The sequence below is a fragment of the Streptomyces buecherae genome (assembly GCF_014295035.1).
GTDB lineage: Bacteria > Actinomycetota > Actinomycetes > Streptomycetales > Streptomycetaceae > Streptomyces > Streptomyces youssoufiensis.
Window position 1 is genome coordinate 2187844 of the sequence record NZ_CP060404.1, and the last position, 115343, is coordinate 2303186.

General features: G+C 72.7%; 83 protein-coding genes, 5 tRNA genes and 1 pseudogene (2 of these 89 only partly in view). 26 read left to right on the top strand and 63 right to left on the bottom strand.

Going from position 1 to position 115343, the window contains the following annotated elements; translation table 11 throughout:
* On the bottom strand, positions 1-193 hold the 5' end (the start) of the coding sequence (gene ffh / locus H7H31_RS07965; RefSeq protein ID WP_187060987.1) for a signal recognition particle protein. The gene continues 1385 nt to the left of window position 1, outside the view; 193 of the gene's 1578 nt are visible here — the first part of the coding sequence; its start codon is at positions 191-193; the stop codon falls past the left edge of the window.
* A gap of 606 nt (positions 194-799) precedes the next feature.
* Positions 800-3907 (bottom strand): [protein-PII] uridylyltransferase, encoded by a 3108-nt coding sequence (locus H7H31_RS07970; RefSeq protein WP_197995953.1) that lies wholly within the window; start codon positions 3905-3907, stop codon positions 800-802.
* A 189-nt stretch (positions 3908-4096) separates the two neighbouring features.
* Here H7H31_RS07970 and H7H31_RS07975 point away from each other — a divergent pair, with 189 nt between their 5' ends.
* The gene (locus H7H31_RS07975) at positions 4097-4417 is read left to right on the top strand and encodes a hypothetical protein (RefSeq protein ID WP_187060988.1); all 321 of its coding nucleotides are present in this window, start codon (positions 4097-4099) and stop codon (positions 4415-4417) included.
* Positions 4418-4513: 96 nt separating this feature from the next.
* Here the strand turns inward: H7H31_RS07975 and H7H31_RS07980 are convergent, their stop codons facing one another.
* The 3 genes from H7H31_RS07980 to nsdA all read right to left on the bottom strand — a co-directional run bounded on the left by H7H31_RS07980 (position 4514) and on the right by nsdA (position 8320).
* Positions 4514-4852, bottom strand: coding sequence for a P-II family nitrogen regulator (locus H7H31_RS07980; RefSeq protein ID WP_187060989.1), 339 nt, complete (start codon positions 4850-4852; stop codon positions 4514-4516).
* Positions 4849-6153 (bottom strand): ammonium transporter, encoded by a 1305-nt coding sequence (locus tag H7H31_RS07985; protein WP_187060990.1) that lies wholly within the window; start codon positions 6151-6153, stop codon positions 4849-4851. Before H7H31_RS07985 ends, H7H31_RS07980 begins: the two co-directional genes overlap by 4 nt.
* Positions 6154-6820: 667 nt before the next feature.
* Positions 6821-8320: a transcriptional repressor NsdA gene (gene nsdA, locus H7H31_RS07990; protein WP_187063293.1), complete on the bottom strand. Its 1500-nt coding sequence runs from the start codon at positions 8318-8320 to the stop codon at positions 6821-6823.
* Between the two features lie 569 nt (positions 8321-8889).
* On the opposite strand from nsdA, the gene H7H31_RS07995 reads away from it, so the two are divergent.
* Positions 8890-9558, top strand: a complete 669-nt coding sequence (locus H7H31_RS07995) for a bifunctional DNA primase/polymerase (protein WP_187063294.1) — start codon at positions 8890-8892, stop codon at positions 9556-9558.
* Between the two features lie 641 nt (positions 9559-10199).
* Here H7H31_RS07995 and ftsY read toward each other — a convergent pair.
* The gene (ftsY, locus tag H7H31_RS08000; protein ID WP_187063295.1) at positions 10200-11414 is read right to left on the bottom strand and encodes a signal recognition particle-docking protein FtsY; all 1215 of its coding nucleotides are present in this window, start codon (positions 11412-11414) and stop codon (positions 10200-10202) included.
* A 189-nt stretch (positions 11415-11603) separates the two neighbouring features.
* On the opposite strand from ftsY, the gene H7H31_RS08005 reads away from it, so the two are divergent.
* Both H7H31_RS08005 and H7H31_RS08010 read left to right on the top strand, forming a co-directional pair.
* Positions 11604-13118: a purine-cytosine permease family protein gene (locus tag H7H31_RS08005; protein WP_187063296.1), complete on the top strand. Its 1515-nt coding sequence runs from the start codon at positions 11604-11606 to the stop codon at positions 13116-13118.
* Between the two features lie 82 nt (positions 13119-13200).
* Complete coding sequence (locus H7H31_RS08010) at positions 13201-14232, top strand: LLM class flavin-dependent oxidoreductase (RefSeq protein ID WP_187063297.1); 1032 nt, start codon at positions 13201-13203, stop codon at positions 14230-14232.
* A 69-nt stretch (positions 14233-14301) separates the two neighbouring features.
* Here H7H31_RS08010 and H7H31_RS08015 read toward each other — a convergent pair whose 3' ends face one another.
* The 13 genes from H7H31_RS08015 to H7H31_RS08075 form a co-directional block, all read right to left on the bottom strand.
* Positions 14302-15729 carry a sugar porter family MFS transporter gene (locus H7H31_RS08015; protein WP_187063298.1) on the bottom strand — a complete coding sequence of 476 codons (1428 nt, stop codon included), beginning with the start codon at positions 15727-15729 and terminating at the stop codon, positions 14302-14304.
* Between the two features lie 229 nt (positions 15730-15958).
* Positions 15959-19729: an AAA family ATPase gene (locus H7H31_RS08020; protein WP_187117847.1), complete on the bottom strand. Its 3771-nt coding sequence runs from the start codon at positions 19727-19729 to the stop codon at positions 15959-15961.
* Between the two features lie 241 nt (positions 19730-19970).
* The gene (locus tag H7H31_RS08025) at positions 19971-20177 is read right to left on the bottom strand and encodes a hypothetical protein (RefSeq protein ID WP_176164342.1); all 207 of its coding nucleotides are present in this window, start codon (positions 20175-20177) and stop codon (positions 19971-19973) included.
* Positions 20178-20537: 360 nt separating this feature from the next.
* A complete protein-coding gene (locus H7H31_RS08030) occupies positions 20538-20819 on the bottom strand; it encodes an acylphosphatase (RefSeq protein ID WP_187063300.1) in 282 nt (93 codons plus the stop codon).
* A gap of 356 nt (positions 20820-21175) precedes the next feature.
* Positions 21176-22264 carry a bifunctional DNA-formamidopyrimidine glycosylase/DNA-(apurinic or apyrimidinic site) lyase gene (gene mutM / locus H7H31_RS08035; RefSeq protein ID WP_187063301.1) on the bottom strand — a complete coding sequence of 363 codons (1089 nt, stop codon included), beginning with the start codon at positions 22262-22264 and terminating at the stop codon, positions 21176-21178.
* A gap of 185 nt (positions 22265-22449) precedes the next feature.
* Positions 22450-23343, bottom strand: a complete 894-nt coding sequence (rnc, locus tag H7H31_RS08040) for a ribonuclease III (RefSeq protein WP_187063302.1) — start codon at positions 23341-23343, stop codon at positions 22450-22452.
* Positions 23344-23362: 19 nt separating this feature from the next.
* Positions 23363-23536: a 50S ribosomal protein L32 gene (gene rpmF, locus H7H31_RS08045; protein WP_065965136.1), complete on the bottom strand. Its 174-nt coding sequence runs from the start codon at positions 23534-23536 to the stop codon at positions 23363-23365.
* 2 nt (positions 23537-23538) lie between these two features.
* Complete coding sequence (locus H7H31_RS08050) at positions 23539-24132, bottom strand: YceD family protein (RefSeq protein ID WP_232110265.1); 594 nt, start codon at positions 24130-24132, stop codon at positions 23539-23541.
* A 699-nt stretch (positions 24133-24831) separates the two neighbouring features.
* Positions 24832-26052 carry an ATP synthase F0 subunit B gene (locus H7H31_RS08055; RefSeq protein ID WP_187063305.1) on the bottom strand — a complete coding sequence of 407 codons (1221 nt, stop codon included), beginning with the start codon at positions 26050-26052 and terminating at the stop codon, positions 24832-24834.
* 98 nt (positions 26053-26150) lie between these two features.
* Complete coding sequence (gene coaD, locus H7H31_RS08060; protein WP_187063303.1) at positions 26151-26660, bottom strand: pantetheine-phosphate adenylyltransferase; 510 nt, start codon at positions 26658-26660, stop codon at positions 26151-26153.
* The gene (rsmD, locus tag H7H31_RS08065) at positions 26657-27259 is read right to left on the bottom strand and encodes a 16S rRNA (guanine(966)-N(2))-methyltransferase RsmD (protein WP_187063304.1); all 603 of its coding nucleotides are present in this window, start codon (positions 27257-27259) and stop codon (positions 26657-26659) included. The genes coaD and rsmD overlap by 4 nt, the downstream gene beginning before the upstream one ends.
* 502 nt (positions 27260-27761) lie before the next feature.
* Complete coding sequence (gene recG / locus H7H31_RS08070; RefSeq protein WP_187059797.1) at positions 27762-30059, bottom strand: ATP-dependent DNA helicase RecG; 2298 nt, start codon at positions 30057-30059, stop codon at positions 27762-27764.
* Positions 30060-30475: 416 nt separating this feature from the next.
* A complete protein-coding gene (locus tag H7H31_RS08075; RefSeq protein WP_187117848.1) occupies positions 30476-32581 on the bottom strand; it encodes a DAK2 domain-containing protein in 2106 nt (701 codons plus the stop codon).
* Between the two features lie 245 nt (positions 32582-32826).
* Here H7H31_RS08075 and rpmB point away from each other — a divergent pair, with 245 nt between their 5' ends.
* Positions 32827-33012 (top strand): 50S ribosomal protein L28, encoded by a 186-nt coding sequence (gene rpmB, locus H7H31_RS08080; protein ID WP_014628431.1) that lies wholly within the window; start codon positions 32827-32829, stop codon positions 33010-33012.
* Positions 33013-33428: 416 nt separating this feature from the next.
* On the opposite strand, the gene thiD is transcribed toward rpmB, so the two are convergent.
* Entirely contained in the window at positions 33429-34253 is an 825-nt protein-coding gene (thiD, locus tag H7H31_RS08085) for a bifunctional hydroxymethylpyrimidine kinase/phosphomethylpyrimidine kinase (RefSeq protein WP_187060730.1), read from the bottom strand.
* Positions 34254-34754: 501 nt separating this feature from the next.
* Positions 34755-35729, bottom strand: coding sequence for a thiamine-phosphate kinase (locus H7H31_RS08090; RefSeq protein WP_187060731.1), 975 nt, complete (start codon positions 35727-35729; stop codon positions 34755-34757).
* A gap of 161 nt (positions 35730-35890) precedes the next feature.
* Here H7H31_RS08090 and H7H31_RS08095 point away from each other — a divergent pair, with 161 nt between their 5' ends.
* Positions 35891-36124 (top strand): Lrp/AsnC family transcriptional regulator, encoded by a 234-nt coding sequence (locus H7H31_RS08095; protein ID WP_176164332.1) that lies wholly within the window; start codon positions 35891-35893, stop codon positions 36122-36124.
* 20 nt (positions 36125-36144) lie between these two features.
* Entirely contained in the window at positions 36145-36633 is a 489-nt protein-coding gene (locus H7H31_RS08100; protein ID WP_232109735.1) for a DUF3515 domain-containing protein, read from the top strand.
* A 642-nt stretch (positions 36634-37275) separates the two neighbouring features.
* Here the strand turns inward: H7H31_RS08100 and H7H31_RS08105 are convergent.
* The 3 genes from H7H31_RS08105 to H7H31_RS08115 all read right to left on the bottom strand — a co-directional run bounded on the left by H7H31_RS08105 (position 37276) and on the right by H7H31_RS08115 (position 41090).
* Positions 37276-38466, bottom strand: a complete 1191-nt coding sequence (locus H7H31_RS08105) for a D-alanine--D-alanine ligase family protein (protein ID WP_187060732.1) — start codon at positions 38464-38466, stop codon at positions 37276-37278.
* A gap of 768 nt (positions 38467-39234) precedes the next feature.
* A complete protein-coding gene (locus tag H7H31_RS08110) occupies positions 39235-40236 on the bottom strand; it encodes an NAD(P)H-dependent glycerol-3-phosphate dehydrogenase (protein ID WP_187060091.1) in 1002 nt (333 codons plus the stop codon).
* The gene (locus H7H31_RS08115; RefSeq protein ID WP_187060092.1) at positions 40233-41090 is read right to left on the bottom strand and encodes a lysophospholipid acyltransferase family protein; all 858 of its coding nucleotides are present in this window, start codon (positions 41088-41090) and stop codon (positions 40233-40235) included. Before H7H31_RS08115 ends, H7H31_RS08110 begins: the two co-directional genes overlap by 4 nt.
* Before the next feature lie 179 nt (positions 41091-41269).
* Here H7H31_RS08115 and cofC point away from each other — a divergent pair, with 179 nt between their 5' ends.
* Complete coding sequence (gene cofC / locus H7H31_RS08120; protein ID WP_232110267.1) at positions 41270-41950, top strand: 2-phospho-L-lactate guanylyltransferase; 681 nt, start codon at positions 41270-41272, stop codon at positions 41948-41950.
* A 283-nt stretch (positions 41951-42233) separates the two neighbouring features.
* Positions 42234-42437, top strand: a complete 204-nt coding sequence (locus tag H7H31_RS08125) for a hypothetical protein (protein WP_187060093.1) — start codon at positions 42234-42236, stop codon at positions 42435-42437.
* A gap of 532 nt (positions 42438-42969) precedes the next feature.
* Here the strand turns inward: H7H31_RS08125 and H7H31_RS08130 are convergent.
* The 4 genes from H7H31_RS08130 to leuC all read right to left on the bottom strand — a co-directional run bounded on the left by H7H31_RS08130 (position 42970) and on the right by leuC (position 46181).
* Positions 42970-43659 (bottom strand): HU family DNA-binding protein, encoded by a 690-nt coding sequence (locus H7H31_RS08130; RefSeq protein ID WP_187061224.1) that lies wholly within the window; start codon positions 43657-43659, stop codon positions 42970-42972.
* A gap of 125 nt (positions 43660-43784) precedes the next feature.
* The gene (locus H7H31_RS08135; RefSeq protein WP_187061225.1) at positions 43785-44030 is read right to left on the bottom strand and encodes an SCO5555 family protein; all 246 of its coding nucleotides are present in this window, start codon (positions 44028-44030) and stop codon (positions 43785-43787) included.
* A gap of 126 nt (positions 44031-44156) precedes the next feature.
* Positions 44157-44750 (bottom strand): 3-isopropylmalate dehydratase small subunit, encoded by a 594-nt coding sequence (leuD, locus tag H7H31_RS08140; RefSeq protein ID WP_187061226.1) that lies wholly within the window; start codon positions 44748-44750, stop codon positions 44157-44159.
* 6 nt (positions 44751-44756) lie between these two features.
* Complete coding sequence (gene leuC, locus H7H31_RS08145) at positions 44757-46181, bottom strand: 3-isopropylmalate dehydratase large subunit (protein WP_187061227.1); 1425 nt, start codon at positions 46179-46181, stop codon at positions 44757-44759.
* A gap of 145 nt (positions 46182-46326) precedes the next feature.
* On the opposite strand from leuC, the gene ndgR reads away from it, so the two are divergent.
* Complete coding sequence (ndgR, locus tag H7H31_RS08150) at positions 46327-47043, top strand: IclR family transcriptional regulator NdgR (RefSeq protein ID WP_187061228.1); 717 nt, start codon at positions 46327-46329, stop codon at positions 47041-47043.
* A 570-nt stretch (positions 47044-47613) separates the two neighbouring features.
* Here ndgR and H7H31_RS08155 read toward each other — a convergent pair.
* The 8 genes from H7H31_RS08155 to H7H31_RS08190 form a co-directional block, all read right to left on the bottom strand.
* Positions 47614-47686, bottom strand: a tRNA-Glu gene (locus tag H7H31_RS08155).
* 13 nt (positions 47687-47699) lie between these two features.
* A tRNA-Gln gene (locus tag H7H31_RS08160) sits at positions 47700-47771 on the bottom strand.
* Positions 47772-47784: 13 nt separating this feature from the next.
* Positions 47785-47857 (bottom strand) — tRNA-Glu (locus tag H7H31_RS08165).
* Positions 47858-47919: 62 nt separating this feature from the next.
* A tRNA-Glu gene (locus H7H31_RS08170) sits at positions 47920-47992 on the bottom strand.
* A gap of 41 nt (positions 47993-48033) precedes the next feature.
* Positions 48034-48105 (bottom strand) — tRNA-Gln (locus tag H7H31_RS08175).
* A gap of 603 nt (positions 48106-48708) precedes the next feature.
* The gene (gltX, locus tag H7H31_RS08180) at positions 48709-50175 is read right to left on the bottom strand and encodes a glutamate--tRNA ligase (protein ID WP_187061229.1); all 1467 of its coding nucleotides are present in this window, start codon (positions 50173-50175) and stop codon (positions 48709-48711) included.
* On the bottom strand, positions 50168-50950 hold the full coding sequence (locus H7H31_RS08185; RefSeq protein WP_187061230.1) for a fumarylacetoacetate hydrolase family protein: 783 nt from the start codon (positions 50948-50950) through the stop codon (positions 50168-50170). Before H7H31_RS08185 ends, gltX begins: the two co-directional genes overlap by 8 nt.
* 857 nt (positions 50951-51807) lie before the next feature.
* Positions 51808-51987 carry a hypothetical protein gene (locus H7H31_RS08190; protein ID WP_187062360.1) on the bottom strand — a complete coding sequence of 60 codons (180 nt, stop codon included), beginning with the start codon at positions 51985-51987 and terminating at the stop codon, positions 51808-51810.
* A 532-nt stretch (positions 51988-52519) separates the two neighbouring features.
* Here H7H31_RS08190 and H7H31_RS08195 point away from each other — a divergent pair.
* The 8 genes from H7H31_RS08195 (at position 52520) to H7H31_RS08230 (ending at position 63930) form a co-directional block, all read left to right on the top strand.
* Positions 52520-56719: a nitrate- and nitrite sensing domain-containing protein gene (locus H7H31_RS08195; protein WP_187062361.1), complete on the top strand. Its 4200-nt coding sequence runs from the start codon at positions 52520-52522 to the stop codon at positions 56717-56719.
* 49 nt (positions 56720-56768) lie between these two features.
* Entirely contained in the window at positions 56769-57182 is a 414-nt protein-coding gene (locus H7H31_RS08200) for a roadblock/LC7 domain-containing protein (protein WP_176166450.1), read from the top strand.
* Positions 57183-57279: 97 nt separating this feature from the next.
* Positions 57280-57687 carry a DUF742 domain-containing protein gene (locus tag H7H31_RS08205; protein WP_176164318.1) on the top strand — a complete coding sequence of 136 codons (408 nt, stop codon included), beginning with the start codon at positions 57280-57282 and terminating at the stop codon, positions 57685-57687.
* Complete coding sequence (locus H7H31_RS08210; protein WP_176164317.1) at positions 57668-58246, top strand: GTP-binding protein; 579 nt, start codon at positions 57668-57670, stop codon at positions 58244-58246. Before H7H31_RS08205 ends, H7H31_RS08210 begins: the two co-directional genes overlap by 20 nt.
* A 324-nt stretch (positions 58247-58570) precedes the next feature.
* Positions 58571-61984, top strand: coding sequence for a sensor histidine kinase (locus H7H31_RS08215; protein WP_187062362.1), 3414 nt, complete (start codon positions 58571-58573; stop codon positions 61982-61984).
* 1 nt (position 61985) lies between these two features.
* Positions 61986-62408, top strand: a complete 423-nt coding sequence (locus tag H7H31_RS08220) for a roadblock/LC7 domain-containing protein (RefSeq protein WP_176164315.1) — start codon at positions 61986-61988, stop codon at positions 62406-62408.
* An 81-nt stretch (positions 62409-62489) separates the two neighbouring features.
* Complete coding sequence (locus tag H7H31_RS33775) at positions 62490-63371, top strand: DUF742 domain-containing protein (RefSeq protein ID WP_232109737.1); 882 nt, start codon at positions 62490-62492, stop codon at positions 63369-63371.
* On the top strand, positions 63352-63930 hold the full coding sequence (locus H7H31_RS08230) for a GTP-binding protein (protein ID WP_176164313.1): 579 nt from the start codon (positions 63352-63354) through the stop codon (positions 63928-63930). The genes H7H31_RS33775 and H7H31_RS08230 overlap by 20 nt, the downstream gene beginning before the upstream one ends.
* 163 nt (positions 63931-64093) lie before the next feature.
* Here the strand turns inward: H7H31_RS08230 and H7H31_RS08235 are convergent, their stop codons facing one another.
* From H7H31_RS08235 to H7H31_RS08245, 3 genes are all read right to left on the bottom strand, one after another.
* Entirely contained in the window at positions 64094-64324 is a 231-nt protein-coding gene (locus H7H31_RS08235; RefSeq protein ID WP_187062363.1) for an acyl-CoA carboxylase subunit epsilon, read from the bottom strand.
* Between the two features lie 28 nt (positions 64325-64352).
* A complete protein-coding gene (locus H7H31_RS08240) occupies positions 64353-65936 on the bottom strand; it encodes an acyl-CoA carboxylase subunit beta (protein WP_187062364.1) in 1584 nt (527 codons plus the stop codon).
* Positions 65937-66199: 263 nt separating this feature from the next.
* On the bottom strand, positions 66200-66730 hold the full coding sequence (locus H7H31_RS08245; RefSeq protein ID WP_187062365.1) for a hypothetical protein: 531 nt from the start codon (positions 66728-66730) through the stop codon (positions 66200-66202).
* A 474-nt stretch (positions 66731-67204) separates the two neighbouring features.
* Between H7H31_RS08245 and H7H31_RS08250 the strand changes: the two genes are divergently transcribed.
* Positions 67205-67855, top strand: a complete 651-nt coding sequence (locus tag H7H31_RS08250) for a YceI family protein (protein ID WP_187060300.1) — start codon at positions 67205-67207, stop codon at positions 67853-67855.
* A gap of 231 nt (positions 67856-68086) precedes the next feature.
* Here H7H31_RS08250 and cimA read toward each other — a convergent pair whose 3' ends face one another.
* The 3 genes from cimA to H7H31_RS08265 form a co-directional block, all read right to left on the bottom strand.
* Positions 68087-69685: a citramalate synthase gene (gene cimA, locus H7H31_RS08255; RefSeq protein ID WP_187060302.1), complete on the bottom strand. Its 1599-nt coding sequence runs from the start codon at positions 69683-69685 to the stop codon at positions 68087-68089.
* 738 nt (positions 69686-70423) lie between these two features.
* Positions 70424-71521: a branched-chain amino acid aminotransferase gene (locus H7H31_RS08260; RefSeq protein WP_187060304.1), complete on the bottom strand. Its 1098-nt coding sequence runs from the start codon at positions 71519-71521 to the stop codon at positions 70424-70426.
* Positions 71522-72156: 635 nt separating this feature from the next.
* Positions 72157-73197 carry a 3-isopropylmalate dehydrogenase gene (locus H7H31_RS08265; protein ID WP_187063756.1) on the bottom strand — a complete coding sequence of 347 codons (1041 nt, stop codon included), beginning with the start codon at positions 73195-73197 and terminating at the stop codon, positions 72157-72159.
* A 139-nt stretch (positions 73198-73336) separates the two neighbouring features.
* Here H7H31_RS08265 and H7H31_RS08270 point away from each other — a divergent pair, with 139 nt between their 5' ends.
* Positions 73337-74986 carry a purple acid phosphatase family protein gene (locus tag H7H31_RS08270; protein ID WP_187063757.1) on the top strand — a complete coding sequence of 550 codons (1650 nt, stop codon included), beginning with the start codon at positions 73337-73339 and terminating at the stop codon, positions 74984-74986.
* Between the two features lie 190 nt (positions 74987-75176).
* On the opposite strand, the gene H7H31_RS34550 is transcribed toward H7H31_RS08270, so the two are convergent.
* The 3 genes from H7H31_RS34550 to H7H31_RS08280 all read right to left on the bottom strand — a co-directional run bounded on the left by H7H31_RS34550 (position 75177) and on the right by H7H31_RS08280 (position 78767).
* Positions 75177-75305 (bottom strand): hypothetical protein, encoded by a 129-nt coding sequence (locus tag H7H31_RS34550; protein WP_261905843.1) that lies wholly within the window; start codon positions 75303-75305, stop codon positions 75177-75179.
* A 530-nt stretch (positions 75306-75835) separates the two neighbouring features.
* Positions 75836-77467 carry an L-glutamate gamma-semialdehyde dehydrogenase gene (gene pruA, locus H7H31_RS08275; protein WP_187063758.1) on the bottom strand — a complete coding sequence of 544 codons (1632 nt, stop codon included), beginning with the start codon at positions 77465-77467 and terminating at the stop codon, positions 75836-75838.
* A 373-nt stretch (positions 77468-77840) separates the two neighbouring features.
* Positions 77841-78767, bottom strand: a complete 927-nt coding sequence (locus H7H31_RS08280; RefSeq protein ID WP_187063759.1) for a proline dehydrogenase family protein — start codon at positions 78765-78767, stop codon at positions 77841-77843.
* 916 nt (positions 78768-79683) lie between these two features.
* Between H7H31_RS08280 and H7H31_RS08285 the strand changes: the two genes are divergently transcribed.
* A complete protein-coding gene (locus H7H31_RS08285; RefSeq protein WP_232109738.1) occupies positions 79684-80757 on the top strand; it encodes a PucR family transcriptional regulator in 1074 nt (357 codons plus the stop codon).
* Positions 80739-81155 (top strand): annotated as a pseudogene (locus tag H7H31_RS34555) (PucR family transcriptional regulator); the annotation flags it as partial. The gene H7H31_RS08285 and the pseudogene H7H31_RS34555, both read left to right, overlap by 19 nt.
* Before the next feature lie 240 nt (positions 81156-81395).
* Here the strand turns inward: H7H31_RS34555 and H7H31_RS08290 are convergent.
* The 10 genes from H7H31_RS08290 to H7H31_RS08335 form a co-directional block, all read right to left on the bottom strand.
* Entirely contained in the window at positions 81396-82640 is a 1245-nt protein-coding gene (locus tag H7H31_RS08290; RefSeq protein WP_187063761.1) for a serine hydrolase domain-containing protein, read from the bottom strand.
* Between the two features lie 119 nt (positions 82641-82759).
* Complete coding sequence (locus H7H31_RS08295; RefSeq protein WP_187063762.1) at positions 82760-83686, bottom strand: SAM-dependent methyltransferase; 927 nt, start codon at positions 83684-83686, stop codon at positions 82760-82762.
* Between the two features lie 424 nt (positions 83687-84110).
* Positions 84111-85682 (bottom strand): MFS transporter, encoded by a 1572-nt coding sequence (locus H7H31_RS08300; RefSeq protein ID WP_187063763.1) that lies wholly within the window; start codon positions 85680-85682, stop codon positions 84111-84113.
* Positions 85683-85722: 40 nt separating this feature from the next.
* Positions 85723-86427 (bottom strand): TetR/AcrR family transcriptional regulator, encoded by a 705-nt coding sequence (locus H7H31_RS08305; RefSeq protein WP_308284247.1) that lies wholly within the window; start codon positions 86425-86427, stop codon positions 85723-85725.
* A 384-nt stretch (positions 86428-86811) separates the two neighbouring features.
* Entirely contained in the window at positions 86812-88416 is a 1605-nt protein-coding gene (gene serA / locus H7H31_RS08310; RefSeq protein ID WP_187063764.1) for a phosphoglycerate dehydrogenase, read from the bottom strand.
* A 438-nt stretch (positions 88417-88854) separates the two neighbouring features.
* Entirely contained in the window at positions 88855-89853 is a 999-nt protein-coding gene (gene ilvC / locus H7H31_RS08315; RefSeq protein WP_187063765.1) for a ketol-acid reductoisomerase, read from the bottom strand.
* 235 nt (positions 89854-90088) lie between these two features.
* Positions 90089-90613 (bottom strand): acetolactate synthase small subunit, encoded by a 525-nt coding sequence (gene ilvN, locus H7H31_RS08320; RefSeq protein ID WP_187063766.1) that lies wholly within the window; start codon positions 90611-90613, stop codon positions 90089-90091.
* Between the two features lie 37 nt (positions 90614-90650).
* A complete protein-coding gene (locus H7H31_RS08325) occupies positions 90651-92513 on the bottom strand; it encodes an acetolactate synthase large subunit (protein WP_187063767.1) in 1863 nt (620 codons plus the stop codon).
* Between the two features lie 203 nt (positions 92514-92716).
* Entirely contained in the window at positions 92717-95671 is a 2955-nt protein-coding gene (locus tag H7H31_RS08330; protein ID WP_232109739.1) for a putative bifunctional diguanylate cyclase/phosphodiesterase, read from the bottom strand.
* Positions 95672-95985: 314 nt separating this feature from the next.
* A complete protein-coding gene (locus H7H31_RS08335) occupies positions 95986-96948 on the bottom strand; it encodes a 2-hydroxyacid dehydrogenase (RefSeq protein WP_187063769.1) in 963 nt (320 codons plus the stop codon).
* Between the two features lie 73 nt (positions 96949-97021).
* Between H7H31_RS08335 and H7H31_RS08340 the strand changes: the two genes are divergently transcribed.
* Positions 97022-98041, top strand: coding sequence for an aldo/keto reductase (locus H7H31_RS08340; RefSeq protein ID WP_187063770.1), 1020 nt, complete (start codon positions 97022-97024; stop codon positions 98039-98041).
* A gap of 214 nt (positions 98042-98255) precedes the next feature.
* Here H7H31_RS08340 and H7H31_RS08345 read toward each other — a convergent pair whose 3' ends face one another.
* Positions 98256-98765 (bottom strand): barstar family protein, encoded by a 510-nt coding sequence (locus H7H31_RS08345; protein WP_187060471.1) that lies wholly within the window; start codon positions 98763-98765, stop codon positions 98256-98258.
* Positions 98766-99087: 322 nt separating this feature from the next.
* On the opposite strand from H7H31_RS08345, the gene H7H31_RS08350 reads away from it, so the two are divergent.
* Positions 99088-100275: a PQQ-dependent sugar dehydrogenase gene (locus tag H7H31_RS08350; RefSeq protein ID WP_187060472.1), complete on the top strand. Its 1188-nt coding sequence runs from the start codon at positions 99088-99090 to the stop codon at positions 100273-100275.
* A 31-nt stretch (positions 100276-100306) separates the two neighbouring features.
* Here the strand turns inward: H7H31_RS08350 and H7H31_RS08355 are convergent, their stop codons facing one another.
* The 5 genes from H7H31_RS08355 to H7H31_RS08375 form a co-directional block, all read right to left on the bottom strand.
* Complete coding sequence (locus tag H7H31_RS08355; protein WP_187060473.1) at positions 100307-103594, bottom strand: helix-turn-helix transcriptional regulator; 3288 nt, start codon at positions 103592-103594, stop codon at positions 100307-100309.
* A gap of 628 nt (positions 103595-104222) precedes the next feature.
* Entirely contained in the window at positions 104223-104408 is a 186-nt protein-coding gene (locus H7H31_RS08360; protein WP_187061190.1) for a hypothetical protein, read from the bottom strand.
* 428 nt (positions 104409-104836) lie between these two features.
* Positions 104837-105901, bottom strand: coding sequence for an HD domain-containing protein (locus H7H31_RS08365; RefSeq protein ID WP_232109740.1), 1065 nt, complete (start codon positions 105899-105901; stop codon positions 104837-104839).
* A 384-nt stretch (positions 105902-106285) separates the two neighbouring features.
* Positions 106286-108652 (bottom strand): MMPL family transporter, encoded by a 2367-nt coding sequence (locus tag H7H31_RS08370; RefSeq protein ID WP_187061194.1) that lies wholly within the window; start codon positions 108650-108652, stop codon positions 106286-106288.
* Between the two features lie 263 nt (positions 108653-108915).
* Positions 108916-111153, bottom strand: coding sequence for a phosphocholine-specific phospholipase C (locus H7H31_RS08375; protein ID WP_187061191.1), 2238 nt, complete (start codon positions 111151-111153; stop codon positions 108916-108918).
* Positions 111154-111710: 557 nt separating this feature from the next.
* Between H7H31_RS08375 and H7H31_RS08380 the strand changes: the two genes are divergently transcribed.
* Positions 111711-112421: an SDR family NAD(P)-dependent oxidoreductase gene (locus H7H31_RS08380; protein WP_187061192.1), complete on the top strand. Its 711-nt coding sequence runs from the start codon at positions 111711-111713 to the stop codon at positions 112419-112421.
* A 220-nt stretch (positions 112422-112641) separates the two neighbouring features.
* On the opposite strand, the gene H7H31_RS08385 is transcribed toward H7H31_RS08380, so the two are convergent.
* Entirely contained in the window at positions 112642-113880 is a 1239-nt protein-coding gene (locus H7H31_RS08385; protein WP_187060755.1) for an MFS transporter, read from the bottom strand.
* Positions 113880-114365: a MerR family transcriptional regulator gene (locus H7H31_RS08390; RefSeq protein ID WP_308284246.1), complete on the bottom strand. Its 486-nt coding sequence runs from the start codon at positions 114363-114365 to the stop codon at positions 113880-113882. Before H7H31_RS08390 ends, H7H31_RS08385 begins: the two co-directional genes overlap by 1 nt.
* 441 nt (positions 114366-114806) lie before the next feature.
* Between H7H31_RS08390 and H7H31_RS08395 the strand changes: the two genes are divergently transcribed.
* A protein-coding gene (locus H7H31_RS08395; RefSeq protein ID WP_187060756.1) for a hypothetical protein crosses the window boundary here: on the top strand, positions 114807-115343 show its 5' portion. The gene runs 207 nt beyond the window's last position; only the first 537 of its 744 coding nucleotides appear in the window; its start codon is at positions 114807-114809; the stop codon falls past the right edge of the window.

Consider the following 115343-nt stretch of genomic DNA (forward strand, 5'->3'; position numbering starts at 1 on the left):
AGACCTCGGCACCGAGCGCGCGCTCCTTGACCTGCTTGATGAACGCCCGGACCACGGGCAGGGCGACGTCCGCCTCGAGGAGGGCGATACGGATCTCGCGCGCCGTGGCGTCGATGTCCGCCTCGGACAGGCGCCCCTTGCCCCGGAGGTTCTTGAACGTCGCTGCGAGGCGGTCGGAGAGGGTATCGAACACGGCGGTCGCGAGTCCTTCTTGTCGAAGTCGATTCGGCGGTTGACCCCCAAGGGTATCCGCCCGGTCCGGCCTGGTCTGCCCCGCTGCCCGTGGCCCCCCTTCCGACGCCGGTGAGGGCGGTGTACCGAGCCCCGCGCACGGTGCCCGGGCCGACTGGCCATGCGACTGCGCCAGGACGCGTCGGCGACGTTGTCCAGGTGGGTCGCCGTGCCCACAGTGCCTCATCCGCCGCGCGAACGTCGACCCGCACTGGGTGGGGTACTGCGCCCACCGCACCACGCGGCCCAACCCACCCCCCGTCACCACCCAGCACCACGGCTCCGTGCCCCGTGCCCCGTGCCTCCGGTGAGGATCACCGCACCGCGCGCCGTAGCCGCGACGAAGCCGCCGCTCCGTGCTCCGTGCTCCGTGCTCCGTGCTCCGTGCTCCGTGCTCCGTGCTCCGTGCTCCGTGCTCCGTGCTCCGTGCTCCGTGCTCCGTGCTCCGTGCTCCGTGCTCCGTGCTCCGTGCTCCGTGCTCCGTGCTCCGTGCTCCGTGCTCCGTGCTCCGGCCGGATGGTGCCGCGGGCGGCCGGAGCGTCGGGTGGCCGCCACTTCCGGGCCGGGCTCAGGACAAGGCGCGTTCGAGCGCTCGCGCCAGCGCCACGGTCCGCTTCTCTGGGAGCGGGGTTCCGGCGGGGTCGGTGACGTAGAAGGCGTCCACTGCGTGGGCGCCCAGCGTGCTGATGTGCGCACTGCGCACGACGACTCCCGCGTCCTCCAGCGCGCGACCAATGCGGTGCAGCAGGCCGGGCGCGTCCTGGGCGCGCACTTCGAGCACCGTGGCGTACTGCGAGCCGCCGGGCGCGACGGTGACGCGCGGCGGAGGCGCGGGGGCGCCGCGGCGGGGCGGATGCGCCTGCTCGCGCTCCGTGAGCCTGTCGGCGACGTCCAGCGAGCCGTTCAGGGCGCGGCTCAGGTCGTGACGTAGCCGAGTGGCCTGGGGCAGGGCCCCGTAGGCGGCGGCGACGCGCCAGGTCAGCAGCAACACGTCGGGCGACCGCGGCTTCGCGCCCGGCTCAGCATCGCCTTCCGCTCCGGCGCGCTCGTGACGGTCGGGGCGGTGCGGGTTCGCGGCCGTTGTCGTGGGGGGTGGCCGGTGCACCGTTGGCGTCGCCTTGGTAGGGGACGCGGGTGCCGGGCCCCGCCCATCCGCCATCAGTCGGTCTCCCCACGCTGGCGGGCTGTCGGCAAGGGCGGCGGGGAGCGTCACGGTGCGCAGGTCGGCGGAGCGCACCGTCAGGCCGTGGAGGGCGAGCACGCCGGCAGCCGTGGCCAGTGTTCCGGGCCGGTCGGGTGCGGCCATGAGGAGTTCGACGCCCACGGGCTCCTGCTGCGCGGCCGGCGTCTCCGCCACGGGCACGGGGCCGGCAGCGGCGACACCCGCTCCGGTCGCGACGCGGCGCCCCGTGGCCGTCGCGTACGGCTCCGTACGGGGGTGCAGGACGAGCGCCGGTTCGCCGGTACGCCACGCTTCGGTCGCGAGTCGCTCCTGCTCGGCGGTGGGCGCCTGGGTTGCGGCGTGCGCCACCGGGGACTCGCCCCTGAGTTGGGCGGCGACGCGCCTGGCCAGCTCGGCCACCAGCGACGCCCGCCAGGCGCTCCATGCGGCGGGCCCCGTGGCGAGGGCGTCGGCCTCCGTGAGCGCGTGCAGCAGTTCCAGGGTGCTCGGGCTGCGGACGGCCCGCGCGACGAGCCGTACGGTGGCGGGGTCGTCGAGGTCGCGGCGAGTGGCCGTGTCGACGAGCAGCAGATGGTGGCGTACGAGGGTGGCCAGGACGGCGGCGTCGGGCGCGTCGAGGCCGATACGCGTGGCCATGTCGTGGGCGATGGTCTCCCCCGCCACGGAGTGGTCGCCGGGCCAGCCCTTGCCGATGTCGTGCAGGAGCGCTGCGAGCAGGAGCAGGTCCGGGCGGCCGACACGGCGGCACAGCGCGCTGGCGCGGGCCGCGGTCTCGATCAGGTGGCGGTCGACCGTCCAACGGTGCACGGGGTTGCGTTGCGGGCGGCACCGTACCCGCTCCCAGTCGGGCAGCAACCGGCTGATCAGCCCCTCGGTCTCCAGCGCCTCCCACACCGGCACCAGGGCGTCGCCCGCACCGAGCAGAGTGATCAACTGTTCGTGCGCCGCTGAGGGCCACGGCGTGGGGAGCGGCGCGGCGTCAGCCAGCCGGCGCACCGTGTGCACGGACAGGCACAATCCCGCCTGGGCCGCTGCCGCTGCGGCCCGTAGGGGCAGCACGGGGTCACGATCGGGGCGGGCGGCGCGGGCCAGTACGGCTTCGCCCTCGTACTCGACCACGCCCTCGGCGAGCGGGGTGCGCGCACCGTCGACCGAGCGGGCTCCCCATCCCGCCGTGTGCGCTCCGTGCCCCGTCGCTCCGTGCCCCGTCCCGGCATGTTCCGTGCCGGCGTGGCCCGTCCCGGCGTGCTCCGTGCCGGCGTGCTCCGTGCCGGCGCCACGGAGCGGCCCACGCCGTCCCGGGCGCGGCCTGCCGAACCGCAGCACGCGGTGGACCTCGCGCCAGGTGGCGTCGGCGGCGTACGAGATCGTCCGCGCCGCCTCGTACACCTCACGCAGGAGTGTGTCGGCGTCCAACAGCCCGAGGTGCGCGGCTACTTCGTCCTGGTCCTGCAGCGCCAGTCGCTCGGTGGCCCGACCGGTGACGAGGTGCAGCGCGTCTCGTACGTCGAGCAGTCGGCTGTGCGCCCGTTCGAGTCCTGCGCGGGGCGCGTCCGCGAGCCAGGACGCGGCGACGGCTCGAAGGGCCGTGACGTCGCGTAGACCGCCGCGGGCCTCCTTGAGGTTCGGCTCCAGCAGGAACCGCAGCTCGCCGTGGCGCAGCGCCCGCTCCTGGCACAACTCATGGAGTTCCGGCAGCCGTGGCCGCGCGCTGGCGCGCCAGTCGGCGAGGCTGGCGGAGCGGAGCCGCGCCGTCAGCTCCGCATCGCCCGCGAGGTGTCGTGCGTCGAGCAGGCCGAGGTGGGCCTTGAGGTCGCCCGCTGCCGCCTCGCGCGCCTCAGCGACCGTACGCACCGAGTGGTCGAGGGCGAGGCTCAGGTCCCAGATCGGGTACCAGATCTGGTCGGCGAGGGTGGCGAGGGTCGCCGCGTCGGCGGAGCCGTCGTGCAACAGCAGCACGTCCAGGTCGCTGCGCGGGGAGAGTTCGCCGCGTCCGTAGCCTCCGACCGCGACGAGCGACACGCCGCGCACGGCCACCGTCGGCCAGCCGTACGGCGGTGCGGACAGAGGCGAGGCCGCACGGGCTCTGGCGGTCTCGGGAGGCGTGGCGGCGGGGCCCCGGCGTCGGGGTTGCTCGGCGACGGAGATGTCGACCCCCGCGCCCCGTGCACCGTGCCCCGTGGGTGGCCTGGTCCGCCCCGTGCCTCCCGCTCCGTGCTCCGTAGCGTGCCGGCCTCCCTGCCCGCCGACGTCGTGCCGTTCCGCTCCGTGCCCCCGGGAGGCGCTGCCGGCCTCGTGTCCCGCTCCTCGCGCGTCGTCGTCCGTGTCCGGGGCGGCGCCGGCCCCGAAAGGCGCGCGGGACTGCGGGTCACGGCCGCCCGGTTCGTCCGGCGCGAGGGGGTGCTCGGCCCCGGGCTCCGGTGGGCCCGGCCGCCGCGTGCTCCAGGCGCCGTGCTCCGTGTCCCACGGCCCCGTGCCCCGTGCCCCGTTCATCTCGGCGCTCCGTGCCCCGTACGGAGCGCCGGACCGACCCGGGGCCCACGCTCCGTTCGCCTGGACGCTCCGCGACCCGTACGGAGCGCCGGGCCGACCCGGGGTACACGCTCCGTGCGCCTGCGCCCCGTTCGGCCCCGTCTCCGTCTGCCCCGTGCCGCGTTCCTCGCGCTCCGTGCCCCGTGCCCCGTGCTCCGTCCGCCGCTGCCCAGGGCGGTCACCGGCCCCACCTTCGCCGAGTCCCGCTGCCTGCGTGGCCCGAGCGAGCAGGGAGGCCAACCAGCCGTCCGTGAGGTCGGCCAGCCTCGCTCGGCGCGGCTGGCCTGGCGGGCCCTGCTCCTGGAGGAGGTGGAGTCGGGCCGCCGCATAGCCGTGGTGGCCGGAGTCGGCTGGCGCCGTCCGCCCCGTGACCTGTTGCGTGATGTCGTCGGTCAACTCGGGCTCCGTTTCGTGCGACGGGAGGCGGGGCGGCACTCCCCGAGCAGCCAGTTGCCGGCCGCTGCCGGGTAGTTGGCGAGCCTGTGTGCTGAGGCGGCGGCCTGGTGTCCGCCTGGCGCCGCTCGCGAAGGCCCCAACCCCGGGGGCGGCGCCCCGTGTGCGCGGGGACTACAGGGCGTCCGGGCCGCGTTCGCCGGTGCGTACGCGGACCACCGTCTCCACGGGGACGCTCCACACCTTGCCGTCGCCGATCTTTCCGGTACGGGCGGCCTGCACGATGACGTCGATCAGCTCGACCGCCTCCGCGTCCCCCACCAGGACCTCGACGCGCACCTTCGGCACCAGGTCCACGGTGTACTCGGCGCCCCGGTAGACCTCGGTGTGTCCGCGCTGGCGCCCGTACCCGCTGGCCTCCGTCACCGTCAGGCCCTGGACGCCGAACGCCTGGAGCGCTTCCTTGATCTCGTCCAGCCGGTGTGGCTTGACGACGGCCGTGATGAGCTTCATGCGTCCACCTTCGCGTTCCCCGACTGCCGCACCGTGGCGACGTCGGGCTGGTTTCTGTCGGGGCCCGCGGGTCCCGTGGCGCGGCCGGTGCTCACGGCTCCGACGGAGCCGAGGTCGTAGGCCGTCTCCGCGTGGAACGCCTGGTCGACGCCGCCGACTTCGTCGTCCTCGGCGGCTCGGAAGCCGAGGAGGGCGTCCACCAGCTTGGCCAGCAGCCACGAGGCGACGAAGGAGAACCCGAGCACGGCGAACGCGCCCGTCGCCTGCTTGCCCAACTGCCCGAGCCCGCCGACGCCGTCGTTGGCCAGCACCCCGACCAGGAGCGTGCCGACGAGCCCGCCCGCGAGGTGCACTCCGACAACGTCGAGCGAGTCGTCGATGCCCAGCTTGTACTTGAGGCTCACCGCCCAGGAACAGACGGCGCCCGCTACGACGCCGATGAGCAGCGCGCCCATCGCGTTCACGTGCGCACCCGCGGGGGTGATGGCCACCAGCCCGGCAACGGCGCCGGAGGCGGCGCCCAGCGTGGTGAACGCACCGTGCCGGGCCCGCTCGTACGCCAGCCAGCCGAGCATCGCGGCGCCGGTGGCGGCCTGCGTGTTCAGGGCCATGGTGGCGGCGGTGCCGTTCGCGGCGAGCGCGGAGCCCGCGTTGAAGCCGAACCAGCCGAACCACAACAGCGCCACGCCCAGCATGACCAGGGGCAGGCTGTGCGGGCGCATGGGGTCCCGCCTGAACCCGATCCGCTTGCCGACGACGAGCACCGCCGCGAGCGCCCCGATGCCGGCGTTGATGTGCACGGCCGTGCCGCCGGCGAAGTCGATGACCTCCAGCCGGAACAGCCAACCGTCCGCCTGCCACACCCAGTGCGCGACCGGGAAGTAGACGAGGCTCACCCACAGGGTGACGAACAGGGCCCAGGCGCTGAACTTCACCCGATCGGCCAACGCGCCGCTCATCAACGCGGGCGTCAGCGCCGCGAACATGAGCTGGAACAGGGCGAAGGCGAAGACGGGAATGCCCTCGTCGCCGCCCGTGAGCGTACTGGCGTCCACGCCCCTGAGGCCGACGTGGTCGAGGTTGCCGAGCAGCCCCGCCCCCACGTCGTCACCGAAGGCCAGCGAGTAGCCGTACAGCACCCACAGCACGCTCACGATGCCCAGCGAGATGAACGACATCATGAGCATGTTGAGGGCGCTCTTGACTCGCACCATGCCGCCGTAGAAGAAGGCGAGGCCGGGTGTCATCACCATCACGAGTGCGGCACTGATCAGGACGAATGCGGTATCTGCGCCGTTCAATGTCGACGTCTCCTCGTCGCGGCTGCCCCTGCGGGCAAGGCGGATTCGAGCGGGACCGGCTGAGCGGCCCGATGTAGCCACGAGGTTGGCGCAGCGCCGTTTCGGCCAGGGCCGCACGGTGTTTCGCCGGGGTGACGAAGGGCGCGGCGGTGTTACGCACGAATGAACTCCAGGAGCCGACGCCGTCAGCCGGCCAGGCCCGCCCCGTGCCCCGTGCCCCGTGCCACGTGCCCCGTGCCCCGTGCCCCGTGCCCCGTGCCCCGTGCCCCGTGCCCCGTGCCCCGTGCCCCGTGCCCCGTGCCCCGTGCCCCCGACGAGGATCACCGCACCGCACGCCGTAGCCGCGACGAAGCCGCCGCTCCGTGCTCCGTGCTCCGTGCTCCGTGCTCCGTGCTCCGTGCTCCGTGCTCCGTGCTCCGTGCTCCGTGCTCCGTGCTCCGGCGGGATGGTGCCGCGGGCGGCCCGTGCGTGGCGAAGCGGTACGACGCGTGGGGGCAGCACGGACCCGTACGGCCGCGCCATGGGCCCAGCCCGAATCTCGGGAACCACCCGTTCGCGAAAGGTGCCTCATGAGACCGACCGCGGTGCCACCTCGCTGACTGGCATAGGGGAGCCGAGTCGGTCGTGCGAGGGGGCCACCGCGGTCGGATTCCGGGGGCGGACCGCGTCAGACTGCCGCTTGTGCGGCCTCCATCGGGTCCGGCAGGAGGCGGGTGAGTTCGTCGGCGAGGCAGGCGACCTCGGCGAGGTGTCCGTACTCCCGTACAGCGTTGTCGACCGTCTTGCGCAAGCGGTTGTTGACCCGCTCGGAACGCACCTTCTGGGCCGCGTGTAAGGCGCGGTCGGCGAGCACGGTGCACTGCTCCGGCTCGCGCTGGAGCAGGTGGACGGTGGCCATGCCGATCAGGTTGAGCGCGTAGGAGCGCTGGTAGCCGGGGGTGCCCTGGCTGACTTCCCGGCCGAACAGTTCGACGGCCCTGAGCATCAGGGGCTGCGCCAGGTGCGCGTACGTGGGGCTGCGACCGGCGACGTACGCGAGGTCGCGGTAGGAGTGCGCGTTCTCCGCGTACAGCTCGGCCTCGGAGAAGAAGCGAATCCAGTCCGGGTCGGCATCGCCGGGGCCGCAGTCGGCGAAGGTGTCCTCCGCCATCTTCACAGCGCGGTGGCACTTGTTGGGCAGGCCCATGTTCGCGTACGCGCGCGCCTCCAGCGAGTGCAACATCGCCTGCACCCGCGCCGTGGCCGACTCCCGCCCCCCGTACTGCGCGAGATGGATCAGCTCCAGGGCGTCCTCCGGGCGCCCCAGGTGGATCATCTGACGGCTCATGCTGGACAGCACGTACGCCCCGAGCGCGCGGTCGCCGGACTCCCGGGCGGCGTGGAGCGCGAGGACGAAGTACTTCTGGGCGGTGGGTTGCAGTCCGATGTCGTAGCTCATCCAGCCCGCCAGCTCCGCGAGTTCCGCGGCGGCTCCGAACAGGCGCCTGGCGATGGGGGTCGACTGCGGCTCCTGCATCAGGTCGGTGACCTCGTGCAGCTGTCCCACGACCGCCTTACGGCGCAGTCCGCCGCCGCACTGGGCGTCCCACTGGCGGAACATCCGCGTGGTGGACTCCAGCATGTCCAACTCCGGCTCCGACAGTCGCACGCGGTGCGTCCGGTCCGGCCGCGACCCTCCGCTGGGCACCGCGCCCGTCGCGCCCATGGGGGCGGGCACCAGCCACCGTTGCATGGGCTCCACGAGCGCCGGCCCGGCCGCGAGGGTGAGCGACGTACCGAGGAACCCGCGCCGGGCCAGCATCAGGTCGCTGCGCGAGAACTCGCTGATCAGCGCGACCGTTTGGGGCCCCGTCCAGGGCAGGTCGACGCCGGAGACGGAGGGGGCCTGGTGGTGCACCCTCAGCCCCAGGTCCTCCACGCTCACCACGCACCCGAAGCGCTCGGAGAGCAGTTCGGACAGGATGCGCGGGATCGGTTCGCGCGGTTGCTCGCCGTCGAGCCAGCGGCGCACCCGCGAGGTGTCGGTGCTGATGTGGTGTGCGCCGATGTGGCGCGCCCTGCGGTTCACCTGTCGGGCGAGTTCGCCCTTTGACCAGCCACTGCGGAGAAACCACGAGCCCAGTTGCTCGTTGGGTCGCTTCTCAGCGCTTCCGCAGTTGCCGCCCACTGGAACGCCCCCACTTCGAGAGTCACGTCATCGTTCGCTCAGCCGCGACCGCACCATCGTCGCCGGGCCTTCGCCATCCGCGCCAGCCCTCGGCGTTCGCCTTCGCTCAGCGCCCTCCGTATCACACTCCGCTCCGAGCCATCGGCGCAGGGGGCGGCGTAAGGGGCGGGCATGATCACGGTCGAGCCGGTCGCGTGACCGCGCGGCTTCCGCCAACACGGCCGCCTACCAGCGAACTTGACGCGTCACGACATGCGGTCGACTCAACCAGGTGACAAGCGTGGTTCCGGCTTGCATGTACCGACGGTAATCCTACGATCACTGCTCCAGCGAGGCGCTTCCGGGAAACGCCACCATTCGCCACCCCTTCGAATGAACTCCCCTGTCGCCCACCACGATTCACTTGTCACAGGTCGCCCTCACAAGGCGCAGTGGTGCGCCACAGGGCGTGCGTTTGACAACACACCACCCAGTACGCGGCAGCACGCCGCCTCGCCATCGGCAGCCACCGAGGGTTTCGGCGGAACTCCAACTCGTAACCATCAAGAGCGCAACCCGTTGGAGGGAGCATGGGCTTCACGATCGGCGGCATCCGAGACATCCGGTCGGCCTCACGGCGCCGCGGCCGTACGAGCGAAAGCACGATGGTGGCGGAGTACACCGGGCTGTGGGGGTGGGACGTGAGGCCCGGAGCCCGAGCCGTGCGGGGTGCCGGCGGGGTGCGTGAGTGCTCGTGCGGGGCGATCGACTGCGCCGCCCCCGGAGCCCATCCACTGGCCGGAACGCAACTGGTCCCGGCGGGCTCCACGCTCGACGAGGCCGCGGCGATCTGGTCGGGTACGCCGGGAGCCGCGATGCTCCTCCCCGTCGGTCGCGCCTTCGACGTTCTCGAGGTGGGTGAGGCGGCGGGGCGCCACGCGCTGGTACGGCTGGAGCGGATGGGCTTACCGCTCGGCCCAGTGGCCGTCACGCCCGAAGGACACGCGCAGTTCTTCGTCGCCCCCGGAGCCGCGGCCGAACTCCCGCACCTGCTCTACCGCATGGGCTGGGACGACGCCGACCTCGGCCTGCGCTGCCTCGGCCACGGCGAGCACGTCACGGCCCCGCCATCCGACCGCGGCGGCCTCGGCCCGGTCCGCTGGCTGCGCCCACCCACCCTGGACACCGCCGACAGCCCACCGCATGCGCGCCTGCTCCTCGGCACCCTGGCCTACGTCTGCCACCGCTCAGGAACCTGAGCCGAAGGCCCGCACCGTACGTCGACGCGTCGCGCGCCGGGCGCGCCGCCCCACCCCGCCACGGCCCCGCCGCGCTGCGGCCCCGTGCCCCGGCTCCGTACGACTCGTCGCCGCCGCTCCTCAACCAGCGGGCAGTCCGCACTCACCCAACATCGGCGCGCGGCACGCGCCTCGGAGCGCGCGGCGGGCGCCAGCGAAGTAGGCGGGCGCTCCCACGCGCGCTCCGTGGCGCACGCCCGCCTGACCCACGACAGTTCTCCTGGCCCCGGCTCGCTCCAGCGCGGCTGCCCCTGACCCAGCCGCGCACCCCTCTCCTGACGCGGCGCCGTCCCGCGACCCGCGGCGCCCCCACGAGACGCCGAGTCAGCCGGGAGCGCCGGCAGCCAGCCCTGCGGGCGGCCCCGGCATGCGCGCCCCACTCCCACGGACCTCAGGCACGGGGCCCGGAGCACGGAGCCCCACCCACGGAGGACGGAGCACGGGGCACGGGGCACGGGGCACGGGGCGGCAGAGCGTGACGCACGGAGCACGGGGCGGCGAGGCGCGAAACGACACCCACGCGCGAGGGCCGCCCCGCGAGATGCGGGGCGGCCCTGGGTGGTTGTCGCCTCGGTCGTGGTCGTGCGTTCCTCGTCGCGGGCTCAGTCGCCGATCAGCGCGTCCACGAACGCCTCCGGCTCGAAGGGGGCCAGGTCGTCCGCGCCCTCGCCCAGGCCCACGAGCTTGACCGGGACGCCGAGTTCGCGCTGCACCGCGACGACGATGCCGCCCTTGGCCGTGCCGTCGAGCTTGGTCAGCACGATGCCGGTGATGTCCACGACCTCCGCGAACACCCGGGCCTGGATGAGCCCGTTCTGGCCGGTGGTGGCGTCGAGGACGAGGAGCACCTCGTCGACCGCGCCGTGCTTCTCCACCACGCGCTTGACCTTGCCCAGCTCGTCCATCAGGCCGGTCTTGGTGTGCAGCCGGCCGGCGGTGTCGATGAGCACGACGTCGGCGCCTTCGGCCACGCCCTCCTTCACCGCGTCGAAGGCGACGGACGCGGGGTCGCCGCCCTCCGGGCCGCGCACGGTGCGGGCGCCGACCCGTTCGCCCCAGGTCTGGAGCTGGTCGGCGGCGGCGGCGCGGAAGGTGTCGGCGGCACCGAGCACCACGGACCTGCCGTCGGCGACGAGCACCCGGGCGAGCTTGCCGGTGGTGGTGGTCTTGCCGGTGCCGTTCACGCCGACGACGAGCACCACGCCGGGCTTCTCCTGACCGTCGGCGGTCACGCCGCTCTCGGTGTGCACGGTGCGGTCGCTGTCGGTGCCCACGAGCTGTAGCAGCTCGGTACGGAGCAGGGCGCGCAGTTCGTCGGGGGTGCGGGTGCCGAGCACCTTGACGCGCTCGCGCAGTCGCTCCACCAGTTCCTGGGTGGGCGCCACGCCGACGTCCGCGGTCAGCAGGGTGTCCTCGATCTCCTCCCACGTGTCCTCGTCGAGGTGTTCGCGGGAGAGCAGGGTCAGCAGCCCCTTGCCGAGGCTGTTCTGCGAGCGCGAGAGGCGGGCTCGCAGGCGTACCAGACGGCCCGCGCTGGGCTCCGGTACCTCGATCTCGGGTGCGGGTGGCGCCGCCGGCGCTTCGGGCTCCGTCGCGGTGGCCCCCGGCAGGTCCACCTCCTCGATGGTGCGACGGGGCTCTTCGCGTGGGGTCTCGGCTTCCTCGCCGACGTGTGGCTCGGCGGGCGGCGCGGTGACGGACGGGCTGCTCGGCGGGGCCGGGGGCAGCCGCTTCTTCTTGCGGCTGCTGACGACGAGCCCGCTGATCGCGACGAGCGCGACCACAGCGATGACTACAGCAAGGATGACGATTTCCATAACGACCCCAGTATCGGCCACGCGTCCTGAATCACGGCGCCATCAGTTGGTGGCGAGGACCAAAGCCACTTAGGTCTCAAAGTTGGAGCAAAGTACGATGGTATGGGACGATGCAACGCGCGTAGAGTCCCCCGCGTCCCTTCCGGCGGCCCGTCACCGCCGCCGCTTGCACGCACGGAGCCCCCAGCCATGGACCAGACGTCCACCGCGTTCACCACCCCCCACGCCACGACGGCCGACTCCGCCACGACCACGGCCGCGAGGGCCGTCGAGACCCGCGGCATCGAACCCGTCCCCGCCCACGAGCGCCACGGCCGGGTGCGCGAGCTGTTCCCCACCTGGGTGGCCGCCAACATCAGCGTGCTGTTGCTCACGATGGGCGCCGGGCTGGTGGTCTTCAACCGGCTCAGCCTCTGGCAGGTGCTGCTGGTAGCCGGGTGCGCCGCCACCGTCTCTTTCGGGATGGTGGGCGTGTTGTCGGTGTCGGGCAAGTGGGGTGGCGCTCCGGGCGCCATGCTCTCGCGCGCGACGTTCGGCGTTCGGGGCAACTACTTCCCCGGCGCCGTGCTGTGGGTGGCCCGCTTCGGCTGGGAGACGATCAACGCCGTTACGGGCGCGTACGCCCTGCTGACCATCCTTGACCTGTTGTTCGGCGTCCGACAGAACAACCTGCTGGTCGTCGTCACGCTGGTCGGCTTCGTGGCCACCACGTTCCTGGTGAGCGGCATGGGCCGGGCCGTGCTGAACGTGTGCAACCGGTGGTCGACCTACGTCTTCGGCGCCTTCAGCGTCCTCGTCCTCGGCTATCTGGTCGTCGACACCGACTGGGGCTCCGTCTTCGACCGCCCGACCGGCAGCACCGCCATGGTGATCGCGGGCATCGGCACCATCGCGGCGGGCGGCATCAGTTGGGTGCCGACGGGGCCGGACTTCACGCGCTACCTGCCGCACGCGGCGTCCGGCCGGAAGATCGTCGGCGCCACGGTCTCCGGCGCGGCCCTGGTGTTCGTGCCCATGGTCCTCATGGGCGCCGTCATGGCCGTCGCCACGCCGGATCTCGCCTCCGCCGCCGACCCGGTGTCCTTCCTCGGCGACGTGCTGCCCACCTGGCTCGCGGTGCCGTACCTGATCACCGCGCTGGTCGGGATGCTGCTGATCAACAGCCTGTCGATGTACTCGGCCGGCTTCACCGCGCAGACCATGGGCGTCAAGCTGCCGCGCGCCCTCGCGGTCTCCGTCAACGCGGTCATCAGCCTGGTCGGCGGCCTGTTGCTGATGCTGGTCGCCAAGAGCTTCTACGGCTCGTTCATCACCTTCCTCACCCTCCTCGCCGTCTCCTTCTCGGCCTGGATCGGCGTGTACGCGGTGGACATGTTTCGCCGCCGCGCGCTGGCGGTGCGCTACGACGCGCGGGGGCTGATGGACACCGGTCGCAGCAGTCGGTACTGGTACGTGGGCGGCTTCTGCTGGCAGGCCATGGTCGCCTGGGGGCTGGCCCTGACGGCCGGATTGTGCTTCACCAAGGTCGACTGGTTCACCGGCCCGCTGGCGACGAGCTGGATCGGCCGTAACGGCCTGGGATGGGCCGCCACGATCCTGATCGCCGCGGCGAGCTTCGCGCTGCTTCCGCGCCCCCGCGAGGGCGCCGGCGCCGCCCCCCACGGGGCCACGGGCGATGGCCAGAAGTTGAACCCCGTCGGCTGATCCGCGCCCTACCACCTGGCCGCACCGCCGGGCTACCGTCCCCTTCGCCGTCCTCGGACCGTCCACGGCGAAGGGGATTCCCATGTCCGCTGCCCTGCCCACCGGCCCGCCGACGGCGCCCAGCACAGCCGTACGGTTCAACCTCGTGGACCCGACGGCCACCCCCGAGTCCCTCTCCCGGCGCTACCGCGCGGCCATCGACATGGCCGCCTTCGCCGACGACCGCGGCATCGGCACCATCCAGACCGAGGAGCACCACGGCGCGGTCAACGGGTGGCTGCCCTCCCCGCTCACCTTCGCCGGCACCGTCTTCGGCGCCACCCGGCAGATCTCGGTCACCGTCGCCGCGCTGCTGGCCCCGTTGTACGACCCGCTGCGGCTCGCCGAGGACATCGCCGTGCTCGACCTGCTGAGCGGCGGCAGGCTGGTCACGGTCGCGGGGCTCGGTTCGCGGCGCGCGGAGTACGGGGCGCACGGCAAGGACTGGCGCTGGCGCGGCAAGCTCCAGGACGAGGCGCTGGAGACGCTGCTCGCGGCCTGGACGGGCGAGCCGTTCGGCTACCGGGGCCGCACCGTTCGGGTCACCCCGCGCCCGTACACGCAGCCGCATCCGCCGCTGTACGTCGGGGGCGGCTCCCGGCCGGCGGCGCGGCGCGCGGCGCGGCTCGGGCTGCCGATGTTCCTGAACGCGCACCTGCCGCGGCTGGCGGCGTACTACCGGGCGCGGTGCGCGGAGTACGGCACGGCGGGGCGCTGCGTGATGCCGGCGCCCCGTACGCCGGTGCTGCACCTATCCGAGGACCCGGACCGTACCTGGGCGACGTACGGACAGCACCTGTTGCACGAGGCGCGGGTGCACGCCTCGTGGCAGGCGCCCCCCGCGCGCTCCGGGGCGCATCCTCCGGTGAGCGACGTGGACGCGCTACGCCGGCAGGGGCGCTACCGGGTCGTGACGCCGGACGAGTGCGTGGAACTGGCGGGGGGCCTCGGCGACGGCGGGCGGCTGGTCCTGCATCCGCTGTGTGGCGGCATCCCGGTGGAGGAGGGGTGGAGTTCCCTGCACCTGTTCGCGAGCGCCGTTCTGCCCAAGATCGGCGCCGCCCCGGCTCCGTGACGGTGCCGGGGCGGCGGCTTCGGCCCGCGCGCCGGGGCTGTCGCCCGCGGCGCCGGGGCCACGGGGCGGTCAGCCCATCTCCTCCAGCGACTTGCCCTTGGTCTCCGGCACCCATTTGAGGATGAACGGGATCGAGAGCACGGCGAAGATCGTGTACATCACGTAGGCGCCGGAGAGGTTCCAGTCCGACAGCGTCGGGAAGCTGACGGTGATCGCCCAGTTGGCCACCCACTGGGCGGAGGCGGCGACGCCGAGCGCCGCGGCGCGAATCCGGTTGGGGAACATCTCGCCGAGCAGCACCCAGACCACCACGCCCCAGGACAGGGCGAAGAAGAGCACGAAGGAGTGCGCGGCGACGAGCGCGACGGTGCCCTGGGTGTCGGGCATCCTGATGTCCTCGCCGGTACCGGTCTTGGCCGAGAACGCCCAGGCGGCGACGGCGAGGGAGACGGCCATGCCGGCCGATCCGATGAGCGCCAGCGGCTTGCGGCCGATCCGGTCGACGAGGCTCATCGCGATGACGGTGCCGATGATGTTGATGATCGACGTGGTGAAGCTGTAGAAGAACGAGCTGCTCGGGTCGATGCCCACGGACTGCCACAGCGACGACGAGTAGTAGAAGATCACGTTGATGCCGACGAGCTGCTGGAAGACCGAGAGGCCGATGCCGATCCACACGATCGGCAGCAGTCCGGCCCGGCCGCCCAGCAGGTCCCGGAAGGTGGACCGGTGCTCGCGGCGCATGGCCTCCTGGATCTCGTCGATGCGCAGGTCGATGTCGACGTCCTTGCCCTCGACCTCGGCGAGCACCGCACGGGCCTGGTCGTACCGGCCCACGGAGATCAGGAACCGGGGCGATTCGGGGATGACCAGCGAGAGCAGGCCGTAGAGCACGGCGGGCACGACCATGACGCCGAGCATCCACTGCCATGCCTCAAGGCCCGCGACGGTGCCGCGCTGGTCGCCGCCCGCGAGGTGGAGGATGCCCCAGTTGACGAGCTGCGAGACGGCGATGCCGACGACGATCGCCGCCTGCTGGAAGGAGGCCAACCGGCCCCGGTAGGCGGGCGGTGAGACCTCGGCGATGTAGGCGGGGCCGATCACCGAGGCCATGCCGATGGCGACGCCGCCCAGGACGCGCCACATGGCCAGGTCCCACAGCGCGAACGGCACGGCGGAGCCGATCGCGCTGATCGTGAACAGTACGGCGGCGATCTGCATGCAGCGGATGCGGCCGATCCGGTCGGCGATGCGGCCGGCCGTCGTCGCGCCGATGGCGCAGCCGATGAGGGCCGCCGCGATCACCTGCGCCAGGGCTTCCGAGCCGATGTCGAACCGGCCGCGGATCGCTTCGACCGCACCGTTGATGACCGAGCTGTCGTAGCCGAAGAGGAAGCCGCCCATGGCGGCTGCCGCGGTGATGAAGATGACGTGGCCGAGGTGCTCGGGCATGGCCTTACGGCCTTCCGGCGCCGGCGGCTGCGCGGTGCTGGTCAACGTGTACTCCTGAGGCCCGGCCGCACTGCCGGGCGTGGGGGGCTGGCACTCCTAGTGGGACACGGCCCAACGCGAGCCACCACTTGAAGGCAAAAGCAACGTTGCAGAGACTATGCCTTCAAGTTTCGAAGTCAATACCCCCGCATCACGATGAGTTCCACCCCACGCCCGGCGAAAGCTTCAAGTGTTGACCTCCATGCGCGCGGTCCGCGCGGGCTGCGGGGGCCAGTCAGCGCAGCCGCTGGCTGATGACCTTCGACACCCCGTCGCCCTGCATGGACACGCCGTACAGCGCGTCGGCGACCTCCATCGTGCGCTTCTGGTGCGTGATCACGATGAGCTGCGAGCTCTCCTGCAGCTCCTCCATGATCCGGATCAGGCGCTGCAGGTTGGTGTCGTCCAGCGCCGCCTCGACCTCGTCCATCACGTAGAACGGGCTCGGGCGCGCCTTGAAGATCGACACCAGCAGGGCCACGGCGGTCAGCGAGCGCTCGCCACCGGAGAGCAGCGACAGCCGCTTGACCTTCTTGCCCGGCGGCCGGGCCTCCACGTCCAGGCCGGTGGTCAGCATGTTCTCGGGGTCGGTGAGGATCAACCGCCCCTCACCGCCCGGGAAGAGGCGCGAGAAGACGCCCTCGAACTCGCGCGCCGTGTCCCGGAACGCCTCCGTGAACACCTGCTCGACGCGCTCGTCCACGTCCTTGATCACCTGAAGCAGGTCGGCCCGGGTCTTCTTCAGGTCCTCAAGCTGCTCCGTCAGGAACTTGTGCCGCTCCTCCAGCGCGGCGTACTCCTCGAGCGCCAGCGGGTTCACCTTGCCCAACTGCTGGTACGCGCGCTCGGCGGCCCGCAGCCGCTTCTCCTGCTGGGCCCGTACGAAGGGCACCGGCTGGTTGCGCGGGTGCTCCGGGTCCCGCGGCAGTTCCTCGCCCTCGGCGGGCGGCGACGGGGGCACCAACTGGTCAGGGCCGTACTCGGCGACGAGGCCGGCCGGCTCCACGCCGAGTTCCTCCAGCGCCTTCGTTTCCAACTGCTCGATCCGTAGCCGCTTCTCCGCGCCGAGGACCTCGCCCTTGTGCACCGAGTGCGTGAGCTTGTCCAGTTCGGCGGCCAGGCCGCGGCCCCGTTCCCGCTCCGCGACCAACTCGGCCTCGCGCTCCGTCTTCGCCGTCTCGGCCGACCGCCGCTCCTGATCGGCGCGCCGCAAAGAGACCTCGACGTGCGCCAGCAGTTGCCGCGCGCCGGCGGCCACCGCGGCGCCGACGGCCGCCTCGTGCCGCAGCCGGGCGCGGCGCTGTTCGGCTCGCGCCCGCGCCTCCCGCTCCGCCCGTGCCCCGCGATCCAGCGCGTCCGCCCGGCCGGCCAGCCCCTTGACCCGCTCCTCGTGCGTACGGACCTGGAGCCTGGCCTCCATCTCCGTCTGCCGGGCGTTGGCCCCGTCGGCGGCGAGCCGGTCGCGTACGGCGGTGTCGGGCTCGTCCGCCCCGTCCTCGCCGAACGGCGACTCCTCCTCCGCCACGCGCAACCGCTCGGCCAGCTCCGCCACCTCCTCGGTCGCCCGGACGAGCGCCTCCTCGGCCTTGGCGGCGGCGGCCGTCATACGCTCCGCCTCGCCCGCGGCGCCCCGTGCCTGGCCGCCGAGCCGGCCCAGCGACTGCGCGACACGCGACTTCTCCCGGTCGGCGGCGCTGCGCCGGTTGGCCAACTCCTCCACCAGCGCCGCCGCCTCGGTACGCCGCTGCTGCGCGGCCCGCTGGGCGTCGGCGAGCTCATCGCACTGCAGGGCCAGCTCCGTGAGCTGCGCCGCCGCCTCGTCCACCTGGGCCTGCACCTCAAGGAGGCTGGGCGCGCCGGCCGACCCTCCCTGGGCGAAGTGCCCGCCCAACAGGTCTCCTTCGGCGGTCACCGCCATCACCTCGGGCCGCGAGGCCACCAGGTCCTCGGCGTCCTCCAGGGCGGTGACGACGACCACGTCGCGCAGCAGCCGGCGCACCGCGGGAAGCAGTTCGGCCGGCCCGTGCACCAGATCCGCGGCCCCCAGCGGCGTGCCCAGCCCGCCCAGCCCCTCGCCGTCCGCTCCCCCGGCGCCGCCGCCCGCCTCGGCGCCCCCGGGGCCCCGGCCTGCCCCGTTGGCTCCGACGGTCCCGCTGACCTCTCCAGCGGCAGCCCCAACCTCCGCGCCGACCGCGGGGCCGTCCGCGACCGCGCCGGCGCCCCGGGGCGCGTCCGCGCTCCCTTCCGTACGCTCCGGGGCGCTTGCCGCGCGCTCCGGGGCGCCCGTGCCGGCGCCCAACAACAGCGCCGCCCGCCCCGCGTCCTGCTTGCGCAGCAGCCGCAGGGCGTTGGCCGCCGTGGCGGGGTCGGTGACGGCGACGGCGTCTGCCGCGGCGCCCAGGGCCGCGGCGAGCGGTACCTCGTAGCCGGGGGCGACGGTGAGCAGCTCCGCGACGGGGCCGAGCAGCCCGCCGAGCTGGTCGCCCGCGCCGAGGAGCGCTCCCGTGCCGTCCTTGCGGCGCAGCCCCAGGGCCAGCGCCTCGTGCCGCGCCGCCGTCGCCGCGCGCTTGCGCTCGGCCGCCGTCGCCGCCTCACGGGCCGCGCTGAGCCCGGCTTCCGCGTCGGCCAGGGCCCGCTTGGCCTCCTCGTGTCGGTCGGCCAGCTCCGCGTCGCCCTCGTCGAGCCCGTCGACCTCGGCCTGGAGCTGCTCGTACTCCTCCTGCGCGGCCACCGCCCGCTCGCGTGCCTCGTCCCGGGAGCGGGTCAGCCGGTCGATCTCGGCCTGCGCCGACGAGGCGCGGCTGCGGGCCGCGTTCACCTGGCCGTGCAGCCTGGCCAGCCCCTCGCGACGGTCGGCGTACGCGCGGGCCGCGTCCCTGAGCCTGCGCTCCTCCTGGGCGAGCTCGCGCTCCAGTTCCGCGCGGTGGGCCACCGTGTCGTCCAGGGCGCGGCTGACCGCCTCCAGGGCGGCTTCCAGCTCGGCCTCCTGCTCCCGGATGCGCTGGGCCTCGCGCTCCATCTCCTCCGGGTCGCGGCCCCGTCGCTCGTCCACCGGGGCCGATGTAGCGCTCTTGACCCGCGCGTCGGCGAGTCCGATGGTGCCCCGCACCCGCTCGGCGAGCTGCGACAGCTCGTGCCAGGTCTGCTGGGCCCGCACCAGGCGCGGCGAGAGCCCCCGTACCTGCTCCTCCAGCGCGGCCTCGCGCCGCTGCGCGGTGCGCAACGCGGCCTCCGCGGCCTCCTTGCGCTCCTTGAGCGCCGCCTCGTCCGCCACCTCGGCCCGCAGCGCCTCGCGCAGCGTCACCAGGTCGTCGGCGAGCAGGCGCAGCCGCGCGTCCCGCAGGTCGGCCTGGATGACGGCGGCCCGCCGCGCGACGGCCGCCTGCCGCCCCAGTGGCTTGAGCTGCCGGCGCAACTCGTCGGTCAGGTCCTGTACGCGGGCCAGGTTGGCCTGCATCGCGTCCAGCTTCCTGACCGCCTTCTCCTTGCGCTTGCGGTGCTTGAGGACGCCGGCCGCCTCCTCGATGAACGCCCTGCGCCCCATCGGGTCGGCGTGCAGTACGGAGTCGAGCTGGCCCTGGCCGACGATCACGTGCATCTCACGGCCGATGCCGGAGTCGGAGAGCAGCTCCTGGATGTCGAGCAGCCGGCAGGTGTCGCCGTTGATCTGGTACTCGCTGCCGCCGTTGCGGAACATGATCCGCGTGATGGTGACCTCGGCGTAGTCGATGGGCAGCGCGCCGTCGGCGTTGTCGATGGTGAGGGAGACCTCGGCGCGGCCGAGCGGCGGGCGGCCGGTGGTGCCGGCGAAGATGACGTCCTCCATCTTGCCGCCGCGCAGCGACTTGGCGCCCTGCTCGCCCATGACCCACGACAGGGCATCGACGACGTTGGACTTACCGGACCCGTTGGGACCCACGACGCAGGTGATGCCGGGCTCGAAGCGCAGCGTCGTGGCGGAAGCGAAGGACTTGAAACCTCGCAGGGTCAGGCTCTTGAGGTGCACGCCGTCGGACTTTACCGCTCACGAGCCGTGGGGCAGCCGTCCGCAGCGCGCGCCCAGGCGCGCCGCGGCGGCTTTTTCGGTTTCGCCGGCGAAGGTGAAGGGCACATCAGACGGTAGGGAAAACTCGAATGACTGGACGAGAAACAACGGAGCGAAACGACGAAGGGACGCCGAAGCGTCCCTTGCAGATTCTCAAGCGGGTGGCGATGCTTGCCCGACAGGTCCCCTGAGGAACCACGGGTCAGGCAAGCGCAGGCTCCGCCTGGGATACGTCGATGCTGTCGAGCAGCGAGTCGCTGTGCTGAGCGGCGGCGGACAGCGCGTCATTCTCGGCCTGCATCCGAATGAGCTCGGATTCCAGATCCTGTACGCGCTGCTGAAGCCGTCGCATCTCGGCGAGGACTCGGGGGTCGGAGCCGCCGACGTAACCGAGAAGCGCCTTTGCCATGATGGATGGTCCTCCACAATGAGTGACCGACCGGAGCGGTGTGGGTCGTGAGGGATTCGCACCCGCGATGTCTGCCATCACTACCGACTTCAATGCCAAACAGTTAAGGTGCGCGGGGTTTCCAGCGTCTCACCAAAAGGTTTGACGGTCAACACGATCACGCCCCGTATCGACAGGGCAGGCGAGCGGGCGCGGCAGTAGACGGTGCGGCGCGGCTTCGTCTCGCGACCCATCGGGGCGTGGAGATCATCCTTAGCTCCGCAGCCTTCCACGGACGCGCCGTATTGGCAACCACCAGGCCGTTTCTCCCCGGCGCACATCCCGGGGCACGCGGGGCATAGCCCCGCGCTGACGCTCCCGTCAGCGAATTTCGAAAGTCTCGTAACCGCCTCGCGGGGTGTCCCAAATCTCAGTCACTCCGTCGACCCGCCCGGGCGTGTCGCCTGTGCGGAGCCACTCCAACAGCTCCTCGCAGCCGGCCCTCGGCCCTTCGGCGACCACCTGGACCCGGCCGTCGTCCAGGTTCGAGGCGAAGCCGACCAGCGTGCCGATGCGCAGGGCGCTGGCCCGCGTGAACCAGCGGAACCCCACACCCTGCACCCGGCCCCGCACCCAGGCGGTGAGGCGCGCGTTCTCGTTCATACGGGCACGCTAGCCGCCCCACCCCGCCGCCCTCACCCGGGCCTCCCCGATGGCCCCCACGGGCCGCGGGCACCGCACCGGCCGGCCCACCGGGAGCACGGCACCGTACGAGCGGCCCCCGCGCCCCCCGTACGGCGCGGCACCACCGCGAGTGCGCCCACGGGGCAGCGGTCGCGGCCCCGTACCCGTCCCCGGTGTCCTCAGCTGCGCGGGCCGATGCGGGAACCGCGCTCGCGGAGCACGCCGGGGGCACCGCCTGCCGCTACGGCGCGGCGCCCCGCCGCTCCGCAGCCGCAGCGTGCGAGGTGGGATCGGGAACGAACACGGCCGGGGCGGGGGCGGGTGGCCACGGTGCGCTAGACGGTCGGGCCGCTGCCTGCCGTTCGGGGTGCCACGGCGCGGGGCGGGCGCTGGCAGCGCGGGCAGAAGTAGCTGGAACGGTTCATCCACGGGCTGCGGCGCATCGGCGCGCCGCAGCGACGGCACGGCTCGTCCTCGCGCCCGTACGCGTCCAGCGAGCGCTCGAAGTAGCCGGACTCGCCGTTGACGTTCACGTACAGGCTGTCGAAGCTCGTGCCGCCCACGGCCAGAGCCGCCCGCATGACGTCGCGGACGTGGCCGAGCAGTTCGATGGCACGGGGGCGGGTGAGGCTCGCCGTGGGGCGGTCGAAGTGCAGCCGGGCGCGCCACAGCGCCTCGTCCGCGTAGATGTTGCCCACGCCGCTGATCAGCGACTGGTCCAGGAGCGCCCGCTTGATGGTGCTGCGGCGCCGGCGCAGGGCCGCGTAGAACGCCGCCTCGTCGAAGGCCGGGTCCAGTGGGTCGCGGGCGATGTGGCCGATGACGTCCGGCAGCCCGTCCGGAGCCCCGGGCAACTGGTCGTGCAGGGAGAGGCCACCGAAGGTCCGCTGGTCGACGAAGCGCAGTTCGGTCCCCGCCGCGTCGGCGAACCGGACGCGGATGCGCAGATGCTTCTCGTCCGCGGCGGTTTCCGGCTGGACGAGCAGTTGGCCGCTCATGCCGAGGTGGCCGAGGACAGACCGCCCCGTGGCCTCGCCCCCCGTCGCACCGTTGACGGCTCCGTCCGCAGGACCCGTCGCTCCGTGCCCCGTGCCCCGTGCCCCGTGCTCCGTCGGCAGCGCGCCGCCTCCCGTCGCCCCGTGCCCCGTCGCCCCGACGGCGAGTCCCGTGTTAGCCCGTACGGGGTGCTCCGTGGGTGCCGTGGCGTCGGCGCCCATCGCGTCCAACGGCAACCAGAGGTACTTGCCGCGCCGGCAGGCCGCGGCGAAGCGGTGCCCGATCAGTTGGTCGGCGAAGTCGGCCGGGCCCGCCAGGTGGCGGCGGATCGCGCGGGGATGCAGGACCTGCACCTCGGCGATGACGCGCCCGGTGACCCAGCGCTCCAGGCCGCGGCGGACGACCTCGACCTCGGGCAGTTCCGGCACGTGTTCCTCCGCGGAGGTCGGGACCCGTCACACGGGTCGGGGAATGGTCGGGCCGTGCCACGCGGCACGGGGGCGCGTGGCCGACGGGGCGTACGCGACGGGCCCACCGGCGGTGAACCGGTGGGCCCGTCGAACACAGCTGGACGCGTGCGGTACGGCGCTCGGCGGCGGCGTGCCGCGCCTGGTCACCGTGCGGTTGGTTCAGCCTTCCCGGCGGAGCCGGGTGCCGAAGCGGCGGCACCGTCGAGGGCCGCCCCGTCCGAGGTCGCACCGTCCGCCTCGGAGCCGTCGGTGGACGCCTCCTCCAGGGCGGCGGTGGCGGCGGCGGCCTCGTCGGCCGCCGCACGGATCGCCCGCCAGGCGGCCTCGGCCGCCTGTTGCTCGGCTTCCTTCTTGCTGCGGCCGGTGCCGGTGCCGTACGCGACACCACCGACGCGAGCAGCAGCCGTGAAGACCTTCTCGTGGTCGGGGCCCGTCTCGGAGACCAGGTACTCGGGCACGCCGAGTCCCTCGGTGGCCGTCAGCTCCTGCAGGCTGGTCTTCCAGTCCAGGCCCGCGCCGAGGTTCGACGAACGCTCGATCAGCGGGTCGAAGAGCCGATGCACCAGTTCGGCGGCGGCGTCGAGGCCCTTGTCGAGGTAGACCGCGCCGATCACCGCCTCCAGGGTGTCGGCGAGGATCGATGCCTTGTCCCTGCCGCCCGTGCCCTCTTCGCCCCGGCCGAGCCGGATGAACGCGCCGAGGTCCAGGCCGCGGCCCACCTCGGCGAGCGCGCGCGAGTTGACCACCGCGGCCCGCAGCTTGGCCAGTTGGCCCTCGGGCAGGTCGGGGTGGATGCGGTACAGCGTGTCGGTGACCACCAGGCCGAGCACGGAGTCCCCGAGGAACTCCAGCCGCTCGTTGGTGGGCAACCCGCCGTTCTCGTACGCGAAGGAGCGATGCGTGAGCGCACGCACTAGAAGGGCGGACTCAAGGTGATACCCGAGCCGCCCTTCCAGAACGGTATGAGACGAGGCCGTGTCTGCCGTCGCCGTTGTTTCTTCCCCGCGCTTGCGGAGCGGCGTCTTGGCGTCTGACATGAAGCCTGTCACCCGCCGATCAGACCTCGAGGACCTGGCGGCGGTTGTAGGTGCCGCAGCTCGGGCACGCGATGTGCTGCAGCTTCGGCTCGTGGCAGCGCTCGCACGCCACCAGGGTGGGGACCGCAGCCTTCCACTGCGACCGGCGGTGGCGCGTGTTGCTGCGCGACATCTTCCGCTTCGGAACAGCCACGGCTACTTCTCCTGTGGGTCATCCCCGCTAGCGCGAGGGGTGTTGTCCTTCTCGCCGTCCTGGACGGTCTCAGCGAGTCCCTGCAGTGCCGCCCAACGGATGTCGACGGCTTCTTGGTGATGGTGGTCCGGGTCGTCCGCCAGCCGTACTCCGCATTCGGGGCACAGACCAGGGCAGTCCTCCTGGCACACCGGCTGCAACGGCAGTGAGAGCACCACCGCGTCCCGCAGCACGGGCTCAAGGTCGAACAAGTCGTCCTCGAGGAAGAGTGTGTCCTCCTCCTCGGCGTCGTCGCCGGTATCCGCTGTGCGGCTCCGGTCGTCGGCGTCAGGGTAGGAGTACATCTCCTGGAATTCCGCTTCGAGCTCACGCCCGAGCGGCTCCAGACACCTTACGCACTCCCCTGTGAGCGGTGCACGGGCGGTGCCCGTAACGAGCACTCCCTCCATGACCGACTCCAGTCGGAGGTCGAGCTCCACGGTCGCACCCTTGCGCACCCCGATCATCTCGATCCCGAGATCACCCGGGGCCTCGATCGAGCGCGAAAGCCGCTTGAGCGCACCAGGACTCCGCCCCAGCTCCCGTGTGTCGAACACGAGGGGGGAACGGTGGTCAAGACGGGCGTTCAGGGCTTCCTGCTTTCTACGCTGCGGCACGGGCGTCCCTCCTCGCAGCACTGCTACGAGACGAAGTGGGCAGCCGGAATCGCGGATATACGTGCGGCCGAAGAGCCAGGATACTGGACGGGTCGCCGTAGACCCAATCCGCACCAATCGCCCCTGCCGCTCCCCCGAGGTCCCCCTGCGCCGCACGGCACACGCACCGCCCCGCACGGCGGTGCCGAGGCTCACACCCGTGCCACCGGCGTACGCCCCCGCAGGGCGTGGAGCCGCCGCAGCCTCCCGACAGCGCGAACAACGCACGGCGCCGGCTGCTCTGCGCCGGGCACCCGGCGCTGCGCCCCGGAGCGCACTCCGAGGTTCGCGTGCGCTCCGGGGCGCAGCGTGAGCGCGCAGGCGTGCGCCGTACGTGCTCCGGCGTGCGGGCTCCGGTGTATGGGCTCGGGACCCGGCTGGCTCGCCGTGGCGCACGGAGCGGTACGCGGAGCCTGGGAACGGCATGCGGTTTGCGAGAGCGCGCGCACGGAGCGCTGAATCTCGCACGGGGCACGGGGCACGGGGCACGGGGCACGGGGCACGGCGTGTAGGGGCGTCGCGCGGCGGATTTCGCCGGCCGCTTCGCCGGCCGCGCGGGGTGCGGAGCCTTGGGCCGCCGCAGCCCGGCGGCGGTGTGGCTCAGCGGCCCTGTTCGTACTGGCGGAGCTGGTCCAGGTTGATCATGCTGGTGTCGAAGAGGCTGGTCTCGTCCAGCGCCGGGGTGCCGGCCGTGCGGGGCTGCTGCGGTGGCTGGTGACCGTCGAGCGGCTGGGGCTCCGCGTATCCGGTGTGCGGGTCGTAGCCGTGCTGGGGTTGCTGCCAGCCGTAGTCGCCGGCTGGCTGTGGCGCGGCGGCGGCCGGCTGCTGGTAGTCGTGCGTCGGCTGCGCCGCGTACGGGTCCTGCTGGGGGTACTGCTGCTGGTAGCCGTACGCGTCCTGTTGATAGCCCGCCTGGGCGTAGTAGTCCGCGTACTCGGGCTGGGCCGGAGCCTCGGGCGGGGCGGGCGGCTGCTGGGGAAGCATCGGCTGCTGAGCGGGCATGGGTGGCTGGTGAACCGGGGCCGGCGCGTGAGCGGGAGCCGGCGTGTGAGCGGGGGTCGGCGCGGGGACGCGCGGGTCGGCGACGTGCTGGCTGGTGGCGAGGTCGGCCAGGTAGTCGTCGTCGCTGGTGCTGAGGCCGGCGGCGCCCGCGGCGTCCTGCGCGGCCATGTGCGCGCCCAGCTCGTCCTCTTCCGTACCGAGCAGCTTCTGTCTGCCCCGGCCGACCGCTTCCAGGGTCTTGGCGAGCACGGCGGCCACGGCGCCCAGCTTGGCGTCCACGTACTCGTCCGCGCGGTGGCGCAGCGTCTCCGGGTCCGCGCTGCGTTCGGGGGCCTGGTCGTACTGGCCGTTCTCGTCGTCGCCGTACGCGCCCGGGCCGCGCCCGAGGAGCTTCTCGCGGCCCCGGTCGACGGAGCCGATGGTCTTGGTGAGGACGACCTCGAAGTTGGCCAGCTTGCTGTCGACGTAGTCGTCAGCTTCGGCGCGGATCTCCTCCGCCTCGCGGCGTGCCTCGGCGAGGATGCGGTCGGCCTCCTCCTGCGACTGGCGGGCCACCTCGGTCTGGGAGATCAGCGAGCCGCGGTGGGAGTGCGCCGACTCGATGATGCGCTGGGCCTCCTGCCGGGCGGCCGCGACCATCTGGTCCCGGTCGCCGATCACCTCCTGGGCCTGCGCGAGGGAGCCGGGCAGCGCCATCCGCAGCTCTTCGAGCTTGGCGAGCAGCTCGGCCCGGTTCACCACGCAGGAGGCCGACATGGGCATGGATTTCGCGCTGCCGACGGTGCCGACGATCTCGTCGAGCTTCTTCTGCACGTCCACCTTGGGTGCTCGCACTCTCTAGGCCGAAGGGTCGGGACGGGACCGACTGTACGGGCAGTGGGCTCCCGCCCGACACCTCCTGACAAACCGTCAGCCCGCTAGCGCTCGGCGAGCCGCTCCGTCAGGCGCCGGAGCACGAGCGGCGGCACCAGGTGGGAGACGTCGCCGCCCCAGGCCGCGACCTCCTTGACCAGGCTGGAGGAGAGGAAGCTGTAGGTGGGGTTGGTGGGCACGAACAGTGTTTCCACGCCGGACAGGCCGTTGTTCATCTGGGCCATCTGCAACTCGTAGTCGAAGTCGCTGACGGCGCGCAGACCCTTGACGATGGCGGGGATGTCGCGCTGCTTGCAGAAGTCGACGAGGAGCCCGTGGAACGCCTCGACCTCGACGTTCCCGTACTCAGCCGTCGTCTCGCGCAGGAGGTCGATGCGCTCGTCGACGGTGAAGAGCCCCTGCTTTGACTTGTTGATCATCACGGCGACGTGCACGACGTCGTACAGCTTCGAGGCGCGGGCGATGATGTCGAGGTGTCCATTGGTGACGGGGTCGAAGGACCCCGGACAGACGGCGCGGCGCAAGAGTGGTTCCTCGCTCTCCAGTGCGGTCATGACGCGCTGTGGTGTGTCGTCGTGGCGGTGCTGCGTGAAGCGGCGCGACCGTACCAAAGCGTGCCCTCCCCGTAGCGACGAGCCCGTAGCCCCTCGAAACCAGTCGGCCACCGGAACTCGCCGCCCCTGGTGCTCCGCTCCACGGTGACCAGCGGCTGTGCCGCGAGCCAGCCATTGCCGGAGAGTGTGAGCAGGATCTCCCGCAGCTCGTCGTCGGTGACGGCGTACGGCGGGTCGAGGAACACCACGTCATACGGCTGCTCCGGCACGGGGCCGGCGATGACCTGTGCCGCCTTGCCCGCCCGCACCTCGGCACCGGGCAGGCCCAGGGTGCGTACGTTCTCGCGGACCACCCGGGCGGCGCGGGAGTCGGCTTCCACCAGGAGGGCGTGTTCCGCGCCACGGGAGAGCGCCTCCAGGCCGACGGCGCCCGAGCCCGCGTACAGGTCGAGGACCCGGGCCCCGGCCAGCGAGCCGAGCAGCGACTCCCAGGTGGAGAACAGGCCCTCGCGCGCCCGGTCCGAGGTCGGTCGAGTGCCGGTGCCCGGGGGTACGGCGAGACGGCGCCCACCGGCAGCTCCGGCGATCACGCGGGTCATCTGTTGGTCGGCCCTTCGTGGTGGTGGAGAACGGTGGCCGTGATCGGCCGCCGCTCCCCCACGATATGGCGTCAGCCGACGGACGACTCGGGGACCGCAGCCGGCGGGGCCACAACCGGCGGGGCGGGAGCGACCTCAGCGGGGCGGGAGCGCGCCGCGGCCCTCTCAGGGCCGCACGGCCCCGTGCCCCGTGCCCCGTGCCCCGTGCCCCGTGCCCCCCAGGCAGGATCACCGCTCCGTGCTCCGTGCTCCGTGCTCCGTGCTCCGTGCTCCGTGCTCCGTGCTCCGTGCTCCGTGCTCCGTGCTCCGTGCTCCGTGCTCCGTGCTCCGGCGGGATGGTGCCGTGGTGCGGAGGGCGGTGGGCGGCGCTGGCCGCGGTTCGGAGTGCGGGGGATCGCGTGCGGGCGGGTGCCGAGCCTCGTTGGGGGCGGGTGCTGGGCAAGCGGGGCCGGCGTGCCGGGCGTGAGCGGCATGTGGCCGGCGAGTGGGCTGCTTGGGACGGTTAGCCCTTGTCGAGGTACTGCTCGCGCTCGGCGTCCAGGAGGGCGTCGAGCGCGGTACGCAGCGCCGGCAGCCGCTCCAACTCCGGGTCGGCCGTGACGGTCGCCACGGCCTCCGCGCGGGCGGCGGCGATGATCTCCTCGTCGTCGATGACGGTGAGCATGCGCAGGCTGGAGCGGACACCCGACTGGGCCTGCCCCAACACGTCGCCCTCGCGCCGCTGCTCCAGGTCGATGCGGGACAGCTCGAAGCCGTCCAACGTCGCCGCGACGGCGCCCAGCCGGGCCCGCGCCGGGCTGGCCTCCGGCATGTCGGTGACCAGCAGGCACAGGCCCGGAGCGGAGCCACGGCCGACGCGGCCCCGCAACTGGTGCAACTGGGATACGCCGAACCGGTCCGCATCCATGATCACCATGGCCGTGGCGTTGGGCACGTTGACGCCGACCTCGATCACGGTGGTGGCCACCAACACGTCCACCTCGCCGGCGGAGAACCGGCGCATCAGCGCGTCCTTGTCATCGGGGTGCATGCGCCCGTGCAGCGCCTCGATGCGCAGCCCCTTGAGCGCGCCCTTGGTGAGCTGCTCGGCGACGTCGAGCACCGCCAACGGGGGCCGACGCTCCCCCGCCCCGTCAGCGCCCTCCGTCGTCTCCTCCGCGCCGCCCACGTCGTACTCCACGGCGGGGTCTGCCGCGCTCCCGGCCCCGCGCTGCCCCGACTTCGCGCCCTTGCGCTCCTTGGGGGCGTCCTCCTCGTCGCCGATGCGGGGGCAGACCACGTACGCCTGGTGCCCGGACTCCACCTCTTCCCGTACGCGCTCCCAGGTGCGGGAGAGGAAGTGCGGCTTGTCCTTGGCCGGGACCACGTGGCTGGCGATGGGCGAGCGGCCCGCGGGGAGTTGGTCCAGGACCGAGGTCTCCAGGTCGCCGAAGACGGTCATGGCAACGGTGCGCGGGATGGGCGTGGCCGTCATCACCAGGAGGTGCGGGGGGCGGTCGGCCTTGGCCCGCAGCGCGTCTCGCTGCTCCACGCCGAACCGGTGCTGTTCGTCGACCACCACCAGCCCCAGGTCGTGGAACTGCACCTTGTCCTCGATGAGGGCGTGGGTGCCGATCACGAGGCCGGCCTCGCCGGTCACCAGGTCGAGCAGCGCCTGGCGGCGGGCCGCGGCCCCCATGGAGCCGGTGAGCAGCACCACCTTGGTGCCGTTCTCCGATCCGCCGAGCAGGCCGCCCTCGGCCAAGTCGCCCATCATCTCGACGACGGAGCGGTGGTGCTGCTGGGCCAGCACCTCGGTCGGCGCGAGCATCGCGGCCTGACCTCCCGCGTCCACCACGGTGAGCATCGCGCGCAGCGCCACCAACGTCTTGCCGCTGCCGACCTCGCCCTGGAGCAGTCGGTGCATGGGGTGCTCGGCCGCCAGGTCGCGCAGGATCTCGGCGGACACCCGCTGCTGGCCCTCGGTGAGCGTGAACGGCAGCTTGGCGTCGAAGGCGTCCAGCAGTCCGTCCTGGCGCCGGGCACGGGGCACGGCGGGGAGCTGGGCTTCGGCGCGCCGACGGCGCGCCAGGGCCACCTGGAGCACGAACGCCTCATCCCACTTGAGCCGGTCGCGGGCCGCCGCGATGTCGGCCTTCGTGCGCGGCCGGTGGATCTTCAGCAGGGCCTCGGGCAGCGTCTCGAAGCCGCGGCCCTCGCGCAGGGCGGGGGGCAGCGGATCGACCACGCCCTCCCAACCCGTCGCCTCCATGGTGTCGAGGAGCATGTCGACGGACTTGGCGAGCTGCCAGGACGCGAGTTGCTTGCAGGCGGGGTACAGCGGCAACAACTGGTTCGCGAAGGCGTCCACCGCGCCTGCCGCGTCGCCCTCGTGGTCCTGGTCCAGTAGCTCGTAGTCGGGGTGGGAGAGCTGCCGCGTGCGGTTGAACACCGAGACCTTGCCGGCGAACATCCCGCTCCGGCCCGGTAGCAGCGCCTTCTCGTGGTGGAAGACGCTCCGGCCGAAGAACACCAGCGTCAGCGCCCCGCTACCGTCGGTCACCACCACTTCGAGCCGTACGCCCTTGCCGTGGTTGAACGTCTTCTTCGTCGCCTTGGCCACCCGCGCGACCACCGTGACGTGCTCGTCCAAGGGCAGGTCGGCGAGCCGGGTCAGCTCGCCCCGCTCCGCGTACCGGCGCGGGTAGTGGTGCAACAGGTCCCCGACGGTATGCAGGTCGAGGTGGGCGGCCATCACCTTCGCGGTGTTGCCGCCAACGATCTTCTTCAGGGGTTCATCGAGCGCGGGCACGCGATCCATTGCACACCACACCACTGACAGCGCGCGCGACACTCCCCACCACCGGCCCGTCACACCCCCGCGCGGCGGCCCCCGCCCGTGTCCCCCCGCCGGCTGTCGCACCGATGGGAGACCCAGGGGACGGCCGCCCCTCGGCCCCGTGCCCCGTGCCCCGTGCCCCGTGCCCCGTGCCCCGTGCCCCCAGGCAGGATCACCGCTCCGTGCTCCGTGCTCCGTGCTCCGTGCTCCGTGCTCCGTGCTCCGTGCTCCGTGCTCCGTGCTCCGTGCTCCGTGCTCCGGCGGCATGATCGGCCTGTTAGGGGTGCGGGACGCCGGCAGGATGCGGTCGCCTCGTGGCTCCGCGCGGCTCACGCGTGAGCGGTACGGGGCGCCGTCAGTCGCCTCGCTACCAGCTCGGGACGCGGACGGTCCGACGGTTATTCGATACCGATGAGCAGCGGGGCCGACGGCTGCTCGCCGCGGTAGTTGACCGTGTCCACCGCCAGGTGCCGTTCCCGAACGTGTTCCTCCAGCCGTTCGGCGAGGTTGTTCGGCACGCCGGCTCCCAGCACGAGGGTGACCATCTCGCCGCCGGCCGCCAGCATGCGGTCGAGCACCGTGCGCGCCGTGGCGAGCAGGTCGGCCCCGATGACGACCACGTCGCCGTCGATCAGGCCCAGCACGTCACCCGCCTGGCACACCCCGGCCATGGTCCACGACTGGCGTTCGGCCACGGCCAGTTCGGCGTAGCGGGTCGCGCCCGCTGCCGAGGTCATCGCTACCACGTCCTCGTCGAACCCGCGGTCCTCCTCGTGAACGGCGAGCGCGGCGATGCCCTGAACGACGGAGCGGGTCGGGATGAGCGCGACGCGCACCCCTTCCGTGCGCATCTGCGCGGCAGCCGCAGCGGCGGTGTGGCGCAGTTCGGCGTCGTTGGGCAGCAGGACGACCTCGTGTGCGTGCGCTCGCCGGATGGCGTCGACCAGTTCGCCACTGGCGGGCGGCTCCCCGGGGCGCGTGGTGACCACGGTCGCGCCCGCTTCGGTACACAGGGCGGCGAGCCCGTCGCCCGGGACCACCACGACCACGGAGCGCGCGGCGCGTTCGCCCCGTGCCCCGTGCCCCGTGCCCCGTGGCCCGTCAGTGCGCTTGGGCTCCCTGGGCGGGGTCTCCCGGTTCAGCCGGCGCTCGGCCGCGGCGCCGAAGTGCGTGATGCGGAGCCGATACGGGCGCCCCGCCTGGATGCCGGCCTCCACGGCGGCTCCCGCGTCGTCGACGTGCACGTGCACGTTCCACAGCCCGTCGCCGCCCACGATCACGAGGGAGTCGCCCAGCGCGTCCAGGCGCGCACGGAGCCGGGCCACGGCGGTGTCGTCGGCCTCCAGGAGGTAGATCACCTCGTAGGCCGGGCCCGTGATCGGCTCGCCGTCGCATCCTGCGAGCTGGCCCGAGTGCCCTCCGTCGGCGGGCGCGCGCTCCGAGGTGGCGGCATCGTACGGAGCGTCGGCGTCGGCGCTCCGTTCGGCCGGGGGCAGGGGGGCCGGCGGGGCGGCGGGGCGGCGCCGTTCGCGGGGTTCGGCGTCGGGGCGGCCGGGACCGAGGGCGTGGCTGCCGGGGGTCGGCCGAAGCGGGCTGGCCAGCGCCGTGGTGCGTTCACCGGTCAGCGTTTCGGCCAAGGCGCCGAGGACGGTGACCAGACCGTAACCGCCCGCGTCCACGACGCCGGCCCGCGCGAGTACGTCGAGCTGGCCGGTGGTCGCCTCCAGAGCGGCGCAGGCGCCCTCGTAGGCGGCCCGTGCCACGGCACCGACGGGCGCGGCGGGAGACCGCGTCGCGGAAGTGCCCCGCGCCCCCGGAACCGCGCCGTCCTCGCTCGCCGTAGCCGCCCCGTACGCCGCGGCCCGCTCCGCATCGTGCCCCGCCGCGGGCCCATTCCCCGCGCGGGCTCCCTGCGCCGTCGCGGCCCCGTGCCCCGTTTTGGACCCGCGCGGCGCCGACGCCCCATGCCCCGTGGGTGGGACGCCCGCCGCTCGGGCCGCTGCCGCTGCCGCCGAGGCAGCGACCGTCAGGACCGTGCCCTCCACGGGGCGGGCAACCGCGTTCCGGGCGGAATCGGCCGCGCGGAGCAACGCGCGCGACAGGACAGCGCCACCGGCGTGGCGCACGTCACCCGCGTCTCGCGCCTCACTCGCCGCATCACCCGCCTCGTGCTCCTCGGCGAGTACGTCTGCCATCCCGCGCAGCATCTGGGCCAGGATGGTGCCGGAGTTACCGTGCGCGCCGATCAGCGCCCCGTGCGCCATGGCTCCTATGGCGTCGCCCAGGCTCGGCCTGGACGCGGTACCGGTGGCCGCGTGGCCGTTGAAGGCGGCGCCGACGGCGTGCGCGGCGGACTCGACGGTCAGGTAGAGGTTGGTGCCGGTGTCACCGTCCGCGACCGGATAGACGTTGATGGCGTCGATCCCCTCGCGGGCGCGCCCCAACGCCTCCAGTGCCAGCCCGCACCACGTACGTACCGCCTCGGCGTCGAACGTGTGCGGCACCTATGGCCTCCTTGAACGGTGCTGGGTGGCAGCGCGGATGCCCGCAGGGTAGTCGCGCTTCGCGGAGATCGTCTGGGGCGGGGGCCGAGGTAGCCATGGTAGTTTCGTTGTACGGGAGCGGTCGTTGTATGCTGCTCCGGTTGCCCGATCAGGTCGGGCCAAATCCCCCCGGTGATGCCGATCAGCTATTGATTCGACGAACCGGGAACTCACCGTAAGTGCATCTGAAGTCTTTGGAGTGACCCGTGGCTGCCAACTGCGACGTCTGCGGCAAGGGGCCGGGCTTCGGCAACAACATTTCGCACTCGCACCGCCGCACTCGCCGTCGTTGGAACCCCAACATTCAGACGGTGCGCGCTGTGGTCGGTCGGACGCCGAAGCGGCTCAACGTCTGCACCTCGTGCATCAAGGCCGGCAAGGTCGCGCGCTGACGTTCCCGTCGTAGCGCAGCCAGCCGGTTGCCAAAGCCGGCCCGCATTCGTGCGGGCCGGCTTTTTTGTTGCGTCACGCTGCCTGTGGTTGCCTCGAGCCTCGCCCCACAGGCTCCATCGCCTGCACGTGTACGGGCACTCCGGTCAGAGTCGCCGCCCCGTGCCCCGTGCCCCGTGCCCCGTGCCCCCAGGCAGGATCACCGCTTCGTGCTCCGTGTCCAATGGAGCCGCCGCTCCGTGCCCCGTGCTCTGTGCTCCGTGCTCCGTGCTCCGTCCTCCGTCCTCCGTCCTCCGTCCTCCGTGCCAGGATGTCCGCCGCCCCGTGCCGCGCTCAGCTCGCGCCGATGCGGCGGCACGCGGCCGGCTGTCGCGCCGCCTGTGCGCCCGCGTCGAGGCCGGCACGAGGGGGCGACGGCTCAGCGCCAGCGCCAGGCGTGGTCGACCGGGCCGATGCCGGCGCCCAGCGGGAAGCCGGCCCTGATCGCCCCCGTGACGTACTCCTTGGCCGCCGCGACGGCCTCCGGCACCGGCATGCCGTGGGCCAGGTGGGCGGCGATGGCGCTGGCGAGGGTGCAGCCCGTGCCGTGGGTGTGGCGGTTGTCGTGGCGCGGGGAGCGGAGCCAGTGTTCCTCCGCCCCGTCCGTCAGCAGGTCCACCGCATCCCCCCGGAGGTGGCCGCCCTTCACCAGGGCCCAGCGGGGCCCGAACTCCAGGATGGCCGCTGCGGCGCGCGGCATGTCGGCCTCGCTGGTCACGCGTACGCCGGTGAGTTGCGCGACCTCGTCCAGATTGGGTGTGGCGACCGTCGCGACCGGGAGCAGCTTGGTGCGTACGGCGTCGAGCGCGTCCGCGGCCAGGAGGGCGTCACCGTGCTTGGAGACGCCGACGGGGTCCACGATGACGGGCGCGTTGAGGTCCGCGAGCAGGCTCGCGACGGTCTCCACGATCGCGGGTGAGGCGAGCATGCCCGTCTTCACGGCCTGGACGCCGATGTCGTCGACGACGGAGCGGAACTGGGTCCGGATCGCCTCCAACGGCAGCTCCCACGCCCCCTGCACACCCAGGGAGTTCTGCGCCGTGACCGCGGTGAGCACGCTCATGCCGTGCGTGCCGAGAGCCAACATCGCCTTGAGATCGGCCTGAATGCCCGCCCCGCCGCCCGAGTCGGACCCGGCGACGGTCAGGACACGGGGCGGGACGGCGGTGGGGACGGGGCCAGCATCCGGGGTGTCAGTGGTCATGCCATCGAACTTACGCCGCGCCGCTCGCGGGCCTCTCGGCCCCCTCACCGCTCGCTGGCTCAACCCACCCGACCAGACAGTTCAGGCCACGCTGGACCGAACTGCCACCCTGCCCGCCCCGGACGCCACGTCGCACCGGCGAGACGGGGCGGCAGGACGGGGCGGCGAATCGGAGTGGCGTGACGGGGCATCGCGACGTACCGGCGCCGCGTCGCGTCAACATGCCGCCTGCCGACGTACGAACGTACGCCCACGGAGGTACAGCACCGGCGTGACGGGGCGGCGGACGGAGCCATCTCGCGCGGGCAGGGGCCGCCGGCACGCACCCGCGCCGACGCGACACCGCACTCCGGAACGGCGCCTCGTACCCGGATAACGGCGCCAGGCCCAGTGCCGGCTCCGGGCGCGAGTTGAGCCAGCCCCGTCGGCGACCGACAACGTGCTCGGGAAGCCCGGTTGGCGGGCCCCAGGGGGCCTCGCCCAACCCACTTGGCCTCGGCTTCAGCTTCCCGCCGATTCCTCGATGTCGCTGAAGTGGTCCCAGCCGGCCTTGGCCCACGGCGCCCCGTCCACCGTCACCTGAGGCAGTGCCGACGGGTTACGCACCTCGCCGATCACCTTCCAGCGGGCAGGCAGCTTCACGTCGGAGGGGAAGGTCGCGACGATCGCGTGGTCCTCGCCGCCGTTGAGCACCCACTGCAGCGGGTCCACGCCAACCGCCTGGCCGATGTCCGACATCTGCGAGGGAATGTCTATCGACGCGGAACTCAGGTCGATACGGACCTTGCTGGCCGCGGCGATGTGTCCGAGGTCGGCGACCAGGCCGTCGCTCACGTCCGTCATCGCCGTGGCCCCGAGCCCCGCCGCGGCCGGGCCGGCGTGGTACGGCGGTTCGGGGCGACGGTGCGCCTCGACGAAGGCACGGGGCGAGCGGAAGCCGCGCGAGAGCACGGCGTGGCCGGCCGCCGACCAGCCCAGCCAGCCCGTGACGGCGACGACGTCACCCGGCCGGGCCCCGGCGCGGGTCACCGGTTCGTGGTTGCGCAGGTCGCCCAGGGCCGTGATGGCCACGGTGATCGTCTCGCCGCGCACCACGTCACCCCCGACCACCGCGGCGCCCGCGACCTGACACTCGTCGCGCAGACCGTCCATCAACTCGTTGGCCCACGTTGCGGGAAGGTCCGCCGGGACGACGAGGCCGAGCAGCAGCGCGGTGGGCACGGCCCCCATGGCGGCGATGTCCGCGAGGTTCTGCGCCGCCGCCTTGCGGCCGACGTCGTACGCCGTGGACCAGTCGCGGCGGAAGTGCCGCCCTTCGAGCAGTACGTCGGTGCTGGCCACGACCCGTCGGTCGGGCGCTGCGACCACCGCGGCGTCATCCCCCGGCCCCAGGCGGACCGCCGGGGTGCTGGTGAGTCGGGAAGTCAGCTCCCTGATCAGCCCGAACTCTCCCAACTCGCCCACGGTGCCCTTCATCCCATCGCCCCTTCGCACTGATCTTCCGCCCTGTGCTCCGCTGTCCGCTCCGGCAGGCGCCACGCCGCGTACGTCACGCGGGTCTCCCCGCGTCGCTCGGCGACGCGGTACCGTGGCGTCCCTTCTTCCCACATGATCCTCGTCGCCGCCCTGGAGGTTCCGTGGTACAGGCGTACATCCTGATCCAAACTGAGGTCGGCAAAGCGTCGACCGTTGCCGACGTCATCGCCAAGATCCCAGGAGTCATCCAGGCCGAGGACGTGACGGGACCGTACGACGTGATCGTGCGCGCCCAGGCCGAGACGGTGGATGAGCTCGGCCACATGGTGGTCGCCAAGGTCCAGCAAGTGGACGGCATCACCCGCACCCTCACCTGCCCGGTCGTCCATCTGTAGCTCCCCGTATCCTCGGCCCGGTGAGTTTTGCACCGCGCCGTTGGCACCGCCTGCCCATCGCCATCCTGCTCTTGTCCGCCGTGGGCTGCTCTGACAGCGACGAACCCGCAGCTCCCGCGGTTCCCACTCCGTCGGCGCGGGCCGTCGCGTTCTGCAAGACTCTCCACAAGGAACTGCCCACGAAGGTGGATGGGCTCGACCAGCGCGAGACCGAGCCCGCGTCGGAATTCACCGCCGTTTGGGGCAAGCCCGCCGTGCAACTGCGGTGCGGCGTACCGCGCCCCGATGTGCTCACGCCCGGCAGTGAACATTACAACCCCCTGGCCGACTCCGTGGACGTCAACGGAGTCGGCTGGTTGCTGGAGAAGCAGCCGGACGGCTACCGCTTCACCACGACCCTGCGCAAGGCGTACGTGGAAGTCACCGTTCCGTCGAAGTACGCCCCCGAGATCAACCCCCTCACCGATCTGGCGGAAGCGGTCAAGAAGACCATTCCGGCCGGCATCTGACCCGCCCCGCGGCGGCTCTCACACGCCGATCGTGGCGGGGCGCGGTACGGAGCCCGGCGGGGCCGGAGCACGAGGCGCGGAGCGCGCGCCTGACGGAACGGTGCGGGCGGACGGGTGCGCACCGTTCCGCACGGCAGGGCGCACGACGCTGGCCCTCAGCGCCCGGCGTTCTGGCTTGCGAGGCGGCGCCCCGGCGCCGCTCGCGCCACCCATCGCACCGCTGAACCTCCGTACGGACTGACGACGCCGAACGGTGCCCGCACGACGCGCGGCCGGGCCATGGACGTACGGATCAGGCCCCGCGGGTCAGTCGGACAGCGGCGGGACGGCGGCTCCGCGCGGGCGCCGAAGACGGGCTCGGTCGATACGGAGCGGCGCAGACCGACCCCGGCACTGGACGCCGCTCCCCCGCCCCGTGCCCCGTGCCCCGTGCCCCGTGCCCCGTGCCCCCAGGGAGGATCGCCGCTCCGTGCTCCGGTTCCGCGCCACGATAGGGGGCCAGTGCCGTACGCCGCCGGTCGCCCGCACCATGCCGTACGTACGGGGCGCCCCGTACGCCGCTCCGGTGGGCTCGCGTACGGCCCGGCGACGGGCGAGCAGCGCAGTGGCGGCAACGTGCGGGCAGGGCAGGGCGTACGACGTCTAGCGCAGGCCCGTCGGGCGGTTGAGGGCGGCCTGGATGAGGCGATCCACCAGCTCGGGGTAGGTGACACCGCTCTCCTGCCACATGCGCGGGTACATGGAGATCGGCGTGAACCCGGGCATGGTGTTGATCTCGTTGATCACCAACTCGCCGCTGTCGAGGAGGAAGAAGTCCACCCGCGCCAGGCCCTCGCTGCCGGTGGCGTCGAACGCGGCGATCGCCATCTCCTGAACGCGCGCCGTCTCCTCGGCGGTGAGCGGCGCTGGCACGATGCCGGACGCCGAGTCGATGTACTTCGCCTCGAAGTCGTAGAAGTCGTGGGCCGTCACCGGCGGGATCTCCGCCGGCACGCTGGCCCGCGGGCCGTCCTCGAACTCCAGCACGCCGCACTCGATCTCGCGCCCGCGCAGCAGCGCCTCCACCACGATCTTCGGGTCGTGCCGCCTGGCCTCCTCGACGGCCGCGTCGAGGTCCGCCAGGTCGTCCACCTTGCTGATGCCCATGGAGGAGCCGGCGCGAGCCGGCTTCACGAAGATCGGCAGGCCGTTCTCGGCGGCGAAGTCCACGATCTTCTTGCGCGCCACCGCGCCCCGGTCGTTGTCTGGACCGAGCTTCCAGTCGCGGGCCCGGATGACCTCGTAGGGCCCGATCGGCAGCCCGAAGGAGTCGAAGACGCGCTTCATGTACTCCTTGTCCATGCCGACGGCGGAGGCGAGCACGCCGGCCCCCACGTACGGCACGCCGGAGAGTTCCAGCAGACCCTGCAGGGTGCCGTCCTCGCCGTACGGGCCGTGCAGCACGGGGAAGACCACGTCCACGTCGCCCAGCGCCTTGGGTACGGAGCCGGGCTCGCTGTAGACCACCTCGCGGCTGCCCGGGTCGACCGGCAACAGCACGCCGCCCTCCGGGGTTTCCGAGAGCTGGTCGACGTTGGGCAGCGTGCCGTCGCTGATCGCCATCCGTTCGGGCGCGTCGGCGGTGAGCGCCCAACGCCCCTCGGTGGTGATGCCGATCGGCAGCACCTCGTACTTCGTGCGGTCGATGGCCGACAGCACGGCGCCGGCGGTGACGACGGAGATGGCGTGCTCGGAGCTACGCCCGCCGAACACGACGGCGACGCGCGGCTTCCGACCGTCGGTTCCGGGGCCGGCGGCGGGCACGGGGCTTGGGGAAGTGGACTCGCTGCTCATCGGATTGAGATTACCCTGCGGCCCGCCCGCGGTCAGGTCTCGCCAGTCGGTGTCCGCGACCCGCCCCGTCGCACGGGCACGGAGCCCCGCTCGCGACCGTGCCCACCGCCCGCCCGCCCACCGCCTGGCGCCCCCGCCCAACCCGGGCCAACGACCTCCACCCCAGACCCCGTACGCCACCGAGGTACGCCACCGAGGTACGCCACCGAGGTACGCCACCGAGGTACGCCACCGAGGTACGCCACCGAGGTACGCCACCGAGGTACGCCACCGAGGTACGCCACCGAGGTACGCCACCGAGGTACGCCACCGAGGTACGCCACCGAGGTACGCCACCGAGGTACGCCACCGAGGTACGCCACCGAGGTACGCCACCGAGGTACGCCACGAAACGGTGCCGGCGCGGGCGCCGTTCCCGTGCGGGAGGAACGGCGCGACGTGCGAGGCCGCTGCCGATGCCGAGCGGGGCGCGGTGGAACCGGGGGGCAGCACCCGCCGTTCGGGGCCGCGCGGCGTGTACGGCCCGGAAGGCGGAACCACCACAGGCCCATACGCCGCTGCGTTACTGCGCCTCTCCGCAACAGGCGCCCTCACGCGCGCTCCGTAGCGCACGCCGGCACCGCGCTCCCGACCTCCGGCACCGCTCGCGCTCCGCGGCACCGGCGGACGCCGGCCTACGCGCTTCGGGGCCCCGTGACATGTGCCACGGGGCGCCGAAGCAGGCGTCGACCGGTCACGTCCCCCCAGAGTGGGCCGGCCCGAGCGTGTTCAGTGGCGCTCCGGCTTGGCGGAGCGCGACATCAGTTCCTTGAGCGCCACGAGGGGCGGCTTCCCGCCGTGCACGATGCTCACCACCGTCTCCGTGATCGGCATGTCCACCCGGTGGCGCTGCGCCAGGTCGAGGACGGACTCGCAGGACTTGACGCCCTCCGCCGTCTGCTTCGTCACCGCGATGGTCTCGGCCAGGGTCATGCCCCGTCCGAGGTTGGTGCCGAAGGTGTGGTTGCGGGAGAGGGGGGACGAGCAGGTGGCGACGAGGTCGCCCATGCCCGCGAGCCCCGCGAACGTGTGCGCGTCGGCGCCCATCGCGAGCCCGAGCCGAGTGGTCTCGGCCAGCCCGCGCGTGATCAACGATGCCTTGGCGTTGTCGCCGAGGCCCATGCCGTCGGCGATGCCCACCGCGAGGGCGATGACGTTCTTCACCGCTCCGCCCAGTTCGCAGCCGACGACATCGGTGTTGGTGTACGGGCGGAAGTACGACGTGTGGCAGGCCGCCTGCAACCGCTGGGCCACGGCCTCGTCGCTGCACGCGACAACGGCGGCGGCCGGCTGTCGGGCGGCGATCTCCTTGGCGAGGTTGGGCCCCGTGAGCACGGCGACCCGCTCCGGGCCGACCCCCGCCACCTCCCCGATGACCTCGCTCATCCGCTTGGCGGTGCCGAGTTCGACGCCCTTCATCAGGTTGACCAGCACCGCGTCGGCCGGCAGCAACGGGGCCCATGCGGCGAGGTTGGCGCGCAGCGTCTGCGACGGCACGGTCAGCACCGCGAACTCGGCGCCCCGTGCCGCCACCGCGGGGTCCGTGGCGGCCCGCACCGTGTCGGGGAGCGTGGCACCCGGCAGGTAGTCCGGGTTGCCGTGCCCCGTGTTGATGGCTTCCACCACCTCCGGACGGCGCGCCCACAGGGTCACCTCACACCCGGCATCGGCCAGCACCATCGCGAAGGCGGTGCCCCACGATCCGGCGCCGAAGACGGCACAGCGCGTCACGTGGCATTCCCCTCATTCTCGTGCTCCGTCCGGCCGCTGCCGCGATCGGTCCGGTCGGCCTCGTGCTTCGTGCGGCCGGCCTCGCGCCCCGTACCGTCGGCCTCGTGGTCCGTAGGGTCGGCGGAGCCGAGACCTTCGGCCGCGCCGCCCTTCGGCTGTTCGGCCCGCCCCGCCGGCACCGGTTCCTGGCGCACGTCGGCGAGGAGTTCGGTCACGGCGGCCATGATCGTATCGGTGGCGGCGCGCAGCACCTCGGCCGTCGGTTCCTGGCCGTAGTACGCGGACAGGTCGACCGGGGGTCCGGCCACGACCTTGAAGGTCTTACGGGGAAACAGCCGCAGCCGCTTTGCCCCCGCGTACGGGGGGAGCACCGCATTGGCGCCCCATTGCGCGACGGGAATGACCGGGGCCTTGGTGAGCAGCGCGACACGGGCGGCGCCGGTCTTGGCCCGCATCGGCCACTGATCCGGATCGCGAGTGAGCGTGCCCTCGGGGTAGAAGGCGACGCATTCGCCCTTGTCGATCGCGCTGACGGCCGCGCGGAAGGCGTTGGCGGCATCCGTGGACTCCCGGTAGACCGGAATCAACTGGAGTCCGTGGAACATACGGCCGATAACGGGCACCTTGAAGAGGGCGGACTTCGCGAGGAATCGCGGCACGCGCCCGGTGTTGTACTGGAAGTGCGCGTACGCCAGCGGATCGAGATACGAATTGTGGTTGATCGCCGTGATGAATCCGCCGTGGGCTGGAATGTTCTCCATTCCACGCCAGTCCCGTTTGAACAGAATCACGAGCGGCGGTTTCGCGAGGACCGCTGCCAGGCGGTACCAGAAGCCGATTCTGTGGCGGGGCACTCGGACGTCCTCCTCTTGGTCCCTGCTGACCTGCTGGCTTGCTGCCACCCGGGCAGCCGCACAAGTGTCGCCCCAGGTATCTGGTCTGTCGAGGACACCGTAACCCCGCCGGTCTCAGGCGGCTTCGGCAGCAGGCAAGAATGATGCGTGTGCGCAGAGACGAAGCGAGGGAAGCGGGAGTGAGCTGGAGCTTGGTAGTGCCGCTGAAACCGCTGTCCCGCGCGAAGAGCCGGCTGGCCGACGCCGCGTCCGGCGACCTACGCCCTGGGCTCGCGCTCGCTTTCGCACAGGACACGGTGAGCGCGGCGCTGGCGTGTCCCGGAGTACGGGATGTGGTGGTTGTCACGGACGACCCGCTCGCGGCGGCCGAATTGTCGGCGCTCGGCGCAACGAGCGTGCCGGACACACCCGGCACCGGTCTGAACGCCGCACTGGCCCACGGCGCCGCCATGGTGCGCGCGCGGCGCCCCGACGCGGCGGTCGCCGCGCTCAACGCCGATCTACCGGCCCTCCGATCCGCGGAACTCCACCGAGTTCTGACCGCCGCCGCGGATTTCCCACGGGCTTTTCTCGCGGATGCCGCAGGAATCGGTACGACATTGTTGACCGCGGCCCCGAAATGGGAACTCAATCCGGCTTTCGGTGGCACCTCCCGCGCTCGGCACCGCGCCACCGGGGCGCAGGACATTCCGCTGCTCGACGTGCCGAGCGTGCGCCGGGACGTGGACACGGGGCGCGACCTGCGGGCCGCGCTGGACCTGGGAGTGGGCCCGTACACGACCGCTCTCCTCGCCGCGGGCGGAACGCCGCCAACAGCGTCCAGCGCCCCGCCCTCCGGCTCCCCCACGCCCCACGGCTGACCCCGCCCCGTCTCACCCCGCCTCGGCACTCGCTGCCGCCCTCCCCCGTTCCGTGCGCCCTCGCGCCACGCCTGTCCGCGCGCCAAGCCGTGGCGCGGCTGGCCCCGTGGGCGACGGAGCACGGAGCGACGCACCCCGCACGGGGTACGGGGCACGGGGCACGGAGCCGCGGCTGATGGACACGGCGCACGGAGCACGGAGCGGCGCTTCCCCGGGCACGGGGCAACGGAGCGCCAGGCCGGCCCGCGCAGGGCAACGCCTGGCGCGGGCTACGCTGCTGCGTATGCAGGCGACCGCGTACACGTACGACCCCGACACCCGGGCGGGCAGCGTGCTGCTCGACGACGGAACTCCGCTGGACTTCGACGCGGCGGCCTTCGACGCTGGCGGGCTACGACTGTTGCGGCCCGGCCAACGAGTGCGGATCGATGTCGAGGGCGAGGGCGAGGCCCGCCGCGTGACCCTGGTGACGCTCCAGACGTTCTAGGTCGCTCGACAGCCCCACGGGCCCGCTCACGGCCCGCTCCCGTCCGAAGAGCCCGCGGCGCGCCCTGCCCCCGGCTTCTGGCCACACGCGCGCGTCCAGCGCCCCGCGCCGCCGCGAAGTCGCCGCCCCGTGGCCGCGACGCCGCCGCCCCGTGCCCCGTGCCCCGTGCCCCGTGCCCCGTGCCCCGTGCCCCGTGCCCCGTGCCCCGTGCCCCGTGCCCCGTGCCCCGTGCCCCCAGGCAGGATCACCGCTCCGTGCTCCGTGCTCCGTGCTCCGTGCTCCGTGCTCCGTGCTCCGGCGGAACGGTGCCCCGACTCCGGCTCCGAACGCCGCGCCGGGCAGCGGCCCCAACGCGCACGGCGCCCAACGACCGCGACCCGTGCGGCGCCGGAGTCGGTGCGGGGCGGGGCGGGAGTGTCGGCGTCGCGGGGGCGGGGTGCGTGTGGGCTGTTCCGAACGCACCGCGGGCCGGGCTCCCCTGGGGGAGTCCGGCCCGGCGAGGTGCTGCGCGAGACGGTGGTGGCCGCCGCGGCTACTTCTTCCTCGCGGTGGCCTTCTTGGCCGTGGTCTTCCGCGCCGTGGTCTTGCGCGCGGGGGCCTTCGTGGCCGTCGCCTTCTTCGCCGGCGCCGTCTTCTTCGCGCTGGTCTTCTTGGCGGTGGTCGTCGTCTTCTTCGCCGGCGTCGCCGTCGCCTTGACCGCGGTGGCCTTCTTGGCCGCCGTGGTCTTCTTGGCGGTGGTCTTCTTCGCCGTCGCCGCCTTCTTGGCGGTGGTGGCCGTGGTCTTCTTCGCCGGCGTCGCCTTCTTCGTCGCGGCCTTCTTCGCCGTCGAAGCCTTCTTGGCGGTGGCCTTCTTCGCCGCGGCCTTGGCCGTCGTACGCGTGGAAGAACCGCCCGAGAGGCTGCCCTTGGGGGCCTTCTTCACGGCCACGTCGTTCTTCGGGAGCTTCTTCGAGCCGCTCACCAGGTCCTTGAAGCCCTGACCCGCGCGGAAGCGCGGCACCGAGGTCTTCTTGACCCGGACCCGCTCACCGGTCTGCGGGTTACGGGCGTACCGCGCGGGGCGGTCAACCTTCTCGAACGAGCCGAAACCGGTGACCGAAACCCGGTCACCGCCCACGACCGCGCGGACGATGGCGTCCAGTACTGCATCCACCGCATCCGCGGCGTTCTGGCGTCCGCCGAGCTTGTCGGCAATGGCTTCCACGAGCTGCGCCTTGTTCACGTCTTCCCCTTCGGAGACATTGCTGGAACGAATCTGTTCAAGCTTTTTCGCACGTTAGGCAGATATATACCGCAAATCAAACACGAAACGGGCTAATCACCCTTGTGCCGCAACGAACTCGACCGTCACGGAGTTCCGTCGCTGTCGAGATCTTCGGGGAAACGGCCCTCGTCGAGGTCGTGCATCAACCGGTCCAGACGCCGCGCCGCGTCTGCCAGATCGTGCTTCGCCGCTGCCGTGATGACCAGCAGCTTCCGGGACAGCGCCATCCGTACGCCCTCCGGGACTTGCAGTGTGCGCACCCTCGCGTGCGCTTCCTTGAGACGGTCGGCGACAATCCCGTAAAGCTGGAGTTGGGTGTCGCGTTCCATACGTTGATTGTGCCATCTACGGCGAGTTGTCGCCTCACGGGGCCCCAACACACCGATGCGCCGCCGGTCCGGAGACCGACGACGCATCGTGCCAAACGTGCCCCGTACACGGAGCACCGGGGTGCCTTAGACCTGCACCGTATGGGGTTTGAAGGCCGGTCGGGCGGCCTCGTACGCAGCGATTTCCGCCTCTTGGCGCAGGGTCAGACTGATGTCGTCCAGCCCCTCAAGCAGTCGCCAACGAGCGTTCTCGTCAAGCTCAAATTCGGCCGTTACGCTCCCCGCTCGTACCTGGCGCGCCACGAGGTCCACGGTGACCGTGGTTTCCGGGTCCGCCTCGGTCAGCTCCCACAGCCGCTCCACCGTCTCCTGCGGCAAGACCACCGTCAGCAGACCGTTCTTGAGCGAGTTCCCCCGGAAGATGTCGGCGAACCGCGAGGAGATGACCGTCTTGAAGCCGTAGTTCTGCAAGGCCCAGACCGCGTGCTCGCGCGAGGAGCCGGTGCCGAAGTCCGGGCCGGCGAGGAGCACGCTCGCGCCGGCGCGCTCGGGCTGGTTCAGCACGAAGTCCGGGTTCTTGCGCCACGCCTCGAAGAGGCCGTCCTCGAAGCCGTCGCGAGTGACCTTCTTGAGCCAGTGGGCCGGGATGATCTGGTCGGTGTCGACGTTGCTGCGACGCAGCGGAACGGCGCGCCCGGTGTGCGTGGTGAATGCTTCCATGTCTGATCAGACCCCCACGGGAGCGGTTGACGGAGCGAGGTCGGCGGGCGAGGCGAGGCTGCCGCGCACGGCGGTGGCGGCGGCGACCTGGGGCGAGACCAGGTGCGTGCGCCCGCCCTTCCCCTGACGCCCCTCGAAGTTGCGGTTGGAGGTGGAGGCGGAACGCTCGCCGGGCGCGAGTTGGTCGGGGTTCATGCCCAGGCACATCGAGCACCCCGCGTGCCGCCATTCGGCCCCGGCCGCGGTGAAGACCTTGTCCAGGCCCTCCTGCACCGCCTGCAGGGCCACCCGTACCGAACCCGGAACCACGAGCATCCGGACGCCCTCGGCGACCTGGCGTCCCTCCAGGACGGCGGCGGCCGAGCGCAGGTCCTCGATCCGGCCGTTGGTGCACGACCCGACGAACACGGTGTCCACGCGAATGTCGCGCAGCGCCTGACCGGCCGTCAACCCCATGTACTCCAGGGCCTTTTCGGCTGCCTGTCGCTCGCTGACGTCCGCATACGAGGCGGGGTCCGGCACGGACGACGACAACGGGGCACCCTGCCCCGGATTGGTCCCCCAGGTGACGAACGGGGCCAGCGTCGTCGCGTCGATGACCACCTCGCGGTCGAAGGTGGCGTCCTCGTCGGTGCGCAGGGTGCGCCAGTACGCCACCGCCTCGTCCCACTGCTCGCCACGGGGCGCGTGGTCGCGGCCCTCGAGGTAGGCGAAGGTGGTCTCGTCGGGGGCGATCATCCCGGCCCGCGCGCCGGCCTCGATGGACATGTTGCACACGGTCATCCGCGCTTCCATCGACAGCTTCTCGATGGCCTCGCCGCGGTACTCGATGACGTAACCCTGGCCGCCGCCGGTGCCGATCTTCGCGATGACCGCCAGGATCAGGTCCTTCGCGGTGACGTCCTCGGGCAGTTCGCCCTCGACGGTGATGGCCATCGTCTTGAACGGGGCCAGCGGCAGCGTCTGGGTGGCCAGCACGTGCTCCACCTGCGAGGTGCCGATCCCGAACGCGAGGGCGCCGAACGCCCCGTGCGTGGAGGTGTGGCTGTCGCCGCACACCACCGTGGTGCCCGGCTGGGTCAGCCCCAACTGCGGACCCACGACGTGCACCACGCCCTGCTCGACGTCGCCCAGCGGGTGCAGGCGGACGCCGAACTCCGCGCAGTTCTTGCGCAGCGTCTCCAGTTGGACGCGCGAGACGGGGTCCGCGATGGGCTTGTCGATGTCGAGGGTGGGGGTGTTGTGGTCCTCGGTCGCGATGGTGAGGTCGGTACGCCGCACCCGCCGCCCCGCCTTGCGGAGCCCGTCGAACGCCTGCGGGCTGGTCACCTCGTGCAGCAGGTGCAGATCGATGAAGAGCAAGTCGGGCTCGCCCTCGGCGCGCCGGACGACGTGATCGTCCCAGACCTTCTCCGCCAGTGTCCGTCCCATCGCTGTCCCTCCGGTCGGCGTCGCTGCCGACCAACTCGTGTGTTCGCGGGAGCGCCGCCATGAGTGCCCGGCGCCACCTCCAGCCTGGCGGCTGCCGTGAGAATTTGAACTTGCGTTTCATACTGTGAGACGCGAGTATCGTTGCATGGACAACTCTAGCGGCGTGGGCGTACTCGACAAGGCTGCTCTGGTACTGAGCGCACTGGAGGCCGGCCCGGCCACCCTGGCAAGCCTGGTCTCAGCGACCGGCCTCGCGCGCCCGACGGCGCACCGTCTCGCGGTGGCACTGGAGCACCACCGCTTGGTGGCGCGCGACATGCAGGGCCGGTTCATCCTCGGCCCCCGGCTGGCCGAACTCGCGGCGGCAGCCGGCGAGGACCGGTTGTTGGCCACGGCCGGCCCGGTCCTCACCCACCTGCGCGACGTGACCGGCGAGAGCGCCCAGCTCTACCGGCGCCAGGGCGACATGCGCATCTGCGTCGCCGCGGCGGAACGACTGTCCGGACTGCGGGACACGGTGCCGGTCGGCTCGACGTTGCCGATGAAGGCCGGTTCGGCGGCGCAGATCCTGATGGCCTGGGAGGAGCCGGAGCGACTGCACCGTGGCCTGCAGGGGGCGCGCTTCACGGCGACGGCCCTGTCGGGCGTACGGCGCCGGGGCTGGGCCCAGTCGATCGGCGAGCGCGAGCCGGGCGTGGCCTCCGTCTCCGCGCCGGTACGGGGCCCCTCCAACCGCGTCGTCGCCGCGGTTTCCGTCTCGGGCCCCATCGAGCGCCTGACCCGCCACCCAGGCCGCATGCACGCCCAGGCGGTCATAGACGCCGCGCTCCGCCTCTCCGAGGCCCTGCGCCGCACGGGCTGATACGCCCCCGGCACCCACGGCCCCGACGTCCCGGCCCCGACACGCCACCGCGCCCCGCACGGACGCCGCCCCGTGCCCCGTGCCCCGTGCCCCGTGCCCCGTGCCCCGTGCCCCCAGGCAGGATCACCGCTCCGTGCTCCGTGCTCCGTGCTCCGTGCTCCGTGCTCCGTGCTCCGTGCTCCGTGCTCCGTGCTCCGTGCTCCGTGCTCCGTGCTCCGGCGAGATGGTGCCGCGACGGCGTCGTACGTGGCGCTCCGCCGGCCTCGGCACTCGGGCCTCTGTTTCAGCCCCTGCCGGCCCGCGCGCACGCTCCGTCGCCGCACGCCCGGCCGCGGAGCAGCAACGGGTCCGCGCTCCGTCCCTCACGGCCCACGGAGCAAGTACCGCTGTGCCGCGCACGGTTCGGAGCCGCGCCAGGGGGCATCGTCGGGCAACACGTGGTCACGTCGCGCTGGTTCCCACGCGGCACGGCGAGGCATGGCGGCCCGTACCGGCCAAGCGATAACGCGGCAGCGCATAACGCGAGATGGCCCCCCGCGTCATGCGGGAGGCCACCTCGTTATTTCTCTGTACCCCCGACCGGATTCGAACCGGCGCTACCGCCTTGAGAGGGCGGCGTGCTAGGCCGCTACACAACGGGGGCCTGATGTACTGCGCTGGGCTACCAGGACTCGAACCTAGACTAAATGAACCAGAATCACTCGTGCTGCCAATTACACCATAGCCCATGGTATAGACCAGTACCCCCGACCGGATTCGAACCGGCGCTACCGCCTTGAGAGGGCGGCGTGCTAGGCCGCTACACAACGGGGGCCCTAGCGATCCATTCGTCGTCGCCTCCGGGGTTTTTCCGGATGGTGACGGAGTCAGGATCAGTACCCCCGACCGGATTCGAACCGGCGCTACTGCCTTGAGAGGGCAGCGTGCTAGGCCGCTACACAACGGGGGCTTGTCACTGCATATCCAAGAGATCAGACGAGGAATCTCTTGCTGGGCTACCAGGACTCGAACCTAGACTAACTGAACCAGAATCAGTCGTGCTGCCAATTACACCATAGCCCACCAAAACTCAAACCCCCTGCTGGGGATTTTTGTTTGGATCTGCGCTTTCCGCTGGAGCTTCCCGGCCCCTGGCGGGCGGCGCAGGAAGAACATTACCCGACGGGAGGCGGCGCACCAAAACGGATACCGCTCGTGTGAGCGGCTCAACGGCCGCCCCAGGTGGGCTCACGCCCTGCGCACGGGCCCGGTCGGCCCGCGTACGGCAGATTCCCGTCAGCGCCGCGCGGCGCGCGGCGTACGCCATCGCCCGCCCCGAAGGCGCCGTACGCACCGCGACGCACGGAGCGCCGGCCCCGCGCCACGCAGACGCCCGCCCGCGCCCGGCCCAGGCCCCACGCACGCCCGCCCACGCCCGGCTTCCGCCAGCCCGCCCACGAGCCGACGGACGCGTCTGCCCGCGGAGCCGGAAGGCGAGACAGCGAAACAGCGAGACAGCGAGACGACAAGGGCCTCCCGCACCACACAGCCCCGCACGGAGCCGCGACGTAGCCGTAACGGGGCGGTGGCCGGTGGTGGAACGGTGGAACAAAGGGCTGGCGCCGCCCCACACCGTGGGACGGCGCCAGCCGTGGTGGGCCCCGTCGGGGCGCACCGTTGTCGCTCCTACAGCGCGGCCCGCAGTCGGCGCAGCGTCTCCTCGCGGCCGAGCAGTTCCATCGACTCGAAAAGCGGCGGCGAGACCCGACGGCCGGTGACCGCGACCCGCAGCGGCGTGAAGGCGAACTTCGGCTTGATGCCGAGCCCGTCGACCAGCGCCTCGCGGAGCGTGGCCTGGATGGGCTCGGGCGTGAAGTCGGCCAACTCCTCCAGCGCCCTGATGCTGGCCTCAAGGACCGGCTTGGCGTCCTCAGTGAGCACCTTGGCCGCGTCTGCCTCGTCAACCCGGAAGTGCTCCGGTTCCACGAACAGGAAGCCGAGCATGCCGACCGCCTCGCCGAGCACCACCATGCGCTCCTGGGTGAGCGGAGCGGCCTTGGCGAGCAGTTCGAGCTCGGCGTCGCTGGGGCCCCGTCCCGGGAAGAGGAAGGGCACCAGGCGGCGCGCGAACTCGTCGGGCGCCAGGGCACGCAGGTGGGTGGCGTTGATGGCCTCGCACTTCTTGAGGTCGAACCGCGCCGGGTTGGCGTTGACGTCGCCCAGGTCGAAGGCGGCGACCATCTCATCAATGGAGAAGATGTCCCGGTCCTCGGAGAGCGACCAGCCCAGCAGGGACAGGTAGTTGAGCAGCCCCTCGGGAAGGAAGCCGCGCTCGCGGTAGAGGTTGAGGGACGCCTGCGGGTCGCGCTTGGAGAGCTTCTTGTTGCCCTCGCCCATGACGTACGGGAGGTGGCCGAAGGCCGGCACGGTGCCGTTGCCCACGCCGATCTGGGCGAGCGCCCCGTACAGCGCGATCTGGCGCGGGGTCGAGGAGAGCAGGTCCTCGCCGCGGAGCACGTGCGTGATCTCCATCAGCGCGTCGTCGACCGGGTTGACGAGGGTGTAGAGCGGGGCCCCGTTGGCGCGCACGATGCCGAAGTCCGGCACGTTCTCCGGGGTGAACGTCAGCTCGCCGCGTACCAGGTCGGTGAAGGTGATCGGGGTGTCGGGCATCCGGAACCGGACGATCGGGGTGCGCCCCTCGGCGCGGTACGCGGCGATCTGCTCGGCCGAGAGGTCGCGGCACTTCCCGTCGTACCCGGAGGGCTTGCCGGCCTTGCGGGCCGCGTCGCGGCGGGCGTCGAGCTCCTCGGTGGTGCAGAAGCACTCGTACGCGAAGCCGCCTTCCTGGAGCTTGCGGGCGACGTCCGCGTAGATGTCCATGCGCTGCGACTGCCGGTACGGGGCGTGCGGGCCGCCGATCTCGGGGCCCTCGTCCCAGTCGAAGCCGAGCCAGCGCATCGAGTCCAGGAGCTGCTCGTAGCTCTCCTCGGAGTCGCGGGCCGCGTCGGTGTCCTCGATGCGGAAGACCAGGGTGCCGCCGTGGTGACGGGCGAACGCCCAGTTGAACAGGGCGGTGCGGACCAGGCCCACGTGGGGGTTGCCGGTGGGCGAGGGACAGAAACGGACGCGTACAGGAGATGCGCTAGCCACGCTTGATCACCTTGTTGGTGAGAGTGCCGATGCCTTCGATGGTGACGGCGACTTCGTCGCCGACGTTGAGCGGGCCGACCCCAGCCGGAGTGCCCGTGAGGATGACGTCGCCCGGGAGCAGCGTCATGGCCTCGGTGATGTGCACGATCAGGTCCTCGACGGTGCGGACCATCTCGCTGGTGCGGCCGAGTTGCCGCTGCTCACCGTTGACGGTGCACATGATCGCGAGGTCGCTGGGCTCGACGTCGGTCTCCACCCACGGCCCCAGCGGGCACGAGGTGTCGAACCCCTTGGCCCGCGCCCACTGCTGCTCGCGGCGCTGTACGTCGCGCGCGGTGACGTCGTTGGCGCAGGTGTAGCCGAGGATGACGTCCCTGGCCCGCTCGCGCGGGACCTCCCGGCACATCCTGCCGATCACGACGGCCAGCTCGGCCTCGTGGTGGACCTCCTGCGAGAAGGAGGGGTAGGCGATGGCGTCGCCGGGGCCGACCACCGAGGTGGACGGCTTGAAGAAGGCGACCGGAACGTCGGGGACCTCGTGGCCGAGTTCCCTGGCGTGCTCCGCGTAGTTGCGACCGATCGCCACGACCTTGTTGGGGAGCACCGGGGGCAGCAGGCGCACCTTGTCCAGCGGGACCTTCTGGCCCGAGCGCTCGAATTCGGCGAAGGGGTGTCCCTTGATGATGTCGAGGACGGGGCCGCCGTCAGGGGCGGCGGCCTCCTCCACGACTCCGAACGCGACGTTGCCGTCGATGGAGAATCTGGCGATGCGCACGGGAAGTGCTGCCCTTCACTACTGATCATTGGCTGAGGTCTGACGCTCCAGGCTATCGCCCCGTTTTCGACACCGCCGCGCTCCCGGCCCGTCACCGCACGGCACCGCCCCGGTGCACCAGGTAGCGGCATAGGGCGCGGCACCTCTCTCACACGGGGCATGGGGCACGGCACCTCCCTCACACGGGGCAGGGGGCAGGGGGCGCGGCTCGGGCCACGTACGGAGCGCGGGGCACGGGGCGGGCAAGGCCCCGTTCCTCTCCGTACGGGGCGCGGGGCTCGTGTCCTCTCTGTACGGAGCGCGGAGCGCGGGGCGCGGGGCGTGGGGCGCGCCTCGGGCCCAGTTCCTCTCCCATACGGAGCGCGGAGCGCGGAGCCACGGGGCGCGGCTCCGCGCCCGGCTCCTCTCACGGAGCACGGAGCACGGAGCACGGAGCGCGGGGCCCAGCCCCCCTCCCGCACGGGGCGCGGAATCCGCAACCCCCAGTACGGGGCACAGAGCCGCAATGCGGAGCCCCGCCCACGCTCCGCGGGCGCCGCGAACGGGGCAAGGCAACGGCAGGCCGCGGAGACAGGAGACAGCGGAGACAGGGGACGGACGACGGGAAACGCGAAACCCCAGCCCTGCCGGTGGCGTGGGCGGTGCGCGCCGGTACGGGGCGTGCGTCGCCAGCCGGGGGCGGGGCCGGGGTGAGGAGTGCTCGGCGCGGGGCGGGCGGGGCGCTGGAGCGGCGGGGAGAGTGAGCCGTTCGCGCGCGGGGCTCGCGACCGTGCGCCGGGGGACGCGACGAGGTGGGGCGGACGTGGGCGGCGGGCTCCGAGGGGGCCGTGGGGCGCCGCCCACGAGGGAGGTGGCCGCTACTCGGGTGCGTCGGTGAGAATCGTGCGACGGGGGTTCGCCGTCTGGGCGGGCAGTTCGACCGAGTCGGTCTGCTGCTCTTCCACGGGCGCGGTCTGCAGTTCTTCGGCATCCTTGAGGTGGGCGAGAGTGGTGCGCCGCGGGTTGGCTATGTTGCGGAACATCATCGTCGTCTTCACTGGATCTGCCTCGTCTTGTCGTTTTCGCGGACGGTGTAAAGCGTCAGGCTAAACGCGCGCTTCCCCCGAAATCCGCGAGCCCAGTCACGCCCAGCATGTGAGTTCTCTCACGAAGAGGCGGACAAATGCCACATCGTGCGCACCTATCACCCCAGGCGGAATCCGGCATTGCCGGCCTATGCGGACGTTCCGCTCTTGATCATCGCGACCCGGACACCCGCCACTCCCGAGTGGAACGTGCATAAAAGTCCGTTATCACGGCCATTGTTTTCCACATGCGGTCACTTTATTGCCACGTACCGTCACCGCATCCACACCGTGACCCACGGCTCTTGTTGGAGCATCCGGCACTGTGCTGGAATTCCACGGACCGCCGACAGGATTCACCTGGCGCGCAGCGGGCGCAGACGGGGCGCCGAGCGGCGGCGGCCTCGCTCCGCAACAAGGAAGGGTCGAGCGCGCCGGTCACTCACGACTCACACCGTTTCGCCGTACGCACGGCGAGACGCCTGGTCCAGAGGTTGCGACGCTAGTGCAGGGACGTTTCAAGAAGGATGGCAACGCCGCGGCGGACCCCGAGCCGCGCGGTGGCACCGACCGCGGCGTGGATGTCAGTACGCGGCCGACCGCGCCCAGCGGGGAAGAGTCATCCGGCGAGCGGCCGAAGGTGAAGGCCCCCACGGGGCCCGGGCCGCGAATAGCCCTGCGTAACTGGAAGATCAGCACCCGACTCGTTTCGCTGCTCGCCCTCCCCGTGGTGGCCGCCACCACGCTGGGCGCCCTGCGTATCCAGAACTCGATGGACAACATCGAGCAGCTCGACCAGATGAAGCTGCTCACCGAGATGACGCAGCAGGCGACCGAACTCGCCAACGCGCTCCAGGAGGAGCGCGACCAGTCGGCCGGGCCGCTGGCCGGCGCCGGCGACGACCGGGACGACCAGGTGGTGGCGCCCCGTCAGGCGACCGACCAGGCGCTCGTCGCGTTCGCCGACGCCACGGACGACCTGGACCCGGTCGACCCGGCGATCACCGGCGTGCAGTCCACGGTGATCGACATCAAGAAGCAGCTCAACAAGATCCACGAGATCCGCAAGCAGGCGTACAAGGACCGCGACTACACCTCGCAGACGATCCTCGGGTACAACGAGCTGATCACCTCGCTGCTCTCGCTCTCCCAGGACATGGCGCAGGCGACCAGTAACCGCGCGATGATCAACAAGACGCGCGCCCTCGCCACGTTCTCGTCGGCCAAGGAGTACGCGTCCATCCAGCGCGCCTCCATCAGCGCGGCCCTGGCGCACCCGAACAAGCCCAGGCTCTCGGCGATCGACAGCCGGTACACCTCCACGGCGCTGGAGAAGGAAGACCAGGCGCTCCGCCGGTTCCTGGAGATCCGCAGCGGTGACACGCCGGAGCTGCTCGACCCGCTCACCGGCGACAACAGCGACATCAACGCGGCCAACAAGTACGCGCTGCGCATGGTGCGCGACCCGGAGAGCCTGGCGTCCGCCAAGCGCACCTACATGGACTGGTACGACCAGGACAGCATCAAGCTCGTGGCGATGTCCAAGATCGAGCAGACGCTGCTGACGGAGATGGAGCAGAAGGCCCGCGAGCTGCGCTCCGAGGCCAAGCGGGACGCGTTCATCAACGGTGCGCTGATCCTGCTCGTCCTCGGCATCTCGCTGGTGGGCGCGTTCGTCGTCTCCCGCTCCATGGTGCGTTCGCTGCGCCGGCTCCAGGACACCGCGCAGGACGTCGCCCAGCAGCGACTGCCCGAGCTGGTCAAGGAGCTGTCCGAGCACGACCCGCAGGACGTGGACACCTCCGTCGAGTCGGTCGGTGTGCACAGCCGGGACGAGATCGGCAAGGTGGCCGCGGCCTTCGACGACGTGCACCGCGAGGCGGTCCGACTCGCCGCCGAGCAGGCGCTGCTGCGAGGCAACGTCAACGCGATGTTCACCAACCTCTCGCGCCGCAGCCAGGGCCTGATCCAGCGGCAGCTCTCGCTCATCTCCGAGCTGGAGTCCCGCGAGGCGGACCCGGACCAGCTCTCCTCGCTGTTCAAGCTGGACCACCTCGCGACGCGTATGCGCCGTAACGGTGAGAACCTGCTCGTCCTCGCGGGTGAGGAGCCGGGGCGCCGGTGGACCCGCCCCGTGCCGCTGGTGGACGTGCTCCGCGCGGCGGCGTCCGAGGTGGAGCAGTACGAGCGGATCGAGCTCAGCTCCGTTCCGGGCACCGAGGTCGCGGGCCGGGTCGTCAACGACCTCGTGCACCTGCTGGCCGAGCTGTTGGAGAACGCGACGTCCTTCTCGTCGCCGCAGACCAAGGTCAAGGTCACCGGGCACGCGCTGCCGGACGGCCGGGTGCTCGTGGAGATCCACGACACCGGCATCGGGCTCTCCCCCGAGGACCTGGCGGCGATCAACGAGCGGCTGGCCAGCCCGCCTACCGTGGACGTGTCGGTCTCGCGCCGGATGGGCCTGTTCGTGGTCGGTCGTCTGTCGCTGCGGCACGGCATCCGCATCCAGCTCCGGCCGTCGGACTCCGGCGGTACGACCGCGCTGGTCATGCTGCCGGTCGACGTGGCCCAGGGCAGTGGCAAGAAGCCCGCTCCGGGCACGCCCGGCGCGCCCGGCGCCCCCGGGCAGTCCAGCACGCCGGCCGGGGGCACCCCCGCGCTGGGCAAGGCGGCCGGCCCCGGTGGCAACGGCTCGGCCGGCCCCGCGACCGCCGGTACGGGCACGCGCCGCCAGGTGCCGGGCTCGGGGCCGCGGGCCGAACTCGCGGGCGGCGGCTCGACCCCGCAGCGCGCGAAGCCGAACCCGAGCGGCCCGGTGCCGCCCGGCGGCACCGCCGGTCAGCCCGCGCGGGGCGGCGCCACGCGCAGCGGGCTGCCCACCCGCCCCGTCGGTGCCTCGGTGCCCGGCAACGGGGCGGCCGGGGCGGGCGCCGGTGGCGGCGACTTCTTCGGCAGCGGCGGCAGTGGCAACCGGGCCAGCGGTGGCGGAAACGTCCCCGCAGCCACCGGTGACTTCTTCGGCGGCAGCCGGGCCGGCGCGCGCAGCGCGGCCGGCGCCGACCAGGGGCAGGGCCCGGACGCGAACCGCCCGGCGCTGCCCACGCGCGGCGGCCAGGACGCGCGGGACAACGAGCCCACCGTCGCCCCGCCGACCGGCGCCCCCGCGGGCGCGGGTCGCTCCGGCGAGCGTGGGGCGCGCCCGCAGCTCCCGCAGCGCGGCCCCGCCCCCGAGCTGACCGGCTCCGTGGCCTCCGAGTCCGCCGACGCGCCGGCCCAGGACGGCGGGCCGCAGGCGCCCGGCGCCAACTGGGGCGCCCGGCGCGCCGCCGCGGCGGACGACTGGCCCACCGACCGCGACGCGGCGCGTGACCACGCGGAGATCGACACCACGCCGCCGTTCCCGCGCGGTGCCGCCGGCGGCCCCGGCGACACGGGCGAGTTCGCCGTTCCCAGCGCCCCGCACGGGGCGGGCGACACCGGCGAGTACGCGCGGCCGAACGCCGCGGACACCGGTGGCTACCCGCTTCCCGACACGTCCGACACCGGCGGCTACCCGCAACAGGCCGGCCCGGGCGACACCGGCCAGTACGCGTTGCCGTCCCAGCCTTCCGGTGTCGTGGACACCGGCCAGTACGCGCTGCCCGCGGGCGGCCCGGGCGACACCGGCGAGTACCCGCGCCCCACGGACACCGGCGGCTACGCCCGGCCCGAAGGCGCCGGCGCGTACCCGGACGCGTACGCCCAGGGCACCTCGGAGGAGACCGGCGGCTACCCGGCGCCGGGCGAGACCGGGGCGTACCCGCAGCACGCCGACACGGGCGAGTACGCGCAGCCCGACGCGTACACGGGCGGTCGGGGGGACACGGGTGAGTACCCGCGTCCGGCCGGCGACACCGGCGAGTACGCGCTGCCCACCGACACCGGCGGCTACCCGCAGCCGGGGCGTGCGGACACCGGCGAGTACCCGCGTCCGGTGCACGGGCAGGACGGCTCCGGGGACACCACCCAGTTCCAGCGGCCCGACTTCAACGGCCCGCCGCCCGGGCGTGGCGGGGCATACCTGCCGCAGGGCGGCCCGGGCGTGGGACTCGGCCAGGGCGCGCACGCCGAGCCGGCGCCGGCGCCCGAGGACGACCACCTCACCGGCGAACTGCCGCTTCCGCAGGGCTACGACAACGGTGGCACCCCGATCTTCGACACGATCGAGTCGCGCTGGTTCCACAGCGCACAGGGCCCCGTGCCCGCCGAGCCGGCGCCGCACCCCGTGGCCCCGCACGGCGCCGCCCCCGGCGGCGAGGACGAGTCGGCGCGGTCGGCCGCGCCCCCGCTGCCGCGGCGCGAGCCGGGCCAGCAGGGCCTGATCCCCGCGCGGACCACGGGGCAGCGGCCCCAGGCGGCGGACGGCGCGGACGCGCAGGCCGCCGGCGCGGCCGGGAACGCGGCCTGGCGCTCCTCCCCCAACGACGAGCGCTGGCGGCGGGCCGAGCAGGTCCGTGAGCCGGCGGCGGGCGGGGTGACCTCGTCCGGGCTGCCCCGTCGCGTACCGCGTGCCAACCTCGTCGACGGCACCGCCGAGGAGCAGCCCGCCCAGCGGCGCGGCGGCCCCCAGGTCTCCCGCGCGCCCGACGACGTGCGCGGGCGTCTGACCAACCTTCGTCGTGGTATCCAGCAGGGCCGTCAGGCCGGAACGGACGGTCGGCCTTGAGTCTCGCGGTCGCGGTCCCCTTCACCAGCAGGAGCGTTAGTTGAGTCCGATGAGCCAGGCGGCGCAGAATCTGAACTGGTTGATCACCAACTTCGTGGACAACACCCCGGGGGTGTCGCACACGGTGGTGGTCTCCGCCGACGGCCTGCTTCTGGCGATGTCCGAGGGGTTCCCCCGGGACCGGGCCGACCAGTTGGCGGCCGTGGCCTCCGGTCTCACCTCGCTGACGTCCGGTGCCTCCCGCATCTTCGAGGGCGGCGCCGTGAACCAGACCGTGGTCGAGATGGAGCGCGGCTTCCTCTTCATCATGTCGATTTCCGACGGGTCATCGCTCGCGGTGCTCGCGCACCCCGAGTGCGACATTGGTCTCGTCGGTTATGAGATGGCGCTTCTCGTCGACCGTACGGGTAACGTCCTGACCCCTGACCTGCGTGCGGAACTGCAGGGAAGTCTGCTCAACTGACCCCCGATCACCGTCCGTCCTTCGCTTCACCGCCAGGCCCCCCACCGGCACCGACCGACGGCACCACTACCAGCTTGCTGTCCCGACCGGAGGAACCATGAACCCGCCCGCTGCCTCGACCGGCCCGTACGGCGCCTCCCATCACGCGCCGTACGGGGTCGAAGGTGACCAGCCGCTGGTGCGCCCGTACGCCATGACCGGGGGTCGCACCCGGCCGCGCTACCAGCTCGCCATCGAGGCACTGGTGAGCACGACGGCAGACCCCGCGCACCTGCAGGGGCTGCTCCCCGAGCACCAGCGGATCTGCCACCTGTGCCGTGAGGTCAAGTCGGTCGCGGAGGTCTCCGCGCTGCTCGCGATACCCCTCGGCGTCGCCCGCATCCTCGTCGCCGACCTGGCCGAGGCCGGCATGGTGGCGATCCACCAGCCCGGCAGCTCCGAGGCGGGCGGCACGCCTGACGTGACTCTGCTCGAAAGGGTGCTCAGTGGACTCCGCAAGCTCTAGCGGCGCGGCCCGCTCCACCACCTCCGCGAAGATCGTGGTGGCGGGCGGCTTCGGCGTGGGCAAGACCACGTTCGTCGGCGCGGTCTCGGAGATCAACCCGCTGCGCACCGAGGCCGTGATGACCTCCGCGTCGGCGGGGATCGACGACCTGAGCCACGTTCAGGACAAGACCACGACGACCGTGGCGATGGACTTCGGCCGCATCACGCTGGACGACGACCTGATCCTGTACCTGTTCGGCACGCCCGGGCAGGACCGTTTCTGGTTCATGTGGGACGACCTGGTCAAGGGCGCGATCGGCGCGATCGTGCTGGTGGACACGCGCCGGCTGGCCGACTGTTTCCCGGCCGTCGACTACTTCGAGAACTCCGGCCTGCCGTTCGTCATCGCCCTCAACGGCTTCAACGGGCACCAGCCCTACTCCCCCGACGAGGTCCGCGAGGCGCTCCAGATCGGCCCGGACACGCCGATCATCGTCACCGACGCCCGGCACCGCGGGGAAACCAAGAGCGCGCTCATCACCCTGGTCGAGCACGCGCTGATGGCCCGCCTCAAGTAGCGTGAGCCACCGGGTAGTTGTCGTACGCACCGTTGTGTCGTTTGCCACGGCTAGCCCGCAAATTCATAACGTTTCGACAGGCAATTACCGCGCGTCCACTACGCAGCGCACTCACTCGACTCCGGAGCGCACTCGATTCTCCCGAATTTTGCCGTCGGTCGCCCTTAACGCCCGTTTTATCTCCGTGGCCGACAGTCCTCCATCCGGTAGCGGCACTGTTTGGAATGCGCCTGCCTCACGTGCTGGAATTCGCTGAACTGAGCGGTAAGGGCTCAGCAGAGAACGGCACAACATCAAGTGCCGACGCCGAGAGGTTGTTGGTTAGTGAGGCGAAGCACAACGGCGCCCGCGACGGGGTCGCCCCAGCCACGGACCCCACAGGGTCAGGCGCGGGGCAACTTCACGCCGCCATCGCGCACGGTGGCATCGCCTGACGCGGCACCTGATGCCCCGCCGCCCCAGGGCGGCCCCTGGTCCCCGCGCAACTGGCGGGTCCCGGTCCGGCTGAACGCGATCCTGCTCATCCCGGTCCTGGTGGCCCTGGTCTTCGGCGGCTTCCGCGTCGCCTCGTCCGTGGAGACGTGGCAGGAGGCGCAGGACGCCGAGCGCACGGCCGGGCTGGTGCGCGCCGCGGCCACGTACGGTCAGGCGCTGATCAACGAGCGGGACGTGTCCACGGTGCCGCTGCTCGAGGGCCGCGAGACCGACGAGATGCGGCAGGCCCGGCGGACGACCGACGCGGCGGCCAAGGAGTTCGACCGCTTCGCGCGCGACATGCCGGACGACGCGGGGCTGGAGCGCCGACTCAAGGCGTTCCGCGCCGTGGAGCCGCGGCTGTCCTCGCTGCGCCAGAACGCCTTCAGCTCGCGGCTGCCGGGGGTGCAGACCGAGGAGGGGTACGTCACCGTCCAGCACCCGCTGATGGAGTTCTCCAACGAACTGGGCCTCGGCACCGGCAACATCACCTCCTACGGCCGTACGGTCTACGCGATCTCCCTGGCCAAGGCGGCCGAATCGTTGCAGCGCTCGATCGGCGCGCACCTGCTGACCAAGCCGGGCCCCAGCGAGGCGGACCGCGTCGCCCAGCTCACCGCCTTCTCCTCGTACGCCTACCTGGAGCGGATCGCGCTCCTCGAGTTCGGATCCGGCGGCATGGACGCGGACACCGCGCACCTCAAGCGGCTCCTGCGGGAGGCCGAGGAGAGCGGCAAGAAGAAGGTGGCCGACGCGCGGGAGCGCGCCGAGGGCCGTGGCGAGAAGTTCACGGCGCCGCCGTCGACGGACACCATGGCCAAGGCCATCGGCTCCGGCGCGAAGCCGTCCGAGCTGCGCGACCAGGGCATCACCGCCGCCGCCTGGTTCGACGCCTCGACGGCCACGTTCGACGCCTACCGCACGGTCGAGGAGAGCCTGACCGACAAGGCGGTGGACGAGGCGGCGCAGATCTCGTCCGACGCCCGCCGGGACACCTTCGTCAACTCCGCGATCGTGCTGGTGGCGCTGCTGGCCGCGTTCATCGTGGCCGGCCTGATGGCCCGCTCGATGAGCCGGAGCATGCGCCAGTTGCGCAACGCCGCGCTGGAGGTCGCCGAGCAGCGGCTGCCCGAGCTGGTCGACCAGCTCTCGCGCACGGAGCCGGGGCGCACCGACACCCGGGTGACCCCCATTCCGATCGCCACCCGGGACGAGATCGGCGAGGTCGCCCGCGCCTTCGACCACGTGCACCAGGAGGCGGTGCGCCTCGCCGCCGAGCAGGCGCTGCTGCGCGGCAACGTCAACGCGATCTTCACCAACCTCTCGCGCCGCAACCAGGGCCTCATCGAGCGCCAGCTCACGCTGATCAGCACGCTGGAGAACAACGAGGCCGACCCGGACCAGCTCGAGAACCTGTTCCGGATGGACCACCTGGCCACCCGCATGCGCCGCAACGGCGAGAACCTCCTCGTCCTCGCGGGCGAGGAGCCGGGCCGGCGCTGGAACCAGCCGGTGCCGCTGGTGGACGTGCTCCGCGCCGCCTCGTCCGAGGTGGAGAGCTACGAGCGGATCGAGCTGGCCGGCGTCCCGGACAGCGAGATCCACGGCAACGCCGTCACGGACCTGGTGCACCTGCTGGCCGAGCTGCTGGAGAACGCCACCACGTTCTCCTCGCCGCAGTCCAAGGTGCGGGTGACCGCGACCCGGCTGCCCGACGGCCGGGTCATGATCGAGATCCACGACAAGGGCATCGGCCTGACCGCCGAGGACTTCGCGGACATCAACCACCGGCTGGCCCACCCGCCCACCGTCGACGTGGCGGTCTCCCAGCGCATGGGCCTGTTCGTGGTCGGCCGGCTGGCCAACCGGCACGGCATCCGGGTGCAGTTGCGCCCCGCCGGCGAGCAGGCCGGCACCACGTCGCTGGTCATGCTGCCCGAGCCGATCACGCACGGCGGTGGTGGCGACGACGCGCCCCAGGAGGACTTCGCCGTCTCGCCGATCGTCCCCGAGCAGCCCGCGCCCCCGTCGCCGCGACAGCCGAACGCCCCGCGCACGGCCGCGGAGCTGGGCTTCGACGACGCCGGCCACCCGACGTACGAGGGCCAGCACGCCGCTCCGTACGAGGGTCAGCAGGGCGCCGGGTACGAGGGCCAGCAGGCCGCCCCGTACCAGAGCGCCCCGGGCGGGAGCTTCGGCGGCGAGTACGGGAGCGAGTACGGCGGCGGCCAGGCGGCGCCTGGCCAGCAGCCCTACGGGGCCGAGCGGGGCGCCGGTTTCCCCACCGGTGACGACGGCGCCGCGGGATACGACGCGGTGCCGGGCGTCGGCTACGACGCCGGGCCGGGCGGTGGGTACGACGCCGGCTACGCGTCCGCGCCGGGCGGGGCGACCGCGACCGGCTACCCGGACGACGCCGGGCACGGGGCGGCGGCGCCGGCCCCGTACGCGGGGCTGCCGGAACACGAGCACACCGGCCAGTCCCCGCTCCCGGACGCGGGGACCGCGCCGACGCCGGACGGGCTGCCGCGGCACGGTGGCTACCTCTCCGACGGCTCCCGCGACGGTGCGTATCCGGAAGGTGACTACGCGGATCAGTCCGAGACCGGGCAGCAGCCCTACGTCCCGCACGACGCGCGGGGTCACCAGGGTGAGTGGGCCGCGTCCGACGCGTACCAGGCGTCCGTCGCCGACCCGCACGGAGCGCAAACGGAACCCTTCCCGAGCGCTGCGGAAGACGGCCCGGAGCGCGTAGAGTTCCACCGTCCGGGCCCATCGCCCAGCGGCATCGACTCGGTCACCGAGGCGGGCCTCCCGCGCCGTGGCAAGCAGTGGCGGGCTTCGGACGGGACCGAGGTCGCGGACGCGGCGGCGGACCACACCGAGTCAGCACACCCAGGACCCGAGGAGCAGGCGGAGCCGGAGCAGCAGCACACGCCGCAGCAGGCGGACTCCGGCTGGCAGTCGGCCAACGACGAGCGCTGGCACCGTGCCGAGCAGCTACGTGAGCCGAAGGCAGGCGGAGTGACTCCGTCCGGGCTGCCGAGGCGCGTCCCCAAGGCCAATCTGGTGGAGGGCACCGCCGAGGAGAGCCAGCAGGGCGGACCACAGATTTCGCGGTCCCCGGAGGACATCCGCGGCAGGTTGAGTAATCTGCGGCGCGGGGTCCAACAGGGGCGCAACGCGGGCGCCGACAACAGCACGCACCACCAGCATGACCAACAGGGCTTCGGCCCCGGCAGCACCTACGATCAGGAGCGTTAGTGTGAGCCCGATGAGCCAGGCGGCGCAGAACCTGAACTGGTTGATCACCAACTTCGTGGACAACACCCCAGGGGTGTCCCACACGGTGGTGGTCTCCGCCGACGGACTCCTTCTGGCGATGTCCGAAGGGTTCCCCCGTGACCGGGCCGACCAACTGGCGGCCGTAGCCTCCGGTCTGACCTCGCTGACCTCCGGCGCCTCCCGCATCTTCGAGGGCGGCGCCGTGAACCAGACCGTGGTCGAGATGGAACGCGGCTTCCTCTTCATCATGTCCATCTCCGACGGGTCATCGCTGGCCGTACTCGCTCACCCCGAGTGCGACATCGGTCTCGTCGGCTACGAAATGGCCCTTCTCGTCGACCGCACCGGCGGTGTCCTCACTCCGGATCTCCGCGCGGAACTGCAAGGGAGCCTTCTCAACTAGCAAACAAACAGTGCGTTTCGCGCCACCGCGCCATAGGGTGCGGTGGCGCGACCGGCAGACAGGCGAGTTGGAGGAGGAACCGTGGCAACGCCCCCGAGCGGCTATTCGTACGGCGAAGGGCAGCAGCCTGACCCCCAGGGCCAGGCGCCGCTGAACCGGTTCAACTTCCCCTCCGCGCCCAGCCGTCGGGTCCGGCCCACGGCCCAGCGCCAGCCGGGCGCGGCCGACCAGTCGCACCCCCAGCAGAGCCAGCCGGGCCCGGGCCAGTACGGCCAGGGCCAGCCGGGCCAGCCGGGCCAGGGTCAGCCGGGCCAGCCGGGCCAGCCGGGCCAGGGCCAGGGTCAGCCGGGTCAGGGTCAGTACGGCGCGCGGCGGCCGGGTGGCTCGTGGCGCGCCGACCCGCAACAGCAGTCCTATCCGCAACAGCCGTACCAGCAGCCGTACGAGCAGGGTTACGGCCAGCCGCACCAGCAGCCGGGCCGCCACGCGCAGCCGCAACGACAGCCGCAGCCCCAGCCGGGTTACGAACCGCCCGCCGGGCCGCGCCATCCGCACAGCCCGCGCGTCGAACCGGTGCCGCCGCAGCGGCACGAGCCGGAGCCGGCGCCCGCCGGTAGCGCGCACAACCCCTTGGTGCGCCCGTACGCGATGACCGGTGGCCGCACGCGTCCGCGCTACCAGCTCGCCATCGAGGCGCTGGTGAGCACCACCGCCGATCCGTCCCAGCTCCAGGGCCAACTCCCCGAGCACCAGCGGATCTGCCACCTGTGCCGGGAGATCAAGTCGATCGCCGAGATCTCCGCACTCCTCTCCATCCCCCTTGGCGTCTCCCGCATCCTCGTCGCCGACCTGGCCGAGGCGGGGCTCGTCGCCATCCATCAGCCCGGCGGCGACGAGACCGCCGGCGGTCAGCCTGACGTGACACTGCTCGAAAGGGTGCTCAGTGGACTTCGCAAGCTCTAGCGGTGCAGCCCGCTCCACCACCTCCGCGAAGATCGTGGTGGCGGGCGGCTTCGGCGTGGGCAAGACCACGTTCGTCGGCGCGGTCTCGGAGATCAACCCGCTACGCACCGAGGCCGTGATGACCTCCGCATCGGCGGGGATCGACGACCTCACGCACGCGCCGGACAAGACCACCACCACGGTGGCCATGGACTTCGGCCGCATCACGCTCGACCAGGACCTGATCCTGTACCTGTTCGGCACGCCCGGGCAGGACCGTTTCTGGTTCATGTGGGACGACCTCGTACGCGGCGCGATCGGCGCCGTGGTGCTGGTCGACACGCGCCGACTGGCCGACTGTTTCCCGGCCGTCGACTACTTCGAGAACTCCGGCCTGCCGTTCGTCATCGCCCTCAACGGCTTCGACGGACACCAGCCGTACACCCCCGACGAGGTGCGCGAGGCGCTCCAGATCGGCCCGGACGCGCCGATCATCGTCACCGACGCCCGGCACCGCAACGAGGCGAAGAGCGCGCTGATCACCCTGGTCGAGCACGCGCTGATGGCCCGCCTCCGCTAGCCCGACGCAGGCCGGGGCGGGGACGAGCCGCAGCACGCGGCGCCCCTCCCCCGGCCGGCCGCGCTCCCCGACCGCGAACCGCCGGCCCGCGCGGAACCCGAAAAGCCCCCGCCGCTCCGAGGAGCAACGGGGGCTTCGTGCTGGTCGCCGTCCGGCGGGCCGGTCAGCCCTGCCAGCTGTGCGGCGCCCGGAAGCCGGGCGTGCGCTCCAGGCGGCGCCAGCCGGCGGTCGAGCGGCGGGGCGCGGCCGGCGCCGTGAGGTGCTGCGTGGCGGCGGCGCGGGCGAGCAGGACCGCGGTGACGGCGGCCAGCTCCTCCGCGTCGGCGTGGCCCCGCTCCACCCGGACAACGGTGTCGGTCGACGTGTGTGCGGTGGGCTCGGTTGCGGTGCTCACAGGCTCTTCGTCTCCATTACTACGGCGGTTACTGCGGCGGGTTGCCGTGCTTGCGGGACGGCAGGTCGGCGTGCTTGTTGCGCAGCATCGCCAGGGATCGGATCAGCACCTCGCGGGTGTCGGCCGGGTCGATCACGTCGTCGACCAGGCCCCGCTCGGCGGCGTAGTACGGGTGCATCAGCTCGGCCTTGTACTCCTTGACCATGCGGGCGCGCATGGCCTCCGGGTCGTCCGCGCTGGCGATCTGCTTGCGGAAGATGACGTTGGCCGCGCCCTCGGCGCCCATCACGGCGATCTCGTTGGTCGGCCAGGCGTAGGTGAGGTCGGCCCCGATGGACTGGGAGTCCATGACGATGTAGGCGCCGCCGTACGCCTTGCGCAGGATCACCGAGATCCGCGGCACGGTGGCGTTGCAGTACGCGTACAGCATCTTGGCGCCGTGCCGGATGATGCCGCCGTGCTCCTGGTCCACACCGGGCAGGAAGCCGGGGACGTCGAGCAGGGTGATCAGCGGGATGTTGAAGGCGTCGCACATCTGGATGAAGCGCGCGGACTTCTCCGACGCCTCGATGTCGAGCACGCCGGCCAGCGACTGCGGCTGGTTGGCGATGATGCCGACGACGGCCCCGTCGAGCCGGGTGAGCGCACAGATGATGTTGGTCGCCCAGCGCTCGTGGACCTCCAGGTACTCGCCGTCGTCGACGATCTCCTCGATGACCTTGCGCATGTCGTACGGCCGGTTGCCGTCGGCGGGCACCAGGTCGAGCAGCGCCTCGCCGCGCCGGTCGGCGGGGTCGGCCGCCTCGGCGACGGGCGGGTTCTCCCGGTTGTTCTGCGGCAGCAGGGAGAGGAGGTAGCGCACCTCTTCGAGGCAGGTCTCCTCGTCGTCGTAGGCGAAGTGAGCCACGCCCGAGGTCTCCGCGTGCACGTCGGCGCCGCCGAGCCCGTTCTGGGAGACCTTCTCGCCGGTCACCGCCTGCACGACGTCGGGGCCCGTGATGAACATCTGCGAGGTCTCGCGGACCATGAACACGAAGTCGGTCAGCGCGGGGCTGTACGCGGCGCCGCCGGCGCACGGGCCGAGCATCACCGAGATCTGCGGGATGACGCCGGAGGCGCGGGTGTTGCGCTGGAAGATGCCGCCGTACCCGGCGAGCGCGGAGACGCCCTCCTGGATACGGGCCCCGGCGCCGTCGTTGAGGGACACCAGGGGGGCGCCGGCCGCGATGGCCATGTCCATGATCTTGTGGATCTTGGTGGCGTGGGCCTCGCCGAGCGCGCCACCGAAGATCCGGAAGTCGTGCGCGTAGACGAAGACGGTGCGGCCGTGCACCGTGCCCCAGCCGGTGATGACGCCGTCGGTGTAGGGCTTCTTGGCCTCCAGGCCGAAGCCGACCGCGCGGTGTCGCCGCAGGGGTTCGACCTCGTTGAAGGAGCCCTCGTCGAGCAGGAGGTCGATCCGCTCCCGGGCCGTCAGCTTGCCCTTGGCCTTCTGCGCCTCGGTCGCCCGCTCGCTCGGGCCGCGCCGAGCTTGCTCGCGAATGGCGTGCAGCTCGGCGACGCGCCCACGGACGTCACTCGCCGCTACGGGCGCACCTTCGAGATTGGTCATGCCAAGACGGTACGTTCCCCGAGGCTGGGAACCTCATGTCGTTTCCCTACAACGTCGTGCACGTTTTCGTGTCACAGGCGGCAGAACTGCGCGGCACCCTTCCCGCATTGTCGAACCGCTAACCCCCATTTTCCCCTGTGTATACCCCACAAAGCATAGGGGCCGCCCTCGTGCCGCTCCCACAGCGACGCACGTTCGAGCGGCCCCGCCGGCCGCCTCAACGGGGCGGATGGCGGGGCCAAGGCGGTAGGGGGTGGGCGGGGTCAGCAGCCGCCGCAGTTGTAGTAGGTCACGTCCCAGTGGTTGCTCTCCCGGTAGTAGATGTTGCCGGAAGCCGACTTCCACTTCGATCCGCCGATGGACGCGAACGTGCCGGTGATGTAGTTCGACAGGCAGGTGGAAAGGCTGAAGTCGAGCTTGTAGCCGTTCCAGTGGCTGTACGTGCCACTGGCGTGCCCGGTCTCGGTGCCGCCGGTGATGTTCAGCGCGCACCGGCTGGCCTGCTTCAGCGTCTGGGCGCCCTGCGCGGAACTCAGGTTGAGCTGCGTGAACGACGTGCAGTTCGGCTGGTTCCGGTCGGAACAGCCGCCGGAGGACGACCAGGTGATCCCGGCGTCCCGGAACATCGCGGTGGCCTGCGCGTGGCTCAGCTTGGTGACCGCGTGCGCCTCGGTGGCGCCGCCGACGACGCCGACTCCGGGCGCGAACAGGGCGCCGAGCGCCAGCGCGAGGGCGGTGAGTAGGGAGCGAACGACGCGGCGCGGGCGGCGACTGCCGGACAGCGCGTGATCCATGGGGGAACCTCCTGCTGGGGACGGACCGGACGGTGGGGCGGGTCTGCTGTGCAGGTGGAGCCCCAGGATGATGCCCGAGTTCTACGCGCGTCCGCCAGAGGTCCGGCATGAACGGAGCACCACGGGTAGGGGGCGGGGTGGGTACGGGGCGGGGCCGGACGCGGGGCGGGGCCGGACGCGGGGCGGGGCCGGACGCGGGGCGGGGCCGGACGCGGGGCGGGGCCGGGCATGGGGCGGGGAGCGGGGGCCCACCTGGGGCGCGGGGCACGGAGCGCGGGGCACGGGGCACGGAGCGCGGAGCCACGGGGCGCGGGGCACGGGGCACGGGGCACGGAGCTACGGGGCGCGGAGCGCGGGGTACCGCGTGCGAGCAGGGCGCGGGGCGATCCGGAAACGAGAAGGTTGAAAATTGAACGGAATGCCCCTACGATGAATTTCGTTGAAGCTTGAACAACAACGCCCCGAGGAGGAGCCATGGCTCTGTTCAACCGCAAGCGCAACACCACCGCCCCGGCCGCTGCCGCCGCCACTGGCACCGCCGTCGTCGACGCCGCGACGCCCCAGGCGAACCCGGCCCTCGCGGGGCTCACGGGTGAGTACACGATCGACCCGGCGCACAGCAGCATCGGCTTCACGGTGCGCCACGCGATGGTCACCAACGTGCGCGGCTCCTTCATCGAGCACGAGGGCGCCCTGCGCCTCGACGGTGCCGACCCGGCCCGCTCCAGCGCCACCATCGACGTCAGGATCGCCAGCGTCGACACCGGCATCAAGGACCGCGACGCGCACCTGCTCGGCGAGGACTTCTTCGACGCCGAGCGCTTCCCGCTGATGACGTTCCGCAGCACCGGCATCGAGCAGACCGACGACGAGAGCTTCCGCGTCACCGGCGACCTGACCATCAAGGACGTCACCCGGCCGGTCAGCATCGACCTCGACTTCAACGGTGCGGCGACCGACGTCTACGGGGCCGAGCGCGTCGGCTTCGAGGGCAGCGCCACCATCCTGCGCTCCGACTGGGGCCTGACCTGGAACGCCGCCCTGGAGACCGGCGGCGTCATGGTCAGCGACAAGGTGAAGCTCACCTTCGACATCTCCGCCGTCAAGGCCGCCCCCGCGGCCTGACCCCCGAACTCCGCGGCCCCGTCCGAGCCCTCCCCCGTGGGCCGGCCGGGGCCGCGGTGCGTTGCGACGTACCCCGCACCCCACGCGTGCCGGGCCCGGTCGGCACGGGGCGGTTGGCAGGGGGCGACGGGGCCGGGCGGACGGGGCGGCGGGGTCGGGCGGCCGGGGCGGGGCGCGCCGCCCCGGCCGGCCGGCACTCCCCCGCTTCGGGGCCGTCCCGCCGCGCGCCGCCTACTCCTGCGGTTCGACGCCCGCGCGCAGCAGGCCGTAGGTGTACGCGTCCTCCAGCGCCTCCCAGGAGGCGGCGATCACGTTGTCGCCGACGCCCACCGTGGCCCATTCGCCCCGGCCGTCGCTGGTGGAGACCAGCACCCGGGTGGTGGATTCGGTGCCGTGCCGGCCCTCCAGGATGCGGACCTTGTAGTCGACCAACTCCAGGCCGGCGAGCTGCGGGTAGATCCGCTCCAGGCCCACCCGGAGCGCCCGGTCCAGGGCGTTGACGGGGCCGTTGCCCTCCGCCGTCGCCACGATGCGCTCGCCCTTGGCCCACAGCTTCACCGTCGCCTCGTTGGCATGCGTGCCGTCCGGGCGGGTCTCGACGATGCCGCGCCAGGACTCGACCCGGAAGTACCGGCGCGCCCGACCCTCCGCCTCGGCCCGGAGCAGCAACTCGAAGGAGGCGTCGGCGGCCTCGTACGTGTAACCCTCCAACTCCCGTTCCTTGACCCGCTCCACGACCCGGGCGACCAGCGCGCGGTCGTCGCTGATGTCGATGCCGAGTTCCTTGCCCTTGAGCTCGATGGAGGCGCGGCCCGCCATGTCGGAGACCAGCATGCGCATGGTGTTGCCGACCCGCTCCGGGTCGATGTGCTGGTACAGGTCCGGGTCCACCTTGATCGCCGAGGCGTGCAGGCCGGCCTTGTGGGCGAAGGCCGAGACGCCGACGTAGGGCTGGTGGGTGGAGGGCGTGAGGTTGACGACCTCCGCGATGGCGTGGGAGACCCGCGTCATCTCGGCGAGCACCCCCGCGGGCAGCACCGTCTTGGCGTACTTCAGCTCAAGGGCGGCGACGACCGGGAACAGGTTGGCGTTGCCGACCCGTTCGCCGTAGCCGTTGGCCGTGCACTGCACGTGGGTGGCGCCCGCGTCCACGGCGGCCAGGGTGTTGGCGACGGCGCAACCCGTGTCGTCCTGGGCGTGGATGCCCAGGCGCGCACCGGTGTCGGCGAGCACCGTGGCGACGACCGCCTGCACCTGGGCGGGCAGCATGCCGCCGTTGGTGTCGCACAGCACGACCACGTCGGCGCCCGCCTCGTGCGCGGCTCCGACGACCTGCTTGGCGTAGTCGGGGTTGCCCCGGTAACCGTCGAAGAAGTGCTCGCAGTCGACGAACACCCGCCGGCCCTGGGAGCGGAGGTAGGAGACGGTGTCCCGCACCATCTCCAGGTTCTCCTCCAGCGTGGTCCGCAGGGCGAGTTCCACGTGTCGGTCGTGGGACTTGGCGACGAGCGTGATGACCGGCGCCCCCGAGTCGAGCAGCGCCCGCACCTGCGGGTCGTCCTGGGCCCGCGTCCCGGCCCGGCGCGTCGCGCCGAACGCGACGAGCTGGGCGTGCTGGAAGTCGATCTCGGCGCGGGCGCGGGCGAAGAACTCCGTGTCCCGGGGGTTGGCGCCGGGCCAGCCGCCTTCGATGAACCCCACGCCGAACGCGTCCAGGTGCCGGGCGATCGTCAGCTTGTCCGCGACGGTGAGGTTGATGCCCTCGCGCTGCGCTCCGTCGCGCAGCGTGGTGTCGAACACGTGGAAGTTGTCGTCGAGTGCGTCCGTCATGCTGATCTGGCTCCTGTCGGGATCTCGGTCTACCGGAATGACCGGTTCCACCGTCCCCACTATGCTCCCGTGCGCTCCGTCCCCTGGGCAGATGGTCCAGGAAACGAAAAAACCCCTCGCGGGTGCGAGAGGTCTGCGCGCGGGTCTGGGACGACGGTGTCCGCGCCGTACTCGGTTCGTACGGGGCGGTCACTGCGGACCGGCGCGCCTGCTGCCAATAATCATGGCGAACGAGAGCACGGCAGGAGTGTGCCACACGCCCCGGTGCGACACCCGCCCGTCTCACGATGCGGGAGCTCCCGGCCGGGCCGCCGCGCGCCGCTCCCGCCGACGTGGTGCGGTCCGACCGGGCGACGGCGTACGGGGCCACGGAGCGCGACCACTCGGACGGGGGACGGAGCACGCGCCCCGACGGGACGCAGGGCGCCGGCCCGCAACGGGGCACGGAGCGCGGGGCGCCGGCCCCCACGGAGCACGGGGCACGGGGCACGGGCCCGCAACGGAGGACGGGCGCTGGCCCCACGGGGCACGGGGCACGGGGCGCGGTGCGCCGGCTCGCAACGGAGCACGGGGCGCGGAGCACGGGGGCTTGACACCTCCCCGTGGGGCGCGGGGCCGTGGTGAACGGGACGCGCGAGGGCCCGCCCACGCGCGCGGTGGCGGCGACGTCGGGCGGGCCCGTCGGCGGTCGGTGGCGACCGGTGTCGACTGGCGCTGACCGGTGCTGACCGGTGCTGATCAGCCCAGCGGGTGCATCCAGTGGTGGGTGTCGGGCGCGGCGCCCGTCTGGATGTCCAGCAGCGCGGTGCGCAGCTTCATGGTGATCTCACCGGGCTGGCCGTCGCCCACCGTCCAGTCCGCGCGGGCGGACTTCACGGAGCCGACGGGGGTGATGACGGCGGCGGTGCCGCAGGCGAAGACCTCGGTCAGCGAGCCGTCGGCGTTGCCGTTCTTCCAGTCGTCGACGGAGATGCGGCCCTCCTCGAACTCGTACCCCAGGTCCTCGGCGATCCTGAGGAGCGAGGCGCGGGTGATGCCGGGCAGCAGGGAGCCGGACAGCTCCGGGGTGACGATGCGCACCGCGTCGCCCGAGCGGTAGACGAAGTAGAGGTTCATGCCGCCCATCTCCTCGATCCAGCGGCGCTCGATGGCGTCCAGCCAGACCACCTGGTCGCAGCCCTTCTCGGCGGCCTGCGCCTGGGCGACCAGGGACGCGGCGTAGTTGCCGCCGGCCTTGGCGGCGCCGGTGCCGCCGGGGGCCGCGCGGACGTACTCCTCGGACAGCCACACCGAGACCGGCTTCACGCCGCTGGGGAAGTAGGCGCCGGCGGGGGACGCGATGACCACGAACAAGTACTCGTTGGCCGGGCGCACGCCGAGGCCGACCTCGGTGGCGATCATGAAGGGCCGCAGGTACAGCGACTGTTCACCGCTGGCCGGCACCCATGCCTTGTCCTGGGTGACCAGGGCGTCGCAGGCGGCGATGAAGGTCTCGACCGGCAGCTCGGGCATGGCCAGCCGGCGGGCGGACGCCTGGAAGCGGGCGGCGTTGGCGTCGGGGCGGAAGGTGGCGACGGTGCCGTCGGGCTGCCGGTACGCCTTGAGGCCCTCGAAGATGGTCTGCGCGTAGTGCAGCGTCATGTTGGCCGGGTCGATCGACAGCGGCGCGTACGGAACGAGCTGGGCCTCGTGCCAACCGCGGCCCTCGGTCCACTTGATGGTCACCATGTGGTCGGTGAAGTGGCGGCCGAACCCGGGGCTGGCCAGAATCTTCTCGCGCTCCGCGGCCGGCAGCGGATGCGAGGAGGGCTTGAGCTCGATCGTGGTCGTCGTCATGAGTACGTGTCCTTCACCAGGTGGGTTCGGCGGACCGCGCTCACTTCCGTCCCTGTCAGTCGGCTATAACGTCCAAGATTCGCCTTGTGTTGCGGCCCCACGTTCGATTATCGCTCGTGCGCAACCGCCCAGGGAACACAAGGCCGCACCTCGGCGCGCGCGGGCCTGACCTCGATGGTCGCACCCCGCCGCGCGGAAGCACAGCGACGGTGAGAAGGCTCCCAATCATCGTTCGCGCCCGTGGCCACCGCCCGGGAAGCGAACGACCGTCCGCTTCGGGCCGGGCCCCGCCTCCGCCGGCCCACGGAGCCCAGGCCGCGCCTCGATCACCCCCGACCCGCGCCGCACGGACCACGATTCCCCTTGCCCCCGGCGCCCCGTGCCCCTCGCCTCGTACGAACGTCGCCCCGTGCTCCGTGCTCCGTGCCCCGTGCCCCGTGCCCCGTGCCCCGTGCCCCCAGGGAGGATCGGTGCCGCGCGGCGCCCCGTACAGGAAACGACAGCGGCACGGCAGAGCGGTCGTCCGCGTGCGGACGCCTCGGGGCCCCGCGCGTCAGCACGGGGCCCCGAGGCAGCGGTCCGTATGGCCGGCCGGCGCGTCGTGTTCGTCACACGCCGGGCACGCGGCGCACGCGTCAGGCCGTGACGCGGATGGCGAGCGCGTCGCCGATCTCGTCCGTGGTCCGGGTCACACCGTCGCGGGCGGCCAGGTCCTCGGTGACCGCGGTCTCGACGCGGGCCGCCTCCGCCTCGTACCCCAGGTGCCGGAGCAGCAGCGCGACGGAGAGCACCGTCGCGGTCGGATCGGCCTTGCCGGTGCCCGCGATGTCGGGGGCCGAGCCGTGGACCGGCTCGAACATGGACGGGAAGGCGCCGGTGGGGTTGATGTTGCCGCTGGCGGCCAGCCCGATGCCACCGGTGACGGCGGCGGCCAGGTCGGTGACGATGTCACCGAAGAGGTTGTCGGTGACGATGACGTCGAAGCGCTCCGGCTGCGTGACGAAGAAGATCGTCGCCGCGTCCACGTGCAGGTAGTCGGTGGTGACGTCCGGGTACTCCTGGCCGACCCGGTCGAAGATGTTCTTCCACAGGTGGCCGGCGTAGACCAGGACGTTGTTCTTGTGCACGAGCGTCAGCTTCTTGCGGGGGCGGGCGTTGGCCCGCTCGTACGCGTCGCGCACCACGCGCTCCACGCCGTAGGCGGTGTTGACGCTCACCTCGGTGGCGACCTCGGCCGGCGTGCCGGTGCGCAGACTGCCGCCGTTGCCGGTGTACGGACCCTCGGTGCCCTCGCGGACCACGACGAAGTCGATCTCGGGGCGGCCGGCGAGCGGCGTCGGGGTGTTCGGGAAGAGCTTGGAGGGGCGGAGGTTGACGTAGTGGTCGAAGGCGAACCGCAGCTTGAGCAGCAGGCCGCGCTCCAGGACGCCGGAGGGCACGGAGGGGTCGCCGATCGCGCCGAGCAGGATCGCGTCGTGGTCCTTGAGGCTCTCAAGTTCCGCGTCGGGCAGGGTCTCCCCGGTCGCGTGCCAGCGCCGCGCGCCGAGGTCGTACTCCCGGGTCTCCAGCTTCACGTCCTGCGGAAGCACCGCCGAGAGCACTTTGAGGCCCTGGGCCACCACTTCCTGGCCGATTCCGTCACCGGGGATCACTGCGAGGCGAATGCTGCGAGACATGCGAGGACCCTACTCTTCGTCCCATTCATTGACACGTCATGTCCATCATTCGGACGGGCGCTGGCCGGACAAGTGGCGTTCACTCCGGATACGGCCGCGATACAGCACGGAGTTGGTCGCGGCTGGGAGCTTTCCTGGCATGACCGCTCATTCCCGCCGGCCGGGCCCCCACTCCCCTGGTTCCGCCGATCTCCCCCGGGTCGGCATCCCCGATGAGCTGGCCCGCCGGATGTCCATGCCGGAACAACACGCCTACCTGCGCGCCAAGCTGTCGCGGCGCGGCGCCCTGCGCACCGGCGCGGCGACCGTGGGCACGGTCGCCGGAGCCGGCTTGCTCGCCGGCTCCGCCAACGCCGACCCCCGCCCCGTCGCCGCCGCGCACGCCCCCGGCACGGAGCGCGTCGACGGCTCGTTCGTCGCCCCGTTCGGGCGCCACCTGGCCTTCGGCGCCGACCCGAAGACCCAGATGCGCATCTCGTGGCAGGTCCCGTTCGCCGTGCGGCGGCCGTACGTACGGATCGGGGTCGAACCCTGGCGGTTGAGCCGGAAGATCGAGGCGGAGGTCCGCGACCTGCACACGCCGGCACTGTCCGACAAGCTGCCCACGGTGCGGCAGTTCTACCTGCACGCCGCGCTGGACGGGCTGCGCCCCGGCACGACGTACTACTACGGCCTGGGCCACGACGGCTTCGACCCGACCGACCCGAGCCGCCTCGCGACGATCGGCAGCTTCCGGACGGCCCCCGCGCGGCCCGAGGAGTTCGTCTTCACCGCCTTCGGCGACCAGGGCGTCAGCTACGACGCGCTCGCCAACGACCAGTTGATCCTCGGCCAGAACCCGTCGTTCCACCTGCACGCCGGCGACCTGTGCTACGCGGACACCACGGGGCACGGCGAGGAGTCGGACGTCTACGACGCGCGGGTGTGGGACCAGTTCCTCGCGCAGACCGAATCGGTCGCCGCGCGGGTGCCGTGGATGGTGACCACCGGCAACCACGACATGGAGGCGTGGTACAGCCCCAACGGCTACGGCGGCCAACTCGCGCGCTGGACGCTGCCGGACAACGGCCCCGACCCGCGCGAGGCCCCCGGCGTGTACTCCTTCACCTACGGCAACGTCGGCGTGGTCGCCCTCGACGCCAACGACGTCTCGTACGAGATCACCGCCAACCTCGGCTACACGGGCGGGCGCCAGACGGCCTGGCTCGACCGGCGCCTCGGCGAGCTGCGCCGGAGCGCGGGCATCGACTTCGTCGTGGTCTTCTTCCACCACTGCGCCTACTCGACCACCAGCGCCCACGCCTCGGACGGCGGCGTGCGCGACGCGTGGGTGCCGCTGTTCGAGAAGCACCAGGTGGACCTGGTCATCAACGGCCACAACCACGTCTACGAGCGCACCGACGCGCTGCGCGGCGGCGCGGTGGCCAAGGAGGTGCCGATCGGCGAGAGCGTGGACCCGGCACGCGACGGCATCGTGTACGTCACGGCGGGCGGCGCGGGCAAGGCGCTCTACAGCTTTCCGGTGCCGGACAGCTACGAGGGGCACGTCAGGGACCGCGACCACGTGCGGACGTACCACTGGGTCAAGGGCGCGGAGAAGGCGGAGAAGGCGGAGAAGAGCGAAGAGGACGTGGAGTGGTCCCGCGTGCGCTTCACGGGCTTCTCCTTCGTCGCGGTCAGCGTGAGCGCCGGCGCGCGACCCCGGATGCGGGTGACCACCCTGGCGGAGAGCGGCGAGCGCGTGGACCACTTCGAGATCACGCGTTCGCGGCGGCACGGCCGCGCGTGACCGCCGCGCCGCCCCACCGCACCGCGGCGTCGTCGCCGGCTGGGCGCCGACGGGGCGACGTGGCGACGGGGCACGGGGCGGGCCCGCGACGCCCGCCCCGTGCCCCGTGCCCCGTGCCCCGTGCCCCCGGGGAGGATCGGTGGTACGGGTGGCGGGGGCCCGGGGCGTGCGTCCGGGGTGTGAGTCGGTGTCAGTGACCGGTGGAGCCGCCGTTGTCGCGGCGGTCGAGCGCGCGCTGGAGCGCGGCGGCGGCGTTCTTGCGGTCGGTGTCGTCGTCGCGGCGGGCAGCGTGCCTGATCCTGCGAACGGTGTCGGCCATGATGCACGTCTCCAATGCCAATGCCAGAACCCGAAGGGGAATGGAATCGCCGGAAGGGCGGGAGCCTGGATACGGCAGGGGTCACCTGCGCGACGCAGCCGGCTCATCCGCCGTCGCTCGATGGAGCGAGACGTTCGGCTTCCACAAACGTAAGCCAGCGAAGCGGAGCTGTCTGCCCCATTACTCGGACTTCCTACTATCTGAGACGGGGGCACTACCGAGGCTCCGCTGGCACCTGCCCTGCGCGTCCCGCCTGCTGGACACCCCCGGCCCCCGTCCGACGCGCGGTCGGTGCGCTACGCCACTCGTGGGAAGCGCGCTCCGGACGCGCGGGCCGCGCGGCATGCGCGAGACGGGCGGGGCGGGGCCGCCGCGTACGGGGCGCGCCCGGGGCGACGGGCGCTGGCGCCGGGTACACCTCCGCCCCCGGCCGGTTGGGGGACCAGACGGGGGCGGAAGCTGGTGGCGCGCACGCGTGGCGCGCGCCGGACCGGACCGACCGGGTCGGACCGGTCGGCGTGTGGGGCTGATCAGCCCATGTGCGGGTAGCGGTAGTCGGTCGGCGGGACCAGGGTCTCCTTGATGGAGCGGGTGGAGGTCCAGCGCATCAGGTTCTGCTTGGCGCCGGCCTTGTCGTTCGTACCCGAGGCACGACCGCCACCGAACGGCTGCTGACCGACGACGGCGCCGGTCGGCTTGTCGTTGATGTAGAAGTTGCCCGCCGCGAAGCGCAGCGCCTCACAGGCGGCGGCGGCAGCGGCGCGGTCCCGCGCGATGACGCAGCCGGTCAGGCCGTACGCCGAGGCGGACTCCATCTGGGTGAGCATCTCGTCGTACTTCTCGTCGTCGTAGACGAAGACGCCGAGGATCGGACCGAAGTACTCGTCCTTGAAGATCTCGTTCTCGGGGTCGGTCGAGACGAGCACCGTCGGACGGACGAAGTAGCCCACGCTGTCGTCGTACGTGCCGCCGGCGACGACCTCGATCGTCGGGTCGGCCTTGGCGCGGTCGATGGCGGCCTTGTTCTTCGCGAAGGACCGCTCGTCGATGACGGCCGACATGAAGTTCGACAGGTCGGTGACGTCGCCCATGGTCAGGGCGTCCACCTCGGCGGCGAACTCCTCCTTGAGTCCGTTCTCCCACAGCGAGCGCGGCACGTAGGCCCGCGAGGCGGCGGAGCACTTCTGGCCCTGGAACTCGAAGGCGCCACGGGTCATCGCCGTCTTGAGGACCGCCGGGTCGGCGGACGGGTGGGCGACGATGAAGTCCTTGCCGCCGGTCTCGCCGACCAGACGCGGGTAGGTCTTGTACTTCTCGATGTTGTTGCCGACCGTCTTCCACAGGTACTGGAAGGTCTTGGTCGAGCCGGTGAAGTGGATGCCCGCCAGGTCGGGGTGGTTCAGGGCCACCTCGGAGACGGCGATACCGTCGCCGGTCACCAGGTTGATGACGCCCTTCGGCAGCCCGGCCTCCTCCAGGAGCTGCATCAGCAGCACGGCGGCGTGGGTCTGGGTCGGGGACGGCTTCCACACGACCGTGTTGCCCATCAGCGCCGGGGCGGTCGGCAGGTTGCCGGCGATGGCGGTGAAGTTGAACGGGGTGATGGCGTAGACGAAGCCCTCGAGCGGCCGGTGGTCGCTGCGGTTCCACACGCCCGGGGCGTTGGCCATCGGCTGCTCGGCCATGATCTGGCGCGCGAAGTGCACGTTGAAGCGCCAGAAGTCGACCAGCTCACAGGGGGTGTCGATCTCCGCCTGCTGGGCGGTCTTGGACTGGCCCAGCATGGTGGAGGCGGCCAGCGTCTCGCGCCAGGGGCCGGAGAGCAGCTCGGCGGCCTTGAGGATGATCGCTGCGCGGTCGTCGAAGGCAAGGGCGCGCCACGCGGGGGCGGCGGCCAGCGCGGCGTCCACCGCGTCCTGGGCGTCCTGGGCGGTGGCGTTCCCGTAGGTGCCGAGCTTGGCGGCGTGGTTGTGCGGCTGTACGACGTCGAAGCGGTCGCCGCCGCCCATCCGCTTCTCGCCACCGATGGTCATCGGCAGGTCGATGGGGTTCTCGCCAAGCTCCTTGAGCTTGATCTCAAGACGGGCGCGCTCGGGAGTGCCGGGTGCGTAGGTGTGCACCGGCTCGTTCACCGGCGCGGGGACCTGGGTCACAGCGTCCATGGCCGTGTCTCCTTCGATCGTCGGGTCTGCGTACGAAAACGTTCTGCGTACGGAACGTAAGGGCGGCGGCACGGGGGCCACCAGGCCGCGGGGCCGTCGGGCTTCCGCCACGGCGCCGGCTCGGCCCCGTACGGCGGCCCCTCCGGTGCCGTCCGCGCTCCGCTCCGCGCTGGCCTGCGCCGGGCGGTTCGGTGGGGGCGCCAGGGGTGCCGGCGTTCGCCGGTCGCAGGGCGCCCCCTGCCAGTCTTACTCCTGTCGGCCGCCGAACGGGGCGGCGGGCGTGTGGGGATGCCCACGGACCGGTTCGCCCGGCGCACGGGGCGGGCCCGGCGGCCGGCGGCCACGGGGCCGCCGCGGCGCGCCGGTGGGGCGGTCAGCCGCGGCTGACCAGCGAGCGCAGGAAGAAGGTCATGTTGGCGGGGCGCTCGGCGAGACGGCGCATGAAGTAGCCGTACCAGTCCGTGCCGTACGGCACGTAGATGCGCATCCGGTGACCCTCGGCCAGGAGGCGCTCCTGCTCGGCGACGCGGATGCCGAACAGCATCTGGAACTCGTACTCGTCCAGCTTGCGGCCGTAGCGCCGGCCCAGTTCCTGCGCGATGGCGACCAGGCGCGGGTCGTGGGAGCCGATCATCGGGTAGCCGTCGCCGGCCATGAGGATCTTCAGGCAGCGCACGTACGCCTTGTCGACCTCGCGCTTGTCCTGGAAGGCGACGTCGGAGGGCTCCTTGTAGGCGCCCTTCACCAGGCGCACCCGCGAGCCCTCGGTGGCCAGCGCGTGGCAGTCCTCCTCGGTGCGGAACAGGTACGACTGCACCACGGCGCCGGTCGACGGGTACTTCTTCCGCAGCTCGCTGAGGATCGCCAGCGTGGAGTCGGTGGTGGTGTGGTCCTCCATGTCCAGGGCCACGTTCATGCCGGCCTCGGCCGCGGCCTCCACGACGGGCGTGACGTTCGCCAGGGCGAGGTCGTGGCCGCCGGGCAGCGCCTGGCCGAAGGCGGAGAGCTTGACCGACATCTCCGTGCGGGCACCGAGGCCGAGCGGGGCCAGCTCCTCGGTCAGCGCCAGGTAGGCATCGCGGTTGCGCAGCGCCTCGGCCGGGTCGGTGATGTCCTCACCGAGGAAGTCCATGGTCACATCGAGACCGCGCTCGGTCAGGCCCCGGATCACCGACATGGTCGGCTCCAGCAGCTCGCCCGCGACGAAACGGTCCACCATGGGGCGGGTGACCGGCGCGGCCGAGACGATACGGCGGATGGCGTCGCTGCGTGACGCGGCGAGCAGCACGGGACCCAGCACGGGGCACCTCCACGTTGCGATGGTTCTTGTCAAGGCTGATGGCGCCGGGCGGCCAGGGCCACGACGGCAAGGTGAGCCACTGTGAAACCTATGGAGCGCGCCGGCGCGCGACCATCGACACCTGTCACGCGTTGGTGGCCGGGATCTCAGACAGATGTATGACAATGGTTCCGGCAATGCGCTGCGGTACGCGCCGGGCGTGCGCCCTGGGGTGTGCGCCGGACACCCGGCGGGCCGTACGCCGGGGCCTTGCCCGGGCGGGGCCCCGCCGGGGCGGCGCCTCGCAGGGGCGGCGCCTCGCCGGCGTTTGGCGGCGTGCGGTGCCGTGGGCGGGTACGGGCCGTGCCCGTACGCCGGAGGACGCGCACGGGGCCGGCCCCGCCCGGCGTGCGGTGCCGTGCCGCGACGCGTACGGGCGGGGCCGTCGCGCGGACGGGCGGCGCCGGCTGCGGCGGACGGGGCGCGGCGTGAGGACGCGGTACGGAGCGGCGCCGCGCACCGGCACGGGGCACGGGGCACGGGGCACCGAGAGCAGGGCACACGCGGGGCAGGACGGGCAAGGAGTGCGGAGCACGAACGCAGAGCACGAGCCACACGGAGCAGGGAGCACGGAGCACGGAGCGCGGAGCACGGAGCACGGAGCACGGAGCACGGAAGCATGAAAAACGGGGAGCGCGTGGAACACCTGAAGCACGCGCGGTGCCGGAGCGCCGCGTGAACGTCGCGACCGCACGACCAGCCGAGCGCGGCTGACGTGACCGGGAGCCGGAGGGCACGGCGACCGGAGCCGTCGTTCCCCGCTCCCCCACCCACCACCTCCCCCGCACGCGCCTCGGGCGGCGTACCCGCCCGAGAAGCGCGGGGGTTCATCCAGACACCTCGAAAGCCAGCCACCTCGAAGGGGGCCACGCGGCGGATGCGCGGCGACTACCAGCAACTCGTGGACGAGATCTCGGCGACCCTGGGCGCCCCCGCGACCCTGGAGGACCGGGACTTCGGGCTGATCGCGTTCGGGGTGCACGACAGCGACGACGACCTGGCCATGGACCCGGTCCGGACCCGGTCCATCCTTCAGCGCCGTTCGACGGCGGCGGTCCGGGCGTGGTTCGAGGGCTTCGGCATCGCACGCGCGCAGGCCCCGTTGCGCATCCCGCCCGACCCGGCGGCCGGGGTCTTCATGGGGCGCATCTGCCTGCCCGTTCGACACCGGGGCGTCGTGCACGGCTATGTGTGGCTGCTCGACGACGGCCATCTCGCCGATCTGGAGCTCGGGCGCCCCGGCGCCCAGACCGACCCGCGGCTCGCGCAGGCCATGGAGACGACGGCCCGCATCGGCGCCCTGCTGGCGGCCGAGGCGCGCAGCGGAGCGGAGCTCGGGGAGTTGCTCCGGGCCCTCCTGGTGGGGCCGCCCGCGGGGCGGGACGAGGCGGAGGCGGCGCTGCGCGACGCGCTCCGCGGGACGGCGCGGGGCCCGCTCGCCGTCGTCGCCGTCACCCCCTGGGACACCGAGAACCCCGCGGAGGCCGGCCCCCTGCCCAACCTGTCGGGGCTCGCCGCCGTCTGCGCCATCGCCGGTCGGCCCCGGGCGGCTGGTTCGGGCGCCGCCGGGGCGTCGACGGGCGCCCCCCACGCGCCGAGGACGAGCCTGGCCGCGCTGGTTCGGCTGCGTTCGGGCGCGTCGCTCGACCCGGCGCACGCGACGGCGGAGCAACTGCTGCGTTCGCCGCGCGCGGCCGGCGCCGAGCCGGAGCCGCGCTCCGGCACGGCCGACGCCGGCGGGCGGGGGGCGGCGGACGGGGCACGGAGCACGGAGCACGGGGCGGGCCCCGTGCCCCGTGCCCCGTGGCACCGTCCGGCGGCGGGGCGCCGTCCGGGACGGAGCACGGGGCACGGGGCACGGGGCGCACCGCGCGGGGCGCGGTCGGTCGGGGCGGCGGCGCCGTGCCCGCCGCCCCGGCGCACGGGGTACGGGGCGCTGCGGCGGGCGTGAGCGACGTACGCCGCGAACTCGGCGAACTGCCGGCCGCCTGGCGCGAGGCGTTGGCCGCCGCGCGCGCGGCGCGCGCCGACGAACGCTTCGGGCCCGTCGTCAACTGGGCGGACGTCGGCCCGTACCGGCTGCTGACCGGGCTGCCGGCCACCGACCCGGACCCGGCCGTGCGCCCGCTCCTCGAACTGGGCCACGCGGAGCTGGCCCGGACCGCCGAGGAGTTCCTGGACCGGGCGGGCCAGGCGGGCCGCACCGCGCAGGCCCTCGGCATCCACCGCCAGACGCTCTACTACCGGCTCTCCCGCGTGGAGCAGTTGACCGGTCTCGACCTCGACGCCGGCGAGGATCGGCTGCTGCTGCACATGGCGCTGAAGAAGGCACGTCTGGCGCGCGCGTAGGACCGCCGTCCGGCCGGCGCGCGTCCGGATCGCCCGGCGGCGTGCACCGGACCGCCCGGCAGCGTGCGTCGGGCCGTCCCACGCCCCACGCCCCGTGTGCGGCCAGCGGCGTACGGGTCCGACGGCGCCGCCCCGTCCCTGTCGCCACCGCCGGAACGGGGCGGCGACGGGGCCGGCGGACGGGGCGGGCAGGACGGGGCGGGGACAGTGCAGAGGGGAACGGGCGGCTCGGAGCGCGGTTCAGCGTCGGCAGAACTCGGCCTCCAGCGTGGCGTCCTCCCTCTCCTGGGCCCCGTAGTCGGCGTTCCTGTTCATCGTCAGGACGTGCTCGCCGTCGCGGGTGGCCGCGGTGCGTGTGAGCGAGCCCGGTACCTGACCACCGTGGCCCCACACCTCGACGCCGCAGGAGAGGGTGAACGACCGGATGCCCAGCCCGTAGGTGGCCTGGGGCGTCTCGTTCGGGGGCCGGCGGGGCGCCGCCGGCGGGGTCTCGCCGCCGTCGGACGGTACGGGGACCCCCTGGAGCATCTCGGCGAGCTGCGCGGCGGGCAGCAGTCGCCCCCGCAACAGCGCGCGGGTGAAGGTGTTCAGGTCGCGCGGCGTGGAGATGACCGTGCCCGCCGCCCAGGCGACCGTCGGGTTGAACTCGGTGACGTCGTGCACCGGGGCCGCCGGGTCCTCCTCGTACAGCCGCGAGTAGTGCCGGCCGTGCGGGGCCGGCAGGGTGGGTGATGAGCGTGGCAGCGTGGTGGACGTGAGTTTGAGCGGCTTGATGATCCGGTTCTCGACCTCGTCCTCGTAGTCGTGGCCGGTGACCTTCTCGATGACGAGGCCGACCAGGATGTAGTTGGTGTCGGAGTAGGACCAGCCCTCCCCCGGGGGGAACACCGGCGGTTGGGCCAGCCCGATGGCCACCAGTTCGCGCGGCGTGGCCCCGTCGTACCGGTGCTGGAGGAAACCCTGTCCGGTGAACTTGGCCAGGAAGCCCGGGTCGTCGTTGTAGTTGAAGATGCCGCTGGTGTGGTTGAGCAACTGGCGGAGGGTGATCCGCCTGCCGTCGTAGTGCGCGTTCCGCACCGGGCCGGGCAGCCACGTGTGCACCGTGTCGTCGAGGGAGAGCCGCCCCTCGGCGGCGAGTTGCAGCAGCACCGTCGCCGTGAACGGCTTGGTCACGCTCCCCACCCGGAACCTGTCCCGGGCGAGCCGTGGCCGCCCCGTCTCGCGGTCGGCCACCCCGACCGACCGCCGCCACGTCCCGTCGGCGTCGTCGACCCGGGCCACCACGCCCGGGGTGCCGTCGGCGACGACCGCGTCAAGCGCCCGAGCGGTCGCGGCGTGCGGGCGGCTCCGTTCGCCGGTGTGCGCGGCGGAGGCCGCCTCGTGGGCGGGGCTGCCGGTCGCCGAGGCCGGTAAGGCGGCCACGGCCGTCAGCGCCCCAGCCACGGCCAGGGCCCCGGCCACGCGTCGCGGTTGCCTACGTGCCATGAGTCACGCGTCCCTTCGCGAGGGGCGTCCGCCGGATGCGTCACGCCCGTCACCCGGGAGGACCGAAAGCCGGTGGGCCCGTGTTGCCCTCGTCCGTACGGATCGGGGTCCGGTCAGGGTTACGGGGCGCTGGCGCCCGCCAACCCCTGCGGGACATTACCTGCGGGGAGCGGCTGGCGCATGGCCTGGATCAGCCACCCACGACCGGTGCCCGCCCGCCGCGCGTCGAACGCCTTCGGCGTGGGGCGGCCGTACTCCACCGCGACCAGTCCGATGTCGCGGATCAGCGGCGCCCAACCACCGCGACGGAACCACACGTCGAGTTCCGTGCGGGGGCCGCCCTGCCACAGGTCGGTGAAGTCGGGTGAGACAGCGGTGCGCGCCGCCCGCAACAACTCCCCGTCCTCGCCGTGGTCGAGGGCCAGCGTGCTGCCGGGCGCCGAGAGCGCGCTGATCGCGTCCAGCAGCCCGTCGGCGGCGACCGACGGCAGCCCGTACACCAGGCCCTCGGCCAGCCACGCGGTACGCGCCGTCGGATCGAACCCCGCCGCGCGGAGCGCCGCGCCCCAGTCCTCCCGCAGGTCGGTGGCCACGTCGACCACCTCGCAGCGCGGGCTCGCCCCCGCCGCGCGCAACGCCCGGGTGCGGAAGTCCAGCACGGCGGCGAAGTCCACCTGGAACACGCGGGTACCCACGGGCCAGTCCAGGCGGTAGGCGCGGGCGTCCATCCCACAGGCGAGCAGCACCACCTGCGTACGCCCCGCCGCCGCGGCCTCCAGCAACGCGGTGTCCAGGGCCACGGTACGCACGGCCACCTGGTCGGCCATCAGATCGATGAAACCGGGCCCCGCCGGCCCCGACGGCCCGGAGGGCACGTTGGTCCAGGAGGCGCCGACGTCTCCGGCCGCGTCGAGGAACAACCGCGCGAACGGGTCCGCGAACAACCGGTCCGCGCGCTGGTGCTCCAGGTCGCGCAGGAACGCGACGCCCAGGGAGGTCTCCGCGAGCCCGGTCAAGCCTTCGACCCGCTCGTCCGCTTGCGTCATGGCAATCCTCTTTCCGTTGTCCGTGAGCTCGCGTCGGCGAGTTGGCGACCGCGAGTTGGCGTCGGCGTGCTGGCTGAGTGCCGCGGTGGCGGCCGGTGCCGTGCCGGCGGCGTTGCGTGTCGGCTGGGTGCGTGCTGACCGTGTGCTGCTTTGGCGGGCCGCCCCGCGCGGCCCCGTGCTCCGTGCTCCGTGCTCCGTGCTCCGTGCTCCGTGCTCCGTGCTCCGTGCTCCGTGCTCCGTGCTCCCAGGCAGGATTGCCGCCCCGTGCCCCGTGCCCCCGGCGAGGATCGCCGCCTCGTGCCCCGCGCGGCGCCCGCCCCGCCGGACGGGGCGGTGGCCCGCGCCCCAGGTCCCCGTCCCCACGGGCGCCGGGGGCGCGGGGTGCGCCGGTGGTCCCCGCCCCGGGGGGCCGCCGGCGGTCTCGTCAACCCAGGTGCGGTGCCATGGGCTGGGCATCGGCGCGGGCGTTGGCATCGCGGCTCGGGCGCGGGGTGTTCATCAGGGCGCCGACCACGGCCGCCGCCGCGACGAGGATCAGCGAGGCCGCGACGAACGCGTCCGAGAACCCCTCCGTCAGGGCCTGCCTGGCGACGTCCGGGGTGGGCGGCCGGTGCGCGCTGAGGTAGTCGGACGTGGTGCTGGCGGCGATCGTGTTGAGCAGGGCGGTGCCGATCGAGCCGCCGATCTGCTGGGCCGTGGTGACCGAGGCAGAGGCGATGCCGGTGTCCTCGGGACGCACGCCGTGCGTGGCGTAGTTCATCGCCGGGGCCATCACCAGGCCCATGCCCATGCCGACCAGCAACTCCGCGGGGAGTACCCCCGCCGCGTACGAACTGTCCGGCTCCAGCGGGATCAGCCAGGCCGCGCCCGCCGCGGCCAGCAGCAGCCCCGGTGCCACCAGCGCCCGCGGCGGGACCTTGGGCAGCAGGCGCGTGGCGACGCCGCCCGCGCCAAGCAGCACGCCCGCCGTCAGCGGCAGGAAGGCCACTCCGGTGACGACCGCCGAGTAGTCCTTGACGGTCTGCAGGTAGTAGGTGAGGAACAGGAACATCGCGAACATGCCGACCATCGCCAGGCCCACCGCCAGGTAGGCCCCGCCGCGGGTCCGGTCGAGGACCACGCGCAGCGGCAGCAGCGGCGTGCCGACCCGCCGCTCCACCACGACGAAGACGGCGAGGAGCAGGACGCCCGCGGCGAGCAGGCCGAGGACGCGGCCGGAGCCCCAGCCGTCCGCCTCCGCCTCGCTACAGCCGTACACCACGGCCACCAGGCCGCTGACGGCCAGCAGCACGCCGGGGATGTCGAAGCGGGCCCGGCCGCCGCCGGTGCGGGTGTCGGTGGGCAGCGCGTACCAGCCGAAGACGGCGGCGACGGCGATCGGCACGTTCACGTACAGGCACCAGCGCCAGTCGAGGTACTCGGTGAGCAGGCCGCCGAGCACGAGGCCGAGGGCGCCGCCGCCCGCGGCGATGGCGCCGAAGACGCCGAACGCCTTGGCGCGTTCCTTCGCTTCCGTGAACATGACGGCCAGGAGCGAGAGCGCGGACGGGGCGAGCAGCGCGGCGAAGACGCCCTGGAGGGCGCGGGCGGCGAGCAGCATGCCGAGGTTCTCCGCCGCGCCGCCGAGCGCCGACGCGCCGGCGAACCCCAACAGGCCGATGACGAAGGCGCGTCGGCGCCCCGTGTAGTCGGCTATGCGCCCGCCGAAGAGGAGCAGGCTGCCGAAGGCGAGGGTGTAGGCCGTGATGACCCACTGCCGGTCGCCCGCCGAGATGTCGAGGTCGTGCTGCGCGGAGGGCAGGGCGATGTTCACGATCGTGATGTCGAGCACGATCATCAACTGGGCCATGCCGATGAAGAGCAGGGCGAGCCAGCGTCGTGGGTGGGCGCCCGTCGGGGGCTGGTCGGTGGGCGCGGCCGTGGTTCCCCGGGCCGCGCCGGGCGCCGGCCCGGGCTCCGAGAAGGAGCCGCCTGACCTGCGGTCGCTGACGGACATGGTGGTGCCTCTCTCAGGAATGAGCGGTGTGGTGTGTGGGTCAGGCCCGTGGGCGTGACGGGGACTGGTGGCCGATCAGTCGTGTTCTGATCCGCTTGAACCAGCCGAGGTCGACGGCGGGCCCGGGGAGCGTGGCCCGCTGGTCGCAGGTGCCCGGGGCGCGGAGGCCGTCGAGGTAGATCTCCAGCTGGCGGTGGGCCAGGGCGCTGTCTTCGGCGAGTTGTCCGCCGGCCAGGGGTCGGGAGACGCGCATGAGCATCAGGGGCAGGTCGCCGAAGCGCACGTCGGGGCGGAGCGTGCCGGCCGCCTGGGCCTGGGTGACCAGTTCCTGTACCGGGTCGGCGGCGTCCTGCCGTACGCCGTCGAGTACGTCGTCGGCCTCCAGGCGCCCGATGAGCGCGGGCATGACGGAGCCCAGTTTGAGGTCGAGCGCCGCGTGCATGAAGGTGCGCAGCGCCTCGAAGGGCTCGACCTCGGCGTCGCGCGCGGTCAGCGCGGCTTCGCCGAGGGCCGTGAGCACGTCGATGGCCACGCCGCGGATCAGGTCGGCGCGGTCGGGGAAGCGCCGGTAGAGGGTGGCGACGCCGACGCCCGCGCGGCGGGCGATCTCGTCCAGCGGCGCGTCCGGGCCCTGGGCGGCGAAGACCTCTCGGGCCGCGCGCAGGATCTGCTCGCGGTTGCGCCGCGCGTCGGCCCGCATGCGCGGCGGCTCCGTGCCGGCGGTGGGAGCGCGGTCGGGGGTCACGGGTTCCTCCTCGGTGGGCCGGGCGGTGGCGGCGGGCGCGGCGCGGAGGGCGTTCGCCTACGCGGGGCAGCAGGGCACACACATCCCGTAGATGGATGGTTTTTCTCCACTTCCATCAGCGTAGGGCCTGCCGCGCATAAATTCATCACCTGTTGAGTAAGTGAGAGAAAAAAGCCGGGCCCGCACCGCCATCGCGGTGCGGGCCCGGCTTCCCGGTCTCCGCGTATACCCCTGCTGACCAGTTCGTACGAGCCTGTCGACCGGTGCGGACGGCGCGCGCCGCCACCGGGGCCGAGCCCCGTCGGCGCGCGCTCGCCGGCCGCCTACGTCACGGACGCCCGCGGGTCCCGGCTCGCGCCGTGGGCCCCGCGGGGTGTCCTGTCGTCAGTCCGTGAGGTTGATCGCGCGGGCCGACGTCGCGCCGATCTCCACGGCGATCTCGCTCATCACGGTCGCCGGAATGCTGTCGTCCACGGTCAGCGCGACGAGCGCCTCGCCGCCCGCCGTCGACCGGGAGACCTGCATACCCGCGATGTTGATCCCGGCCTCGCCGAGGACCCGGCCCAGGGTGCCGACCACGCCGGGGCGGTCGCTGTAGCGCAGGACCGCCATGTGGTCGGCGAGCGCGAGGTCGATGTCGTGCTCGCCCACCGCGACGATCTTCTGCTGGTGCTTCGGGCCGGCCAGCGTGCCCGAGATGGACACCTCCTGGCCGTCCGAGAGGGTGCCGCGCACGGTCACCACGTTGCGGTGGTCCGGCGACTCGGAGCTGGTCGTCAGCCGCACCTCGACCCCGCGCTCTTGCGCGAACAGCGGCGCGTTGACGTACGAGACGGTCTCCGCCACGACGTCCTCGAACACGCCCTTGAGCGCGGAGAGTTCGAGCACCTTCACGTCGTGCTGGGTGATCTCGCCGTAGACCTCCACGTCGAGACGGACCGCGACCTCGCCCGCCAGCGCGGTGAAGATCCGGCCGAGCTTCTCGGCCAACGGCAGCCCCGGACGCACGTCCTCGGCGATCACGCCGCCCTGCACGTTGACCGCGTCCGGAACCAGCTCGCCGGCGAGCGCGAGGCGCACCGACTTGGCGACCGCGATGCCCGCCTTCTCCTGCGCCTCCCCCGTCGAGGCCCCCAGGTGCGGGGTCGCCACGACCTGGTCGAACTCGAAGAGCGGCGAGTCCGTGCACGGCTCGGAGGCGTACACGTCGAGGCCCGCGCCCGCGACCCGGCCCTCCTTCAGCGCCGAGGCCAGCGCCGCCTCGTCGACGATGCCGCCGCGCGCCGCGTTGACGATGCGCACCTCGGGCTTGACCTTGTGCAGCGCCTCGTCGCCGATCAGCCCCAGCGTCTCGGGGGTCTTCGGCAGGTGCACGGTGATGAAGTCGGAGACGGTGAGCAACTCGTCCAGCGACAGCAGCTTGACCCCCATCTGCGCCGCCCGCGCGGGCTGCACGTAGGGGTCGTAGGCGACGATCTTCATGCCGAAGGCGGACATCCGCTGCGCGACCAGCACGCCGATGCGACCGAGGCCGACCACGCCGAGCGTCTTCTCGCTCAGCTCGACGCCGGTGTACTTGCTCCGCTTCCACTCGCCGTTCTTCAGGGCGGTGTTGGCCTGCGGGATGTTGCGCGCGGTCGCGACGATCAGGCCGCACGCCAGCTCCGCGGCGGTGACGATGTTGGAGGTCGGCGCGTTCACGACCATCACGCCCGCCTTGGTGGCGGCGGCGACGTCGACGTTGTCCAGGCCCACGCCGGCACGGGCGACGACCTTGAGCCTGCGGGCGGCGGCGATCGCCTCGGCGTCCACCTTGGTGGCACTGCGTACGAGGATGGCGTCCACGTCGGCGATGGCGGGGAGCAGCTCGGCCCGGTCCGCACCGTTGCAGTGCCGAATCTCGAAGTCGGGGCCGAGGGCGTCGACGGTGGCGGGCGAGAGTTCTTCAGCGATGAGTACGACAGGTTTGCTGGGCTTGGCAGGGCTCACGTGGTCTCAGTCCTCACTAGTCCTTTGCGGACGGCCGTCCCGACGGCCGAAGGCGGTGAAGGGGTCAGCCGCGTGGAAGACGCACGACGCTGTGAGCCTGACGCGCTTGTGGAAGCAGTGTAGTGGCGTACGGGCCCGCGTCTCGCGCCGTCGCGCAACATCGCCCGGTTCTGAGCGGGCCCCCTGGACAACGTCGTCAAGGGCGGCTCACACCCGCCGCCCGGCCACGGGCCATCGCCCCCTCTTCGGCCCCGGTCACCTTCGTGACCTGGGGCGACGTGGGAGCCCCAGCGCGACGCGGCCAGGCCGGGCCGCCCACCCCCGCCGCGCGCCGGGGCCGCGGCGCGCGGCGGCCGGCTGGCGGGACGGACGCGGCGCGGGCGCGCGGCACCGGGGTGCTCCCGGCACCGCGCGCCCCCGCCCGCGCCGGCGGCGCGCCTACTCGTTGTCGTCGACCCAGCTCATGAGCTTGCGCAGCTCCTTGCCCGTGGTCTCCAGGAGGTGGTCCTGGTCGGCCTTCTTGTACTCGTTGTACTTCGGCAGACCCGCGTGGTACTCGGCCATCCAGTTCTTGGCGAAGGAGCCGTCCTGGATCTCGCCGAGCACCTTCTTCATCTCGGCCTTGGTGGCGTCGTTGACGATGCGCGGACCGGTGACGTAGTCGCCCCACTCGGCCGTCTCCGAGACCGACCAGCGCATCTTCTCCAGGCCGCCCTCGTACATCAGGTCGACGATGAGCTTCAGCTCGTGCAGGCACTCGAAGTAGGCGATCTCCGGCTGGTAGCCGGCCTCGACCAGGGTCTCGAAGCCCGCCTTGACCAGCGCGCTCGCGCCACCGCAGAGCACGGCCTGCTCGCCGAAGAGGTCCGTCTCGGTCTCCTCGGTGAAGGTCGTCTTGATGACGCCGGCCCGCGTGCCGCCGATGGCCTTGGCGTACGACAGGGCCAGGGCGAAGCCCTTGCCGGTGGCGTCCTGCTCGACGGCCGCGATGCACGGCACGCCGCGACCCTCCTCGTACTGGCGGCGCACCAGGTGGCCCGGGCCCTTCGGGGCGACCATGGCGACGTCGACGCCGGCCGGGGGCTTGATGAAGCCGTACCGGATGTTCAGGCCGTGGCCGAAGAAGAGCGCGTCGCCCTCCTTGAGGTGGTCCTTGACCGACTCCTCGTAGACCGTGGCCTGGATCGGGTCGGGCACCAGCATCATGATCACGTCGGCCTCGGCGGCGGCCTCGGCGGGGGTCACCACGCGCAAGCCCTGCTCCTCCGCCTTGGCCCGGGACTTCGAGCCCTCGTGCAGGCCGACCCGGACGTCGACGCCCGAGTCGCGCAGGGACAGCGCGTGGGCGTGACCCTGGCTGCCGTAACCGAGGACCGCGACCTTGCGGCCCTGGATGATGGACAGGTCTGCGTCGGCGTCGTAGAACAGCTCGGCCACTTCGGGTATCTCCTAGCTTCTGGGTGGTGCGACCCACCGTATGACGGCTGGGCGGGGGAAGGGTTGGGGGTCTCGCTATCCGGTCCCGCGGGCCGGCCGGAATCCGCCGGGGTGGGGCGGTCGCGGCCGGCCTGGCGCGCGGACTGGGGGCGCGTGCGCGGTGGTGCGCGGAGCGCGGTGGCGCCGGGGTGGCGCCGGGCTGTCCCCGGGGTACGGGGCGGGCGCGGGCGGCCCGTTACGCGGAGCGGTCGAGGGCGCGCAGGCTCCGGTCCGTGATGGAGCGCGCGCCCCGCCCGATGGCGATGGTGCCGGACTGCACCAGCTCCTTGATGCCGAAGGGTTCCAGCATCTTGAGCATGGCCTCCAGTTTGTCGCTGCCGCCGGTGGCCTCGATGGTGACGGCCTCCGGGGAGACGTCCACGGTCTTGGCCCGGAAGAGCTGGACGATCTCCACCACCTTCGAGCGCGTCTCGTTGTCGGCCCTGACCTTCACCAGGACGAGTTCGCGGTGGATGGCCGAACCGTCCTCCAGCTCCACGATCTTCAGCACGTTGACGAGCTTGTTGAGCTGCTTGGTGACCTGCTCCAGGGGCAGCTCCTCGACGTTGACCACGATGGTGATGCGGGAGATGTCGGGGTGCTCGGTGACGCCCACGGCGAGGGAGTCGATGTTGAACCCGCGGCGCGAGAACAGCGCGGCGATCCGGGCGAGGATGCCGGGGGTGTTCTCCACCAGAACGGAGAGCGTGTGCTTGGACATGGGTCTCTCTCTTCTCGGCTTGCGCTCGGCCTGGTGCTCAGTCGTCTTCGTTGTCGCCGAAGTCGGGACGGACCCCGCGGGCGGCCATGACCTCGTCGTTGGAGGTCCCCGCCGCGACCATCGGCCAGACCATGGCGTCCTCGTGGACGATGAAGTCCACCACCACGGGGCGGTCGTTGATCGCGTTGGCCTTCTCGATGACGGCGTCGAGCTGAGCCGGGTCGTCGCAGCGCAGTCCCACGCACCCCATGGCCTCGGCCAGTTTCACGAAGTCCGGCACGCGGGTTCCGGTCGGCTTTCCCTCGTCCCCGCCCTCGCCGGGGCCGGAATGCAGCACCGTGTTGGAATAGCGCTGGTTGTAGAACAGGGTCTGCCATTGTCGGACCATGCCCAGGGCGCCGTTGTTGATGATGGCGACCTTGATGGGAATGTCGTTCAGCGCGCAGGTGGCCAGTTCCTGGTTGGTCATCTGGAAACAACCGTCGCCGTCGATCGCCCACACCGTACGCTCCGGCCGACCGGCCTTCGCGCCCATGGCCGCCGGCACCGCGTATCCCATCGTGCCGGCCCCGCCCGAGTTCAGCCAGGTCGCCGGCTCCTCGTACTGGATGAAATGCGAGGCCCACATCTGGTGCTGTCCGACACCCGCCGCGAAAACGGTGCCCTGGGGCGCCAACTGTCCAATGCGCTCAATTACCTGCTGCGGCGACAGACTCCCGTCCGACGGCAGGTCGTAGCCGAGTGGATACGTCTTGCGCCACCGGTCCAGATCCGCCCACCACGCGGCCAGATCGCCGCTCTGGCCCTCGGCCGCGTGCTCGGCGCGCACCGCGGTCACCAGATCGGAAATCACCTCCCGGGCGTCTCCCACGATGGGCACGTCGGCCAGGCGGTTCTTTCCGATCTCGGCCGGGTCGATATCCGCGTGCACCACCTTCGCCAGCGGCGCGAAGGAATCCAGCCGCCCCGTCACCCGGTCGTCGAACCGGGCGCCGAGCGCGACGATGAGATCCGCCTTCTGCAGGGCCGTCACCGCGGCCACCGTGCCGTGCATCCCGGGCATCCCCAGGTGCTGCGGGTGGCCGTCCGGGAAGGCGCCGAGCGCCATCAGCGTGGTGGTCACCGGCGCCCCGGTCAGCTCCGCCAGCACCCGCAACTCGGCGCTGGCCCGCGCCTTGAGGACGCCGCCGCCCACGTACAGCACCGGCCGCCTCGCCTGCGTGATCAGCCGCGCGGCCTCCCGGATCTGCTTGGCGTGCGGCTTGGTCACCGGCCGGTACCCGGGCAGGTCCGTCTGCGGCGGCCAGGAGAACCGCGTCCGCGCCTGCAACGCGTCCTTCGCGATGTCCACCAGGACCGGGCCCGGGCGGCCCGTCGAGGCCACGTGGAACGCCTCCGCGATGGTCCGCGGGATATCGTCCGCGTCCGTCACCAACCAGTTGTGCTTGGTGATCGGCATGGTGATGCCGCAGATATCCGCCTCCTGAAAGGCGTCGGTACCAATCGCCTTCGAGGCCACCTGTCCCGTGATGGCGACCAGCGGAACGGAATCCATGTGCGCGTCGGCGATCGGGGTCACCAGATTGGTCGCCCCGGGGCCGGAGGTCGCCATGCACACCCCGACCTTTCCGGTCGCCTGCGCATATCCCGTCGCGGCGTGTCCCGCGCCCTGTTCGTGACGCACCAGCACGTGCCGGACCCGCGATGAATCCATCATGGGGTCGTACGCGGGCAGAATCGCCCCGCCGGGAATTCCGAAGACTACGTCTGCTCCGACCTCCTCAAGCGAACGAATGAGGGACTGCGCGCCCGTGACGTCCTCAGGGGTGACGGACTGCTGTCCGTTTCGGGCCCGCGGCTGGGGGTGGGGAGCCCCGGTGGCCTGCTCGGTCATCGGCATTCTCTTCTCGAAGATGAGGGGTGGTGCGGGGGTGGAAAGTGCGTCAGTGCAACAAAAAACCCCTCGTGCCGTGAGGCAATCGAGGGGAGCGCGTCGGGAGGAGGTCCGCAGGGCCTTTGTGGCCCTGCTCAGCCGACGCGCTGTCCAAGTACGAGAATTCGGGTGCGCATGGCTCTGACCCTCCCCCCGTCGCCTAGGGAGTGTCAAGTGGGTGGGACGGGCGTCTCATTATTTGAACGCAACGGCGTATGCGCCAGCGACTCGTGGCGCCGCGTCCCGTGCGATCCGCTGTACCGCACCGGCATGGCGCCGCCCACGAGCGCCGGCGGCTCGGACCGCTGCTCGGGCGCACACACCTCGGCGAGGACGCCGGAGCGGGCCGTGAGACGCGGCTCCGGGCGCGGCAGCGGGTAGTCGCCCACGGTGAGCGCGCGGCGCAGCCGGTGCTCGTCCAGCGGGCCGCAGAAGACCGTGCCCTGGGCGTGCGTACAACCCATGGCCCGCAGGGCGGCCAGTTGCTCGGGGAGGTCGACGCCCTCGGCCATCACCTGGGTGCCCAGGTCGCTGGCGATCCGCAGCAGGCCGGCGGTGATCTTGTAGAGCCTGGCCGACTCCAGCACGCCCTCGACCAGGCTCTGATCGAGCTTGACCAGGTCGATGGGGAGCTTGCGCAGGGCGTTGATCGCGGCGTACCCGCTGCCGAACCCGTCCAGCGCGATGCGGACGCCCAACCGGCGCAGCGCCATCAGCCGGTGCTCCAGGTCCTCCAGCGGCTTGCGGGAGTCACTTTCGGACAATTCGATGATCAAGCTGCCGGACGGGAGGCTGTGCTCGGCGAGCAGGCTTTCCACCGTCTTGGGCGGAATGGCCTTGTCCGCCAACTGGCTCGCGGGCAGGCGCACCGAGACCGCGACGCCGTGCCCGGCGCGCCGCCGGCGGGCCGCCTGCCGAATGGCCTCCTCCAGCGTCCAGCGGCTCAGCTCGGCGCTGCGCGCGGCGTCCTCGCCACCGCCTCGCCCGTCGCTCTGGCCGGTGCCCGTGACGCGGAGGAACTCGGCCGGCGTGAACAGGATGCCCTGCGCGGAGCGCCAGCGCGGCTGCGCGGAGACGGCGGTGACGCGCCCGCTGCTGACGTCGACGATGGGCTGGTGCAGCAGCACGAACTCGCCGTCCTTGAGCGCGGTGCGCAGCCGCGTCGCCATCTCGGCCCGGCGGGCCACGTCCGCCTGCATCTGCGGCGCGTACAGCTCGACCCGGTTCTTGCCGGCGGACTTCGCCCGGTACATCGCGAGGTCGGCGTTGCGCATCAGGTCGCCCGGGCTGATGCCGGGCTCGGCGAAGGCGACGCCGATACTGGCGGCCACCCGCACCTCCGTGCCCTGTACGCGGTACGGGCGGGACAAGGCGATGCGCAGCCGCTCCGCGATGTCGTGCACGCGGTATTCGTGGGCGGCCTGGTCGGGCCCGCCGTCGCCCATGATGAGCGCGGCGAACTCGTCGCCGCCGAGCCGGGCGGCGACGTCGCCGGCGCGCACGGACTCCTGGAGCCGGCGGGCGGCCTGCACGAGCAGTTCGTCGCCCGCCTGGTGGCCGACGGTGTCGTTGACCGCCTTGAAGCCGTCGAGGTCGATGTAGAGCACCGCGGTGCCCGGGTCGGTGCGCCGCCTGCCGCCGAGCGCCTGCCGCACCCGGTGGGTGAACAGGGCGCGGTTGGGCAGGTCGGTGAGCGGGTCGTGCTCGGCGTTGTGCTGGAGCTGGGCCTGGAGCCGGACGCGCTCGGTGACGTCGCGGCTGTTGAGGATCAGCCCGCCGTGGTGCCGGTTGATCGTGGACTCGACGTTCAGCCAGTCGCCGTTGCCGGAGCGGAACCGGCACTCGATGCGGGTGGTGGGCTCCTGGCTGGGCGCGGCGGCCAGGAACCTGCGCACCTCGTGCACGACCGAGCCCAGGTCCTCGGGGTGGATGAGCGACGCCAGTTCGGAGCCGGTCAGCTCCTCGGCGTCGCGGCCGTAGACGCCGGAGGCCGCCGGGCTCACGTAGCGCAGTACGCCGGTGGGCGCGGCGATCATGATGACGTCGCTCGACCCCTGCACCAGGGAGCGGAAGTGGTTCTCCTTCTGCGCCAGCTCCTGGGTCAGGGTGATGTTGTCCATCAGCATGATGGCCTGCCGCACCACCAGGGCGAGGACGACGGTGCAGCCCGTGAAGAGCACGACCTGGTCCACGGCCCGGCCGTTGAGCACGTTGTAGATGATCCCCAGCACGCAGACGCTGGCGGCCAGGTAGGGCGTCAGGGCGGTCAGCGAGTTGGCGATGGGGCGCCCGGCGGGCTGCGGCCGGCGCGGGCGCTCCCACTCCGCGGCGGAGCGGGCCGACGCCCACGGCGCGTAGGCCAGCAGCAGCGAGCCCGCGAACCAGCCCGCGTCCAGCGGCTGGCCCGAGTTGTACTGCTGCCGCAGCAGTGGCGAGGTGAACAGCGCGTCGCACAGGACGGTCAGCGCGAGGGCGCCGATGGCGGTGTTGACCGCGGAGCGGTTGGCCGACGAGCGCCGGAAGTGGACCGCGAGTACGACGCTGACCAGCGCGATGTCCAGCAGCGGATAGGCCAGTGAGAGGGCGGTGCGCGCGACGCTCTCGCCGTCGAAGCTGGCTGTGTGCGCCAGCGCCAGGCTCCACGAGAGGGTCAGCAGCGAGCCGGCGATGAGCCAGGAGTCGAGGCTCAGACACAGCCATCCGGCGCGGTTGACCGGGCGCTTGGCGAGCACCAGCAGTCCCACGATGGCGGGCGGCGCGAACAGCAGGAAGCAGAAGTCGGCGAGCGACACCGGGGGCACCGGCTGCCCCCGCACCACCTCGTACCAGCCCCATACGCCGTTGCCCAGGCCCGCCATCAGCGAGGAGGCGGCGAACATGTACCACGCCGGCCGGGAGGGGCCGGAGCATGAGCGCGCGTAGACGAAGCACGACACCGCGGCGGCCAGCGCCGCGGCGCAAAGCCCGAAGTCGCCCATGATCGTGGCCAGTTCACGCGATCCCCAGCCCAGGACCGACCCCGCCGCGTAGCCGCCGCACACGAGGGTCAGCAGTAGTTGGTGCAACATCCCGGCGCCACCGTCCGCCGCCCCCGGGCGGGCGAGCACCGCCGCCCAGGCGCTCACGACGGCACCGCCGTCAGCTCGCGAATCGCCGCGCCGCGGTTCGCCAGGCTGTGTAGTGATCGACGCGTGAGCCGCGTCGGGTTGTTCATCCATTGGCCGTACATCGCCCGTCGCCCCCCTCGGTTCCGGTCCGTCACGCACGCCGTGCGTTTCGTGGCGTGGGTCCCCGTTCCGGACGATACACCAGATTAGTCACTCAGGGACATAGGTCATCTACACAGCGTAACCAGGGAGGGGGTCGTCAACACTTTGAGCAATCACGTGATTTCGCAGTGTGCCGGAAGTGTGCATTCCGGGTACTGCTTGGCCGCGTTTCAGCCAGCCGTCACGACCACGTTGTGCAGGGGATCACCGGCTACGAACCGGTGCAGCTGATCCCGCAGATACCGCCGGGCACGCGGCAGAAAGGCAGATGACGGGCCGCCCACATGCGGAGTGATGAGGACTCCTGGAGCGTGCCACAACGCGTGGCCCGGCGGCAGTGGTTCCGGGTCGGTGACGTCGAGCGCCGCCCGCAGCCGGCCCGTCTCCAACTCGGCGAGCAGGGCCTTGGTGTCCACGATCGCGCCGCGGGCGACGTTCACCAGCAGCGCGCCGTCCTTCATCCGCCCTAGGAAACTGGTGCTGACCAGGGAACGAGTCGCCTCGGTGAGCGGCAGCGCCAAGATCACCACGTCCGCGTCGGGCAACAGCTCGGGCAGCGCCGCGAGTGGATGCACGGGGCCGCGCTCGGTCTCGCGGGCGGAGCGCGCGACGCGCGTCACCCGCGCACACTCGAAGGGCGTGAGCCGGTCTTCGATCGCCGAACCGATCGCGCCGTACCCGACAATCAGCACGGAACGGTCAGCGAGCGCTGGCCGGAATGCGGTGCTCCAGCGCTCGGCATCCTGGGCGCGTACGAACCCCGGGATGTCACGCAGCGCAGCCAGCGTGAGCGTCAGCGCGAGCTCGGCGGTGCTCGCGTCGTGGACACCGCGCGCGTTGCACAACTGAGCGCCGGGCGGCAACGAGGCCAGCCCTGACTCCATGTGGTCGACACCCGCCGTGAGCGTCTGCACGACCCGCACCCGGGACATCTGGGCGAGCGGCCGTACGGAGGGCTCCGCGCCCTTCATGTACGGGACGCAGTAGAAGACGCAGCGGGCCGGGTCCGTCGGGTACTCGTCCCCCGCGTCCCAGAAGGCGTACTCCAGGCCCTCCGGCAGGTCGTCGATGTCCTCGGCCGGGAGGGGCAGCCACACCACGGGGCGCGCCGTTTCACTGTCATATGCAGGCATGACAGGAGGCTATGCGAAAGGCACCGGCGCGCAGACGTTACGTTGGGGGCCGGCACGGGAGGGGTGCGGGCAGGTGGAGCGCAGGACAATCGGTGCGGGGGCGCTGTCGGTGGGCGCCATCGGGCTCGGGTGCATGCCCATGAACTGGGCGTACACCAGCTCGCAGCAGAGCGGCGAGAGCTCGTTGCGCACCGTGCACGCCGCGCTCGACCGCGGCGTCAGTCTGCTGGACACCGCCGACATGTACGGCCCCTTCACCAACGAGCTGCTCGTCGGACGGGTGCTCAAGGAGCGGCGCGCCGAAGCCTTCGTCGCGACCAAGTGCGGACTGCTCGTCGGGGAGCAACACGTCGTCGCCAACGGGCGCCCCGGTTACGTCAAGCGGGCCTGCGACGCCTCGCTGCGCCGGCTCCAGACGGACCGGATCGACCTCTACCAGCTCCACCGGGCCGACCCCGAGGTGCCCATCGAGGAGACCTGGGGCGCCATGGCGGAACTCGTCGCGGCCGGCAAGGTGCGGGCGCTGGGGCTGTGCGCCGTAGGAGCGCGCGGTCAACTGCGACGCGCCGGAGCACGCGCCGGGGCAACGGCCCCGGCGCGACTGCACGACGCGACCATCCACCAGCTCGAACGGGTCCAGCAGGTGTTCCCGGTGAGCTGCGTACAGGCCGAGCTGTCGGTGTGGTCGCCGGAGGCCCTGGACACGCTCGTGCCCTGGTGCGCCTCGCGCGGCGTCGGCGTGCTCGCCGCGATGCCGCTGGGCAACGGCTACCTCAGCGGCACGCTGACGCCCGGTCAGGGCTTCGAACCGGAGGACGTACGTGCCCGCCACCCGCGCTTCACGGGCGAGATGATGGCCGCCAACCAGCCGATCGTCGTCGGCCTGCGCCGAGTGGCGGAACGCCACGGAGCCACGGCGGCCCAGGTGGCGCTGGCGTGGCTGCTCACCCGGGGGCGGCACATCGTGCCGATCCCCGGCACCAAGAAGGAACGTTGGGCCACGGAGAACGCGGACGCGGAGCGGCTGCGCCTGACGGAGCAGGACCTGGCGGAGATCGCCGCGCTGCCGCCGGCGCGGGGGTCGTGGGACTGAGCGATCGTGGGACTGAACGTTTCGCCCGGACGGCGGGGGTGGGTCGGGCGCGCGGTGGTGGGCGGGTGCGTGGGGCGGCGTGTCCGGTTCGCTGGCATGGGATGACAGAACGCGGTTCCGCCGTCTGGCTGCTTCCCCTTGCCGGATGGCTTATTGGCTGCTTCACAGCGCACAAGACCGGCAAGCGTCCGCACTCCTGCTCCGTCCATGGCCCTTAGCCTCGCTTGGTGCCGAGCGTGCCTGGGCTCTGTTGTCGACGCTTCGCGAGCGCAGCGTTCCGTAAACGCGGCGTGGCGGGCTCGTCGCATACGAGGAGAGTGTGGAACCTCGCCCGAGTGCTGCCGTCGGGGCGCTGGACAGTGGACCACCGCTCTCCGGTCCGTAGCAGAATGTCCAGGAAATCCGGGAGCGACGCGGGATCTCCGTCCAGAATCTCCTGTGCCTCCTCGATGACCAGTACGAAGTGGTCCGCAGGAAGCCAGGCGAGATCGCTCAGGCAGTCGTTGAGCGCGGGGAGATTCCAACCGAAATAGTCTGGGAACCCGAAGTCGTCCCAGAACTGTCGCAGGAGCCCGTCCAGGTCCCTCATGTGTCGCCCGCTCATCCACGCGGTGAAGGTGGTGCCGGGAGAGGGAAGGAGGTCCCGACCAGGCACCTGGGAGTGGGAACTGGCGATGGAGAGCCAGGGTTCGGTACTGGTCGGCGGGTTGTGCTCTCTCAGCATTGAGGGAATCGCTCCTTGCCGGAAGTGTGGTGCCGCATTGATGCGTGCCTAGCGGCAGCGCCGTAGCACGCAGTGCTTTCGATAGCAGGCGACAGCCGCCCCGCGGCGACCACCACACCCCCGAAGCGGCCTCGCCCGCGAGCCGTCGTACGCACACTAGGCCAGGCAGCAGGGTGACCCTCCGGCATCCCGCCAGTCCGTGTGGCAGCGGCGATGAGCAGGGCACGGTGTATAAGGAACCAGGGTCGCGTCCCGATCTCACTCGCCGTCTGGGCCAGGGCCGCCCGGGCCAGTTGCTCGTGCTCAGTGGAAGGAAACCATCGTGCGACGTACCGGTGTTACCGCCGCATTCGCCGCGGCCACGCTGCTGTTCGTGTCCGGTTGCTCGGACGACGGCGGTGACGGCCCGCTCCTGGGGCGGACTCCGGGCACTCCGTCGTCGTCGGCCAAGAAGGGCGGTGACGGGCCGTCGGCGAGTCCCTCGCACTCCGCGCCGCCCAAGAAGGGCACCGCGAAGGTGGTGGCCACCGTGGCGCAGAAGTTGAGCGCGCCGTGGGGCGTCGTCGAGCTGCCCGACGGCGATCTGCTGGTGGCCCTGCGCGACGAGGGCAAGGTGGTGCGGATCGGGGGCGATGACGGCAAGCGGACCGAGCTCGGTTCGGTGCCCGGCGCCTCGCCCGGCGGGGAGGGCGGGCTCCTCGGGATCGCCGTGTCGCCCACCTTCGGCGCGGACCGCATGCTGTACGCGTACTTCACGACCGAGTCGGACAACCGTGTCGCGCGCATGATCTACGACGAGAGGCGCCCCGCGGGGCAGCAGTTGGGCGCGCCCGACACCATCCTCAAGGGCATCCCCAAGGGCACCATCCACAACGGCGGGCGGATCGCGTTCGGCCCGGACAAGATGCTGTACGTGGGCACGGGCGAGAGCGGGGACCGCGGACTGGCCCAGGACAAGGACTCGCTCGGCGGCAAGATCCTGCGGATGACGCCGGACGGGGAGCCGGCGGAGGACAACCCGTCCCCCGACTCGGTCGTCTACTCGTACGGTCACCGCAACGTGCAGGGGCTGGCCTGGGACAAGCAGAAGCGGCTGTGGGCCGCGGAGTTCGGCCAGGACACCTGGGACGAACTCAACCTGATCAAGCCGGACGGCAACTACGGCTGGCCCGAGGTCGAGGGCAGGGGCAAGGACGGCGAGGCCGCGGAGCGGGGTTTCGTGGACCCGGTGGAGCAGTGGAAGACCAGCGAGGCGTCGCCCAGCGGCATCGCCATCGTGGACGGCTCCGTGTGGATGGCGGCGCTCGGCGGCGAGCGCCTGTGGCGCGTTCCGCTGGACGGCACCCGGCCGGTGGCGGAGCCGCAGGAGTTCTTCGTCGGGAAGTACGGGCGGCTGCGCACCGTTCAGGCGTCGGACGACGGCACCCTGTTGTTGACCACGAGCAACACGGACGGGCGGGGCGACCCGAAGGGTCAGGACGACCGCGTCCTCCGGTTGAAGGTGAGCTGACGCGCCCCGCCGGCCTCGGCGCGGGAGGTGGCTACGCCGTTTCCACCGGGGTCACCAGGCGCAGCCGGTGGGCCATGGCCGCCGCCTCGCCGCGGCCCGAGACCTCCAGCTTGGACAGGATGTTGGAGACGTGGACGCTGGCCGTCTTCGGGGAGATGAACAACTCCTCGGCTATCTGCCGGTTGCTCCGGCCGACGGCCACCAGACGGAGCACGTCGCGCTCGCGCCGGGTCAGCCGGAAGGCGTCGGCCGGGTCGTCGGCGTGGGCGCCGGTGGCCGGGCCAGCGTCGGTGCGCGCGGCTGGTTCGGCGGCGCCGTGCGCGAGGTGGGCCCCGTTGGTCGGCTCGGGTCCCGGGTGGCCCGCGGTGACCGCCCGCCGGTTACCGGCGTCGGCCGGCGCGCCGACGGAGCGGGGGCGCCCGGCGCCGGTGGACGGCAGCGGGAGTCGGGCGCGCGCCGCCAGGAGGGTGATCGCCTCGCGCAACGGCTGGGCGGCCAGTCGGTCCGCCGTGTCGTACGCCCGCGCCAGCAGGGACGCGGCGTGCTCGCGCGCGGGGCCGACGACGGCCGGTTCGGCGGCGCGATCGGCGCCGGGGGTGGTGACGGCGGGGGTCATCGAGGCCGAGGGCGGCGGCACCGCTGTCGCGGGGGGCGGGGCGGTCGCCGGTGGCGCGTCGCCGGCGGCGAGGCGGGCCGCGGCCCAGCGGTAGCGGACCTGGGCCAGTTCGTACGGGCGGTCCAGCGGGGCCAGGGCGGCGGCGACCTCGCTCCAGTGCGCGGGCGTGTCGCGGCCCTCGGCGCGCAGTAGTTCGGCCGCCACCATCAGGCCGTACGCCCGCCAGATCGGTACGGGCTGGGCGAGTCGCTTCGCGGCCGTGCGGACGCGCTCCAGCGCCTCGGCCCGGCCCGCCTCGGCGACGGGCAGGCCGCGCGCCTCGGCCTCCGCGGTGGCGGCGGCGAGCAACAACTGCCAGGCGTAGCGCTGGGTGCCGACCGGAATGCCGAAGTCCAGTGCCTCGGCCAGGAGGGCGCGAGCCCGGAGGATGTCGCCGTGGAGCGCGGCCAGCGTCAGGGCGTGCCGGGCGAGCGTGATGGTGTACTGCGGCTGCGGGTCGTGGGTGCCGTAGAACTCGCGGGAGGCGAGGTGCTGCTCCTGGGCCGCGGCCCACTCGCCGCGCAGCAGCGCGAGCTGTGCGCGCCGGCTCGCGGCCGCGCCGCGCGGCTTGCTGCCCTGGCCGAACCGCTCCGTCTTCCGCGTGGCCTCCAGCGCCTCGTCCCAACGGCCCAGCGAGATCAGCGACTCGGCCATGTTCCCGTACGTCCAGCCCTTGGTGTCCACGAGCCCGAAGCGCTGCGCCGTCCGTACGCCCTCGCGCGCGACCTCGACCGCCTCGGCCGACCGGCCGAGGCCCTCCAGGGCCGACGCAAGGTTGACGTGGCAGCGGGCTATCACGCTGATGTACCCGCCGTCGACGGCGCGGGCCGCGGCGTCGGCCATCTCGGCCAGGCCGCCGTCCACGTCACCGGAGTCGATCATGAGGTTGCCGCGCGTCACCCGCGCGTGCAGTTCCAACTCGTCCGCGCCGACGAGGCGGGCCAACTCCACGGCGCGCTCCGCGGCGGTGTAGCTGTCCGGCCCCGGCTCGTGCACCGCCAGCCAGCCGGCCGCCGCGGCGAGCACGTCCGCGTGCACCACCGACGGCGGCAGGCCGCGCACCAGTTCCTGGGCCCGGCTCAGCTCGGCCCAGCCGTCGCCCCGCGCCAGCCCTTCCATGATCTTGGAGCGCTGGGTCCAGAACCAGGCGGCCCGCAGCGGGTCCCGCGCCTCGTCCACCGTGCGCAGCGCGCGCTTGGTGATGGCCAGCGCCCGCTCGCGCTGCCCGGACAGGTGGGCGGCCACGACCACCTCCGCGAGCAGGTCCAGGTGGCGCAGCGCGCCGTCCTCCCGCACGGCGCAGGCCGGGTAGGCACCCGCCTTGTCCATCGGCCGCTGCGCCGTCCTGACCTCGGACGGCACGTCCTCCCACAGCTCCATGGCCCGCTCCAGGAGGCCCAGTTGCTCGGCGTAGGCATGCCGGCGGCGGGCCTTGACGGAGGCGGCGAGCACGGCGGGCAGCGCCTTGGCCGGGTCGTGCGCGTAGTACCAGTAGCTGGCCAGCCGCGCCTCGTACTCGTCCTCCCGTACGAGTCCGGGGTCGGCCTCCAGGGCCGTCGCGTACTGCCGGTTGAGCCGGGCGCGCTCGCTCGGCAGCAGGTCGTCGGTGACGGCCTCGCGGACGAGGGCGTGCCGGAAGCGGTAGCCGTTGTCGTCGTCTGTCGGGAGCAGGATGTTGGAGCCGACGGCGGTGCGCAGCGCCTCGATCAGCTCGTCCTCGCCGAGCCTGGCGACGGCCGCGAGCAGCGCGTGCTCCACGCGTGAGCCGCCCTCCGCCACGATCCTCACCACCCGCTCGGCGTCGTCGGGCAGCGCCTCGACCCGCACCAGCAGCAGGTCGCGCAGCGACTCGCTGAGCCCGCACTGGGCTCCGTCGGTGATGCTGTGGGCGATCTCCTCGACGAAGAAGGCGTTGCCGTCGGTTCGCTCGAAGACCCGGTCCACCAACTGCCGGTCGGGCTCGGTGCCGTAGATGCCCGCTATCTGCGCGTGCACCTCGGCGCGGTTGAAGCGCGCCAGCTCGATGCGGCGCACGGTGCGCATGCGGTCGATCTCGGCGATGAAGGGGCGCAGCGGGTGGCGGCGGTGGATGTCGTCGGAACGGTAGGTGGCGAGGATGACCAGTCGCGCGCGCTGCACGGAGCGGAAGAGGTAACCGAGCAGCTCGCGGGTGGAGCGGTCCGCCCAGTGCAGGTCCTCGATGACGAGTACCAGCGTGCGCTCGGTGGCGAGCCGCTCGAGGAGGCGCGCCGTCAGCTCGAACAGCCGGGCCCGGCCGTCCTCGTCCCGCGACTCCGGCGCGGTCTCCCCCAGTTCGGGCAGCAGCCGGGCCAGCTCGCCCTCCTGGCCCGCGGCGGCGCGGTCCAGCTCCTCCCCCAACTGCCGGCGCAGCGCGCGCAGCACGGTGGAGATCGGCGCGAACGGCAGGCCGTCGACGCCTATCTCCACACACCCGCCCAGCGCCGTGAGGGCGCCGGCCGCGCGGGCCGCGTTCAGGAACTCCTCGGCCAGCCGCGTCTTGCCCACGCCGGCCTCGCCGCCGAGCAGCAACGCCTGGGGCTGCCGCACGGCGGCGCGGCCGAGCGCGTCGGAGAGCGCGCCCAGCTCCTCGGTGCGGCCGACGAAGACCGGGCTGACGGACGTGGTAGTCACAGTGCCGAGCATCGCACAGACGTCCGACAACGCAGCGGGAAATCCGTCGCGGACGTGCGACGCGCCATCGGCTCCGCCGAACGCGACGGCGCCGGCCCGGAGCGCCGTGCCGGCTTCCGTCGTACGGGGCGGCACGGCGCGCAGCGCGGCCCCGGGGACGGTACGGGGCCCGGGGCGAGGCCCAGGACGGGGCGAGGGACCGCCCTGGCCGGGGGGCGCGGGAACGGGCTCGGGGGTGGACATGGCCAGAACTCCGATGACGGTGCGGGGCGATCGGGGCGCGGGGCGCCGTCCTCGCGGCGTGGGGCGCGGGTGGTTACGGGGCGGGGGTGCGGGCCCTCGCACGGGACACGGAGCGCTGGGCGGTACCCCTCGTACGGAGCACGGAGCACGGAGCACGGAGCACGGAGCACGGGGCACGCAGCACGGGGCACGGAGCACGGAGCGGCGAGTCCCCCACGGGGCCTGGGGCGCTGGGCGGTATCGCTCACGCGGGGCACGGACCCTCGCACGGGGCGCGCCTCGTACGGAGGACGAGGCGCGGAGCACGGGGCGGGGAAAGGGGGTGCCCCGTACGGAGCCGTGGGGTGAGGTGGCTCCGTACGGGGCGACGGGGCGAGCGTCGGGTCAGTGAGCCCCGTCAGGCGGTGGCGCGGCGCGGTGGGACCGCGCGGCGGCCTCTGGGCGGACTCACCCGCCCCTCCGCTTCGTCGCTGGCAGAACGGCGGGCGACAAAGCGGCCGGTGGCCTCGCGGACACGGCGGTCGCTGCTGGCCTCGCGGACCAGGTCGCGCTGGCGGAGCTGGTGCAGTTCGTAGTGGAACATCGGGCTCTCCTGGTGGGTGGTGGTCCGGCAGGGGCGGCGGGGGCCTCGTGAGCCCCGCTCCGGCCTGCCTTCGTTGTGCCTCCAGCTTCGCGACTCAGAGGGGTCGGCCACATCGGGCGAGTGCCTGATTTCCGCGTGCCCCGGGGCCTTAGGACTCCCGGCCCCACGGGGCTGACGGGGCCGGGGCGCGCGGTGAGGTGCCTTAGCGGGGCGACTTAGGGAGGTGGGCGCGGCTTAGCCGGGGCACGGGGCCGGGCCACGGGGCACGGAGCGGTGAGCCTGCCTGGGGGCACGGGGCACGGGGCACGGAGCACGGAGCGCCGTGCGTGAGGCGGAGGCGGGACACGGTGCGGCGCTCCGGTGGCGTGCTGGGCGCCTGTGGGGGCGTGGGGCGAGCGGTCGCGGGCCGTCGACAGGCCGGCGCTCGCTCAGCTCCACCAGACGCGGAACGTGGTGGGCAGCGCGCCCAGGGCGGCCAACTCCGCGGCCAGTTCGGGTGCCGCCGCCTCGATGCGCTGGCCGGCCACCAGCGGCGCGGAGCGGTAGACCTCGCGGAGCGAGAAGTCCCAGCCGCGTTGCTCGTCGGGGGCGTGCCCGGCCCTGACCTCCAGCCGGTGCGGCTCGTACCGGACCAGGGCGCTCTCCGCCCGCGTGCTGGCGCACGCGTCGAGCGCCGACCAGAGTTGCGGGTCGGTGAGGCGGGCCAGTTCGTCGGGGGTGAGGGGGGTGGCGTCGAGCAGTCGCCGGGCCAGGCGGCGGACCACCGACGTCGGGCCCACGTTGTCCCAGGAGGTGTGCAGCCGCGCCTCCGCGGTGATCAGGTCGACGAGGGTGGCGGCGGTCTCGCGGTCGGTGGAGACCACGGAGTCGCGGAGGTCGATCCGGCACAGCATCACGGCGGGGTCGGTCTTGAGCCGCCCGGCGGCCCGACCGCTGCGCACGTACGAGTCGAGATGGTCGAGGTGCAGCAGACCGATGCGGTTGCCGAGCGGTGACGGCGGTTCTCCGGCGAGCGCGGCGGCGACCGCGGCGGCGCACACCCCGTGGCTCGCCAGCACGCGGCGGACCGGGTCGGCCCGCAGCAACCGCAAGCCGATCGCGTGATGATCGAGCCCTTCGATGCCCTCGAAGGTGTGACTCAGCGGCAGGTGTCCGATGTCGTGCACGAGCGCGGCAACCCGGAGCGGCGCGTCATCCGGGCGGAAGTGCGCGACCAGCGCGAGGACTCCGAGGCTGTGTTCCAGCCGGGTGTACGACTGGAGGGTGCTGAGCGTCGAGGCTCCGCCGTGGGCGACGAAGTGCAGGCGCCGTAGCGGCGCGGTGCGCAGCAGGGCCACTTCCACGGGGCGCAGGCGGACCGGTATCCGCCACAGCGGGTCGGTGAACGTCGGTGACAGGCCCACGACGTTGGTCGGAGTGGGCCGCGCTGCGGTGTCCTTGGGGGCCCGGGCCTGGTGGCCCGGGGGCGCGCTGTCGTCCATGGGGCTCTGCACGGGGCAACCCTAGGGTGGCCGGCGACCGTCGTTCGACGCCCCGCGCCCCGTCGTACGCTCCGCCGCCCGCCCGCGTGCCCCGCACACCGACCGCACCCACCGCACCCGTCTCACCAGTCACGCGGTGCGGGCGGCGGGTTGCTGGGCCACGCCCCGTGCCCGGCGTTCCGTGCCCCGTGCCCCGTGCCCTCAGGCAGGATCACCGCTCCGTGCTCCGTGCTCCGTGCGTACGGCGCGGGCGCCTCGGCCCACACGAACACTCGGCCCATCCGAACACTCGACCCGCACGAACCCGTCGGCCCGTACCGACGCCCCCCGAACGCCGCCCGGCCCCACGAACACCACCCGGCGCCTCCGCACGCCGTACCCCGGCGCCATCCCGTACTACGGCACGCCCGCGTGCTCAGGGGCCTCCGCGCGCTGCGCCAACTCCGCCACACGCCTCGGCGCTGTCTCCGCGCGCTCCGGTGGCTCGATGCTGAGCCGGGGCAGCCAGCGGTCGAGCCAGCCGGGGAGCCACCAGTTGGCGCCGCCCAGCAGGTGCATCAGGGCCGGGACCAGGAGCGTACGGAGCACGAAGGCGTCCAGGGCGACGGCGACGGCCAGGCCGATGCCGAACATGGCGATGATGCGGTCACCGCTGAGGACGAAGGCGGCGAAGACGGCGATCATGATCACGGCGGCCGAGTTGATGACCCGACTGGTTTCGGCCAGTCCGACGCGCACGGCGCGGCGGTTGTCGCCGGTTTCTCGCCACTCCTCGTACATCCGGCTGACCAGGAACACCTGGTAGTCCATCGACAAGCCGAACAGCACGGAGATCATGATCACGGGTAGGAAGGGTTCGATCGGTCCCGCCCGGCCCAGGCCCAGGAACTCGCTGCCCCAGCCCCACTGGAAGACGGCGACGATGACGCCGAAGGAGGAGGCGACGGCGGCGATGTTCATGATCGCCGCCTTGACGGGTATGCCGACGCTGCGGAAGGCCAGCAGCAGGAGCAGGCACCCGAGGCCGACCACGACGCCTACGAACAGCGGCAGCTTGCCGACGATGACCTCGGCGAAGTCGTCGTAGCTCGCGGTGAGGCCGCCGACGTGGACCTCCAGCGAGGTGCCGCGTTCGGCGGCCGGGATCACCTCGGTGCGGAGTCGGTCGACCAGTTCGCTGGTCCGCTCGGACTGCGGGGCGGTCTCCGGGATGACGGTGATCACGCTGGTGTCGCCGCTGCTGGGGGCGGTCGCGTCGGCGGACGCGGGGCCCTGGACGGAGGCGACGCCCTCGGTGTCCCGAAGGGCGTCCTCCAGGCGGCTCAGGGCGACCCGGTCGGCCGCCCCGTCGAGGTGGGCGACCAGCGTCAGGGGCCCGTTGACGCCGGGTCCGAAGCCGCTTCCGGCCGCCGCGTCCCCGGCGGCCCCGTTCGAGCCGCCGCCGGTCGCGCCAGCGCCGCCGCCGTCCGCGTCGGGGCTGCCCGCGCCGGGGCTGCCCGCGCCGCCGTCGTTCGCGCCGTCGCCGGCGAGGAGGTCGTACGCCTGGCGCGTGGTCGATCCGATCGGGTTGTTGCCCTGGTCGGAGGTGCCCAGGTGGAGCGAGAGGGTCGGCAGGGCCAGGACGAGCATGACGGCCGCGGCGAGGCCGCCGAGCAGCCGGGGGTGGCGCTCGACCAACCCGGACCAGCGGGCGGCGAGCCCCGTGGGCGCCTCGGCCGGGCGTGCGCCGGCGGCGAGCCGGCGCCGTTCGCGGCGGCTGAGGGCCCGCAGCCCGATGGTTCCGAGCAGCGCGGGCAGCAGCGTGACGGAGGCGGCGACGGTCAGTACGACGGTGAGCGAGGCGGCGACGGCCACGCCGTTCAGGAAGCTCAGGCGCAGGATGAGCATGCCGAGCAGGGCGACGCAGACGGTGCCGCCGGCGAAGACCACGGCGCGCCCGGTGGTGGCCACGGCGCGCTCGGCGGCCTCGGGCACCGACAGCCCGGCCCTGAGCCCCTGACGGTGCCGGGTGACGATGAACAGCGCGTAGTCGATGCCCACGCCGAGGCCGATGAGCATGCCGAGCATCGGCGCGAAGTCGGCGACGGTCATGATGTGGCCGAGCAGGGTGATGCCCAGCGTGGCGGTGCCCACGGCCACCACGGCCGTGATGATCGGCAGCAGGCTGGCGGCGAGCGAGCCGAACGCGACGAAGAGCACGACCGCGGCGACGGCGATGCCGATCACCTCACTGAGGTGCGTGTCGGGCTTCTCGGTGAGCGCGATGGCGCTGCCCCCGGCCTCGACCTGGAGCCCGTCACCCGCGGCGGCGCGCGCGGCGTCCACCACGGCGCGCGGCTGGCTCGCCGGCAGGTCGTCGGCGGGCCGCTCGAAGGTCACGGTCGCGTACGCGGTATGTCCGTCGGGACTGATCTGGCGCGCCCCGTCGGGCGCCGCGTAGGGGCTGCCGACGGCGGCCACCCCGGGCAGGTCGGCGATCCGGTCGAGGACGCCGGTCATCCGGGCCTCGACGGTGGCGGAGCGGACCGGTTCGCGGCCCGGGTCGGTGTGCCAGACGACGCGGTCGCCGTCGCCCGCCTGGTCCGGAAACGCCTTGGCCGCCAGCGCGGCGGCCCGCGCCGACTCGGTGCCCGGCACGTCGTAGTCGTTGGAGTACGTGGAACCCGCCACGGCGGCGGCCGAGGCGGTGCCCGCGAGGACGGCCAGCCACAGCACGATGACGACGAGGCGGCGCTTGAGGCACCACCGGGCGAGTGCGGCCATGGCGTGCTGGGTCGCTTCCGGATTGTGCACCGCCCACCGCCGGTGGGTGCCGGGGCTGGGCAGCGTGCGCGGGGAACAGGTGGGCACGGGGCCCGCCGCCTGCCGACGAAGGAGCGGCGGGTCCCGCGCAGCACTCTGACAGCCCGCGGAGATCCTTTGACCGCTTTGTGGGTTACCCCACAACTGGGCCATGGTGACCGTTAACCGCGGCCTTGAAGGGATCTCTGGCGATTTCGCCGTGGCGCCTGAGGCGCGACCCGGCCTCAGCCCGTCACGGACTCCGCCCCGTTCTCGATGTGCCCCATCAGACGGCGGCGGAAGGTCTCGTCCTCCGCGACGGTGAGCGCCAGGTCGTACCAGCCGTGCGCGCCACGCGTCGGGAACGGCAGGGTGCGCGTGCGGCCCGGGGCGAGGGTGACGGTGCGCGGCGCGGCGTCGGAGTAGGCCAGCGGCTTGAGGGTGAAGGTCAGCGGGGCGTCCCCGGCGTTCTCCAGGGACAGGTGCAGTTCGCGCCGGCGCTCGTCGATCCGGGTGCGGACCGCGACCCGGGCCGCCGCGCCACGGGCGGTGCCGGCGAACTCGCGGCGGAAGCCGCCCGGCCCGGTGAGGGTGAAGCGGTACGCGCCGTTCTTGACCGGCACGTTCCACGCCTCGCCCCGCTCGTGCCGGCCCCGTCCCCGACCGTGCCCGGCGGCCAGCGCCTCGTGCTCCGCGGCCCCGTGCTCCGTGTACGCGGCGGCTGCCCTGTCCACCCCGTGCTGGTGGCGTCCGGCGCCGGGCACGTCGCGGTGCTGGGGCGTGGCGTACTCGTCGGCGTACGGGTACAGCGCCAGGTGCGCGCTGGCGCGGCCGGTGTTGCGCAGCGCGAGCCGGAAGACGGCCGCGTCCGCGTCCAGGCGACCGTCCGCGTCCGGCCCGTACGGCAGCGGGCGGGCCGGCCGGGTGCCCGGCTCCTGCTTGGGCAGCCGCTGGTCGGTCGGCGGCTTGGGCCGCCAGCGCCCGTCGAAGGGCGGGATCGCGCCCGGCTGCTCCACCTCGGGCAGCTGGCGGCGGCGCGAGAAGTCGAACGCGGACGTGAGGTCGCCGCAGACGGTGCGGCGCCATGCGCTGATATTCGGCTCGCGAACGCCGAGCCAGCGCTCCATGAAGCGGACGATGGAGGTGTGGTCGAACACCTCCGAGCAGGCGTAGCCGCCCACCGTCCACGGCGAGATCACCAGCATCGGCACCCGGATACCGAGGCCGGTCGGCTTGCCCTGCCAGAACTCGGTGTCCGTGCCCGACGGCGGCACCGGCGGCGGCACGTGGTCGTAGAAGCCGTCGTTCTCGTCGTAGGTGAGGAAGAGCGCGGTGTGCCGCCACACGTCGGGGTTGTTGCCGAGCGCGTCGAGCACCTTGTAGACGAGGGTGGCGCTGGCGACCGGGGAGGAGGCTCCCGGGTGCTCGGAGTCGGCGGCGGAAGGCACGATGTAGGACACCTTCGGCAGGGTCCCGGCGGCGACGTCGGCGGCGAACGCGGTGGCCGTCGTGCCCGGCTCGCCGCGCCGCAGCGCCCGCTCGAACAGGCTGCGCTCGCTCGCGCTCAGGGCGCGCACGCCCGCGTCGAGGAGGTCCGTGAGCTGCTTGCGGCCGGCCGCGTCGGCGGCGGCGAGCCTGTCGTAGAAGGCGGTCATGTTCCGCACGCCCTCGACCCTGGCCAGCGCCTTCCGCGCGACGGCCTTGAAGCTCGCGTAGAACTCCAGGTTGTTGTCGGTGAAGTTGTCCCACTCCTGGTAGACCTGCCAGGAGTGGCCGGCCTTCTCCAGCCGCTCGGCGTAGGTGGGCCAGGCGTAACCGGGGTGCTTGTCCTCGGAGTACGCGTCGTTGCCCACCGCGCGCGTCCCGCCGGGCTCGAAGCCCGTCCAGCCGCTCACGAGGTGGTTGCGGTTGGGGCTGGTCGAGGAGTGGATGGAGGAGTGGTACGCGTCGCAGACGGTGAACGTGTCGGCCAGTTCGTAGTGCAGCGGGATGTCGGACCGGTCGTAGTACGCCATCGTCGCGGCGGTCTTCGCGGTGACCCAGCCGTCCATCCAGCCGTCCCGCCACGCCTTCGCGCCGCCCTGCCAACTGTGGTCGAGGTCCCCGATGTACTGGAGCTCCTTCTGCTGCGCCGCGGCGGCGGCGCGGACGCCGAACGGCAGCACGGTGCCGACGCCGAGCGCGCCGGGCTGCTCGAAGACGCTCCCGCCGCGCGGAAGTTCGATGGCGTTGCGGTCACCGAAGCCCCGTACGCCGCGCAGCATGCCGAAGTAGTGGTCGAAGGATCGGTTCTCCTGCATCAGCACCACGACGTGCCGGATGTCGCGCAGCCCCCCGCCGTGGTGCCGCTCGTGGCCCCGCTCGGTCGCCTGGTGGGCCAGCGCCTGCTGGAGCGAGGGCGGCAGCAGCGAGCCCGCCGCGACGAGCCCCGCCCCGCCCGTCCCAAGTGCCAGTGCCCGCCTGCGAGATATCTCCGATGCCACGCTCTTCCTCCTGGTCGGCAGCTAATGGTCCGGTCGTACACCATTGGTTACGTGTGGTGGGGACCGTACTGCAGCCGCATGGCACACGATAGGTACCAAAGTGGCGCATTGGTGAACGAGGCCCGGCGCCGACCCCGCGCGGGCGTGCGACTGACGCCCCGTCGTCGTCCGGGCTCCGGCGGCAGCCGGCGCGGCCGGTACCGGTGGCGGGGGCCGGTGGGGCCACGACGGGGCCGCATCCGACGCGCCCCGGGGCACCGCGCCCCGGGCCCCGTACGTCGGGCCCCGTGCTCCGTGCTCCGTGCGTCAGGCCCCGCGCTCCGTGCGTCGTGCCCCGTGCCCCGTGCCCCGCACGTCGGGCCCCGTGCCCCGTGCCCGTGCCCCGTACGTCGGACCCGTGCTGAGGTCCCGTGCTCCGTACGTCGGGCTCCGTGCCCCGTGCCCAGCGCACCGTACGTCGTGCCCCGTGCCCGGTCCGGGATCGGCCGCTTGACCTTCACATCCATGGCAACCCCTAGCCTCAGGCCGTACGTGATCTTGAGGAAGGGAGTCGAGCCATGTCCGGAGCGGTCGTGATCGGGGCGGGGCCGGGGATCGGTCAGGCCGTCGCGCGGCGGTTCGCGCGGGCGGGGATGCCGGTCGCGCTCATCGCGCGGACCCGGCGGACGGTGGACGAGGGGGCGCGGGCGCTCGATGCCACCGGCGGCTCGCCCGAGACGGGCACGACAACGGCGGCGGGAGCGGAGCCCGGCGCGCGGGTGGCCGCGTTGACCGCGGACGTCACCGACGAGGCGGCGCTGCGGGCCGCGCTCGACGCTGCGGCCGGCCGGTTCGGACCGCCCGACGTCGTGGTCTACAACGCGGCGATCGTCCGCCCGGACCGTGTCGGCGAACTCAGCGCGCAGGGACACCTCGACGCCTGGGCGGTCAACGTGGTGGGCGCGCACACCGCCGCCGCGCACGTGGCACCGACGATGGCGCGGCGCGGCAGCGGCACGTTCCTCGTCACGAGCGGCATGCCACGGCCGGTACCGCGGTACGTCAGCCTCTCCCTCGGCAAGGCCGGCGTCCGCGCGCTGGTCTCGCTGCTGGACCAGGAGTACGGGCCGGCCGGCGTGCACGTGGCGGCGATCACCGTGGACGGCCCGGTCGCGCCGGGCACGGCCTTCGATCCGGACGCCATCGCCGAGCACTACTGGCGCCTGCACGCCCAGCCACGCGCGGAGTGGGAGCACGACGTCCTGTTCAGCGGGCGTACGGACGGCTGACGGGACGCCGCCGCCCCGGCGGAGCCCTAGCCGGAACGCGGCGGCGCCACGCCCCGGGTCGCGCCACGCCCCCGGCACCGTCCCGACGGGGCACGGGGCACGGGGCACGGGGCACGGGGCACGGGGCACGGGGCACGGGGCACGGGGCAGCCCGCGCCCGCCCCGTCCGGCGCCCGGCCGGGCGCCCCGTCGCCCCGTCAAGCGCCCCGCCACCGCCCCGTCAGTCGCCCCGTCGCCGCGGCAGCAGCGCGAGGCCGGCGAACTGCAACAGGCCGCCCGCGAGCGGTATCGCCGCCGCGGACCCGTGCGCCAGCAGCAGCCCGCCGAGCACGCCACCCAGCGACGCCCCGAGGAACAGGGCGCTGGTCTGCAACGCCAGCACCTCCATGCCGGCCCCTGGCGCCAGGGAGAGCAGCAGCATCTGGAGCGGTGGGGTGAGCGACCACGCGAAGAGGGCGACCAGCATCATGGCCGCGGCGAGCGCGGCGTACGGCATGTCGCCGACCCAGGCCAGGAAGGCGACGGCCACCAGCGCGGCGCCGTGGCCGAGTTCGGCGGCCACCACCGTCGGGCGCGGGCCCCACTGGTCGGCCCCGCGTCCGCCGAGCCAGGCGGCGACGGCGCCGGCGCACCCCATCAACGTGATGGTGAGGGCGACGTCGTCGTGGCCGATGCCGTGTCCAGCGGCGCGGAGCACCGGGAAGACGTAGGTCATCTGCATCATGCCGCCGGACGCGGCGATCACGATCATGAGCAGCACGCCGAGCACGGGACGCTGCCGCAGCGGGGCCAGCCGCCCGCGCAGCCCCGCTCCCCCCTCCGTCGCGGCCTCCGCCGCCGCGCCGCCCGGCCCCGTGTCGGCGCCCGTCGCGGACGCACGGGGCACGGCCAGCGCCCCGCACCACGCGAGCGCGCCGAGCCCCGCGACGAAGAGCATCGTCGCCCGCCAACCATGGCCGCCGCCGATCCAGGTGCCCAGTGGCACGCCTACCACCAGCGAGACGGTGAGGCCGCCGATGACCAGGCCGAGGTACCTGCCGCGCCGGTGGTCGGGGGCCATGGTCGCGGCCATGGCCAGGGCCGCGGGCGTGATGGCGGCGGCGGCCACGGCCGCGAGCACGCGCAGCGCCAGCAGCGCCCCGTACGAAGGCGCCAGGGAGGCCAGCAGGTTGAGCGCGACGAACGCGCCAAGCCCGCCGAGGAGCACGCCGCGCCGCGAGAACCGCGCGGTGAGCACGGCGACGACGGGCGTGCCGATGCCGTAGGTGAGGGCGAACGCGGTGACGAGCTGTCCGGCGTTCGCCTCGCTGACGCGCAGGTCGGCGGCGATGTCCGGGAGTACGCCGGCGATGACCATGTCGTCGGTGCCGGCCGCGAAGGTAGCCAGCGCCAGGGGGAGGACGCGACTGATCGGCGCGCCGGTGGACGACTGGCCGGCCCGCGCCGTGGTGTCGACCATCAGGGCCGCCCCTCGGACACCGGCACGGCCTGCCCGGCCTGCCCGGCCCGCACGGAGCGGACGGAGCGCACGGAGCCGGCGGTCAGCGCGGTCGGCCGGGGCGGCTCGGCGGCTGAGCGGACCTCGTCGATGTGGTGGGCCAGCCGGTTGCGCAGGCCGTGCAGGGCCGCGATGCGTTCGTCCAGGGCCGCGAGCCGGTCGGTGGCCGTACGCAACGCGTCGGCGCACCCGGCGCGCTCCCGCAGCGGCACGTCGAGGCAGCCCTGTTCCAGGGCCGGCCGGATGTCCTCGACGGTCAGTCCGGCGCTCAGCAACTCCCGGATGTTCGCGGCCCGTACGCCGTCCAGCGCGCCGTACTCGCGGTAGCCGTTGGCGGCCCGCTCGGGGGCGAGCAGGCCCTGTTGTTCGTAGTAGCGCAGCGCGCGGGGAGTGACTCCGGTCCGTTGGGCCAGTTCCCCGATGCGCATCTCCGTCTCCTTCACCATGCGTGGACGCTAAAAGGTTGTCGTTAGCGTCAGGGTCAACCCCGAGGGGCGCCCCGCCGCTTCCCCGCGTGGCGCCCGTCGCGGGACGCCCATGCCTCTTCCGTACCGGGTGGGAGAAATAACTCCCGCAATTGCACTGCCAGTTGCTCGATGAATAACGGGCGTCGCTTACGGTTCGCTTCTTTTCCGGGGGATATCACTCCCGGAGCGCGGGGGAACGTGAACGGCTCGCCGGCGTCCGCAATGAGGCATTCCCATGACCCAGCCCCCTCACCGGCCTCAGGTCCCGCCGCCGCACCGGCCGCCCCGAGCGGCTACGGCTACCCGCCGCCACCGCCGCCGGGCAGCGGGCCATCGGTGGCCGAGGGCGGCGGCGCGCCGCCGCCCTCTTCCGGTGGCGGCGCGCCCTTCGGACAGCCGGCGCGCCGCCGCCCTCTTCCGGTGGCGGCGCGCCCTTCGGACAGCCGGCGCCCGGCGGCCCTGCCACGGGGCAGGGGACGGGGCCGGGAGCGGTTCATCCCCACGGCGCGGCGACCGTCGCCGGCACGGCAACCGCACCCCGGCGGGCACCCTGGCGGTGGTCGCCGTGGTGGTCGTAGTGGCCTCGCGCTGGCCGGCGGCGCCTGGCTCGTCACCTCGGGCGACGACTCGTCCGGCGCTTCGGACAAGAAGGAACCGCCCGAGGCCCGCAATCTCCACGAGATTCCGACCCCGAAGGCGGGAAAAGACCCGATCAACGTGGAGGGCATGTGGACGACCGACCGTAATCTCATGAAGGCGGGCGTCGAGAGGGTCACCGGATATCCACTCGGCGACGGTTCGGCGCAGCGGGAAATCCCCCTCGGTGGCGAGATGTGCTGGACAACTCCGCATATCAGCGCCGACGGCCGCACCGCCAACCTGCGCGTCCTGGGCCTGGGCGAGAAGGGCGCGGTCCTCGCGTACCAGGAGACGACGTTGGGCGGCGCCGGCGGCGCC

Coding starts and splice junctions, on each gene's coding strand:
- H7H31_RS07970 (WP_197995953.1), bottom strand. CDS start 3,907: ATGAACGGGGCACGGGGCACGGGGCCGTGGGACACGGAGCACGGCGCC.
- H7H31_RS07980 (WP_187060989.1), bottom strand. CDS start 4,852: ATGAAGCTCATCACGGCCGTCGTCAAGCCACACCGGCTGGACGAGATC.
- H7H31_RS07995 (WP_187063294.1), top strand. CDS start 8,890: ATGGGCTTCACGATCGGCGGCATCCGAGACATCCGGTCGGCCTCACGG.
- ftsY (WP_187063295.1), bottom strand. CDS start 11,414: ATGGAAATCGTCATCCTTGCTGTAGTCATCGCTGTGGTCGCGCTCGTC.
- H7H31_RS08005 (WP_187063296.1), top strand. CDS start 11,604: ATGGACCAGACGTCCACCGCGTTCACCACCCCCCACGCCACGACGGCC.
- H7H31_RS08010 (WP_187063297.1), top strand. CDS start 13,201: ATGTCCGCTGCCCTGCCCACCGGCCCGCCGACGGCGCCCAGCACAGCC.
- H7H31_RS08025 (WP_176164342.1), bottom strand. CDS start 20,177: ATGGCAAAGGCGCTTCTCGGTTACGTCGGCGGCTCCGACCCCCGAGTC.
- H7H31_RS08030 (WP_187063300.1), bottom strand. CDS start 20,819: ATGAACGAGAACGCGCGCCTCACCGCCTGGGTGCGGGGCCGGGTGCAG.
- rnc (WP_187063302.1), bottom strand. CDS start 23,343: ATGTCAGACGCCAAGACGCCGCTCCGCAAGCGCGGGGAAGAAACAACG.
- coaD (WP_187063303.1), bottom strand. CDS start 26,660: ATGACCGCACTGGAGAGCGAGGAACCACTCTTGCGCCGCGCCGTCTGT.
- rsmD (WP_187063304.1), bottom strand. CDS start 27,259: ATGACCCGCGTGATCGCCGGAGCTGCCGGTGGGCGCCGTCTCGCCGTA.
- recG (WP_187059797.1), bottom strand. CDS start 30,059: ATGGATCGCGTGCCCGCGCTCGATGAACCCCTGAAGAAGATCGTTGGC.
- thiD (WP_187060730.1), bottom strand. CDS start 34,253: ATGACCACTGACACCCCGGATGCTGGCCCCGTCCCCACCGCCGTCCCG.
- H7H31_RS08090 (WP_187060731.1), bottom strand. CDS start 35,729: ATGAAGGGCACCGTGGGCGAGTTGGGAGAGTTCGGGCTGATCAGGGAG.
- H7H31_RS08105 (WP_187060732.1), bottom strand. CDS start 38,466: ATGAGCAGCGAGTCCACTTCCCCAAGCCCCGTGCCCGCCGCCGGCCCC.
- H7H31_RS08125 (WP_187060093.1), top strand. CDS start 42,234: ATGCAGGCGACCGCGTACACGTACGACCCCGACACCCGGGCGGGCAGC.
- H7H31_RS08135 (WP_187061225.1), bottom strand. CDS start 44,030: ATGGAACGCGACACCCAACTCCAGCTTTACGGGATTGTCGCCGACCGT.
- leuD (WP_187061226.1), bottom strand. CDS start 44,750: ATGGAAGCATTCACCACGCACACCGGGCGCGCCGTTCCGCTGCGTCGC.
- leuC (WP_187061227.1), bottom strand. CDS start 46,181: ATGGGACGGACACTGGCGGAGAAGGTCTGGGACGATCACGTCGTCCGG.
- ndgR (WP_187061228.1), top strand. CDS start 46,327: ATGGACAACTCTAGCGGCGTGGGCGTACTCGACAAGGCTGCTCTGGTA.
- H7H31_RS08200 (WP_176166450.1), top strand. CDS start 56,769: ATGAGCCAGGCGGCGCAGAATCTGAACTGGTTGATCACCAACTTCGTG.
- H7H31_RS08205 (WP_176164318.1), top strand. CDS start 57,280: ATGAACCCGCCCGCTGCCTCGACCGGCCCGTACGGCGCCTCCCATCAC.
- H7H31_RS08240 (WP_187062364.1), bottom strand. CDS start 65,936: ATGACCAATCTCGAAGGTGCGCCCGTAGCGGCGAGTGACGTCCGTGGG.
- H7H31_RS08245 (WP_187062365.1), bottom strand. CDS start 66,730: ATGGATCACGCGCTGTCCGGCAGTCGCCGCCCGCGCCGCGTCGTTCGC.
- H7H31_RS08250 (WP_187060300.1), top strand. CDS start 67,205: ATGGCTCTGTTCAACCGCAAGCGCAACACCACCGCCCCGGCCGCTGCC.
- cimA (WP_187060302.1), bottom strand. CDS start 69,685: ATGACGGACGCACTCGACGACAACTTCCACGTGTTCGACACCACGCTG.
- H7H31_RS08260 (WP_187060304.1), bottom strand. CDS start 71,521: ATGACGACGACCACGATCGAGCTCAAGCCCTCCTCGCATCCGCTGCCG.
- H7H31_RS08265 (WP_187063756.1), bottom strand. CDS start 73,197: ATGTCTCGCAGCATTCGCCTCGCAGTGATCCCCGGTGACGGAATCGGC.
- H7H31_RS08270 (WP_187063757.1), top strand. CDS start 73,337: ATGACCGCTCATTCCCGCCGGCCGGGCCCCCACTCCCCTGGTTCCGCC.
- H7H31_RS34550 (WP_261905843.1), bottom strand. CDS start 75,305: ATGGCCGACACCGTTCGCAGGATCAGGCACGCTGCCCGCCGCGACGAC.
- pruA (WP_187063758.1), bottom strand. CDS start 77,467: ATGGACGCTGTGACCCAGGTCCCCGCGCCGGTGAACGAGCCGGTGCAC.
- H7H31_RS08285 (WP_232109738.1), top strand. CDS start 79,684: ATGCGCGGCGACTACCAGCAACTCGTGGACGAGATCTCGGCGACCCTG.
- H7H31_RS08290 (WP_187063761.1), bottom strand. CDS start 82,640: ATGGCACGTAGGCAACCGCGACGCGTGGCCGGGGCCCTGGCCGTGGCT.
- H7H31_RS08295 (WP_187063762.1), bottom strand. CDS start 83,686: ATGACGCAAGCGGACGAGCGGGTCGAAGGCTTGACCGGGCTCGCGGAG.
- H7H31_RS08300 (WP_187063763.1), bottom strand. CDS start 85,682: ATGTCCGTCAGCGACCGCAGGTCAGGCGGCTCCTTCTCGGAGCCCGGG.
- ilvN (WP_187063766.1), bottom strand. CDS start 90,613: ATGTCCAAGCACACGCTCTCCGTTCTGGTGGAGAACACCCCCGGCATC.
- H7H31_RS08325 (WP_187063767.1), bottom strand. CDS start 92,513: ATGCCGATGACCGAGCAGGCCACCGGGGCTCCCCACCCCCAGCCGCGG.
- H7H31_RS08335 (WP_187063769.1), bottom strand. CDS start 96,948: ATGCCTGCATATGACAGTGAAACGGCGCGCCCCGTGGTGTGGCTGCCC.
- H7H31_RS08345 (WP_187060471.1), bottom strand. CDS start 98,765: ATGCTGAGAGAGCACAACCCGCCGACCAGTACCGAACCCTGGCTCTCC.
- H7H31_RS08355 (WP_187060473.1), bottom strand. CDS start 103,594: ATGCTCGGCACTGTGACTACCACGTCCGTCAGCCCGGTCTTCGTCGGC.
- H7H31_RS08360 (WP_187061190.1), bottom strand. CDS start 104,408: ATGTTCCACTACGAACTGCACCAGCTCCGCCAGCGCGACCTGGTCCGC.
- H7H31_RS08370 (WP_187061194.1), bottom strand. CDS start 108,652: ATGGCCGCACTCGCCCGGTGGTGCCTCAAGCGCCGCCTCGTCGTCATC.
- H7H31_RS08380 (WP_187061192.1), top strand. CDS start 111,711: ATGTCCGGAGCGGTCGTGATCGGGGCGGGGCCGGGGATCGGTCAGGCC.
- H7H31_RS08385 (WP_187060755.1), bottom strand. CDS start 113,880: ATGGTCGACACCACGGCGCGGGCCGGCCAGTCGTCCACCGGCGCGCCG.
- H7H31_RS08390 (WP_308284246.1), bottom strand. CDS start 114,365: ATGGTGAAGGAGACGGAGATGCGCATCGGGGAACTGGCCCAACGGACC.